General features: G+C 69.0%; 86 protein-coding genes, 1 other RNA gene and 2 pseudogenes (1 of these 89 only partly in view). 29 read left to right on the top strand and 60 right to left on the bottom strand.

Annotated features, from left to right (window positions below; translation table 11 throughout):
* Positions 1 to 324: 324 nt before the first annotated feature.
* The 3 genes from AVL48_RS30635 to AVL48_RS30625 all read right to left on the bottom strand — a co-directional run bounded on the left by AVL48_RS30635 (position 325) and on the right by AVL48_RS30625 (position 4,579).
* Positions 325 to 1,887 (bottom strand): amidase, encoded by a 1,563-nt coding sequence (locus AVL48_RS30635; protein WP_061989103.1) that lies wholly within the window; start codon positions 1,885 to 1,887, stop codon positions 325 to 327.
* 14 nt (positions 1,888 to 1,901) lie between these two features.
* A complete protein-coding gene (glnA, locus tag AVL48_RS30630; RefSeq protein ID WP_005168007.1) occupies positions 1,902 to 3,245 on the bottom strand; it encodes a type I glutamate--ammonia ligase in 1,344 nt (447 codons plus the stop codon).
* Positions 3,246 to 3,313: 68 nt separating this feature from the next.
* Positions 3,314 to 4,579 carry an MFS transporter gene (locus AVL48_RS30625; protein WP_061989105.1) on the bottom strand — a complete coding sequence of 422 codons (1,266 nt, stop codon included), beginning with the start codon at positions 4,577 to 4,579 and terminating at the stop codon, positions 3,314 to 3,316.
* An 89-nt stretch (positions 4,580 to 4,668) separates the two neighbouring features.
* Here AVL48_RS30625 and AVL48_RS30620 point away from each other — a divergent pair, with 89 nt between their 5' ends.
* On the top strand, positions 4,669 to 5,349 hold the full coding sequence (locus AVL48_RS30620) for an LppX_LprAFG lipoprotein (RefSeq protein WP_061989107.1): 681 nt from the start codon (positions 4,669 to 4,671) through the stop codon (positions 5,347 to 5,349).
* Between the two features lie 21 nt (positions 5,350 to 5,370).
* Here the strand turns inward: AVL48_RS30620 and AVL48_RS30615 are convergent, their stop codons facing one another.
* Together AVL48_RS30615 and AVL48_RS30610 are read right to left on the bottom strand one after the other, a co-directional pair.
* Positions 5,371 to 6,927 carry an alpha/beta hydrolase gene (locus AVL48_RS30615; RefSeq protein WP_082857798.1) on the bottom strand — a complete coding sequence of 519 codons (1,557 nt, stop codon included), beginning with the start codon at positions 6,925 to 6,927 and terminating at the stop codon, positions 5,371 to 5,373.
* Between the two features lie 52 nt (positions 6,928 to 6,979).
* Complete coding sequence (locus AVL48_RS30610) at positions 6,980 to 8,551, bottom strand: alpha/beta hydrolase (protein ID WP_208616292.1); 1,572 nt, start codon at positions 8,549 to 8,551, stop codon at positions 6,980 to 6,982.
* Between the two features lie 149 nt (positions 8,552 to 8,700).
* On the opposite strand from AVL48_RS30610, the gene secA2 reads away from it, so the two are divergent.
* A complete protein-coding gene (gene secA2, locus AVL48_RS30605) occupies positions 8,701 to 11,028 on the top strand; it encodes an accessory Sec system translocase SecA2 (protein WP_061989110.1) in 2,328 nt (775 codons plus the stop codon).
* A gap of 222 nt (positions 11,029 to 11,250) precedes the next feature.
* On the top strand, positions 11,251 to 13,008 hold the full coding sequence (locus AVL48_RS30600; protein ID WP_061989221.1) for an NAD+ synthase: 1,758 nt from the start codon (positions 11,251 to 11,253) through the stop codon (positions 13,006 to 13,008).
* Here AVL48_RS30600 and AVL48_RS30595 read toward each other — a convergent pair.
* Positions 12,979 to 13,605 (bottom strand): VOC family protein, encoded by a 627-nt coding sequence (locus tag AVL48_RS30595; protein ID WP_061989223.1) that lies wholly within the window; start codon positions 13,603 to 13,605, stop codon positions 12,979 to 12,981. The genes AVL48_RS30600 and AVL48_RS30595 overlap by 30 nt on opposite strands.
* Positions 13,606 to 13,711: 106 nt before the next feature.
* On the opposite strand from AVL48_RS30595, the gene AVL48_RS30590 reads away from it, so the two are divergent.
* Positions 13,712 to 14,248 carry a methylated-DNA--[protein]-cysteine S-methyltransferase gene (locus tag AVL48_RS30590; protein ID WP_061989113.1) on the top strand — a complete coding sequence of 179 codons (537 nt, stop codon included), beginning with the start codon at positions 13,712 to 13,714 and terminating at the stop codon, positions 14,246 to 14,248.
* On the opposite strand, the gene AVL48_RS30585 is transcribed toward AVL48_RS30590, so the two are convergent.
* Together AVL48_RS30585 and lysX are read right to left on the bottom strand one after the other, a co-directional pair.
* Positions 14,245 to 14,841: a DinB family protein gene (locus tag AVL48_RS30585; protein ID WP_061989115.1), complete on the bottom strand. Its 597-nt coding sequence runs from the start codon at positions 14,839 to 14,841 to the stop codon at positions 14,245 to 14,247. The genes AVL48_RS30590 and AVL48_RS30585 overlap by 4 nt on opposite strands.
* Before the next feature lie 134 nt (positions 14,842 to 14,975).
* The gene (gene lysX / locus AVL48_RS30580) at positions 14,976 to 18,293 is read right to left on the bottom strand and encodes a bifunctional lysylphosphatidylglycerol synthetase/lysine--tRNA ligase LysX (RefSeq protein ID WP_061989117.1); all 3,318 of its coding nucleotides are present in this window, start codon (positions 18,291 to 18,293) and stop codon (positions 14,976 to 14,978) included.
* A gap of 255 nt (positions 18,294 to 18,548) precedes the next feature.
* Between lysX and panB the strand changes: the two genes are divergently transcribed.
* The 3 genes from panB to pip all read left to right on the top strand — a co-directional run bounded on the left by panB (position 18,549) and on the right by pip (position 21,686).
* Positions 18,549 to 19,424 (top strand): 3-methyl-2-oxobutanoate hydroxymethyltransferase, encoded by an 876-nt coding sequence (panB, locus tag AVL48_RS30575; RefSeq protein ID WP_061989119.1) that lies wholly within the window; start codon positions 18,549 to 18,551, stop codon positions 19,422 to 19,424.
* 235 nt (positions 19,425 to 19,659) lie between these two features.
* A complete protein-coding gene (locus tag AVL48_RS30570) occupies positions 19,660 to 20,634 on the top strand; it encodes a right-handed parallel beta-helix repeat-containing protein (RefSeq protein ID WP_061989121.1) in 975 nt (324 codons plus the stop codon).
* Between the two features lie 89 nt (positions 20,635 to 20,723).
* Entirely contained in the window at positions 20,724 to 21,686 is a 963-nt protein-coding gene (pip, locus tag AVL48_RS30565; protein WP_061989123.1) for a prolyl aminopeptidase, read from the top strand.
* On the opposite strand, the gene AVL48_RS30560 is transcribed toward pip, so the two are convergent.
* From AVL48_RS30560 to AVL48_RS30540, 5 genes are all read right to left on the bottom strand, one after another.
* Positions 21,683 to 22,489, bottom strand: coding sequence for an ABC transporter permease (locus tag AVL48_RS30560; RefSeq protein WP_061989125.1), 807 nt, complete (start codon positions 22,487 to 22,489; stop codon positions 21,683 to 21,685). The genes pip and AVL48_RS30560 overlap by 4 nt on opposite strands.
* Positions 22,490 to 22,498: 9 nt before the next feature.
* Complete coding sequence (locus tag AVL48_RS30555) at positions 22,499 to 23,383, bottom strand: ABC transporter permease (RefSeq protein ID WP_061989127.1); 885 nt, start codon at positions 23,381 to 23,383, stop codon at positions 22,499 to 22,501.
* A gap of 75 nt (positions 23,384 to 23,458) precedes the next feature.
* Positions 23,459 to 24,664, bottom strand: coding sequence for an ABC transporter substrate-binding protein (locus AVL48_RS30550; protein ID WP_061989129.1), 1,206 nt, complete (start codon positions 24,662 to 24,664; stop codon positions 23,459 to 23,461).
* A 28-nt stretch (positions 24,665 to 24,692) separates the two neighbouring features.
* Positions 24,693 to 25,790 (bottom strand): ABC transporter ATP-binding protein, encoded by a 1,098-nt coding sequence (locus AVL48_RS30545; protein ID WP_061989225.1) that lies wholly within the window; start codon positions 25,788 to 25,790, stop codon positions 24,693 to 24,695.
* 20 nt (positions 25,791 to 25,810) lie between these two features.
* Complete coding sequence (locus AVL48_RS30540; protein WP_061989131.1) at positions 25,811 to 27,232, bottom strand: gamma-aminobutyraldehyde dehydrogenase; 1,422 nt, start codon at positions 27,230 to 27,232, stop codon at positions 25,811 to 25,813.
* Between the two features lie 158 nt (positions 27,233 to 27,390).
* On the opposite strand from AVL48_RS30540, the gene AVL48_RS30535 reads away from it, so the two are divergent.
* Both AVL48_RS30535 and AVL48_RS30530 read left to right on the top strand, forming a co-directional pair.
* Positions 27,391 to 28,134: a FadR/GntR family transcriptional regulator gene (locus AVL48_RS30535; RefSeq protein ID WP_061989133.1), complete on the top strand. Its 744-nt coding sequence runs from the start codon at positions 27,391 to 27,393 to the stop codon at positions 28,132 to 28,134.
* A gap of 32 nt (positions 28,135 to 28,166) precedes the next feature.
* Positions 28,167 to 28,901: a cache domain-containing protein gene (locus AVL48_RS30530; RefSeq protein WP_061989135.1), complete on the top strand. Its 735-nt coding sequence runs from the start codon at positions 28,167 to 28,169 to the stop codon at positions 28,899 to 28,901.
* Here the strand turns inward: AVL48_RS30530 and AVL48_RS30525 are convergent.
* Positions 28,885 to 30,357 carry a PucR family transcriptional regulator gene (locus AVL48_RS30525; protein WP_061989137.1) on the bottom strand — a complete coding sequence of 491 codons (1,473 nt, stop codon included), beginning with the start codon at positions 30,355 to 30,357 and terminating at the stop codon, positions 28,885 to 28,887. The genes AVL48_RS30530 and AVL48_RS30525 overlap by 17 nt on opposite strands.
* A 108-nt stretch (positions 30,358 to 30,465) precedes the next feature.
* Here AVL48_RS30525 and gabT point away from each other — a divergent pair, with 108 nt between their 5' ends.
* Positions 30,466 to 31,797 (top strand): 4-aminobutyrate--2-oxoglutarate transaminase, encoded by a 1,332-nt coding sequence (gene gabT, locus AVL48_RS30520; RefSeq protein ID WP_061989139.1) that lies wholly within the window; start codon positions 30,466 to 30,468, stop codon positions 31,795 to 31,797.
* Positions 31,794 to 33,224 (top strand): aldehyde dehydrogenase family protein, encoded by a 1,431-nt coding sequence (locus tag AVL48_RS30515; RefSeq protein WP_061989141.1) that lies wholly within the window; start codon positions 31,794 to 31,796, stop codon positions 33,222 to 33,224. Before gabT ends, AVL48_RS30515 begins: the two co-directional genes overlap by 4 nt.
* A gap of 53 nt (positions 33,225 to 33,277) precedes the next feature.
* Here the strand turns inward: AVL48_RS30515 and AVL48_RS30510 are convergent, their stop codons facing one another.
* Positions 33,278 to 34,039, bottom strand: coding sequence for a helical backbone metal receptor (locus tag AVL48_RS30510; RefSeq protein WP_061989143.1), 762 nt, complete (start codon positions 34,037 to 34,039; stop codon positions 33,278 to 33,280).
* The gene (locus AVL48_RS30505; protein WP_061989227.1) at positions 34,036 to 35,445 is read right to left on the bottom strand and encodes an RNB domain-containing ribonuclease; all 1,410 of its coding nucleotides are present in this window, start codon (positions 35,443 to 35,445) and stop codon (positions 34,036 to 34,038) included. The genes AVL48_RS30510 and AVL48_RS30505 overlap by 4 nt, the downstream gene beginning before the upstream one ends.
* Positions 35,446 to 35,579: 134 nt before the next feature.
* Between AVL48_RS30505 and AVL48_RS30500 the strand changes: the two genes are divergently transcribed.
* Positions 35,580 to 36,545 (top strand): ATP-binding protein, encoded by a 966-nt coding sequence (locus AVL48_RS30500; RefSeq protein WP_061989144.1) that lies wholly within the window; start codon positions 35,580 to 35,582, stop codon positions 36,543 to 36,545.
* A gap of 119 nt (positions 36,546 to 36,664) precedes the next feature.
* Here AVL48_RS30500 and AVL48_RS30495 read toward each other — a convergent pair whose 3' ends face one another.
* The 12 genes and pseudogenes from AVL48_RS30495 to AVL48_RS40620 form a co-directional block, all read right to left on the bottom strand.
* Positions 36,665 to 36,862: a hypothetical protein gene (locus AVL48_RS30495; RefSeq protein WP_061989146.1), complete on the bottom strand. Its 198-nt coding sequence runs from the start codon at positions 36,860 to 36,862 to the stop codon at positions 36,665 to 36,667.
* 34 nt (positions 36,863 to 36,896) lie between these two features.
* Positions 36,897 to 38,018, bottom strand: a complete 1,122-nt coding sequence (locus AVL48_RS30490; protein WP_061989229.1) for a hypothetical protein — start codon at positions 38,016 to 38,018, stop codon at positions 36,897 to 36,899.
* A 102-nt stretch (positions 38,019 to 38,120) separates the two neighbouring features.
* Positions 38,121 to 39,119 (bottom strand): C40 family peptidase, encoded by a 999-nt coding sequence (locus tag AVL48_RS30485; protein ID WP_061989148.1) that lies wholly within the window; start codon positions 39,117 to 39,119, stop codon positions 38,121 to 38,123.
* A 4-nt stretch (positions 39,120 to 39,123) separates the two neighbouring features.
* Positions 39,124 to 39,720 (bottom strand): hypothetical protein, encoded by a 597-nt coding sequence (locus AVL48_RS30480; protein WP_061989150.1) that lies wholly within the window; start codon positions 39,718 to 39,720, stop codon positions 39,124 to 39,126.
* 3 nt (positions 39,721 to 39,723) lie between these two features.
* Positions 39,724 to 41,817, bottom strand: coding sequence for a hypothetical protein (locus tag AVL48_RS30475; protein WP_061989152.1), 2,094 nt, complete (start codon positions 41,815 to 41,817; stop codon positions 39,724 to 39,726).
* Positions 41,814 to 44,777 carry an ATP-binding protein gene (locus AVL48_RS30470; RefSeq protein ID WP_061989154.1) on the bottom strand — a complete coding sequence of 988 codons (2,964 nt, stop codon included), beginning with the start codon at positions 44,775 to 44,777 and terminating at the stop codon, positions 41,814 to 41,816. Before AVL48_RS30470 ends, AVL48_RS30475 begins: the two co-directional genes overlap by 4 nt.
* Positions 44,778 to 44,780: 3 nt before the next feature.
* On the bottom strand, positions 44,781 to 45,257 hold the full coding sequence (locus AVL48_RS40330) for a hypothetical protein (protein WP_074038315.1): 477 nt from the start codon (positions 45,255 to 45,257) through the stop codon (positions 44,781 to 44,783).
* Between the two features lie 13 nt (positions 45,258 to 45,270).
* A complete protein-coding gene (locus AVL48_RS30460) occupies positions 45,271 to 45,537 on the bottom strand; it encodes a hypothetical protein (protein ID WP_005166545.1) in 267 nt (88 codons plus the stop codon).
* Between the two features lie 442 nt (positions 45,538 to 45,979).
* Positions 45,980 to 46,843: an SCO6745 family protein gene (locus AVL48_RS30455; RefSeq protein WP_061989158.1), complete on the bottom strand. Its 864-nt coding sequence runs from the start codon at positions 46,841 to 46,843 to the stop codon at positions 45,980 to 45,982.
* Between the two features lie 486 nt (positions 46,844 to 47,329).
* Positions 47,330 to 47,729: RNase P RNA component class A (gene rnpB, locus AVL48_RS30450), an RNA gene on the bottom strand.
* A 438-nt stretch (positions 47,730 to 48,167) separates the two neighbouring features.
* Positions 48,168 to 48,665, bottom strand: a pseudogene (locus AVL48_RS30445) (DUF4142 domain-containing protein); the annotation flags it as partial.
* A gap of 18 nt (positions 48,666 to 48,683) precedes the next feature.
* The gene (locus AVL48_RS40620; RefSeq protein WP_279626672.1) at positions 48,684 to 48,818 is read right to left on the bottom strand and encodes a hypothetical protein; all 135 of its coding nucleotides are present in this window, start codon (positions 48,816 to 48,818) and stop codon (positions 48,684 to 48,686) included.
* A gap of 257 nt (positions 48,819 to 49,075) precedes the next feature.
* Between AVL48_RS40620 and AVL48_RS30440 the strand changes: the two genes are divergently transcribed.
* Together AVL48_RS30440 and AVL48_RS30435 are read left to right on the top strand one after the other, a co-directional pair.
* A complete protein-coding gene (locus AVL48_RS30440; RefSeq protein ID WP_061989160.1) occupies positions 49,076 to 49,642 on the top strand; it encodes a sigma-70 family RNA polymerase sigma factor in 567 nt (188 codons plus the stop codon).
* An 11-nt stretch (positions 49,643 to 49,653) separates the two neighbouring features.
* Positions 49,654 to 50,073 (top strand): zf-HC2 domain-containing protein, encoded by a 420-nt coding sequence (locus AVL48_RS30435; protein ID WP_244162661.1) that lies wholly within the window; start codon positions 49,654 to 49,656, stop codon positions 50,071 to 50,073.
* Here AVL48_RS30435 and AVL48_RS40325 read toward each other — a convergent pair.
* Positions 50,053 to 50,241, bottom strand: coding sequence for a hypothetical protein (locus AVL48_RS40325; protein WP_244162662.1), 189 nt, complete (start codon positions 50,239 to 50,241; stop codon positions 50,053 to 50,055). The two genes, AVL48_RS30435 and AVL48_RS40325, sit on opposite strands and share 21 nt — an antisense overlap.
* 59 nt (positions 50,242 to 50,300) lie before the next feature.
* Between AVL48_RS40325 and AVL48_RS38690 the strand changes: the two are divergent.
* Both AVL48_RS38690 and sfnG read left to right on the top strand, forming a co-directional pair.
* Positions 50,301 to 50,714 (top strand): annotated as a pseudogene (locus AVL48_RS38690) (LuxR C-terminal-related transcriptional regulator); the annotation flags it as partial.
* A 33-nt stretch (positions 50,715 to 50,747) separates the two neighbouring features.
* Entirely contained in the window at positions 50,748 to 51,875 is a 1,128-nt protein-coding gene (gene sfnG, locus AVL48_RS30425) for a dimethylsulfone monooxygenase SfnG (RefSeq protein WP_061989166.1), read from the top strand.
* Between the two features lie 55 nt (positions 51,876 to 51,930).
* On the opposite strand, the gene AVL48_RS30420 is transcribed toward sfnG, so the two are convergent.
* From AVL48_RS30420 to AVL48_RS30405, 4 genes are all read right to left on the bottom strand, one after another.
* Positions 51,931 to 53,667 (bottom strand): hypothetical protein, encoded by a 1,737-nt coding sequence (locus AVL48_RS30420; RefSeq protein ID WP_061989168.1) that lies wholly within the window; start codon positions 53,665 to 53,667, stop codon positions 51,931 to 51,933.
* Between the two features lie 114 nt (positions 53,668 to 53,781).
* Entirely contained in the window at positions 53,782 to 54,909 is a 1,128-nt protein-coding gene (locus AVL48_RS30415) for a bifunctional RNase H/acid phosphatase (protein WP_177242382.1), read from the bottom strand.
* Complete coding sequence (locus AVL48_RS30410; RefSeq protein WP_061989170.1) at positions 54,906 to 55,643, bottom strand: zinc ribbon domain-containing protein; 738 nt, start codon at positions 55,641 to 55,643, stop codon at positions 54,906 to 54,908. Before AVL48_RS30410 ends, AVL48_RS30415 begins: the two co-directional genes overlap by 4 nt.
* A gap of 15 nt (positions 55,644 to 55,658) precedes the next feature.
* On the bottom strand, positions 55,659 to 56,480 hold the full coding sequence (locus AVL48_RS30405; RefSeq protein WP_061989172.1) for a Nif3-like dinuclear metal center hexameric protein: 822 nt from the start codon (positions 56,478 to 56,480) through the stop codon (positions 55,659 to 55,661).
* Positions 56,481 to 56,511: 31 nt separating this feature from the next.
* On the opposite strand from AVL48_RS30405, the gene AVL48_RS30400 reads away from it, so the two are divergent.
* Complete coding sequence (locus tag AVL48_RS30400; RefSeq protein ID WP_061989174.1) at positions 56,512 to 57,069, top strand: chorismate mutase; 558 nt, start codon at positions 56,512 to 56,514, stop codon at positions 57,067 to 57,069.
* Positions 57,070 to 57,157: 88 nt separating this feature from the next.
* Here the strand turns inward: AVL48_RS30400 and AVL48_RS30395 are convergent, their stop codons facing one another.
* Complete coding sequence (locus AVL48_RS30395) at positions 57,158 to 57,478, bottom strand: hypothetical protein (protein ID WP_061989176.1); 321 nt, start codon at positions 57,476 to 57,478, stop codon at positions 57,158 to 57,160.
* Between the two features lie 130 nt (positions 57,479 to 57,608).
* On the opposite strand from AVL48_RS30395, the gene AVL48_RS30390 reads away from it, so the two are divergent.
* The 4 genes from AVL48_RS30390 to AVL48_RS30375 all read left to right on the top strand — a co-directional run bounded on the left by AVL48_RS30390 (position 57,609) and on the right by AVL48_RS30375 (position 60,314).
* A complete protein-coding gene (locus AVL48_RS30390; protein WP_061989178.1) occupies positions 57,609 to 58,070 on the top strand; it encodes a low molecular weight protein-tyrosine-phosphatase in 462 nt (153 codons plus the stop codon).
* A 23-nt stretch (positions 58,071 to 58,093) separates the two neighbouring features.
* The gene (locus AVL48_RS30385; protein WP_061989180.1) at positions 58,094 to 58,915 is read left to right on the top strand and encodes an SURF1 family cytochrome oxidase biogenesis protein; all 822 of its coding nucleotides are present in this window, start codon (positions 58,094 to 58,096) and stop codon (positions 58,913 to 58,915) included.
* A 54-nt stretch (positions 58,916 to 58,969) separates the two neighbouring features.
* Positions 58,970 to 59,590: an FMN-binding negative transcriptional regulator gene (locus AVL48_RS30380; RefSeq protein WP_061989181.1), complete on the top strand. Its 621-nt coding sequence runs from the start codon at positions 58,970 to 58,972 to the stop codon at positions 59,588 to 59,590.
* A 136-nt stretch (positions 59,591 to 59,726) separates the two neighbouring features.
* On the top strand, positions 59,727 to 60,314 hold the full coding sequence (locus tag AVL48_RS30375) for a TIGR03086 family metal-binding protein (RefSeq protein WP_061989185.1): 588 nt from the start codon (positions 59,727 to 59,729) through the stop codon (positions 60,312 to 60,314).
* A 43-nt stretch (positions 60,315 to 60,357) separates the two neighbouring features.
* On the opposite strand, the gene AVL48_RS30370 is transcribed toward AVL48_RS30375, so the two are convergent.
* The 4 genes from AVL48_RS30370 to AVL48_RS30355 form a co-directional block, all read right to left on the bottom strand.
* Entirely contained in the window at positions 60,358 to 61,572 is a 1,215-nt protein-coding gene (locus AVL48_RS30370) for an RNA polymerase sigma factor (RefSeq protein WP_061989187.1), read from the bottom strand.
* Positions 61,569 to 61,955 carry a YciI family protein gene (locus tag AVL48_RS30365; RefSeq protein ID WP_061989189.1) on the bottom strand — a complete coding sequence of 129 codons (387 nt, stop codon included), beginning with the start codon at positions 61,953 to 61,955 and terminating at the stop codon, positions 61,569 to 61,571. Before AVL48_RS30365 ends, AVL48_RS30370 begins: the two co-directional genes overlap by 4 nt.
* Before the next feature lie 122 nt (positions 61,956 to 62,077).
* Positions 62,078 to 63,019, bottom strand: a complete 942-nt coding sequence (locus AVL48_RS30360; RefSeq protein WP_061989232.1) for a cobalamin biosynthesis protein CobD/CbiB — start codon at positions 63,017 to 63,019, stop codon at positions 62,078 to 62,080.
* 52 nt (positions 63,020 to 63,071) lie between these two features.
* Positions 63,072 to 63,743 carry a FadR/GntR family transcriptional regulator gene (locus tag AVL48_RS30355; RefSeq protein WP_061989191.1) on the bottom strand — a complete coding sequence of 224 codons (672 nt, stop codon included), beginning with the start codon at positions 63,741 to 63,743 and terminating at the stop codon, positions 63,072 to 63,074.
* A 127-nt stretch (positions 63,744 to 63,870) separates the two neighbouring features.
* Between AVL48_RS30355 and AVL48_RS30350 the strand changes: the two genes are divergently transcribed.
* From AVL48_RS30350 to AVL48_RS30335, 4 genes are all read left to right on the top strand, one after another.
* Positions 63,871 to 64,362, top strand: coding sequence for a gluconokinase (locus tag AVL48_RS30350; RefSeq protein WP_061989192.1), 492 nt, complete (start codon positions 63,871 to 63,873; stop codon positions 64,360 to 64,362).
* Complete coding sequence (locus tag AVL48_RS30345) at positions 64,362 to 65,729, top strand: GntT/GntP/DsdX family permease (RefSeq protein WP_061989194.1); 1,368 nt, start codon at positions 64,362 to 64,364, stop codon at positions 65,727 to 65,729. Before AVL48_RS30350 ends, AVL48_RS30345 begins: the two co-directional genes overlap by 1 nt.
* A 69-nt stretch (positions 65,730 to 65,798) precedes the next feature.
* Positions 65,799 to 66,134, top strand: coding sequence for an ArsR/SmtB family transcription factor (locus AVL48_RS30340; RefSeq protein ID WP_061989234.1), 336 nt, complete (start codon positions 65,799 to 65,801; stop codon positions 66,132 to 66,134).
* The gene (locus AVL48_RS30335) at positions 66,131 to 66,655 is read left to right on the top strand and encodes an SRPBCC family protein (RefSeq protein WP_061989196.1); all 525 of its coding nucleotides are present in this window, start codon (positions 66,131 to 66,133) and stop codon (positions 66,653 to 66,655) included. The genes AVL48_RS30340 and AVL48_RS30335 overlap by 4 nt, the downstream gene beginning before the upstream one ends.
* A 64-nt stretch (positions 66,656 to 66,719) precedes the next feature.
* Here the strand turns inward: AVL48_RS30335 and AVL48_RS30330 are convergent, their stop codons facing one another.
* The 12 genes from AVL48_RS30330 to AVL48_RS30275 form a co-directional block, all read right to left on the bottom strand.
* Entirely contained in the window at positions 66,720 to 67,724 is a 1,005-nt protein-coding gene (locus AVL48_RS30330; protein WP_082857796.1) for an N-acetylglucosamine kinase, read from the bottom strand.
* The gene (locus AVL48_RS30325) at positions 67,709 to 68,974 is read right to left on the bottom strand and encodes a 6-phospho-beta-glucosidase (protein ID WP_061989198.1); all 1,266 of its coding nucleotides are present in this window, start codon (positions 68,972 to 68,974) and stop codon (positions 67,709 to 67,711) included. The genes AVL48_RS30330 and AVL48_RS30325 overlap by 16 nt, the downstream gene beginning before the upstream one ends.
* Positions 68,971 to 69,864 (bottom strand): carbohydrate ABC transporter permease, encoded by an 894-nt coding sequence (locus tag AVL48_RS30320; protein WP_061989200.1) that lies wholly within the window; start codon positions 69,862 to 69,864, stop codon positions 68,971 to 68,973. The genes AVL48_RS30325 and AVL48_RS30320 overlap by 4 nt, the downstream gene beginning before the upstream one ends.
* On the bottom strand, positions 69,861 to 70,850 hold the full coding sequence (locus tag AVL48_RS30315; RefSeq protein WP_061989202.1) for a carbohydrate ABC transporter permease: 990 nt from the start codon (positions 70,848 to 70,850) through the stop codon (positions 69,861 to 69,863). Before AVL48_RS30315 ends, AVL48_RS30320 begins: the two co-directional genes overlap by 4 nt.
* 4 nt (positions 70,851 to 70,854) lie before the next feature.
* Positions 70,855 to 72,237: an extracellular solute-binding protein gene (locus tag AVL48_RS30310; RefSeq protein ID WP_061989204.1), complete on the bottom strand. Its 1,383-nt coding sequence runs from the start codon at positions 72,235 to 72,237 to the stop codon at positions 70,855 to 70,857.
* A gap of 10 nt (positions 72,238 to 72,247) precedes the next feature.
* A complete protein-coding gene (locus AVL48_RS30305) occupies positions 72,248 to 73,498 on the bottom strand; it encodes an ROK family transcriptional regulator (RefSeq protein WP_061989206.1) in 1,251 nt (416 codons plus the stop codon).
* 266 nt (positions 73,499 to 73,764) lie between these two features.
* Positions 73,765 to 74,007 (bottom strand): hypothetical protein, encoded by a 243-nt coding sequence (locus tag AVL48_RS30300; protein ID WP_061989208.1) that lies wholly within the window; start codon positions 74,005 to 74,007, stop codon positions 73,765 to 73,767.
* 127 nt (positions 74,008 to 74,134) lie between these two features.
* Positions 74,135 to 75,148, bottom strand: a complete 1,014-nt coding sequence (gene nudC, locus AVL48_RS30295; RefSeq protein WP_061989210.1) for an NAD(+) diphosphatase — start codon at positions 75,146 to 75,148, stop codon at positions 74,135 to 74,137.
* Positions 75,145 to 76,524, bottom strand: a complete 1,380-nt coding sequence (locus tag AVL48_RS30290; RefSeq protein WP_061989212.1) for a M16 family metallopeptidase — start codon at positions 76,522 to 76,524, stop codon at positions 75,145 to 75,147. Before AVL48_RS30290 ends, nudC begins: the two co-directional genes overlap by 4 nt.
* Entirely contained in the window at positions 76,521 to 77,825 is a 1,305-nt protein-coding gene (locus AVL48_RS30285; RefSeq protein WP_061989214.1) for a M16 family metallopeptidase, read from the bottom strand. The genes AVL48_RS30290 and AVL48_RS30285 overlap by 4 nt, the downstream gene beginning before the upstream one ends.
* A 21-nt stretch (positions 77,826 to 77,846) precedes the next feature.
* Positions 77,847 to 79,454 (bottom strand): DUF2207 family protein, encoded by a 1,608-nt coding sequence (locus AVL48_RS30280; protein WP_061989216.1) that lies wholly within the window; start codon positions 79,452 to 79,454, stop codon positions 77,847 to 77,849.
* Between the two features lie 73 nt (positions 79,455 to 79,527).
* Positions 79,528 to 81,297: a DUF2207 domain-containing protein gene (locus AVL48_RS30275; protein WP_244162663.1), complete on the bottom strand. Its 1,770-nt coding sequence runs from the start codon at positions 81,295 to 81,297 to the stop codon at positions 79,528 to 79,530.
* Positions 81,298 to 81,536: 239 nt separating this feature from the next.
* On the opposite strand from AVL48_RS30275, the gene AVL48_RS30270 reads away from it, so the two are divergent.
* A complete protein-coding gene (locus AVL48_RS30270) occupies positions 81,537 to 82,844 on the top strand; it encodes a neutral zinc metallopeptidase (protein ID WP_063054155.1) in 1,308 nt (435 codons plus the stop codon).
* 51 nt (positions 82,845 to 82,895) lie between these two features.
* On the opposite strand, the gene AVL48_RS30265 is transcribed toward AVL48_RS30270, so the two are convergent.
* Positions 82,896 to 83,804, bottom strand: coding sequence for an RDD family protein (locus tag AVL48_RS30265; RefSeq protein ID WP_061990195.1), 909 nt, complete (start codon positions 83,802 to 83,804; stop codon positions 82,896 to 82,898).
* Positions 83,805 to 83,865: 61 nt separating this feature from the next.
* On the opposite strand from AVL48_RS30265, the gene AVL48_RS30260 reads away from it, so the two are divergent.
* Entirely contained in the window at positions 83,866 to 84,873 is a 1,008-nt protein-coding gene (locus AVL48_RS30260) for a stage II sporulation protein M (RefSeq protein ID WP_061990193.1), read from the top strand.
* A gap of 61 nt (positions 84,874 to 84,934) precedes the next feature.
* Here the strand turns inward: AVL48_RS30260 and AVL48_RS30255 are convergent, their stop codons facing one another.
* From AVL48_RS30255 to AVL48_RS30235, 5 genes are read right to left on the bottom strand one after another with little or no spacing between them, the layout of a single operon-like run.
* Positions 84,935 to 86,221 carry a DUF58 domain-containing protein gene (locus AVL48_RS30255; protein ID WP_061990191.1) on the bottom strand — a complete coding sequence of 429 codons (1,287 nt, stop codon included), beginning with the start codon at positions 86,219 to 86,221 and terminating at the stop codon, positions 84,935 to 84,937.
* Positions 86,221 to 87,180 (bottom strand): AAA family ATPase, encoded by a 960-nt coding sequence (locus AVL48_RS30250; protein WP_061990203.1) that lies wholly within the window; start codon positions 87,178 to 87,180, stop codon positions 86,221 to 86,223. Before AVL48_RS30250 ends, AVL48_RS30255 begins: the two co-directional genes overlap by 1 nt.
* Before the next feature lie 35 nt (positions 87,181 to 87,215).
* Positions 87,216 to 88,340, bottom strand: a complete 1,125-nt coding sequence (locus AVL48_RS30245) for a DUF4350 domain-containing protein (protein ID WP_061990189.1) — start codon at positions 88,338 to 88,340, stop codon at positions 87,216 to 87,218.
* Positions 88,337 to 88,978 (bottom strand): DUF4129 domain-containing protein, encoded by a 642-nt coding sequence (locus AVL48_RS30240; RefSeq protein WP_061990187.1) that lies wholly within the window; start codon positions 88,976 to 88,978, stop codon positions 88,337 to 88,339. The genes AVL48_RS30245 and AVL48_RS30240 overlap by 4 nt, the downstream gene beginning before the upstream one ends.
* The gene (locus AVL48_RS30235; RefSeq protein ID WP_061990185.1) at positions 88,972 to 90,072 is read right to left on the bottom strand and encodes a DUF7847 domain-containing protein; all 1,101 of its coding nucleotides are present in this window, start codon (positions 90,070 to 90,072) and stop codon (positions 88,972 to 88,974) included. Before AVL48_RS30235 ends, AVL48_RS30240 begins: the two co-directional genes overlap by 7 nt.
* A gap of 217 nt (positions 90,073 to 90,289) precedes the next feature.
* Here AVL48_RS30235 and AVL48_RS30230 point away from each other — a divergent pair, with 217 nt between their 5' ends.
* On the top strand, positions 90,290 to 91,375 hold the full coding sequence (locus AVL48_RS30230) for a neutral zinc metallopeptidase (protein WP_244162318.1): 1,086 nt from the start codon (positions 90,290 to 90,292) through the stop codon (positions 91,373 to 91,375).
* Positions 91,376 to 91,447: 72 nt separating this feature from the next.
* On the opposite strand, the gene AVL48_RS30225 is transcribed toward AVL48_RS30230, so the two are convergent.
* Together AVL48_RS30225 and AVL48_RS30220 are read right to left on the bottom strand one after the other, a co-directional pair.
* Positions 91,448 to 91,855, bottom strand: a complete 408-nt coding sequence (locus tag AVL48_RS30225; protein WP_143105029.1) for a hypothetical protein — start codon at positions 91,853 to 91,855, stop codon at positions 91,448 to 91,450.
* A 150-nt stretch (positions 91,856 to 92,005) separates the two neighbouring features.
* Positions 92,006 to 93,082, bottom strand: coding sequence for a potassium channel family protein (locus tag AVL48_RS30220; protein ID WP_061990183.1), 1,077 nt, complete (start codon positions 93,080 to 93,082; stop codon positions 92,006 to 92,008).
* An 88-nt stretch (positions 93,083 to 93,170) separates the two neighbouring features.
* Between AVL48_RS30220 and AVL48_RS30215 the strand changes: the two genes are divergently transcribed.
* Positions 93,171 to 93,557: a DoxX family protein gene (locus AVL48_RS30215; protein ID WP_061990181.1), complete on the top strand. Its 387-nt coding sequence runs from the start codon at positions 93,171 to 93,173 to the stop codon at positions 93,555 to 93,557.
* Between the two features lie 64 nt (positions 93,558 to 93,621).
* Here the strand turns inward: AVL48_RS30215 and AVL48_RS30210 are convergent, their stop codons facing one another.
* Together AVL48_RS30210 and AVL48_RS30205 are read right to left on the bottom strand one after the other, a co-directional pair.
* Positions 93,622 to 96,879, bottom strand: a complete 3,258-nt coding sequence (locus tag AVL48_RS30210; protein ID WP_061990179.1) for an ATP-dependent helicase — start codon at positions 96,877 to 96,879, stop codon at positions 93,622 to 93,624.
* Positions 96,876 to 97,269: the 3' portion of an ATP-dependent helicase gene (locus tag AVL48_RS30205; protein ID WP_177242384.1), read on the bottom strand. Its footprint extends 2,831 nt past the window's final position; the window shows 394 of its 3,225 coding nt (coding positions 2,832–3,225); the start codon falls outside the window, past its right edge; the stop codon is at positions 96,876 to 96,878. Before AVL48_RS30205 ends, AVL48_RS30210 begins: the two co-directional genes overlap by 4 nt.

Raw genomic sequence — 97,269 nt, 5'->3', positions numbered from 1 at the left:
ACTGGCTTAGTTCACTAGCACACTGTTGAGTTCTCAAGCAACACGCTTTGTTTCAAAGCGATATTCACAAGCTTTTGGTCGAGCATGCCGAATCCTACAGTCTTAGCTGTAGGGGGTCGGCGGCCGCTCGTGGGCCGACGCTGAACATTACCTGGTCCGGTTCGCGGTGTCAACCCGCTCGGCCCTGGTTCCTGGCCTGGGGCTTTTCGGCCCCGGCGGCCCGGTGTTCCTGGCGACGAAGAGAAGATTACATGCCCCGGAACCCCCTGAAAACAGGGGGGTCACTTAAGGACATCGCCGCAGGTCAGCCGGTACGCAGCCCCCTCACCCGACGGTCTTCAGGTAGCGAGGCGGTTTGCGGGCGGGGGCGAAGCGTTCGAAGTCGGCCGCGTAGGCGAGCACTCGGGCGTCGGTCCACCGGCCCGCCATGAACGAGACCCCGACCGGGAGCTCGCCGACGAAGCCGGCGGGCACGGTCACCGCCGGATACCCCGCGACCGCGGCGGGGGTCGACGACGGGATCACGTCGTTGTCGCCGGTCTTGCAGTCGGTCTTCCAGGCGGGCGGGTTCGTGGGCGCGGCGATCGCGTCGAGGCGGTACTTCGCGACGGTCTCGTCGATCGAGCGTTTTGCCAGGTCGGTCAGCTCACGACGCATGGCCAGGTAGGTGGGATCGGAAGGACCGGGTGCGGCAAGTGCCTGTTCGAAGAGTTCCTGACCGGCGAAACAGGTCTGCTCGATCGGGTCCGACCGGTTGTAGGCGATGAGCGCGGCGAGGTCGCGCGGTCCCTTCGGGCGGGTGGCCAGATAGCGGTCGATGTCCCGGTGGAACTCGGTGAGCAGCGCCGGGAACTCCAGTTCACCGAGTCGTGCCTGGTACGGCGGGGTCACTTCGACGACCTCGGCACCGGCCTTGACCAGCTCGTTTCGAGTTCGTGTCATGACGGCCTCGACTTCCGGACCTAGTACCGGCAGCCGCCAGAGCCCGATCCGGGAGCCCTTCAGCACGCCGGGCCTCAGGTGCGCGGCGTAGTCGGTCGGCTGGTTCGGCGGGTACGCGCCGGTGGCCGGGTCGCTCGGGTCACGGCCCTGCAGAGCGGACAGGGTCAGCGCGACGTCGACGACATGCCTCGCCATCGGACCGGCGGTGTCCTGTTCGGCCGAGATCGGCACCACGCCGGTGCGGCTGACCAGGCCAAGGCTGGGTTTGTGCCCCACGGTCGAGGTCATCCCCGCCGGGCAGACGATCGAGCCGTCCGTCTCGCTGCCGATCGCGACCTGGGCCAGCGACGCGGCGACACCTGCCGCGGATCCGGCGGATGACCCACAAGGATTGCGATCGAGCACGTACGGGTTGTTCGTTTGTCCGCCGACGCCGGACCACCCGGAAGTGGGTTTGGCGGCGCGGAAGTTCGCCCATTCGGACAAGTTCGCCTTGCCGAGGACCACCGCGCCCGCGTCACGCAGTCGGCTGACCAAGGTCGCGTCCTTCGCGGGCTTGCTCCGTAGAGCGCGTGAGCCCGCGGTCGTCTGCATCGAGCGGGTGTCGACGTTGTCCTTCACCAGGACGGGGATGCCGTCCAGCGGACCCCGGGTCTTGCCCGCGCGACGCCGGACGTCACTCTCCGCGGCTTGCGCAATCGCGGCCGGATTGACCGCGATGACCGCGTTCACCTTCTGGTCGACCTTGCGGATTCGATCGAGGTACGCGGTGGTCAGACCGACCGCGGTCAGCCGTCCGGAGGACATTCGCTTCTGGAGCGCGGGGATGTCGGCGGCGTCGAGATCGAGGGATCCGCCGGTGGCGGACGCCGCGGGCGCGGCACTCGCCACGATGGCCGCGGCGACCACTGTCGTCAGGATTCCGAACACCGGTCGCCGCACCATCAGGTCTCCTTCGTCTAGAGAACCGGAAGCAGGGTCCGCAGCTCGTACGGGGTCACCGCGCTGCGGTAGTTATCCCATTCAACACGTTTGTTACGCAGGAAGAAGTCGTAAACGTGCTCTCCGAGCGCTTCGGGCAGAAGTTCCGATTTTTCCATTTCGGCCAGCGCCTCCCCGAGGTTCTGCGGGAGCTGGGCATATCCGGCCGCGCGGCGTTCGGCGTCGGACAGCTGCCAGATGTTGTCCTCGGCGGGAGGCGGCAGCTCGTAGCCCTTCTCGATGCCCTTGAGGCCGGCGGCCAGGATGACCGAGTAAGCCAGATAGGGGTTACAAGCGGAGTCGAGCGTGCGGATCTCCACACGGCGTGACGACGCCTTGCCCGGCGAGTACATCGGAACCCTGACCAGCGCGGAGCGGTTGGCCCGGCCCCACGAAACGGTCGTCGGGGCTTCACTGCCGCTGATCAGCCGTTTGTAGGAGTTCACCCACTGGTTCGTGACCGCCGAGATCTCCTTCGCGTGGTGCAGCAGCCCCGCCACGAAGGCTTTACCGGTCGCGGACAACTCGTATGGGTCTTCGGCGTCGTAGAAGGCGTTGCGATCGCCCTCGAAGAGGCTCACGTGGGTGTGCATCCCCGAGCCCGGCTGGTTGGTGAACGGCTTCGGCATGAAGGTCGCCCGGACACCCTGGGTGAGCGCGACCTCCTTGACGACGTAACGGAAGGTCATCACGTTGTCGGCCATGGTCAGCGCGTCGGCGTACCTGAGGTCGATCTCCTGCTGGCCGGGCGCACCCTCGTGATGGCTGAACTCGACCGAGATCCCCATCGCCTCGAGTGTCTCGATGGCGTGACGGCGGAAGTGCGTCGCGGTCGCGTGGCTGGCCTGGTCGAAGTACCCACCGTTGTCCGCGGGCTCGGGCTCGCTGCCGTCGTCCGGCAGGCTCGCGAGCAGGAAGAACTCGATTTCAGGGTGGACGTAGCAGGTGAAACCTGCCTCGGCCGCCTTCGAGAGCTGCCTGCGCAGGACGTGCCGGGGGTCCGCCCAGGACGGGGAGCCGTCCGGCATCGCGATGTCGCAGAACATGCGTGCGGAGTAGGGGCCGCCGTCCGGGGTTTCCCAGGGCAGCACCTGGAACGTGGCCGGGTCGGGCTTCGCGACCATGTCGGATTCGTAGACGCGGGCGAATCCTTCGATGGCCGATCCATCGAAGCCGATCCCCTCACTGAAGGCGCCCTCGAGCTCGGCGGGCGCTACGGCGACGGACTTGAGAAACCCCAGCACGTCGGTGAACCAGAGCCTGACGAAACGGATGTCGCGCTCTTCCAAGGTGCGGAGCACGAACTCCTGCTGGCGATCCATGGCCGCACCCTAACGAGAACGTGTTAACGACATGTTTCGCGACGCGCCGTTCGACCGGAAGTGGTGGATCACGCTACGAGAACCGGCTCGGGTTTCGCGGCCTTCGTGATCGACAGCGAAGCGACCGAAGCGAGCACGGCGAGACCCGCTGCGATGTACCAAGCGAGCGCGTAACTGCCGGAGGAGTCGCGGATCGCGCCCGCGCCGAAGGCCGCCAGACCGGCGCCGAGCTGGTGGCTGGCGAAGACCCAGCCGAAGACGATCGGCCCGGCGGCGCCGAATTGGCGGACGCAGAGCGCGACCGTGGGCGGAACCGTCGCCACCCAGTCGAGGCCGTAGAAGACAATGAACGCCCACATGCTCGGTTCGACCGATCCGCTCAGCAGTTGCGGAAGCAGCGCGAGCGAGACACCGCGAAGGGCGTAGTAGACGCCCAGCAGGATCCGCGGATCGACCCGGTCCGTGAGCCAGCCGGAGGCGATCGTGCCGACGACGTCGAAGATCCCGACGAGGGCGAGCAGGCCGGCGGCGGTGGTCTGTGGCATTCCGTGGTCATGCGCGGCGGGGACGAAGTGGGTGCTGACCAGGCCGTTCGTCGTGGCGCCGCAAATCGCGAAACCGGCCGCGAGCAACCAGAACGTCTTCGTCCGCGCTGCCGAGCCGAGGACCGTGAGCGCTCGGCGGGCAGAACCACCCGTAGGGGTCGGCGGGGCGACTGCACCGGGCTCCGCGCCGTAGGCGGTCGTACCGACGTCGGACGGGTGATCCCGGACCACCAGAAGGACGACAGGGACGACGGCCAGGGCGGCGATGGCGATGACGAGCGAGGCCGTCCGCCAGCCCGCATCGATGGCGAGGTTCGCCACGATCGGAAGGAAGATCAGCTGGCCGGTGGCGCCCGCCGCGGTGAGGACGCCAGTGACGACGCCGCGGCTGCGGACGAACCAGCGGGCGGCGACCGTCGCGGCGAAACTCATCGCCATCGAGCCGGTGCCGACGCCGACCAGGACGCCCCAACAGAGGATGAGCTGCCAGCTCGCGTTCATGAGCACCGTGCCGCCGGCTCCGATCGCGACGACGAAGAGCGCCGTCGAGGCGACGCGTCGCATTCCGAAGCGCTCCATAAGAGCCGCCGCGAAGGGCGAGAAGAGGCCGTAGAGCACGAGGTTCACGGAGACGGCCGACGCGATCGTCGCGCGCGACCAGCCGAACTCGTTGTGAAGCGGGTCGATGAGCACGCCGGGGGCCGCGCGGAAACCGGCGGCGGCGAGAAGGGCGATGAACGCGGCGGCGGCCACGAACCACGCGCGGTGGAGTCGAGTCTCAGGTTGCACGGGTACAGCGTCATCGGCCGCGGCTCCCGACGGAAGCGGCTGGAAGGACACTGTGCGAAAGATTCGGGCCAAGGCCATAGGCTCTGGCCATGCGCTGCCGTCACCTCGTTCCGGCGCTGCTGCTCACGATCGGGCTCATCGGCGGCTGTGCGGGGTCACCCCCGCTGCCTCCTGCCTCGGAATTCGTGAGCGCGGCGGCCGACTCCCTCGCCTCTTTGCGCAGCGTGCGATTCAAACTCGGGGTGAACGGCGTCGTGGCCGGGCTTCCCGTACGCGGACTCGATGGCGAGATCAGCCTTGAGGGTGGCCGGGACGGAAGCGCGGTCGGTAACGCGGATCTGCAGGACGACTTCGAGCGGGTGAAAGTCACGTACCGGCTGCACGGCTCTGAGATCACGCTCAGTGGTCCGGATGGGGATCGGGAAATCGCGGCTTCGGCCCCCTACACGCCCCGGGCCATGCTCGGGGCCGAAGGCGGGTTACGGCGGCTGCTGACCGGGGCGACCGAGCTGCGGGGTGAGCGATGGGAGCGGGTGCAGGACACCGACTCGCTCCGGATCGGCGCGAAGGTGCCGGCCGCGGTGATCGGCGGGATCGTGCCGGAGATCAAGACCGACGTTTTCGTGAAGCTGTGGATTTCGAAGGACGAGCCGCGGCGGCTGGTGAGAGTGTGGGTACAGGTGCCGCCGACGAAGCCGGAGGAGTTCGCGGTGATGCTGGAGCTGGCGTTGACCAGGCATAACGCGGTGGTCGTCGGGGACGGGCGATAGCAAAGGTCCCTTGCTCCCCCGCTAGGTGCAGCGGGTGTCGGGAGCGGGCAGCTTGCCGTCGATCAGGTACGCGACGCCCGCGCCGTCGACGCACGCGTTGCCGTCGAGGAACACGGTGTGTTGCGCGCCCTCGAACGTGAGCAAAGCTCCCTTGAGGTCCCGGGCGAGGTTCACGCCGGACGCGTACGGGGTCGCCGGGTCGCCGGTGGTCGAGATGACCAACGGCCGCGGCAGGCCCTCGATGTCCGGCTTGTGGACCTCGGAGGTGGCAGGCGCCGGCCAGACGGAACAGATATCGAGTTCGCTCATGTCCGGAGTACCGCCCTCGAGGAACGGCGCACCCTGGAGCATCCGCTCGTGGGCGCCGTCGATGACGCGGCGATCGGTGATCCGCGTGCTGTCGACGCAGCGGACCGCGAAGTAGACGTCGAGGATGCCGGTGTACCGGCCGTCCCGCTCGCGGCCGTAGTAGCTGTCGGCGAGGGCGACCAGGGTTTTGCCACTCCCCCGCTTCAGCTCGGCGAACCCGTCATCGAGGAATTCCCACGCGTCCTGCGAGTACAGCGCGGCGCTGGTGCCGGTGATGGCGTCCTCGAACGAGAGCCGTCGATTCCCGGCCGGGGCCGGTTTGGTGATCAGCGGTTTGACCAGTGCCTGGAATGCCTTCGTCACGCCACCGGCGTCACGGCCGAGCGCGCAATCCTCGCGGGCGACGCACCACTTGCCGAACGCGGTGAACGTGTTCTGGAAGCCCGCCATCTGCGTGACCAGTGATTCGGCGGTGTCGAGTTCGGGATCGACCGCGCCGTCGAGGAGCAACGTCCGCACCTTCTCCGGGTACGCCTCGGCATACCCGGTCCCGATCTGCGTGCCGTACGAAAATCCCAGATAGGTGAGTTTTCCGTCGCCGAGGGCCGAGCGCAGGACGTCGAGGTCCCGGACGACGTCCCTGGTCCCGATGTTGGCGAGCATCTCTCGGCCATGCTTCGTGCGCTCAGTGCACTTCGTCGCGTACGTCTTGGCGTCGGCGAGTTGCTTCGCGATCCCGTCGGGGGTCGTGTCGCTTTCCGAATCCTCGGCCCGGTCCGCGTCGCGTTCGGGGTCGGTGAGGCAGACAAGCTTCGGTTCGCTGGTCCCGACGCCGCGCGGGTCGAAGCCGACGATGTCGAACCGCGCGGCCAGGGGCGCGGCGGGACGGGACTTCGCGATGCGGGCCGCCGCTGCGACACCCGAACCGCCGGGCCCACCGGGGTTGATCACGAGTGAGCCGATCCGCTGATCGGCTTTCTTGGTCTTGTGCCGGAGGACGCCGATCGTGATCGTCTCGCCACCCGGCTTCAGGTAGTCGAGTGGCACGGCGAGCTTCGCGCAGTCGAACGCCTTGTCCGTGGACCCCGCACACGGTCCCCAAGCCAGCTTCTGCCCGGTGAACTTCTCGAGTGCCTTCGGATCCGGAGTCGGCGACGCCGAAGTCGTCGAGACCGGCGGAGGTGCCGACGGCACTGGCTGTGGCTGCTGCGTCGTGCATGACGCGACCAGCACGACGGCGAGCACGGCCGGGGCGCGGCGAAGGCTCATCTCGCGATCTTCGCAGCGTCACGGCCCTTCACTGGCTTTCGCGCCGAACTCGTTACTCGGCCGTGCAGCGCGTGCCCTCGTCCGGCACGGCACCGTCGACCAGGTATTTGATGCCGATCCGGTCGACGCACGAGACGCCCTGGAGGAACACCGTGTGCTGGTTGCCCTCGAACGTCAGCAAAGCTCCCTTGATCGCTTTCGCCAGGTTCACGCCCGCTTGGTAGGGGGTCGCCGGGTCGTTGGTCGTCGAGATGACCAACGACTTCGGCAAGCCCTCGACGTTGGGCAGGTGTGGCTCCGAGGTGTTCGGCACCGGCCAGAAGGCGCAGGCGTCACGCGCGGAACCGTCCGGCTTGCCGTCGTCGAGGAACGGCGCCGCCTGCGCGTACCGCTTCTGCGCGTCGAGCAGTTTCGCGGGGTCGGTGACGCGCGGGTCGTCGACGCACCGGATCGCGACGAAAGCGTCCTGGGTCGTCCCATAGCGCCCGTCGGCGCCGCGATCGTTGTAGAGGTCGGCCAGTTTTTCCAGTCCGTCGCCGCGCTGGCGCTTCAGTTCGTTGAGCGCGGTGTTCAGCGTTTCCCAGAGATTTTCCTGGTAGAGGGCCTGTATCACGCCGGTGGTCGCGTCTTCGTACGACAGTTTCCGGCCGTCGCCGACGGGGACCGGGAAGTCGATCAGTGGCCGCACGAGGTCCTGGAACGCCTTCGTGGTGCCCGCGGCGTCGCGCCCGAGCGCGCAGTCCTCCCGAGCCGCGCACCAGCTGGAGAATTCTTCGAACGCCTTGCCGAAGCCCTGCCCCTGCGCGACCAGCGACTCGACCGCGTCCTGCTCGGGGTCGACCGCCCCGTCGAGCACCAGCGCGCGCACGTTCGCCGGGAAGGCCTCCGCGTACGCGGATCCGATCCGCGTTCCGTAGGAGTAGCCGAGGTAGTTCAGTTTCGGGTCGCCCAGCACCGATCGCAGGATGTCCATGTCCTTGACGACGTCACGGGTACCGACGTTCGCGAGCATCGCGGGGCCGTGTTCGGTCCGCTGGGCGCACCTCGCCGCGAAGTCCTGAGACTCGGTTTCCTGCTTTTTCACCCCGTCGGGTGAGCCATCGGTCTCGCTGTCGTCCGCACGGTCCGCGTCGCGTTCGGTATCGGTCAGGCAGCGGATCTGCGGCTGGCTCGCGCCGATGCCACGCGGGTCGAAACCGACGATGTCGAAGCGTTTGCCCAGTTCGTTCGTCGCCGTCCGGGAGGCGAGACCGGCCGCGGCCGTCATGCCGGACGCGCCTGGGCCACCGGGGTTGACCACGAGCGCCCCAATCCTTTCGTCGGTTTTCAGCGCCTTCCGGCGCAGCAGACCGAGCGTGATCGAGTCGCCATCAGGCTTCGCGTAGTCGAGCGGGACCGTCAGTCGCGCGCATTGTGCGTCCTTCACTCGAAACGCCGCTTTTGCGTCATCGGATGTCGCGTAGGGTGCACAATCGGCCCAGGTCAGACTCTGTCCATAGAACTTCTCGAGTCCTGCGGGCACCGGTCCGGACGGAGCGTGTGACTCGGTGGCCGGAGGTGGCGGCTGAGTTCTACCCTCTCCCGACGAGCACGCGGCGACGGTGACGGCGAGCAGGCCGGACAGCGAGATCGCGGCGAATCGGCGGGCACGGGACCTGGCGCTGACATGAGTGGACACGGTTGGATCGTGCCATCGGCCGTGGAACTCGGCCGCACCACCACTGCGTTGGTGATACGGGTGCGGACGGCAGAAAAACAGACGGGAGCACAGGGGTGGCAGCACTGATCAGCCGGGTGGGCAAAAAGCTGCGCCGGATCATCCAGCGGCCGGGCAGCGTCGAGCTGACCCGCTACGAAGCGCTGCTGCCGGCCATCGAGAAGCTCGAGCCCGAGTTGGAGAAGCTCTCCGACGAGGAGCTGACAGAGCGGGCCGGCAAGGTCCGGGAAGCCTCGTCCTTCGGCGACGAACAGCTGATCGAGGTGTGCGCGCTCGGCCGTGAGGCCGCGCGGCGCGCGCTCGGCGAGCGCGCGTTCGACGTGCAGCTGCTCGGCGCGATGGGCCTGCTCAGCGGGCATATCGTGCAGATGGAGACCGGTGAGGGCAAGACGCTGGCGGGTGCGCTGGCCGGGGCGGGGTACGCCCTGCGCGGCAAGCACGTCCACGTCGTCACGGTGAACGACTACCTCGCTCGTCGTGACGCGGAGTGGATGGGCCCGATCTACGACCTGCTCGGTGTTTCCGTCGGGTGGATCGAACCGGCTCACTCCCGCGACGAGCGCCGCGAGGCGTACGCGAAGGAGGTCACGTACGGCGCCGTCAGCGAGATCGGCTTCGACGTGCTGCGCGACCGCCTGGTGACCCGCGAAGAGGATCTGGTCCAGCGCGAGCCCGAGGTGGCGATCGTCGATGAGGCGGACTCCGTGCTGGTCGACGAGGCCCGCGTGCCGCTGGTGATGGCGGGGTCGATCGACCACACCGACGCCGACGAAGAGGTCGCGAACATCGTCCGGCGGCTGCGGCTCGGTCTGCACTACGAGACCGACGCCGACGGCCGCAACGCCTGGCTCACCAAGGCGGGTGCGTCGGTGGTCGAGAAGGCCCTCGGCGACGACATCAACCTCTACGACGAGACCGGCTCGGACCGGCTGCCCGCGGTGAACGTGGCACTGCACGCGCACGCGCTGCTCACCCGCGACGTGGACTACCTCGTACGCGACGGCAAGGTGCAGCTGATCAACGCCGCGCGTGGCCGGGTCGCCGAACTGCAGCGCTGGCCGGACGGCCTCCAGGCCGCCGTCGAGGCGAAGGAACAGGTCAAGGCGACCGACCGGGGCGAGATCCTCGACTCGATCACCGTGCAGGCGCTGCTCGCGCGTTATCCCGAGGTCGCGGGCATGACCGGTACCGCGGTCGCGGTCGCCGAGCAGCTGCGCGAGTTCTACCAGCTCGAGGTCGCGGTCATCCCGCCGAACACGCCGAACATCCGCGAAGACCAGGAGGACCGGATCTTCGGATCGCCGTCGCAGAAGCTGCGCGCGATCGAGGAGGAGATCCGGCGCGTGCACGAGACCGGGCGGCCGATCCTCGTCGGCACCCAGGACGTGGCCGAATCCGAGGAGCTGGCCGAGAAGCTGGCGAAGGCCGACCTCGAATGCGTCGTGCTCAACGCGCGCAACGACGCGGAGGAAGCCGCGATCATCGCCGACGCCGGCAAGAAGGGCTCGGTCACCGTTTCCACCCAGATGGCCGGTCGCGGTACCGACATCCGGCTCGGCGGCAAGGATGGCGAAGGCCGCGACGAGGTCGTCGAACTGGGTGGCCTGCACGTGATCGGCACCGCCCGCTACCCGTCGAGCAGGCTGGACGGCCAGCTGCGGGGCCGGTCCGGGCGGCAGGGCGACCCGGGCAGCGCGGTGTTCTTCGCCAGTTTGAACGACGAGCTCGTGCTGTCGAACGCGCCCGACGTCCCCGAGGGCATCACCTCGGACGTGGGCAGCGGCGAGATCACCGACCCGGCCGCGCTGCGGCAGATCAACCACGCGCAGCGCGTCGCCGAGGGTGTCGACCTGGAGATCCACCGGAACACCTGGCGCTACACGCGGCTGATCGAGCGGCAGCGTGGCGAGCTGCTCGAGCACCGGGACAAGGTGCTGCGGACGGCGCACGCGGCGGAGGTGCTGGAGAAGGCGCACCCGGAGAAGTTCAAGGAGCTGTCGGAGGCCGTCGACGACGAAGCTCGCGTCGAACAGCTGTGCCGGGAGGTGCTGCTGTTCCACATCGACCAGCTGTGGTCGGACCACCTCGCGTTCCTGACCGACGTGCGGGAGAGCATCCACCTCCGGGCGCTGGCGCGGGAGACGCCGATCGACGAGTTCCACCGCGCGGCGATCCCCGAGTTCCACAAGATCATCCCGGAGGCGGCGACGCGGGCGGCGAAGACGCTCGAGGAAGCCGAGATCACCGAGAACGGCATCGACCTCGGTGACGCGGGCGTGCGGCGGGCGAACACGACGTGGACCTATCTGGTGCACGACAACCCGTTCGACTCCGATTTCGAGCAGACCATCAAGAAGGTGCGGAGCATGATCAAGCGGAAGTAGCTTGGGCCGCGCGCGGAGCGGGGGACTTTTGCTGTCACTCTCTTCTGGAGAGTGACAGCAAAGGTCCCCCGCTCTCTTTTCGGGGGTATTCCCAGGTCAGCGGCCTGGCGATAGCAAAGGTCCCTTGCTCCCGTCCTGACCGTGCCCCGGCGAACCGGACCCAGGTGGGCGATTCGGCACATCCACTCGTCCCCGCGGACGCCGGTGGGTGAGAATGTCGGCATGCCGCAACTGCGCATCGCACTGGCCCAGGTCAACACCACCGTCGGAGACCTCGAAGGCAACGCCGAGCTCACCGTCGAGTGGACTCGCAAGGCCGCCGAAGCAGGCGCCCACCTCGTGGTCTTCCCGGAAATGTCCCTCACCGGCTATCCCGTCGAAGACCTCGCCCTGCGTCCGGCCTTCGCCTCCGCCTCGAAGCAGATGGTCGAAGAGCTCGCCCGCCGCCTCGACGAGGCCGGCTGCGGCGAGGTGCTCACCTACATCGGCTATCTCGATCTCGACGAGACCGGCCCGCGCGACGCGGCGGCCGCGCTGTACCGCGGCGAAGTGGTCGCCCGTCAGTTCAAGCACCACCTGCCCAACTACGGCGTCTTCGACGAGCACCGCTGGTTCAAGCCGGGCCATGACCTCGAGATCGTCCGCTTCCACGGCGTGGACGTCGGCATGGTGATCTGCGAGGACGTCTGGCAGGACGGTGGCCCGATCTCCGCGCTGGGCAAGGCCGGAGTGGACCTCGTGGTCGCGCCCAACGCCTCGCCTTACGAGCGCGCGAAGGACGACATCCGACTGCCGCTGATCGCGCACCGCGCGGCCGAGGCCGGGGCGCCGCTGGTGTACACGAACCAGGTCGGCGGCCAGGACGACCTGGTCTTCGACGGCGACTCGATCGTGGTCGGCGCGGACGGCCGGTTGCTGGCGCGCGCGCCGCAGTTCGTCGAGCACCTGCTCGTCGTCGACACCGAACTCGCCGCGGGCGGGCACACCGCCGAGGGCGAGTTCGAGGGCCTGCGGGTCAAGCGCCGCGTGCTCGGTGAGGACGCCGTTCCCGCCTACAGCCCGCGCACCGAGTCGGCGATCAGCGAACCGCTGTCGGATGAAGCCGAGGTGTGGCACGCGCTCGTCGTCGGCCTGCGCGACTACGTGCACAAGAACGGCTTCTCGTCGGTGACGTTCGGGTTCTCCGGCGGCATCGACTCGGCGGTGGTGGCGGCGCTCGCCGCCGACGCGCTCGGCGGCGACAACGTGTACGGCGTTTCAATGCCTTCGGAGTACTCCTCGACGCACTCGAAGGACGACGCCGCGGATCTCGCCCGCCGCATCGGCGCGCACTACCGCGTCGAGCCGATCGCCGACATGGTCAAGGTCTACGTCGAGCAGCTTCAGCTGACCGGCCTCGCCGAAGAGAACATCCAGGCCCGTGTCCGCGGCATGCTGCTCATGGCACTGTCCAATCAGGACGGTCATCTGGTGCTCGCCACGGGCAACAAGACCGAACTCGCCGTCGGCTACTCGACCATCTACGGCGACGCCGTCGGGGCCTTCGCGCCGATCAAGGACCTGTTCAAGACGCACGTCTGGCATCTGGCCAAATGGCGCAACGCGGAAGCCGAAAAGAACGGCGAAACTCCGCCCATCCCCGAGAACTCGATCACCAAGCCGCCCTCGGCCGAGCTGCGACCCGGTCAGCTGGACAGCGACTCGCTGCCCGATTACCTCATGCTCGACGACATCCTCGACGACTACATCGAGGGCGACCGCGGCTACGTCGACCTGGTGGACGCCGGCTTCGAACCGGAGACCATCGACCGGGTGGTGCGCATGGTCGACAAGGCCGAATACAAGCGTCGCCAGTACCCGCCGGGCACCAAGATCACGTTCAAGGCGTTCGGACGGGACCGGCGACTGCCGATGACCAACGGCTGGCGCGAGGGCCAGGTCGTGATCAAGTCAGCTCAGCGCGACCTGCTTCCCCGCTGAGGTTTCCAGCACGGCCACCAGGCCGGGCCGGGCGTCACGCCGGACGAGCATGTCCATCCCGAGTGCCCGTACCGTGGTTTCCACCGCGGCGGGCTCGGGGTGGACACCGGTGACCAAGAGCAGCGGGATCGACGGGAGTTCCCGCGTCGTCGGATGTGGGGTGTTCCCCCAGTCGATGAGGAAGGGCGCGAGCCCGTCGAGGCCGCCTGCGCCGGTGAGCCGCCAGGTCAGCACTTCACCGTCGTCGGTGACTCGCGACATCTCGAAAGCCTCGCCCGGGTCGTAACCGCGCTCGCGTGCCTCGGCGATCGCGTCGTCGATACCCCGCACGCGCGCCGCCCACGTCACCAGGGCGGGCTCGGTCAGTTCGTCGATGCCGAACGGCCGGGGCCCGATGTGCTCGGGTTGCTCCGGATCGGGCCCGACCACCTCGAGGTAGGCACCGGCACCGAGATCGGCCAGATAGTTGGCCGTGCCGAGTCCGACATGCCTGCCACCGCGTACGGGCGTGACACCGGTCAGATCGGCGACGCGCGCGACGGCCTCTTCGAGATCCGGCCCGGCGTAGACGAGGTGATCAAGCACGAGGTCGTTCATGCCCATACTCCTACCGCAGCCGCCGCTTCACCGTCAGCGCGGCGTCTGGTTGCCGCCGAAACGCAGTGAAGCCGAAACTGTCGGACCGGTCTCGTACCCTGGGCTCATGACGGCACCGGGCTACGCCGTGTTCGGCACCGCGATCGGCGATTGCGGCATCGCCTGGAACGAACGCGGGGTCATCGCGGTCCAACTACCCGAGGGCAGTGAAGAGAAGACGAGGGCGCGACTGACCGCGCGCCTGCCGGAAGCGGTGCGATCCGTACCACCGGCCGAGGTCCAGCGCGCCATCGACGGCGTCGTGTCGTTGATGGACGGCAAGCGCACGGACCTCACCGGCGTCGAGCTCGATTACGAAGGAGTACCGGACTTCCATCGCCGCGTCTACGAGTTCATCCGCTCGATCCCCGCGGGCAAGACGCTGACCTACGGCGACATCGCGAACATCCTCGGCCTGCCCGGTGGGGCGCAGGCCGTGGGACAGGCGATGGGGCGCAACCCGTTCCCGATCATCGTGCCGTGCCATCGTGTGCTCGCCGCGGGCGGCAAGGACGGCGGGTTCTCCGCGCGCGGCGGGGTCGCCACCAAGCGCCGGATGCTGGTCATCGAAGGCGCTTTGGCGGACGAACCGACGTTGTTCTAAGCGCTCTCGGCGTTCTCGGTGGGCGACCACGGCTTGAGCCAGGGCGTCTCCGGCCAGCCTTCCGCGGCGGCCATCAGCGGAATCGCGGTCGCGCCGTCGATGTGCTCGCGGATGATGTCGGCGTGCCCGGCGTGCCGCGCTGTCTCCTCGATGAGGTGAAGGAGTACCCAGCGGACCGACCAAGCGTCGACGTCTTGCGGGTACCACGGCACGCCTTTCGGCACCGGGACAGGCTGACCGAGATCGGCGATTCCGGCGATGACGTCCGAGGTGCGGCGGGCGACCTCGTCGTAGCGCGCGAGGAGCCCTTCGACGGTTTCGCCTTCAGCCATCACATAATCGGCTTCGTAGTCCTTCATCGCCTCTTCCATGGGCTTCGAAGGCTTCTGGAGGACGATGTCGATCCAGCCGCTTTCCGTGCCGGCGGTGTGCTTGATCAGGCCGCCGACGCTCAGTGAGCTTTTGGTCGGGACGGCTCTGGCTTGTTCTTCGGTCAGGCCGTGCGCGGCGATACGCAGGACGTGCCGCTGCTGCTCGAGGTAAGCGAGGAGACCTTCGCGCTCGTCGGCGACCGGGGGGACGTTTCCAGCCATGGTGGCTCCTTCCGTTGGGAAGGATCCTTACATCCGGACCCGGCTCTCCGAGGCGATTCGGCGAGGAAGGGAGCAAGGGACCTTTGCTCTCGCTCGCTTAGGCAGGCTAAGCAAGTGAGAGCAAAGGTCCCCCGCTATCCCTGCGGCCGGACGAACGGGAACAGCACGGTCTGCCGGATCGAAGCGCCGGTCAGCATCATCAGCAGCCGGTCGATGCCGATGCCGAGCCCGCCCGTCGGCGGCATGCCGTGTTCGAGCGCGAGCAGGAAGTCCTCGTCCAGCTCCATCGCCTCGACGTCTCCGCTCGCCGCGCGCAGCGACTGGGCCTCCAGCCGCCGCCGCTGTTCGAGCGGGTCGGTCAGCTCGGTGTAGGCCGTACCTACCTCGGAGCCGAACGCGATCAGGTCCCAGCGCTCGGCCAGCCGCGGATCCACTCGGTGCTGCCTGGTCAACGGCGAAACGTCGGTCGGGTAGTCGGTGTAGAACGTCGGCAGCACGGTCGCGCCCTCGACGAGGTGCTCATGTGCCTTCAGGACGAGGTCGCCGTGCCCGGCCTCCTCGTTCACCGGCACGCCCGCGGCCCGACACAGTCGCTGAAGTTCGGCGACCGAAGTGCCCGCGTCGATCTTTTGCCCGAGCGCCGCCGAAACGGCTTCGTGGACCGGGATCACGGGCCAGTCACCGGAGATGTCGTACTCGACGATCTTCCCGTCCGGGTCCGGACGGCGAACCACTTGCGCGCCGTACGCGACCTCCGCGGCGTGTTGGACGAGTTCGCGGGTCAACGTCCGCATCGTGCTGTAGTCGGCGTAAGCCTGGTACGCCTCCAACATGGTGAATTCGGGGTTGTGCGTCGCGTCGACGCCCTCGTTGCGGAAGTTCCGATTCAGCTCGAAAACGCGCTCGACCCCGGCCACGCACAGCCGCTTCAAGTACAGCTCGGGCGCGATCCGCAGATACATCCGCATGTCGTAGGCGTTGATATGGGTGATGAACGGGCGGGCGTTGGCGCCGCCGTGCACGGTCTGCAACATCGGCGTCTCGACTTCGAGGTAGTCGCCCTGGTGCAGCCGTTCCCGCACCGCGCGCACCACGGCCGACCTCATCCGCAGCATCGCCGTCGAATCCGGGTTGACCGCGAGGTCGAGATAGCGCTGCCGCACCCGCGTCTCCGGGTCGGTGAGGCCCTTTCGCTTGTCCGGCAACGGATGCAGGCTCTTCGCCGTGACCGTCCATTCATCGACGAGCACGGAAAGCTCACCGCGCCGCGACGTCACGACCTGCCCGCTCACACCGACGTGGTCGCCGAGGTCGATGCCTCGCCGCCAGCCGCCGACGTCGAGCACGGAGGCATCGAGCATCAGTTGGATCTCGCCGCTGAAGTCCTTGACCCGCGCGAAACAGAGTCCCCCGAGGTTACGCATCGCGAGCACCCGGCCCGCGACGCGGACCCGGTGGCCGGTGTGGCTGTCCGGGTTCAGGTCGCTGAACTTGGCGACCACGTCTCCGAGCAAGTCCTCCCGGGCGAAACCGACCGGATAAGGGTCGATTCCGGCCTCACGCAGGCGATCCAGCTTCGCCATCCGGACCCGGACCTGGTCGGGCCGCCGCACCTGTTTCGGCGCGGGGGTGGCCGCGCTCGCGTCGATGCGGTGCACCTCGGCGACGAATTCGTCGGTGACCGTCTCCAGTTTCAGCGCCCGTCCCGACCGTCCGGTCGGGACGAACCCTTCGAGCGCGCCCGCGACGATGCCGACCCTCGGAAGCCGTCGAGCCGACGAATAGCACAGGAAACGCGGTTCCCAATCGGGTCCGTACTTGGCGTTCGACCGGTACAGCGATTCCAGCTGGAAGAACCGTGACGCCATGCTGAGGACGCCGCGCCACGCGCGCAGCACCGGGCCCGCGCCGATCCGTTCTCCCTCGGAAAAAACCGCGCGGAACATCGCGAAGTTCAGCGAAATCCGTTGCGCGCCAAGGTGCGAGCTCGCCGCGACGACCTCGGCGATCATATATTCGTTGAGGCCGTTTTCGGCGTCGCGGTCGCGCCGCATCAGATCCAGCGACAAGCCGCGACGACCCCACGGGACGAACGACAGCATGCCGCGCAGTTCGCCTTGAGCGTCGTACGCCTCCACCATCACGCTGCGGCCGTCACTCGGGTCACCGAGCCTGCCGAGCGCCATCGAGAACCCGCGCTCGGTCTCCGCGCCGCGCCATTGCTGTGCCTGCAGCAACAGCCTCGCCATTTCGTCGGCAGGGATTTCGCTGTGGCGCCGGACTTTCGTGGTGTACCCGGCCCGTTCGATCCGTTTGACCGCCTGGCGGACCGATCGGCGCTCGGGCCCGGCGAGGCTGAAGTCGCGAACGTCGAGGACCGCTTCATCCCCGATCTCCAGCGCGCGCAGGCCGGCGTCGGCGTACACCTTCGCTCCGCGCTCGCTCGCTCCCAGCACGCCGGGAGTCCAGCCGTAGGTGCGGGCCTCGTTCAGCCACGCGCGGACCGCGTCCGGCCAAGCGTCGGGATCACCGATGGGGTCGGCACTCGCGACGCTGGTACCCGCGAGCACACGGTAAGCCACGGCGGCGCGGCCGTTCGGCGAGAAGACGACGCTCTTCTCGCGCCGGGTGGCGAAATAGCCCAAAGAGTCGTCTTCGCCGTGCTCGGCGAGAAGGCGGCGTACGCGTAGTTCTTCTTCGTCTGTCCTCAAACGACGGCTGCGCACGCCACGGAAAAGCGTGTACAGCGCGGCTGTCGCGACGGCGGTGGCGCTGAGGTCGAGCAGAAGATCGAGCCACGCGGGCCCTTCGCCGATGCCGACCCGGCGTAGCTGGATGTTCTCACCGGTGGTGTGGTTGACGACCCACGCGAACCGCTCCCAGGTGTCGGCGAGACGTCCCGGGAATGCCTCGCTCAGGCCCCAGCCGACGAGGATGACCGCGGCCAGGCCGCCGAACAGCACGGTGAAGCCGTCGCGCCAGGCGCCCGGCGCGAGCCTCGCCGGGAACGCGGGGCGCAGGATCCAGAGGAACGCGATCATGCCGATCGAGATCAGGTCGGCGATGGTCAGCGCCCACACCTGGTGCGGGATGTGCCGGACCTGGCGGGGGCCCAGCTCCAGCAGGCCCGGCCACCACAGCAGCGCGGCCTGCCACGCCAGCGTGATCGCGAGGCCGCCGACCTGGAACAACAACAGCGTGTAGAGGGCGGCGCGTTTGCGACGGCGGAGCGCGGCGCCGAGGACGACGAGCAGCAGGACGATCACGAGGCTCGCGTTCGTCGGGATGCTCAGCGCGGAGAACGCGACGTCACCGGTCTTGAGCACCCGGCCCTTCACACCGCCGGCGAGGAGGAGGATCACCGAGAACACGGCCGCGAGCTGCACGAGGGTGGCGACGATGCCGCCCGCCCTCGCCTTCCACGGCGAGACACGGCTCGCTGGGTTTCCCATACTGGCCTTTCGCGCTACTCACAGGTGATCGACAGCTGCTTTACTTGACGTCACACAACCCCGTGTGGTTGTCAACGACCATCATCCTCTCGTCGTGAATTCGGTCGCCCGCAGGCGTGACGCTGCCTGGACACCGCGGTGTGAAGCTGGTCGCAGGACCTTGGGGGCCCCATCCCCGCGTGTCACGCTTTGAACTGTTCAGCTCCACGACCCGGGGACCTCTTCGAGGCCTCGAGGGAAGGACGGTCGACAAGGATGTCTGCCACCGAGAAGGATTCCGGCGAACTCGCCGCCCCCTATGGGACCGGCGCGGCGCCTCAGGCCACGTCTGGGAAGAAAGTCCGCGTACCTCATCTTCGCGACATGAAGGAGCGCGGCGAAACCTGGCCGATGCTCACCGCTTACGACATGTACACCGCCGCGCTGTTCGACGAGGTGGGCATTCCCGTGCTGCTCGTCGGAGATTCCGCGTCGAACAACGTTTTCGGCTACGACACGTCGCTTCCGGTGACCGTGGAAGAGTTGCTCCCCCTGGTCCGGGCGGTGACCCGCTCGGTGAAGCGGGCGCTGGTCGTGGCCGATCTGCCGTTCGGCTCGTACCAGCTTTCGCCGCAGCAGGCGCTGGAGACGTCGGTGCGGTTCATGAAGGAAGGCCGCGCCCACGCGGTGAAACTCGAAGGCGGGCGGAAGTTCGCGCCGCACGTCGAGGCGCTGACGTCGGCCGGTGTCCCCGTGATGGGACATATCGGATTCACCCCGCAGAGTGAACACAATCTGGGCGGCTACCGGGTCCAGGGACGCGGCGAAGCGGCCGACGCGCTGCTCGCCGACGCGCTCGCCCTGGAGGAGGCCGGCGCCTTCGCGGTCGTCATGGAGATGGTGCCCGCTGAGGCGGCGAAGCGGATTACGCACGAGCTGAAAATCCCGACCGTCGGCATCGGCGCCGGGCCGGACTGCGACGCGCAGGTGCTCGTTTGGCAGGACATGGCCGGGCTTCGACGCGGCAAGACGCCTCGGTTCGTGAAGAGGTACGCCGATCTGGCGGGCGTGCTGGCCGGGGCCGCGACGGCGTTCGCGGAGGATGTCCGGCGGGGCGAGTTCCCGGCTCCGGAGCACTCGTTCCACGACTAGGCCGCTCTGACCTGCGGAAAGAGAGCAAGGGACCTTTGCTATCGCTCCCGTTCGGGAAGGCGATAGCAAAGGTCCCTTGCTCTCTTTCCGAGTAGTCGCTCCAGGGCGACCCTTCTTTAGTTGTTCACATATATGAACTTCAATCATGTCCTTGACTAGCATTTGTAAGGAGGCTTAACGTCTAGCCCGTCGCCGCCACGACCGAGATTCGATCCCTCGACGAGGAGGACCACGGATGCGTGTTCGTGAGCGGGTTCTGGCCATCGCGACCGGTGCCGCCCTGCTGTCAACGCTGGCGGCGTACCCCGCGCTGGCCGCGACGGTCCGCGTAGGGACTTCGGAGCAGCTAACGGCGGCGCTTGCTTCGGTCACTCCGGGCACCGTCATCGAGCTCGCGGCCGACACGACCTTCACCGGCAACTTCAAGGCGGCGAAGAACGGCACCTCCAGCAGCCGCATCACGCTGAAGGGGCCGCGAAGCGCGGTCATCAAGGCCTCGGCCGGACGCACGCTCGAACTGACCGGCAGCTACTGGAACCTCACCGGCTTCACCCTCACCGGTGGCCAGAAGGGCCTGATGGCGACGGGCGTCAAGAACACCGTCGTCGACGGCATCAAAGTCACCGGCGTCGGCCACGAAGGCATCCATTTCCAGTACACGAGCACCGACAACGTCGTGAAGAACTCCGAGGTGACCGACACCGGCCGCGAGTACGCGGGCTACGGCGAAGGCATCTACTTCGGTTCCGCGAAGGGCAACTGGCCCGGCGGCACGCCCGACCGGAGCGACCGTAACAAGGCGCTGAACAACAAGATCGGTCCCAACGTGCGGGCCGAGTCGATCGACATCAAGGAAGGCACCACCGGCGGCGAGCTGCGCGGCAACGTCTTCGACGGGACCGGGCAGAGCGGCGAGCACTTCGCCGACAGCTGGGTGGACCTGAAAGGCAACAATTACATGGTCGCGGGCAACCGGGGCAGCAAGGTCTTCGTGCACGACGCGACCTACGGCGGCTTCGAAGTCCATGTCCAGCTCGACGGCTGGGGCCGCAACAACACCTTCTCCGGCAACACCGCGGACGTGCAGTCCAGCTACGCGTACGGCTTCTATCTCGTGAAGGCCGCTACGGGGAACAAGGTCTGCGCGAGCAACAAGGTGACCGGCGCCGGAAAGGGATTCGCGAACGTGGCCGCCACGGCGGGCTGCTGACGCGACCGAAGACCGGGGGCCCGCTCAGCCCGGCGGCGGGGGCGGGCCCCCACCCTTCGGATACTCGCCGATTCGTGCAGAGTGTCCGTATGGATGATCTGTACCCGCCGATCCACGTACGCGCCGAGGGCATGCTCGACGTCGGCGACGGGCACCGGATCTACTGCCAGGAAGCGGGGAACCCGGACGGCAAACCGGTCGTCGTCCTGCACGGCGGTCCTGGTAGCGGCATTTCTCCCATGACCCGGCGGCATTTCGACCCCGAGGCCTACCGGATCATCCTGTTCGACCAGCGCGGCGCCGGCCGCAGCACCCCGCATATCAGCGCACCGGACGTCGACCTGTCGGTGAACACCCTCTGGCACCTCGTTTCGGACATGGAGAAGCTGCGCGAACGGCTGAATCTCGAGCAGTGGCAGATCTTCGGCGGCTCCTGGGGCGCGACCCTCGCGCTCGCCTACGCCGAAACCCACCCGAACCGCGTCAGCGAGATCATTCTGCGCGGCGTTTTCACCGTCCGCCGCGGTGAACTCGACTGGATCTACAACGGCGGTGCCGCGAACCTCTTCCCTCGCGAGTGGGAAGCGTTCCTCGCACCGATTCCGGAAGACCGCCGCGACGACCCGCTGACGGCCTACCGCGAACTCGTCTATCACCCCGATCAGGTGATCCGAGAGCGTGCCGCCATCGCCTGGAGCATCTGGGAAGGCGCGATCGTCTGCCTGCGCCCGGATCCGGCGTTTCACAACCAGTACGCGGCACCGGACTTCGCGGTCACCTTCGCCCGGCTCGCGCTGCACTACTTTTGCCACGGGGCGTGGCTTGAAGAAGGCCAACTGATCCGGGACGCCGGGAAACTGGCGGGGATTCCCGGGGTGATCGTGCAGGGGCGGTATGACGCGGTGTGCCCGCCGACGACGGCGTACGAGCTGCACCGGGCCTGGCCGGACTCGAAGCTCGAACTCGTCGAGGCGGCCGGGCACGCGGTGACGGATCCAGGGATGCTGACGGCGCTTCGAGACGCGACGGATTCCTTCCGGCCTCGTGTCTAAAGCCGTCCCCCTGAGGTCGTGTCGCCGGACAGCCGTTGCGCCAGATAGACCGGCACTGTCGAGGCCAGGATCAGCACCGCCGCCACGACGTTGACGATCGGCGCCTGGTTCGGCCGGAAGAGGTTGTTCAGGATCCAGATCGGCAGGGTCTCCAGGCCGGTGCCGAGGGTGAAGGTCGTGACGATGATTTCGTCGAACGACAGCGCGAAGGCCAGCAGGCCGCCGGCGAGCAGTGCCGACCGCAGCATCGGGAAGGTCACCAGCCGGAACGTCGTGAGCCCGTCGGCGCCGAGGTCCATCGACGCCTCTTCGAGGTTGCCACCCATCCGCCGCAGCCGCGCGACGACGTTGTTGAACACCACCACGATGCAGAAGGTCGCGTGCGCGACGATCGCGGTGAACAGGCCGAGGTCGATGCCGAGGATCGTGCGGAAGGCGTTGTTCAGCGCGATACCGGTGACGATGCCGGGCAGCGCGATCGGCAGGATGATCAGCAGCGATACCTGGTTGCGGCCGAAGAACCGGTATCGCTGCAAGGCGAACGCCGCCATCGTGCCGAGCACCAAGGCGATCGCCGTCGCCGCGAGTCCTGCTTGCACACTCGTCCAGAGCGCGTTCAGCGCGCCCTGGTTCTCCGCCGCCCGGCCCCACCATTCGAGGGTGAAACTCGACGGCGGCCAGCCGAAGGTGGTGTCCGCGTTGAAGGAGTTGAGCAGGACCACCAGCAGCGGGAAGTAGATCACCGCGAGCCCGAGCACGAGCGCCGCCAGCAGCAGGTATTCGGTCGTCCGGGAAAGCCGCATCGCGCGCTCCTACAGGTTGTCCAGCGCGCCCGTGCGGCGCACGGCGGCGAGGTAGGCGAGCATGATCACCACGGGCACGGTCGCGACGGTCGCCGCGAACGGCAGGTTGTTGGCCGCGCCGATGTTGTCGTAGACGACGTTGCCGAGCATCTGCGACGTGCCGCCGACGATCTTCACCGCGATGTAGTCGCCCAGCGACAACGAGAACGTGAAGATCGACCCGGCGACGACGGCCGGGAAGGTCACCGGCAGCACCACCGACCGGAACGTCCTGAACGGGCGGGCACCGAGGTCCCCGGAAGCGTCCACCAGGGAATCCGGCAGTCGCTCCAGACCCGCGTAGATCGGCAGGATCATGTACGGCAGCCACAGGTACGACAGGGTGATCACGGTCGCGAGGACGCCGTAGCCGGGAGTGTCGAGGCCGAACGGATCGAGCAGCCAGTGCAGGACTCCGTTGCCGGACAACATGGTCCGCCACGCGTAGGCCTTCACCAGGTAGCTCGCCCACAGAGGGGTCATCACCGCGATCACCAGGAGCCGCCGCGCCCTGGGTGAGGCGAATTTCGCCATGTAGAACGCCATCGGGAAGGCGATGATCGCGGTGATCACCGTGACCAGCGCCGCGATCCCGACCGTCCGGAGGGTGATGGTGCGGTACACCGCGTCACTGAACAGTGTGACGAAGTTGTCCAGCGACCATTCGGTGACGACCTGGCCGGTGAAGACGTCGGTGTGCCAGAACGCGGTCACGAACAACGCGGCCAGCGCACCGAGGTAGGCGAGGCCGAGCCACAGTGCCGGCGCGGAGAGCAGCATTCCCAGTCGCAGCCCGGGTTTGCGGTACAGGAAGGCGGAGGCTTTCCGCCTCGGCGAATCGAGTGTGGTCGTCATCATCTCCACCGGGGATGGGACCGGGAGCGGACGACGTTGGGGGGCACCGTCATCCGCTCCCGGAGTTCGGGAGGCTCAGCCCTTGATCTCGGTCCAGGCGCGGGTCCACTCGCCGTAGTCCTTGCACTTGACGTCGGTGCGGCCGTCGAGGCACTGCGCGATCGGCGTCGTCCAGTAGGCGATCTTCGCGGCATACGCGGCATCACCGGCGTGGAAGGTCTCGCAGTGCGCCTTGTCCTTGGTTTCGGTGCACGCCTTGGGGTTCGCGGGCGACTCACCGAAGTACTCGGCGACCTGGGCGTTGGCCTTCGGGCTGACGATGTGGTTCAGCCACTTGTAGGAGCACGTCTTGTGCGGCGACTTCGCCGACACCATCCAGGTGTCCGACCAGCCCGTCGCCCCCTCGGACGGCAGCACGGACTCGACCGGCGCGCCCTCGCTCTTGGTCAGGTTCACCGTCACCTGCCAGGCGGTGCCGACCACGGCGTCGCCGCTCTTGAGCGCCTGGCTTTCCTTCAGGTAGTCCGACCAGTACTCCCCCACCATCGGACGCTGCTGCTTGAGCAGGTCGACCGCGGCCTGGAACTGCTTGTCGTCCAAGGCGTACGGGTTCTTGATGCCGAGTTCGGGTTTGTGCGTCCGCAGGTACAGCGCGGCGTCGGCGATGTAGATCGGCGAGTCGTAGGCGGAGATCTTGCCCTTGTACGGGCTGTTCGCGTCGAACATCACCGACCACGACGTCGGCGCCGGGGTCACCTTGTCGGTCCGCCAGGTGAGCAGGTTCGCGCCCCAGCCGTGCGGCACGCCGTAGGCCACGTTGTTCACGCTGTTCCACGGGCGGTTCTTGAGGAAATCGAACACGTCGGCGTAGTTCGGCACCAGCGCGGTGTTCACCGGTTCGACGTCTCCGGACGCGATGAGCCGCAGCGAAGCGTCACCGGAGGCGGAGATGACGTCGTACTGCCCGGTCTTCATCAGGCTCACGGCTTCGTCGGAGGTGCCGAACGCCTTGACGTTGACCTTGCAGCCGGTCTCCTTTTCGAAGCCGGTCACCCAGTCGACGGCCGGATCGTTCGAGCCGTTCTCCGCGTAGCCCGGCCAGGCCAGCACGTTGACCTGGCCTTCCGGCTGTCCGAGCTGTGCGAGCGCGTCCAGCTTCGGCGGAGTGAAGCCCTGTCCGCCGGGCGCGGCGGCGGTCGAACTGGATCCGGAGGTACCGCAGGCGGCCACGAGCAGGCCGGCGCCGAGCAGCCCGGCGAGCGCGAGTTTCCTGTTCTTCATTGAACGAACCTTTCGGTGCTGGGGAGGGCTAACCGGCTTCGGGGACGCGGAAGCTGTGTTCGTGTCGCCAGCTCAGGCGGACGCGGCCGCCCTCGAAGTCCACGGGCTCAGCGGTGTTCTGCCGGACCACGGAGAGCTGGCCGCCGGCGTCGAGCGTGACCTCGTAGCGCACGGTCGCGCCCGCGTAGACGGTGTTGGTGACGGTGCCGGTGGCGCTGGTCTCGCCGACGTCCGCCGCTTTCGAGAGATCGGCGTCGACGCGGATCTTTTCGGGACGGATGCTGAAGACCCCGGCTTTGCCGATGATGTTTTCCGCGCCGCCCCCGCTGAGCAGGTTCGAGGTGCCGACGAACCCGGCGACGAACGCCGACGCGGGTCGCTCGTACACCTCGACCGGTGAACCGACCTGTTCGATGCGGCCGGCGTTGAACACCGCGATGCGGTCGCTCATCGTCAGCGCCTCGTCCTGGTCGTGGGTGACGAAGATGAAGGTGATGCCGACTTCGCGCTGGATCTGCTTGAGCTCGGTCTGCATGGTGTGGCGCAGTTTCAGGTCGAGCGCGCCGAGTGGTTCGTCGAGCAGGAGCACCTTCGGCCGGTTGACCAGTGCTCTGGCGAGCGCGACCCGCTGCCGCTGGCCGCCGGAGAGCTGGTCGGGTTTGCGCTCGCCGAAGTCGCCGAGGCGGACTGTTTCGAGAGCCTCCTTCGCGCGTTGACGCCGCTCCGCGCGAGGGACTCGTTTCACCCGAAGGCCGTATTCGACGTTCTGCCGCACGGTCATATGCGGGAAGAGCGCGTAGTCCTGGAAGACCGTGTTGACATCGCGGTCGAACGGGGCGAGACGGCTGACGTCGCGGCCGTGCAGTTCGATCGTGCCCGACGTCGGCAGCTCGAAGCCCGCGATCATGCGGAGCACGGTCGTCTTGCCGGAACCGGACGGCCCGAGCATCGAGAAGAACTCGCCGGGCGGGATGTCGAGATCGACGCCGTCGACCGCGTGGACCTGGCCGAATTCCTTGCGCAGCCCGCGCAGCCGGATCGCGGGCACTCCGCCTCCGTCCGCGGAAGTGACAGCAAAGGTCCCTTGCTCCCCCTCGGCGGAGGCGATGGGTGCTTGGTGCGGCATGGCGTGCCTTTCGGTGGTCGTCACAGCGCGCTCATCACGTGCTTGACGCGGGTGTAGTCCTCGAGGCCGTAGAGCGAGAGGTCCTTGCCGTAGCCGGACTTCTTGAAGCCTCCGTGCGGCATCTCGGCCACCAGCGGGATATGCGTGTTGATCCACACGCAGCCGAAGTCGAGCTTCCCGGCCAGCCGCATCGCCCGCTGGTGATCGGTGGTCCACACCGAAGACGCGAGCGCGTATTCGACGCCGTTGGCCGCGGTGAGCGCTTCGGCTTCGGAGCCGAAGCGCTGCACGGTGATGACGGGACCGAAGACCTCCGTCTGGCTGATCTCGTCGTCCTGGCGGACGCCGGAGATCACCGTCGGTTCGTAGAAGTAACCCTCGTCCCCATGCCGTTTGCCTCCACAGTGGACTGTCGCGTGCCCGGGGAGCCGGTCGACGAACCCGGCGACGCGGTCGAACTGGGCGGCGTTGTTGAGCGGCCCGTAGCTGACCGATGTGTCGTCGGGCTTGCCGGTGGTGGTCGCCTGTGCCTGCCTGGTGAGCGCCGCGACGAACGCGTCGTGGACCTCGTCGGCGACCAGGACGCGGGTCGCCGCGGTGCAGTCCTGGCCCGCGTTGAAGTAGCCCGCCGCGGCGATTCCCTCGGCGGCCGCGTCGATGTCGGCGTCGGCGAAGACCAGTACAGGTGCCTTGCCGCCCAGTTCGAGGTGTACGCGCTTGACGTCCTTCGCCGCCGAAGCGGCGACCTCGATCCCTGCGCGGACGGAGCCGGTGATGGACACCATCGCGGGGATGTCGTGCTCGACGAGCGCCCGGCCCGTGTCGCGGTCGCCGCAGATGACGTTGAGTACGCCGGGCGGCAGGAACTCGGCGCAGATTTCCGCCAGGAGAAGGGTCGACGCGGGGGTCGTGTCGGCCGGTTTGAGCACCACGGTGTTCCCCGCGGCGAGCGCGGGCGCGATCTTCCACACCGCCATGAGGAGCGGGTAGTTCCACGGCGTAACCTGCGCGCACACGCCGATCGGTTCGCGGCGGACGAAAGAGGTATGCCCTTCCATGTATTCGCCTGCCGACCGTCCTTCGAGGACACGCGCGGCCCCCGCGAAGAACCGCAACTGGTCGACCATCGCCGGCAGTTCGTCGGCCGCGGTGAGCGCGATCGGCTTGCCGGTGTTCGCCGATTCGACGAGCACGAGGCCGTCCGCGCGCGCTTCGACGGCGTCGGCGATCTTCAGCAGCGCGAGCTGGCGCTGCGCGGGGGTGGTCTCGCGCCACCGCTCGAAGGCGGTGGCCGCGACCTTGAGCGCGCGGTCGACGTCTTCGGGGCCGGCGACGGCGGCGGTGCAATACGGGCGGCCGGTGACGGGATCGACGATGTCGGCAACCTCGCCCGACACGGATCCGGTGTACTCACCGCCGATGAAGTGCTTCAACTGCTGCACAAGACCTCCAGGGGCCTGGGGGCGTGAGGCGATAGCAAAGGTCCCTTGCTCCCTTGTGGGGCGGCAAGCGAGCTAAAACATATAAGTCCATAGGTTAAATGACAATACGATGGGGCAAGATTGGTTCCATCGGGTAGCGGTACGGGTGAAGGGCCACCATGCGTAAGGGGTTGTCGCACAGCGCGCGGTCAGCGATGTTCGCGCCGCTGGACCAGATCGGCCGGGCGGAGGCGGTCACCGCGCGGCTGGTCGACGCCATCACGCTCGGACTGTTGGCCGACTCCGAACAGCTGCCGAGCGAAGCCGAACTGGCCGCCCAGTTCGGCGTCTCGACAGTGACCGTTCGCGAAGCCCTGGTCGCCCTACGCCAGCAGGGGCTCGTCGAGACCCGTCGCGGGCGGGGCGGCGGAAGCTTCGTGAAGACGCCGGTGAACCCTTCGGCCGCTTCGTGGCGAGAACGCCTTCGCACGGTTTCGCTGTCGGATCTGCGTGACGTCGGTGACCACTACCTCGCCATCGCCGGCGCCGCGGCCAAACTCGCCGCCGAGCGCAGCTCACCCGAGGACATCGAGCGGCTCGAACTGGCGACCGAGGACATCCGCACCGCGACCGGCACGGAGGCGTCGCGCGCCGAGCGTCAGTTTCACCTCGAAGTCGCCGCGGCCGCGCAGTCACCGCGGCTGACCAGGGAGGAAGTGCAGCTGCAGAGCGAGCGAGGCGGTCTGCTGTGGCTGCCGCTCGAACCGCACGGCACCCGCGAGAACGCCTACGCCGAGCACCTCGCGATCACCTCCGCCATCGCACAGGCCGATGGCGAGCTGGCCAGGAAACTCACCGAGGAACACATCCTCGAAGCGATAGACCGGCTGGCGGACGTGCATTTAGACCTTCTGGCCCCTTAAGCTGCGGCATCCGCGCATCCGAGGTGAACATCGTGAACGACACACCGTCCGCCGGTTCCGAAGTCGTCGAGCAGGTATCCGCACTGGTCGAGGACGTCTTCGGCAGGCTGAAGCCGGTCCTGGCCGTCGCCGAGGGGTTGCTGGCCGAGTCCGCCGACGCCACCGTCGAAGACCTGACCCGGCTCCGGCCGCAGGTCTTCGACGTCCTCGGTGGTCTTGTCGTCGGTGCGGGATTCATCAGCGCGCCGAACGCGCTGGCCGATCAGGAATTCGGCTTCGAGTGGTGGACCGAAACCGGCGACGCCGAACCCGCTCAGCTGGTCATCAGCCTCGATCCGGACAGTGAGCACTTCCTCGACTACACCCGCCAGTCGTGGTTCACCGTGCCGCGTGACACCGGCCGCCGCCACATCAACGGCCCGTACGTCGACTACCTCTGCACCGACGAGTACACGCTGACGTTCACCGTCCCGGTCCGGCGAAGCGGGTCGTTCGCGGGCGTCGTCGGCGCGGACATTTACGTACGCGAGGTCGAGCGCCTCCTGCAGCCGAAACTGCGCGGGCTCGGCGGCCGCGCGGCGCTGGTCAACGCCCAGGGCCGGGTCATCGTGTCGAACAACGCTCGCCAGGCGACCGGTTCGCTGGTGCGCGACGTCGACGTCCCGGCATGGTGGTCCTCCGGCGCGGAACCGGTCACGACGGAGAACGGTACCCGGCTCCGGCGCTGCGGGGATTCGCCGATCGCGCTGGTCAGGTCCGAGCGCTGACCTGCAGCGCGAGCCAGAACTCCGCGCGCACGCCGGGGGAATCGAGGTCCCGGCCGGTCAGTTCGGCGACCTTGCGCACGCGGTTGCGCAGCGTGTGCCGATGCACGCCGAGCCGCGCGGACGCCAGATCCCAGTGGCCGTGGTGTTCGAGCCAGCATCTCAATGAGGTGACCAGTTCGCCGCGGCCGGTTTCGTCGTGGTGCCGCAACGGTGCCAGCAGACTGTCCGAAAACGCTTGCGCCGCTTGGGAATCGACCAGCTCCAGGAAGCCTCGCCCCGCGTGTTCGGCGAACCTGACGAACTCGGATCGCTCGGCCTTCGCCGCCTCCGCCGCCTGCTTCGCCTGACGGAGCCCGGCCGGGAAATCCACTGTGGACACCGGGTCGGCGAGTCCGGCGTGCAATCCGCCGATCCGGGATGCCACGCGGGAGACCATCTCGACGTCGCCGAGCGCGATCACGAATGCCCCCGACTCCCCGAAGAACACCTTGTCACCGGCCACTTCGGCGTCGAGCGCGTCGGCGAGCGACCGGCGCGCGGCAGCTGGACCGGTGACGGCCAGAATCTGCCACGGCGCCTCCGGCACCCCACCCCAGAGCGTCTTCATCGTCCTGGTGGCGAGTTCGATGTGTCCCGCGGCGAGCAGGTCGACCATCCCCGACCTCAGCCGCCGGAGTGCGCCGATGTGTTCCCGGTTCTGTTCCAGGGCAAGGGAAAGCAGCGAGACCGCGGTGTTGACGATGTGCTGACCCGCGGCGTCGAGCGGCTCACGCGTGCCGACGGCGAGCACACCGCGAGCGCGGGTGTCGAGGGTCTGCAGGACGACCTCGTGCTCATCCATCGCGGTCACCAGCGTGCCCGCACGCAGCCGTACGAGATCGTCACGCATTTCGTCGGCGAAACGCCGGGCCGACGCGGGCGACGATTCGGTGACCACGCCCGCCGAATCGAGCAGGAGCACCCAGCCGTCGATCAACTTCGCCAGTTTGCGCACCACTCCGCCCGGACCGCCCTTGCCGACGGCTGTCCTGGTCAGTTCCTGCTGTCCCTTGCCGGTGCGTACGAGCGAGGCGTACTCGTCGGCGGCGACCGCACGCGAGACCGCCCGCGTGATCGCGATGAAAGGCGTCTTCCTCGGGACTTCGAGTACCGGCAGCCCGACCTCTTCCGCGGTGTGCGCGAGGGACCGCGGGATGGCCTCGTGGCTGAGCCCGACGCCGAACCCGAGCCCCGCCACCCCGGCGTCGACGAGTCGCCGGATGTACCCGGGTGATGTGGTCTCATCGAGGGCGAGGCCGGTGGTCAGCAAAAGTTCGCCGCCTTCGAGGAAGGCCTGTGGATCGGTCAGTTCGGTGGGATGGACCCAGCCGATCGGCCGGTCGAGCCCGGCTTCGGCGGCACGCACGCGCAGGCCGAGCGCGCGTTGGGCCGCGAGGGCGCGCAGCGTCAGTGCCATGTTGTCCAACTCTACGCCCCGATATCGACAACATGTCGAGCTGACGTGTCCCGGCGCGGCTCCCATCCTGGAGGGCGACACCGTCCCCGCGTCCGCAGGAGTCTGGCCGTGACCGCCATCACCGAAACCCAGCGCAGGCTGCGCACCGAGATCCCCGGCCCCGCCTCGCGCGCCCTGCAGGAGCGGCGCGCCGGCGTCGTCGCCGCGGGTGTGAGTTCGGTGCTGCCCGTTTACATCACCTCCGCCGAAGGCGGCCTGCTCACCGACGTCGACGGCAACGTCCTGATCGACTTCGGCTCCGGAATCGCCGTGACCAACGTCGGCCACGCGGCCCCCGCCGTCGTCGACCGGGTCCGCGAGCAGGTGGGCCGGTTCACGCACACGTGTTTCATGGTCACGCCGTACGAAGGATACGTCGAGGTGTGCGAAGCACTCGACAAGCTGACCCCGGGCACCCACGAGAAGCGTTCGGTGCTGTTCAACTCCGGCGCCGAGGCCGTCGAGAACGCGGTGAAGATCGCCCGCGCCGCGACCGGCCGCCAGGCGGTCGTCGTGTTCGACCACGCCTACCACGGCCGCACCAACCTGACGATGGCGCTGACCGCGAAATCCATCCCCTACAAGCACGGTTTCGGCCCGTTCGCGCCCGAGATCTACCGCGTGCCCGGGTCGTACCCGTACCGCGACGGCCTGTCCGGACCCGAGGCGGCGCGGATCGCGATCGACCGCATCGAAAAGCAGATCGGCGGTGACCAGATCGCGGCCGTCGTGCTCGAACCGGTGCAGGGTGAGGGCGGCTTCATCGAGCCCGCGCCCGGCTTCCTGCCCGCGTTGTCGAAGTGGTGCACCGAAAACGGCGTCGTGTTCGTCGCGGACGAGGTGCAGACCGGCTTCTGCCGCACCGGTGAGTGGTTCGCGTCCACGCACGAAGAGGTCGTGCCCGATCTGATCGCCACCGCCAAGGGCATCGCGGGCGGTCTTCCGCTCGCGGCGGTCACCGGCCGCGCGGAGCTGCTCGACGCCGTCGGGCCGGGTGGGCTCGGCGGAACCTACGGCGGTAACCCGATCGCGTGCGCCGCGGCGCTCGGTTCGATCGAGGTCATGCGGCAGGAGAACCTGGCGGCGTCGGCGAAGCGCATCGAGAACGCGGTACTGCCGCGGCTGCGTGCGCTGGCCGAGGAGACCGGCGTGATCGGCGACGTCCGCGGCCGCGGCGCGATGCTGGCCGCAGAGTTCGTGAAGCCGGGCACCACCGAACCCGACGCAGACCTCACCAAGCGGATCGCACAGGCCTGCCACCAGGCCGGTGTCGTCGTCCTCACCTGCGGCACCTACGGGAACGTCGTCCGCCTGCTGCCGCCGCTGTCCCTGTCCACCGAACTGCTCGACGAGGGCCTGTCCGTCCTCGAGCACGCTGTCCGCACGGAGGCCGTCAAGTGACCACATTTCCTTACTGGGTAGCCGGAAAGCCGGTCGCCGACGGCGAGACCGTCGTCGTCCGTCACTCCTTCGACGGAAGCGAGGCCGGGTCGCACCACGTTCCGTCCACTTCGGACATCGAGACCGCCGTGCAGGCCGCGCACGACGTCCAGGAGGAGTTCGCGACGCTGCCCGCGCATGTCCGGGCAGGCGCGCTGGACCACGTGTCCCGAGTTTTGGGTGAGCGGTCCGAAGAGCTGGCGCAGCTGATCACCGCCGAGTCGGGCAAGCCGCTGAAGTGGGCGCGCGGCGAGGTCGGCCGCGCGGCATCGACGTTCCGCTGGGCGGCGGAGGAGGCGCGCCGGTTCTCCGGTGACCTGCAGCGCCTTGACACCGACCCGGGCGGCACCGGACGGCTCGCGCTGGTCCGCCGCGTGCCGAAGGGCCCGGTTCTCGGCATCACGCCGTTCAATTTCCCGCTGAACCTCGTGGCGCACAAGGTCGCCCCGGCGATCGCGGTCGGCGCGCCGATCGTGCTCAAGCCCGCACCCGCGACGCCGTTGACCGCGTTGCTACTCGGTGAGATCCTCGCCGAGACGGATCTTCCCGCCGGAAGCTGGTCGATTCTTCCGGTGAGCAACGAGGAATCGGCTCGCCTGGTCTCCGATCCGCGATTGCCGGTCGTGTCGTTCACCGGTTCCGTGCCGGTGGGCTGGGGCATCCGCGACAGCGTGCCACGCAAGCACGTCGCACTCGAACTCGGCGGCAACGCGGCGGTCCTGGTCTGTCCTGATTGGACGGACCTGGACTTCGCGGCGCAGCGGATCGCGACTTTCGCGATGTACCAGGCCGGACAGTCGTGCATTTCGGTGCAGCGGGTGTACGCGCACGCCGACGTCTACGACGAGCTTCGGGCGAAGGTGCTGGAGCAGGTGCGGGCACTCGGGACCGGTGACCCGCGGGCGGACGGCGTGGACGTCGGACCGCTCATCAACACCGCTGCCGCTTCCCGGGTGGAGTCGTGGATCGCCGCGGCCGTCGACGCGGGTGGCGAACTGCTGACCGGCGGCAAGCGCGACGGCGCGACCGTGGAGCCGACCGTGCTCGCGAACGTGCCGGAGGACGCGGCGGTGATGGCCGACGAGGTCTTCGGGCCGGTCGTGTCGATCACGCGGGTGGAGTCGGTGGACGACGGCGTGCGGCGGATCAACGACTCGCGCTTCGGCCTCCAGGCGGGTGTGTTCACCCGCGACCTGCCGACGGCGTTCGACGTGTCCGCGAAGCTGCGCGTCGGGGGTGTGCTCGTCGGCGACGTGCCGAGTTTCCGGGCCGACCAGATGCCCTACGGCGGTGTGAAGGACTCCGGCGTCGGCCGCGAAGGCCCGGCGTCGGCGATGGCCGACTTCACCGAGGAGCGCGTCACCGTCCTGACCGGCCTCACCCTCTGACCAGCTGCGTTTAGTCCTCTGGATGCGGTGGTTCGTACGACGAAATACCGCATTCAGAGGACTAAACGCGTGAGATGGGCGTGGGCTTCGACGAGCGAAGGGCCGTACCAGGTGAGGTGACGTCCGGAGACGAGGACGTACTTCGTGCCGGGGAACGTTTCGGGGCCGTCGTCGGCGGTGAACTCGTAGGGCTCGTCAGGCAGGACGAGTAGGTTCGCGTCTCCGTCCGCGAAGCGCCTCTGGAGTGCTTCGAGCTTCGGGCGCGGGTAGCGCTCTTCGTCGTCCGCGTAGACGTTGCCGATCCCGACGCGACGCAGGACGTCGCCGCCGAAGGTGTCCCGGCCGAGCACGATCCACGGCTTCCGCCAGACCGGCACGACCGCCCGGAAACGCTCCGGCCGCGTCTCCCGCCACACCTCTTCGGCCTCGACCAGCCAGTCCGGCTCGGCGAGGTCGTAGGCCTGGGTCAGAAGTCGCCGGATCGAACCCAGCGCGGCGGGCACGGTCGCCGACGCCTCCATCACCCAGACCGGAATCCCGTTGGCGCGCAAGCGTTCCACGTCTTCGGGCCGGTTCTCTTCGGAATTGGCCAGCACGAGATCCGGTTCGAGTTCGAGGACTTCGTCCACGTTCGGATACTTCGAACCGCCCACCCGCGGGACGTCCAGATCCACCGGATGGGTGCAGTAGTCCGTGGCACCGGCGAGTCTGCCGGGCGCGCTCACCTCGACGGCCTCGGTCAGCGACGGCACGAGCGAGACCACCCGCGACGCCGGTTCGCGCAGCGGGACGACTTCGCCGAGATCGTCGATCATGCGCGCTCGAAGGACAGTTTCCGTTTGTCGACGTCCACCGCGGTGAGCCGGACGCGGATCCGCTCGCCCTCGGGCAGCTTCTCCCCCGCGCACTTGCCCATCACCGGCGGTTCCTCGATCAGGATCTCCGCCTTGTTCTCGTCGGCCCGCAGGACGATCGCGCCGAACTCCTCGCCGATGTGCTCGGCCATGACCCAGGCCTCGACCTGGTCGATGCAGGCGCGTTCGACCTTCGCCGCCAGCGTGTCGGACGCGGTCATCTGGTCCGGCACCTCCGAAAGCGCCGCGCGTACCCACGCGGGCACCTCGCGCCCGGCGCTCACGGCCAGGCAGATCTCGGTGGCGAAGCGGTCGACCAGCCGCCGGATCGGCGCGGTGACATGGGCGTACGCGCCGCCGATTCCGGCGTGGGTGGTCAGGGCGGGCAGTTCGCCGTCGAACGCGGTGTACCCGGCGCCACGCAAAAGACGTGTGGTGTCGGCGAAAAGCGCCATCGAGGCGGGTTGGCCGGGATCCAGCGCGGCGAGGAACTCCGAGACGCTCTTGCCCTCGGGCCAGTCGATGTTCAGCGCCTGCGCGGACCGGCGCAACCAGTCGACCGCTTCGGGGCCCGGCGCGGGCAGGGTCCGCAGGACGCCGATCTCGGCGTCGATCATGAGCTTCGCCGCCGCCATCCCGGTGAGCAGGGAGATCTCGGCGTTCCACGCGTCGACGTCGTTGCGCGGCCGCTGGACCAGCACCCAGCCGCCGTCGGGGTCGCCGTGGATCTCCTGTTCCGGCAACTGCAGCTCGACGGCGCCGCGCCGGACCGCGAGTTCGCGGCGCAGGCGGCCCAGTTCCGGCAGCGCGGCGACCGACGGATGCGGGTCACCCGCGTCGATCGAGGCCTGGACGGTCTCGTAGTCGAACTGCTCGGTCGACCGCACCAAGGCGCGGCGGACGTGGGTCGCCGTCGGCTCGCCGCCCGCGTCGACGTCGATCGTCCACAGCACGGCGGGCCGGGTCTCCCCCGGCAGCAGGCTCGCCGCGCCTTCGGACAACACCGGCGGGTGCAACGGCACGTTTCCGTCCGGCAGGTAGAGCGTCTGCCCGCGGCGTCGCGCTTCCTTGTCGAGCGCACCACCCGGTGGGATGAACGCGGCCAGATCGGCGATCGCGTAGTGGACCCGGAAGCCGCCGCCCTCGACGCGCTCGATCAGCACCGCCTGGTCGAGATCCTTGGCACCGGGCGGATCGATGGTGACGAAGGGCAGACCGGTGGCGTCCTCGCGTTCCCCCGCCGATTCGAGCGGGTCGACCACTGCCGCCTCCGCCTCGGCGAGCACGTCGGGCCCGAAGGTCTCCGGCAGCGAGAACTCGGCCCGCAGGCGACCGAAGTCCCCGCCGGCCGTGTGTGTCCTGATCACGAGTGGAGGCACCACCCAACCCTATCTCGATCCGGCCCGGTTGATCGCCCGTTCGGGCGCGGGTCGGACGGGTGTACGTTACGAACCGAAATGAAAACCGATACCCTTTTCAAAACGACAGGAAGGGCCGTGGCGTGAAGATCGCGTTCGTCGGGAAGGGCGGCAGCGGCAAGACCACGTTGGCGTCGCTGTTCACCGCGTACCTGGCCGGCGCCGGGAAGCCGGTACTGGCGATCGACGCGGACATCAACCAGCACTTAGCCGTCGCGCTCGGCGCGAGCGAGGAAGAGGCCATCGCGTGGCCCACGCTGGGCGACAACATGGGCCTGATCAAGGAGTACCTGCGCGGCGACAACCCACGGATCGCCGACGCGGCCTCGATGATCAAGACGACTCCGCCGGGACGCGGGTCGCGGCTGGTCCGGCCGTTCGAGGACAACCCGATCTTCGAGGCCTGTTTCCGCGACTTCGGCGGCGTGCGGCTCGGCGTCACCGGGCAGTTCGACGAGGACGACCTCGGCGTCGCCTGCTACCACTCGAAGGTCGGCGCGGCGGAACTGCTGCTGAACCACATGATCGACGACGCGGGCGAATACGTGGTCATGGACATGACCGCCGGCGCCGACGCGTTCGCGTCCGGCCTGTTCACGCGGTTCGACGTGACGTTCCTGGTGTGCGAGCCGACCGTGCGCAGTGTCGGCGTGTACCGGCAGTACGCCGACTACGCGCGGGACTTCGGCGTGCGGCTGGTCGTCGTGGGCAACAAGGTGGCCGAGGACGAGGACATCGAGTTCCTGCGCGACGAGGTCGGCGACGCGCTGCTGGGCTGGATGGAGAACTCACGGCACATCCGCGCCGCCGAACGCGGCCGCGCGCGCCCGATCGGCGAACTCGAGGCGCACAACCTCCGGACGCTGGGCTCGATGCTCGCGACCGTCGACGCCGAGCAGCGCGACTGGGCGCGCTATCAGCGTCAGGGCGTCGAGTTCCACCTCCGCAACGCGCGGGCGTGGGGCAGCGGGCGAGCCGGGGAGGACCTCACGGCGCAGGTGGACCCGGAGTTCGTGCTGGGCCCCGCGTTGGCCCGACAGGACGCCTGACCTGCGGATTCACGCGCGGAGAGAGCAAGGGACCTTTGCTATCGCTTACTTAGGCATGCTAAGCGAGCGATAGCAAAGGTCCCTTGCTCTCCGTCTTGGCCAGGGCAGGCGTTCAGTCTTCAGTCACCGCTCCACTTGGCGTCTTCGGCGTCCGCCTGCCGCGTGCGTTCCTTGGCGATCTCCAGGGCCCGCCGGGCGGTCGCCTCGTCGGGGTACGGGCCGAGGAGGTCGATGCTCCGGCCGCGCTCCAGGTGCTCGACCTGGTTCGTCTTGGTGTTGAAGTACCAGCCCTGATCCGGGTTCGGGTCGCTCGACATGCGTCTAGCGTGACATCACCAGGACGTCCTGTCATCACTTGCGGTAGCGGTAGGGGATCTCCGTCGGCTCACCGGTCGGGCCGAACTCCCCGCCCTCGGGCGGGTCCACCTTCGAGCTTTCCGGCACGTTCCCGGCGAGTTCGTCGAACCATCCGCGATGCATCGGCACACCGCGCGGCGGGGTGGCGGGCTCCGGCGCGGCCGGGGTGCCCGGCGGCGGCGAACCGGGCGATGTCGGTTGCGGCAAGGGGCCCGAAGGCGGCCCGGTCACGGGCGGGGTGACCGGAGGGGTCGCGGACGGCGCCATCGGCGGAGCGGAAGGCGGTGGGGTGACCGGGATCGGCGGACTCGCGGCCTGCGGCGGCTCCGGCTGCGGTTCGGCCTGTGACGGCGCGGCGGACTGCGGTATTTCCGGTGTCGCCGGAGGCACGCTCACCGCCGGAGGCGCCCCCTGAGCAACCGGAGGTCGCGCAACCGGGGGCGGCCCGGCAGGCGACTGCGCGGGTGGCGGTGGCTGCGGTGCCGTGTGCCCGCCAGGCAGCGGCGGCGCGGGTAGCCCGGCGGGCGGCGCGACCGTGCGCCACACCGGGGCGGGTCCGATGTTCATCGGCGCGGGGGCACGCGGCGGCTGACCGGTCGGCGGCGGGGCCGCCTGTGACGGTGGCGGCGCCTGACGCTGCGCGGGTTTCGGGATCGGGTCGAGGCAGGAGACGAGCACGGTGGTGTTCGCCGGGTCCTCGATCTTCCGCCCGCTGCGCTCCCGATAGATCATCTCGCCTTCGGTGTCCATCTCGACCAGGTAACCGGCCTCCGCCAGCTGCTCCTCATCGAGGTCGACGAGCTTTTCATACCGCGAAGGGACGACTCGGTAGATCGGCCACGCGAGATGGCCGTTCTCGTGGTGGAACTGCGCCAGCAGAGCTGCCATCTGCTGCTGCCACGGCAGCGACATCCCCTCGGCCAGCGAACGCGGCAGCACGACGTAACCCGGGTCGACGCCCGGCCAGCCTTGATTCAGCTGATCGGCCAGCGGCGTACTCGACGCCGGCCTGGCGGCATGCCGCGCGGGCTGTGGAGTACCGAAAAGATCGCGGGGATCGACCTCCGGGCCGTTCCCCGCCGCGGGCTTGCCTCGCCTTCCGAATTTCCGTGCCACGTTCTTCATCCTCTGCCAGTGCGCGGCCGCTCGCCGGTGGACAGGCCGCCACTTCGGGTGAATCCGATGGTCCCGCGGTCGCGAAACCACGCTTTCACCATGCTAAACGCCAGGACGGACCGCCTGCGCGACCACTTCGGCCTCATCGAAGGAGAAGTCGCGGATGTGCACCGGCACGCCGGTCTGCTGTGCCTCGACGATCTTGCCGTCGCCCAGGTACATCATCACGTGGTGGATGGTCGCCGGGTTCGACGGGACGGTGGCGAGGAACAGCAGGTCACCCGGCTGCGCCTGCCGCACCGGCAGCATCGCGCCCGCCTTGTACTGGTCGCGGGAAACGCGCGGAAGGATGATCCCGGCGGACTCGTAGGCCCGCAGCATCAGCCCGGAACAGTCGTAGGAATTCGGTCCCGTGGCGCCCCACACATACGGCTTGCCCTGCTCGGCGAGGGCGAACTTGATGGCCTGCGCGGCGGCCTGGCTCGGCGGCACCACACTGCCGACACTCGAACCACAGCCGACGACGTCGACGATCTGGCCCTCGTTCTGCACGAGGAGCGCCGCCATCGGTTCCCAGCTGTGATACCGGTCGGGGAAGCCGGACCGCTCCACCCGCTGCGCGGCGTCACCGGGACGCAGATTCTCCCAGTCCGGCACCGCGAGGAGCACGTCGTAGAACTTGTTGACCTGGTACGGCGGGTGGGTGACCTCCGCGACGGTGCCCCAGCCCATCGACGGCCGCATCTGGAAGATGCCGAGCGAGTCGCGGTCACCGTAGGTCAGGTTCCGCAGCTTGGACTCGGTCATCCCGGCCTGGATCGCCACCTGCCACGCGCGCGGCGAAAGCGACCGCTGCTTGCCGATCGAGATGATCAGCGCGACGATCCCCTTCTGTTCGTCGTCGAGCTTGTTGATGTCCGAAGAACCGCGATCGACCTGGCCGGGCAGGGTCGGCCCGATCGACGCGTCGCACGAGGTCTTGACGACGCCGCCGGCCTGCGCCTCCATATGCTCGGTCACCACCTTGGAGACCGTGCCCGTGGTGACCACCGCGGCGAAGACCGCGGCCATCAGCACGCCGACGAGCATCCCGATCTTCATCGGGTCAGCTCGCTTGCGTGAACTTGGTGACCCGCCACCCCGGGTTCGTCTTGACGACGGTGACCCGGACCTTGGGTCCGTCCGTCTGGACGTCCACGTCCATCGACCCGACGACCGAGGAGCTCACTTGCGGCTCCCCGATGATCTTGGTCGCGGGGATGTTGGCGGGATTCACCGTCGTCAGTTCCCCGGAAAGGAACTCCTCGGTGGTGTACGGCTTCAACCCGCTCAGCCACTGCTCCGCCGTGATTCCGTCCGGATGATTCGCCCACGCCGTCACCCACTCCTTGGCGACCCGGACACCGTCCTGGTCAGGTCGCGCTGACGACGGCGGCGGCTGGGTGGTCAGCCTCGGCGGCAGTGTCGACGTCACGGTCACCGGCGCCGCGACGCCCGGACGCGAGGTACTGGTCGCCGAAGAACCCGGCCTGCCGGCCGTCTGCCCCGGTTTTTCGATGGCTTTGGGCAGCATGATGCCCACCGCGGTGAGCACCACCGCGAGAATCACCAGCGTGCCGACGAGATGCCGGGGCGAGCGCAGCGGCCAGCCCCACAGTCTGCGGTAAACCGCGGTACGCCCGCGGTTGGTCCGGATCGGCATGGGTCACCGGCCCATCGCGCGGTCTGTGTCGCGGACTTCCTCGCGGACCTCGAGCCCGCGCGAAGGCCGGTACAGCACGAAGACCGGCTTGCCCGCGACGACCTCGGGATCGACACGGCGAGGACGCGGCGTCGACGGCCCGGGTTGCACCGGCACGGTGCCCGAGTGGTCGGGAATGGCGTAGCCGCCACCGGCGGAATTCATCCGCGAGGGCACCACGACCGGCTCCGGTTCGTCGCTCCAGCGCCGGTCGGCGACCGGCGAAGTGTCGACGCGTCGGCTCGGCGTCTGGATCGGGATCCGCCCGCCCGAGGTGAACATGGAGTCGCCCGGATCGCCCGCGGACGGGTTGTACTGGCCGAAAACCGGGACACCACCGCCGCCACCGGCCGGAAGCGCGGGCATACCGCCACCACCGCCGACCGCGCCCGGCCACGGCGCGCCGGACCAGGCCGCGGCCGGCCTGATCGCACCGGAACCGTTGTCGAGCCGCTGCGAACTGGCGAAGATCGTCGCTTCCGGCCGGAACCGGCCGCCGCCGACCGTCGCGCCGACAGGACCGCGGAGATCACCGTCGACGACGTCGTCGGTGTCGCGGACGTTCTGCCAGAACGCGTCCTGCGGGGTCGGCTCGTTGTTCTTCTTGCGGAAGCGGGAGAAGAGCCCGCCACGCGGCGAAGGCACCGCGCCGCCGACCATGCCGACGGACATCTCGACCATCTGCCATAACCGCCGCACGGGACGGCCGACCATGAACAGCAGCACGGTGATGATTCCCGCCATTACCATCTGGGTCAGCATCGAAAGACTGTTGCCCGCGTCGAAGATGGCCTGCAGCAACAGCGAGTGGACTCCGGCGAGCACCGACAGCACGATCAGGTTGAAGGCCACGGCACCTGCCACCTTCAGCACCCGGCGAAGGATTTCGGGTTGCAGCAACGCGACCAGGCCGATCAGCGGAGCGGTCAGGGTGAACACCCGGATCAACACCTGGGCCAGCAGCACCGAGGCCTTGGCCAGCAGCTGGAACAGCGAGTAGACGAGGCTCTGACCGAGACCGAGGAACCCGGCACCGGTCCGGCTGCCGTCTTCGCCGGTGAAGTACCCGGTGGCGGGGCCGAGCTTCGTCGAGATGTCCTTATAAGCGGCCTTCTTACTGTCGACCACCGCGACATTGGCGTCGTCGCCGTTGCGGATCTGCGCCCACGTGAAGGCCTGTGCGTCCAGGAGCTTGCGGGCGTATTCCTTCGCCTGTGGGGAGTCGGGCGCGCCGAACTCACCACGCTGCCAGTTCTTGTAGACGACCTCGTTGTGGAGATTGGTCGGCAAGACGTGCCTCACGACCCGGTCCGAGGACTCGTCGACGAAGCCGGCCTGGATGTTCGTCGTGGTTTGGACGATCGCCCTGTCGATCGGGTCGTAGTACCTCAGCAAGGCCAGTGACGACGCCGCCAGCCACACTCCGGCCAACCCGTACAACGCCTTTTTGCTGACCGCGGCCAGGTCGCCACGCCAGATGTTGCGGAACAACATGATCGACATGATCAGCGCGACCAAACCGAACAGTTGAGCGTAGATGTTGTTGTAGATCTTCTCCGCGCCGACCTTCACCGCGTTGTAGATCGGGTTGAGCAGACCGCCTTCGAGCACGGTGTAGTGCAGCGAGTTCGTGGCACCGACGATGTTCTTGCCGATATTGAACAGCTGACCGCCTGCCCAGGTGTCGATCGTCGAGTCCGGCGAGGTGATGCCGGCCATCGGGCCGCAGTTCGTCTCGAAGGTATGCCACACGAAGCCCGCGTAGCTGTAATCGATGTAGGGGCTGCCCGCCTCGCCATGCCCCTCGGCGGGGTCGAGAGCGCCGACCATGCCCGCACCGGGCCGCTCCGGGTTCGGCGCTTCACCACACGCCGCGGCCGACGCCGCCGGAGCGGTCGCCACGGCCTGCAGACCGAGGATCAGCACGACGACGAACATCGTCGCGCGACGGCTGGGCATGCTCTTGCCCGGCCGCGGCCCCTCTTTGAGGCGGCGGCGCAGCGCGTGCCAGCCGGCGGCGAACGCGAGCACGCACGCCAGCGTGATCACCGTGTTCATGCGGCATCCCTGCCGGTGCCGCCCTTGCCGGCCCGCGCGTGCTGCTCGCCCTTTTCCCCGTTCCCATTGTGTCCGTTTTGGACGGTGCCTTGCACTTCGCCCGTCTCGGCGGCCAGTGGGTCCGGCGCGCCGAGCATCTGCTCATCGGTGAGCCCGACCTCGAGTTCGGCGGCGAGTTCGAGATCCTCTTCCAGCTCGAAGTCGTCTTCCTCCGGCGGCGAGGCCACGAACTGCTTCTCCGCCGGGACCGCGAGTTCGTTGCCCGGTCGCGACGGCTTGGCGTCGGGCGAGCCCGGCGTGGTGTCCATGACCCGGCGCAGGTGTTCCAGGTGCGGACCGGAGAAGTCGACGCGGATCCGTTCCACGCCACCGGCACCGTCGCCGAAGATGAACTGGCGCGGCTCGACGTCGCGCTGGAGATCGCGGGACGAGCCGGGGCGACGGCCCAGCGCCGCGACGACCTGCTCGTAGCCGACACCGACCGGGACCTTCAACAGGCGCAGCGCGTCGGCCTGGGCGTCGTCGTCGTCGAGACGGCCGACGAACACCGAGTCCAGCAGCGCCACGAAACCCTGGATCTTCAGGAAGTCCGCCGGGATCTGCGAGGACAGGAGCACCCGGACGTTCCACTTACGCGAATCACGCGCGAAGCGGTTCATCAGCACGCGGCCGGTCGGGACCTCGGACAGGAAGAACGCCTCGTCGATCCAGACGCCCTTGCGCAGTTCCTTCGGCTTCTCGTACACCGACCGCTGCGTCAGCCACGCCGCGAGGTTCAGCATCTCGACACCGAGGGATTCCGCGTCCGTCCAGTACTCGCGCGGGACGCCGTCCTTGGGCAGGGTCAGCCCCGCCATGGTCAGGACGGTCATCCGGTCGTCGCGGGTCTCGGCGTAGGGGTCCGCGTCGGTCTCCGGGATGAGCAGCGCCATCCGCTCACGCATCTCGTCGAGGAAGTCCGCGACGACGACGGCGTGCTCGTGGTGCTCACTGGAGTCGCGGCGCAGCGCGTCGATGACCTGACCGGGGTCGGCTTCGAACCGGCCGCCGACCGCGCGGACGGCGCGCAGCAGCACGATCCGGGTCTGCGCCATCCGCGAGACCTCGTAGGGCAGGACACCGGTGAGGACGTCGAGCACGAGACGACGTCGCGTCGCGCCCGCGAGGGCCTTCTCCCGCCGCCAGGAGCGCTCGGGGTCGTCCTCGTCCATGAAGTGCTCGAGCTGTGGCTCGGCGACCACCCGGTACGGGTTGAGGATGCCGGGCTGCGCGTTGAGCAGGTTGATGTTCCGCGCGTACGGCCGCAGTTCGGGCAGGTCGCACAGCCGCGACAGTGGGCCGGACGGGTCGAGGATCGTCCAGTGCGCGCCCGCGCGGAGCGTCTTGTAGACGATGCCGCCGCCGAGGAACGACTTACCGCCACCGAGTCCGGCGACCATCGCGGTCAACCCCGAACCGTCGCGGATCTCCTGCGCCATCCACGGGTCCCACGCCACCGGGCGCCGGGTCGCGGTGACGGTCTCGCCGAGCAGGATGCCGCGGCGGTCGCCCACCTCGGCCGTCGCCGTCGGCACCGCCGAGGACGCCCACACGACCGAGCCGCGGCGCATGTACGCCGCCGAGGCCAGCGGCTCGCCGGGGATGAACTCCCTGGCCAGCGCGTATTGAGCCTCGGGATGTTCGACGGCGATCTTCGGCTTGTAGAGGTCGAGCAGCTGCTGGGCGAGGCGCAGCGCGTCGCGCTCGGTCGGGCCGGACACCGCCAGCCGCCACCAGGAGCGCACGCGGGTGGCCAGCGCGGTGAAGCCCGACGTCATCTCGTCGTCGATCTCCAGCACCCGGCCCGCCTGGCGCGCCAGTGACTGTGGCGGCTCCAGTTCGTGCTCGTCGGTGTAGTGCTTGACCTGCGAACGCACCTTGTTCATCTGGCGCTGCAGCTCACCGGCGACCTCTTCGGGGCGCCGGACGTAGATCCGCGCCGACACCTCGACGGCGGCGGGCAGCCTGTCCGCGTGCTGGATCCACGGGTCGTCGACCTCGGGGATCTGCAGGCCGTGCATCTGGCCGACGGTGAGGACGGCGAGATGCCGCGAGACTCCGGCGTTCGAGCCGGTGCGGCCGCGCACGGTGACCGTCGGCGCGTACGGCTCGGCGTGGAAGTCCGCCGCGTCGGTGAAGCTGGCGAGGTCTTCCGGCTCCCAGGCCGCGCCGGGGACGGCGGGCATGTTGCGCGGCGCGGGCAGGCCCAGTGAGCACGAACGGTGCATCAGCCAGGACATCTCTTCGGCGTGTACCGGGCGGCCTTCGAGGCCTGCCGAGCCGATCACCTGGTCGAGGTGCTCGACCTCGGAGTCGAGCGCGGCCAGTTCGGCGTCGACGGCCTCCGGCAGGATCTTGCGCAGCACCGGGGCGGCGCTCTCGACCGCGCGGTCGATCATCCGCCGCGTCTGCACCTGGACGCCGAGATAGACCTCTTTTTCGGCCATCGAGCGGCCCATCAGCTGCTGCTGCTCGCCGATGAGGTAGTCGTCGAAGGACAACGCCCCCGGTACGTCCTGTGGACGGCCGACGGCGTTGTGCACATGGGCCTCGGCCCACATCCGGATCGGGTACGGCCGGTTGGTCACACGCAGGTGCAGCCAGCGGCCCTGAAGCTCCGCGTACTGGCCGGCGATGGCCGCGATCAGGTCGCGGCGCTGGGAGTCCGACCGGAACGACCAGCGCTGCGGCGCGAGCCGGTACCAGGCGTACACCTCATAACCGGTGCGTAACAGATGTCCGTCGATGCTTCGTGCGGCGATCGACGGGGTATAGGTAGGTATCGCCGCCTCACCGGGAAGCCGCCTTCCCTTGCCGCCGGCCTTTTTGGGCTGCGCGGAGCGGACCTGCTGGGGCTGGTTCCAGGCCCCTTGGTGCAGATCACGATCACGTTTTCCTCGGCTTCCGCCGCGACCGAACAACGACTACCTCCCGGCCCGAGCCGCAGTACGGCTCCGGCGCGCTCGTGGTGTTCCCTGAGCTCCGGCGCCGCCGCCGTAGCCGTGGTGCTGGTACTGCCGTCTCCTGCGGTGCTTCGGTAGCGGGCGGGTCGCCCGTACCCGGACCCGGGAGGCGCTGGCTGCGCCTCCGGTGCCCGTGGTCCGTTCTCTAGGTGTGTTGAGCTCTTTCGCCGCCATCCCGGCCACCGCGCCCAGCGGGCGCTCGTGGCTGATCTTCGACGTGATCAACCTGGTGATCACAATTGTGGCAACGAAAGCCCAGGCGGTCGAGAAGAACCCGAAGCTCCAGCCCGCCCACCGTTCGACGGTGAGCACCAGCAGGAAGACCGGGATACCGACGAGCCACGCGACGTAACGGGCTCTCCAGGGAAAAGTCGCTTTCGGCGGGCCCAGCCAGACGGCATCGACCCGGTAAACCTCGTCATCGGTGCGGATACGCAACGCGGGCCCTGCCTCAGCCCGTGAAGAGGCCGGCGATCCACTGGCCCACGTTGACTCCGGCACCGCTCACCGCGAGGCCGATGATCGCCAGCGCGATCACGACACCGGCGAGACGGCGCATGACACCGGCGTTGTCCCCTTTGCCACCGCCCAGCCACAGGAGGAGGAGCGCGACGGCCAGCAGCACCAGGGGAATGATGTTGTCGATCAGCCAGGTGCGGACGTTGCCGGTGCCGAGCTCGCCGGCGGCCAGCGTGTCGAGGGTGGTCAAGGTCATCATCGCATTACTCCCGGTGCGCGGAGAGGGGGTTCGCGCGGTTCTGGCTCGGTGGTGCTTCGAACATCATGGCGTCACGAGGCGTAGCGGTCAAAGCGCGTTGTGTAGATATCGTTTTGTCTACTGATCACAGAGCGAGGCACAGCACCACGACCATCCTCGGTCTCCATCATCGTTGCAAGGGTCGTCTGTTTTAACCCTGGCCACCCGTATTTCGCAGTGTGCTGATGGACTCACCCGGTTGCGAGGTACCTGCTCACTGTAAGTACGGGTCGACCGGCGGGAATTTGGCCGCGACCAGTGTGACATGACTCGTTCGGTGGCTTCTCGCGAGTCCGCTGGGTGAGCACGCATTCGACAAAAATCATGGGCACCGATCAAGGGAAAGTCACGCTTCCGTTACCCAACGCCAAAATCGGACCCGTGTTTTCACTACACAGCGTGATTATCTGCCCGTAGAGAACACATTCGCGGGAAAAGCGCCCGCCGCGACGGCCTGACGGCTCAACGGACCGCACAGCTCGTGAAGGCGCGCGGTCTTCTCCTCGCCGAGGTGCTCCCATGGCCCGGTAGACGCCGCGTTGGTGGCGGCTTCGATCCGCTCACGGAGATCGTTCCCGGCCTCGGTGAGACCGCCGTCGGCGTCGAGGAGGCCTTTCTCGCGGAGCCCGTCGGCCGCTGCGGCCCACTGCTCGTCGCTCCACCCGCGGGACACCTTGGCCGCCTCGGGCAGGAAGCCCTTGCCGGTGGCGGTATGCGTGACGAGGGCTTCGAGCCCGTTGAGGCCGTGGACGACGAGGGCGGCGATATGGCCGTCACCGCGGTGCTCACGCAACAGCGTGATGGCGTGCCAGAGGACGAGATGCGGCTCGCTCGGCCAGTCGAGGTCGGCGTGCCCGGCGTAGAGCGGACGGCCGTCGGCCTGACAGCCCGCGGTCGCCTCACGGGCGAGTTCGGCGGCTTCGGCGACTTCTTCGGAGTCCAGGACGTCCTTGCCGAGCAGCCGGGTCAGCGCCGCGTCGACGGCTTCGAACCGGGCCTCGATGATCCGGTCCGGGGAGGCCAGCGTCCACGCGCGGGGGAGGTGGCGGGCGACCAGTTCCGGATTGAAGTTGTAGAAGGTGGCGGCGGCGACGCCGGGACCCACCGCGCCCATCGGTGCCGCGCGCCCGGCGAAATAGGTCATGCGACCTGGCCGGAGGCCCGCGTCGGTGAGCGCGGCTTCCGTTTCGGGTGCGAAGTAGCTGAGGGAATGCAGTACATCGAACGTCCCGCGGAACCGTCCCGTGACGCGACTCGCTTCGCCCATGAGGGCACCCTACCGGCAAGTAGACGGGGGGCGCAGCGTCCGAAGGGGCCAAAGGGAGCAAGGGACCTTTGCTATCACTTCCCAGGTCGACGGCGGGTCGGGACCGGGTCGCGGTGGTCGTGAGTGGCGATTCGGGCGTTGAGGGGTCGCGAGCGCCAGGCTTGAGACGCTCATCGCCCCAGGCAGGCGCTCGAGACATCCGCATCGTTGAGGCTGATGGCAGCGTTGAGGTGCCTGCGGCGGGTGAGTCGGGTGGCAGCGCGGCGCGTGAAGGCCCCCTTCCCCAGTACATGATGGCCCCCTTCCTTGCGCCTAGCGCAAGGAAGGGGGCCATCATGTACTGCACGCGAGTCCGCTCTGACCCGAATCGCCACTCACGGCCACCGGGTTTCCGCCGCCGACCCCGCTCTAACCCGCGCTGAAGGCGTGAAGGCCTCCTTCCCTACTTTGAGGGTAGGGAAGGAGGCCTTCACGGACCGAAGAGTGCGGACGAGCCGGCGTGTAAGCCGGATCCTGTCCTCGCTTCGCCTTGCGGCTCCGCGAGTGGCGGCCATCCATCTAGGCCCGCCGTCGCCGACGGGCTCGAGCGGCCTACCCGCAGGCTCGGGCGGGCAGCCCTCGATCGCCTGCGCAGGAGCCTCGCGGCTCCCTCTTGACCTTGCTCCGGGTGGGGTTTACCTAGCCGTCCTGGTCACCCAGGACGCTGGTGGTCTCTTACACCACCGTTTCACCCTTACCTCCGCCCGCGAAAGCGTGCGGAGGCGGTCTGTTTTCTGTGGCACTTTCCCGCGGGTCGCCCCGGGTTGCCGTTAACAACCACCCTGCCCTGTGGAGTCCGGACTTTCCTCGAACCGGTCGCCCGGCTCGCGGCCGCCCCGCCGACTCGTCCGTCGGCGAATCCTACTGCACGGGCGCGGGCAGGCAGTTCAGGTTGCGTTGCCCGTCGGGTTTGCTGACGAACCAGGCGTGGCCGGTGCCCTGTCCGGTCCATTCCCCTGGTCGCGCGTTGGCGAATTTGCAGAGCGGCCACCCCGGCCGAAGTCACCTGTTTGGCACCTTCGGGACGTTTGACGGTGCCGATGAGCGCGGGATCGATGCCGGTCACCCTCGGCGTGCCCGCGGTCGTGATGGGGATCCACACCGCGGCGCGGTCCCCGAGGCAGGCAGAGCGGGCCTTGTGCGGGTTGTCGTGTTCGTAGCGGAAGAGGACGGCGCCGGTGTCGTCGAGGACGGCCTGCCCCATGTTCGTCATAAAGCGTGGCGATGTCCCGCACCCCGCTGTGGTGCGGCGAAGGGGCCGGGATGCGGGCGAGCAGTGAGGCCGTCATGGGTGCCTGCCCGGCGAGCCGAGCACCCGCACGAGGCCGAAGGTCGCGCCGCCGGCGATGCCCACCATGAGCACGCCGAGCAAGATGTCGCCGCCGTCGAGTTCGTTGCCACTGGTGGAGACGACCATCAGCGAGGTCGTCTCGACGATGCCGGTGCTTTCGAGCCGGGTCATGTGCCGGATGACGGTGTCGACGGCCGTCTGGGCGAAGGAACGCATCGCGTCGTCACGGGTGGCCGCCCGGACCTGGGCGGCGAGACCGAAGATGCCCCCGTGCGCGGCGCGGGCGCGGTTGACGTAGACGCGGTCGAAGTCGACGCCGACGGCACCGGAGATCTCGTCGACCCACGATCGCTGTTCCTCGGTCGGCTCGCCGGGGAGTTCGACGCGGACCTTCGAAGCGAGTTCGCGGACCTGTGCGTGGAGACGATCGTGATCTTCCGCGAGTTTGCGACCGACCTCGCGCACCCGCTGCCCGTTCCCGCGTTGTTCCGCCTGACGACTGGCCGGGCCTTACCACAGACCCGCCTGCCGGACCTCGACGAGCAGTTCACGGTCATGGGCGTCGATTTCCGCGTAGACATGAGTCGGCAAGCCGACCCATATCGCAAGACAACCGAGCACCATGCCGAGCAGTCGATAGATCATTTCACCCGTCCCCGTACAGCCCATTGCCGTTCAGTGCCTCACTGGAAGTACGGCGAAACGGAGCGGCCGGTTCGATCTCCGCACACTCAAGGTAGTGTGATGTGCATCACAGATCGCTTTAGAACCGTTTATCGTCGCCATACGTACCGGGCCACTAATTGTGAATGGAGGACTACTGCACATGGCTTACGGGGATAGTCTGCGCTACGGTGTACGGACTCGTGAAATCCTCCACCGCCGGGGAGGTTGAAAACCTTATGGAAGCAGTGGGCAGAGGATGCCGGTTCGGCCGCGATCGCCAGACGGACGACCGGTCCGATGATCCGTCCGACGAGTTGATTTCGTTGCTGTACAAGGATTTTCGGCCAACTCTGTTCGACCAGGTCCTGCACCTGACCGGCCACGATCAGCAGTGGACCGAGGACGTGGTCCAAGAGACTTTGATTCGCGCCTGGCAGCATTCGGGCACCCTGAACCGCGAGCCGGGAATGCTGCGCGGCTGGCTGCTCACGGTCGCGAGGCGGATCGTGATCGACGGCTGGCGAAACCGGCGGGCCCGGCCACAGGAGGTCGAACTGGAGAGTTCCGAAAACGCCGAAACAGCGGACCGGACAGATCAGTCACTGTCCGCGCTCGTCATTTCCGAAGCGCTACGATATCTGGACCACAAATACCAGGCGGTCATCTACGAGACGTATCTGACCGGACATACGGTCCGGGAGGCGGCGGTGATATTGGGAATCCCGGAGGGAACGGTCAAATCACGGCTGTACGCGGCCATGAAGACATTGCGACGGTCGTTAGGAGAGCTGGGTTCGCGATGAGGAAGCCCAAGGTGAAACACACCGATGTCGCGGCCTATGTGCTCGGTGTACTCGATCAGGCCGAGGCATACGCCTTCGAAAAACACTTGAAGGCCTGTGAGCGCTGCGGCCGCCAGGTCGCGGAGTTCACGTCGGTGGAAGGCGCGCTGGCGAAGGCCGCCCCGCGCTACCTGTCGCCCGGCGCCACGGCCACGCGCCGTCCCGGCGGCATCGTCGTCCGGCGCTGCGGGCGGCTGTCGATGCTCACGGCCCACCTCGTGGCGGTGCTTCTCGCGTGCGTCGTCGCGGCCTTGATGTCGTCACACCGGTCTTCCGGCCGATACCGGGGCGACTCCTCCGATCCGGACATCTCGTCCCCGACTCCCCTCGACGACGGGCCGGTAGCGGACTCCGACCAGCGATCACTCCCGCTACCGCTTGTGTTCCAGTAGCGCCGCCGGGCTGCTGGGTCGCGACAGGGAACTCGGCACGATCACCGGGCTGCTCCGGGCCGCCGTCGGCGGGCACGCCACCAGTGTGGTGCTGGTCGGCGAGTTCGGCATGGGCAAGTCGTCGGTGCTCACCGCGGCGGGCGAGCTGGCGGCGGCGGCCGGATTCACCGTCGCGATCGCGGCCGCGTCCAGGATGGAGACACAGCTGAGCGGCGGTGTCGCCCGACCTGCTCACCAAGGCCGTCGACCTCCTCGGCGGCTCGACCGCGAAACTGGCGCTGGCCGAGGCGTTGACCGAACTCGGCACCCTGCAGGCCCGGCACGGGCGGAGCGAGAAGGCGGTCGCCACCTTGCTGCAGGCCATGCGGTCGAGCGACCACTGCGGGGCGCGGCCCTCGCGAGGCGGGCCGCCGAGGAGCTGCGGGCCACCCGCGCGAGCCTGACGACGGCGAAGGACAACGAGCAGCGTCGCGCTCATGGCGTCGCAAGGTCTCACCAACCGCGAGATCGCCGAAGCGCTGCACCTGACCCGCCGCACCGTCGAACTGCATTTGTCCGGGGCATACCGGGAACTGGGCATCACCGGAAGGACCGAATTGAGTTCCGCGCTCGGCCGGTCCCAGCGCGTGGACGTCGATTGACGGTTTCCGGGGACGGCGGGTTCACTCCGCAGCATGCCGGGAATCGAAGCCGAACCACTCAAATTCGCCTATTGGGTCCCCAATGTGAGCGGTGGACTGGTCACCAGCGACATCGAGCAGCGCACCGATTGGGGATACGAGTACAACCGGGATCTCGCCGTCCTCGCGGAGAACAGCGGGTTCGACTACGCGCTGAGCCAGGTCCGCTACACGGCCAGCTACGGTGCCGCCTACCAGCACGAATCGACCGGATTCAGTCTCGCGCTGCTACTGGCGACGCAGCGGCTGAAGGTGATCGCGGCGGTCCACCCCGGACTGTGGCATCCGGGCGTGCTCGCGAAGTTCATCGCCAGCGCGGACGTGATCTCCGGCGGGCGCGCCGCGGTCAACGTGGTCAGCGGCTGGTTCAAGGACGAATTCACGAACCTCGGTGAACAGTGGCTGGAACACGACGAACGGTACCGGCGTTCGGAAGAGTTCATTCGCGTACTGAAGGAACTCTGGACCGACGACCACGCCGAATTCAACGGTGATTTCTACCGGATCCACGATTTCGACATCAAACCCAAACCGGTCGGGCGACCGTATCCGGAGATCTTCCAGGGCGGCAATTCCACCGCGGCTCGGAAGCTCGCCGGCCGGGTCTCCGACTGGTACTTCAGCAACGGCAAGGACTTCGACGGCTTCAGCGAGCAGGTCGAGGAGGTCCAGGGCTACGCGGCCGAGAACGATCACGCCGTCCGCTTCGGCCTCAACGGGTTCCTGATCGCGCGGGAGACCGAGAGTGAGGCGAAAGCTGTGCTGCGCGAGATCGTCGAGAAGGCGAATACCGAGGCTGTCGAGGGCTTCCGCAACGCCGTCAAGCAGGCGGGAAGCTCCACTTCGGACAAGAAGGGGATGTGGGCCGACTCGGAGTTCAAGGATCTGGTGCAGTACAACGACGGCTTCCGCACCGGGTTGATCGGCACGCCGGAGCAGATCGCGGACCGCGCCATCGAGTACAAGAAGCGCGGGGCGAACCTGCTGCTGCTCGGTTTCCTGCACTACTTGGAGGACGTCGAGTACTTCGGGAAGCACGTCCTGCCGGTGATCCGGGCCAAGGAGGCGGACCTGGACCGAGGCGCCGCCACCCCCGAACCCCTGACGCATTCAGTCCTCTAGTTGCGGTCCTTGCACGCGCAATTACCGCATTCAGAGGACTAAATGCGTGGGGTGGTCAGGGGAGGTAGACCGTCTCGCCGGGGTGCATGGTCGGCCCGCAGTCCTTGAGCGGTCCGCCGAAGCGCGCCTTCTCGACGTCCGGCAGGGTCTTCGTGGCGTAGTCCTGAGCGGCCTTCAGCTTCTCCGGGCTGGAAACGGCGTCCTTGCGCACGAAGTCACCGTTGCGCGGCCCGCTGCCCGGGTACACGAAGATCGGCTCGTAGTCGCGGTCGATGCGCGGATCGACGGTGATGCCGTTCCCCGCCGCCCACGGGCCCCACGAGTGAATGAAGGTCGGCTTGACCTGCTCGAACACGTAGTCGCTCAGCCCCGGCATATCGCCGTTCTTGACGAAGTCCGCGACGTTCGCCTCGACCAGCCCTGCCATGTCGACCAGGTGGAGGCGGCTGGTCATCGACGAGCCACCGAGGTCCGGCAGCAGCAACGACGCCTGCTGCAGGCCGAGAATGTCGGCGAGGGTGTTGAAACCACGGCCGAAGCGGTCGGCGATGAGGCACGCGGGCACTGTCGGGACCTCGCGGAACTTCTCCGACGCCGACGCGAAGCCCATCCCGGACGGGATCGCGGCCGCGACCAGCACGAGGACCACGACGGTCCGCAGCACCGCACGCGACCGGCGCAGCAGTTCGCCCGCGGACAGCGTTCCCGCGAGGACGGCGAGAATCCAGATCGGGGTGGCGAAACGGTGCTGGCCCATCCAGTCCGGAACCATCACGCCGTAGGCGATGATGCCCAGCGCCAGTGGCATCAGCAACGCGATCAGGCTGCGGCGCCATTCCGCGCGGAACAGCGCGTAGCCGATGGTCAGCGCCAGCAGGATCGTCCCGGCGACACCCGCGTAGCCGACCAGTTCGAACGGCTGCTTCAGCGCCGAAAGGCCGGGCAGGCCCTGCCCCTTCGCGATGGACGGGTTCGCCAGCAGCCTGCCGAACTCCGCGATCCGCCAGGCGAGGTACGCGCCGAACGGGATCGCGAACGCGACCACCGAGACCACGACGAACTTGACGCTCTGCCCCAGTAGCGGCTTGCGCAGCTGGAACAGCACGACGAGCGGGTACGCGCCGCCGTAGATCAGGCCTTCGGGGCGGGTCAGCGCGGCGAACGCGACCAGCACCCCGGACCAGATGGCGACCTTCGCGGTGAGCACCCTGTCCTTGCGCACCGCGACGAACAGCAGCGCGGCGAGCCAGGCGACCGCCATCCCGAACAGGGAGTTCTCCAGTCCGGAGATGGTCCAGATGACGAAGGACGGGATCGCGGCGAGCGTCAGCCCCACCACCAGCGTCGCCAGCCAGGCGAAGCGCGCGAAGACCTGCTTCGCCACGACGTGGCAGGCCGCCAGCGTCCCGGCGGTGAACAGGAGACCGAGGAGTTTCGGGAACAACACGTAGTCGGGCAGGCCGAACAGCATGCCGCTGTCGAAGACGCCGACGAGCTTGCCGACCGCCAGCAGCACCAGCCAGGTCGAGTTCGACCACCCCTCGACCGACGGCTGCCCCGGTTGCAGTACCGGGCCGATGCCGTCGGCGAAGCTACGCGCGTAGGAGAAGGTGATGGCCGCGTCGTCGACGATCCAATGGCCGTACAGCGTCGCGTGCCAGGCGACCGCCGCGACTCCGGCGAGAATCGCCAGGTAGGGCGCGATCCGGGCGGCCACGCCGCGAGAGGCCGGCGTCTCCGCCGGGTCGGGCACGTCTCTTTCGGAAGCTTCGCTGAGTGCGCTCGCCGTCATGTCCCCGTCTTTGCCTTCTCGTTCACATGCCCTTGCCGGGAAACTGTAGCCAATACCCCATCGGGGACTGACGACGCGTCATATCCAGCCGTGATCCGCACCACACTCTTCGCGTCAGGACAGGTGCGAGATGTCGTTCACCAGGCGGACCGACGCGTTGCCGTCCGGATAGAACTCGACGATCGACAGCGAGGCCAGGTCCAGGTGCAGGCGGAACAGCAGCGACGGCCCGGCGTCGAGGCCCATTCGCAGCAGCGCCTTGATCGGCGTGACATGGCTGACCACCACGAGCGTGCGCCCGCCGTATCGCGCGATCAGCTCGTCGCGGGCCTTGCGGACCCGGCGGTGGACGCCATCGAAGCTCTCCCCGCCCGGCGCAGCGATCGAGGTGTCGGAAAGCCAGGCGCTCTGGAATTCCGGGTCGCGGTCCATGGCCTCTTTGAAGGTGAGGCCTTCCCAGTCGCCGAAGTCGGTCTCGATCAGCCCGGGATGGGTTTCGACCCGGCCGCCCAGCGCGTCCGCGATCGCCTGCGCGGTCTGCTGGGTGCGGATCAGCGGTGAGGCGATGATCGGCGCGGCTTCGCCGTCGACGACCAGGCCCTCCATCGAGCCGAGGCGTTTCGCGGCGGCGGCCGCCTGCTGCTTGCCGTGCTCGGTGAGCGGTACGTCGCCGCGGCCGGAGTAGCGCTTTTCGACCGACATCGCCGTCTGGCCGTGCCGCACGAGGAGCAGTTTGGTCGGTGTCCCGGTGGCACCGGTCCAGCCGACCGGGCTGTTCCTGTCCTGTTTCACGATCTTCGGTGCTTCGGCAGGCGCCGTGGCCCGGCCGCTGTCGGCCCCGGCGTCCATCGCCTCGTTCGCGAGCCCGTCGGCGTGTGAGTTCTCCGCGCGCGGGATCCATTCGTAGCGCACTCGCGAGAAGCGCGACGCCAGTTCCTTGGCCTCGGCGTTCAGCGGCTGCATCGACGGGTGCTTGACCTTCCAGCGCCCGGACATCTGTTCCACCACGAGCTTCGAGTCCATCCGGACGTCCACAGTGGACGCTCCGAGCTCGGCGGCCGCGGCGAGCCCGGCGATTAGGCCGGAGTACTCGGCGACGTTGTTGGTCGCGATGCCGACGTAGGCCTTGCGCTCGGCGAGTACCGCGCCGGTGGCCGCGTCCTTGACGACCGCGCCGTACCCGGCGGGCCCGGGGTTGCCCCGCGAACCGCCGTCGGCCTCGATGAGCACGTGCTCGGTCACAGGCCGGACTCCAGGGTGCGGACCAGAATGGCGCCGCAGTTCTCGCACTGGATGACGTTGTCCTCGGGAGCGGCCTTGATCTCGGCGATCTCGCGGCGGTCGATGTCGAGCTGGCAGGCGCCGCAGCGGCGGGCCCGCAGCAACGCCGCGCCGATGCCCTTGTGCGCCCGGACCCGCTCGTAGAGCTTGATGAGGTCTTCCGGGAAACGCGGCAGGAGCTTGGCGCGGTCTTCGTCGCGGCGCGCCTGCGTGGTGTCGAAGTCGGCGAACTGCTCGTCGCGGCGGCGGATGGCCTCGGCGACCTCGTTCTCGGCTTTCGCGACCTCGGCGCTGGTGCGCTGGGCGTCGAGTTCGAGGGCCTCGCGGCGTTCCATCAGTTCGAGCAGATCGTCTTCGAGCGCGGACTGACGCCGGGTGAGGCTGTTCAGCTCGTGCTCGATGTCGGTCATCTGCTTCGCCGCGACGGAACCGGATTCGAGCAGCTTGCGGTCGCGGTCCCCGCGAGCGCGCACCGACTCGATCTCCTTTTCCTGGCGGGCGATCTCGCGGTCGAGGTCGGACGCCGCGGTCTGGGCCGAGACCAGCGCGTCGCGGCGTTCGCGGACCTTTTTCTCGCCCGCGTCGATCTCGGCGATTTCGGGCAGGGTGCGGCGGCGGTGGGCGGTACGCGAAAGTTCGGCGTCCACCTTCGCGAGTTCGAGCAGCTGGCGCTGGATGGCGGGGTCAGCCTTCACGGTGCTCCTTGATTCTTAGTGCTCGGTTCGGGTGGCCCGTAGCGTCCACGGGTCGGTGCACCTCGTGGAGACGTGAAGGTCGACGTTACCCGCAAACGCGGCGCGGACGACGGCCGAGGCTTGCTCGCACCACGGCCATTCGCTCGCCCAGTGCGTGACGCCGACCAGGGCGGGGACTTCGGCGATGTCGGCGAGGTGCTCGCCCGCCGGATGGTGCCGGAGATCGGCGGTGACGTACGCGTCGACCCCGGCGGCGGTGGCCCGCTTGAGATAACTGTCGCCGGAGCCGCCGGAAACGGCGACACGACGGATGAGGCGGTCCGGGTCGCCCGCGCCGTAGACGCCGGGTTCCGTACGCGGCAAGGCTTTCGCGACGCGTTCGACGAAAGCGGAGAGCGGTTCCGGCGAGGGCAGTTCGCCGATGCGGCCGATGCCGGTGACGCCGTCCTCGCGCGGATCGAGCGGGCCGAGGACGGTCAGGCCGATGGCCGCGGCGAGCGCGTCGGAGACGCCGGGCGACGCGGAATCGGCGTTGGTGTGCGCGCAGTAGAGGGCGACGCCGGCGCGGATCAGGCGATGCACGAGGCGGCCCTTGGTGCTGTCGGCCGGGACACCGTGGACGCCGCGCAGCAACAGCGGATGGTGCGCGACGATGAGCTGCGCGGCGCCGTCGATCGCCTCTTCGACGGTTTCGTCGACCGGGTCGACGCAGAACAGGACCTTGTCCACGTTCTCGGCCGGGTCGCCGCAGACGAGTCCGACGGCGTCCCACGATTCGGCGAGTTCGGGCGGGTACGCCTGCTCGAGGGCGGCGATGACTTCGGCTAGCGCGGGCACCCGGGGATTTTCGCATGTAGCGTTTCCGGGCATGCGACTTCGGGTGCTCTGCGCGCTGCTCGTGGCCGGACCGCCGGCGGTGCCCGCGCCTGCTTCGGCGTCTCCGGGTTTCTGGTCCCTGACCGACCTGGCCGCTCAGCGCGTGCAGATCGCCGACAAGGTCGCGGCCGCGAAATTCGGCACGCCGTCCCCCATCGACGACCCGGTGCGCGAACAGCGGATCCTCGACTCGGTGGCGGCGAAGGCGCCGGGTCTCGGTCTCGGCGCGGCCGACGCGGTGCGGTTCTTCCGCGACCAGATCGAGGCGAACAAGCTCGTGCAGCGCGGCCTGTACGCGCGGTGGACCGAGGACCCCGGCTCGCGACCGCCCGAACGGCCCGACCTCGCGACCGAGGTGCGGCCGGTGATCGACCGGCTCAACGCGGGGCTGCTCACGGAACTCGCGCAGACCCGGGACGCGCGGGCGCGGCGGTCCTGCGACGTGCGGCTCGACGTCACAGTGCGGCTGGTGGACGCGCGGCGCGAGCTGGACCGCCTGCACTCGGTGGCGCTCGGGGAGTCGGTCCGGTCGGCCTGCTCCCGCCCCTGACCGCGGGGCGGGAGCAAGGGACCTTTGCTATCGCCGACCCCGCTGACCTGCGGAAAGAGAGCAAGGGACCTTTGCTGTCGCTCCCGGGTCAGTACAGCGCCTTCGCGTCCTTGTTGACCGCCCAGCGGCCGGCCGCGCGCATCACGCGGCCCGTCCACCGCATCGCCCGGTACGCCTTCGTCGCGTGATCGGGGACGTCGGAGTGGTCGACCTGGTACGGCGCGACGGAAGCGCTCGACCGGAGATGCAGCGGCATCCTGGTCATCGCCTCTTTCGGCGATCTCGCCTGGACGAAGTGATGCTCCGAGAGGATCCGCCCGACCTCGTAGGGGTGCGGATGCTTGACGGTGATGCGGTACCAGCGAAGCCCGGTTGCCGGGGATTCGACGGCGGGTGTTGGTGCGCTCATACGCGACCTTCCTGCGTGTTTCTCTTCAGGAGGTCTACTCCCGCTTCGCCCCGGCTTTCCAGCTTCGCGCGCCCGGTTGCCGTTCGGAGCCGGTGAGCGGTCGATCTCTCTCTGCGGTCACACTGATCGAGTGCTGCACATCGTCTTCGTCTGTTCCGGCAACATCTGCCGCTCACCGATGGCCGAGCTCGTCTTCCGCACGAAGGTCGAGGAGGCCGGTCTCGATCACCTCGTCCAGGTGTCCAGCGCGGGCACCGGTGGCTGGCACGTCGGGGAGGCCGCCGACAAGCGGGCCCGCGCGAAGCTGGCGGAGCACGGGTACCCGACCGGCCACGTGGCGGCCGAGGTCGACCGCGGGCATCTCGCCGCCGACCTGCTGCTCGCCGCGGACGAGAGTCACCTGTCCTTTCTCCGGCGGAAGGTGTCGGACCCGTCGAAGGTCCGCCTGCTGCGCGAGTTCGATCCGTCGGCACCCGAAGGCGCCGAAGTCCCGGACCCGTACTACGGCGAGGACGACGGTTTCGAGGACGTCCTCGGCATGATCGAGCGGTCCGTTCCGGGCCTGCTCGACTGGGTGCGCGCACACGCCTGAGGCGGACCGCTTACCGTGGTGGGGTGCGGTTGAAGTTCCTGCTGAAGCCCGGGTGGCTGGCGTTGACGTTGGTGGTGTTCACCTTCGCCGCGTGCTGCTTCACCCTGCTGGCGCCGTGGCAGTTCAGCCGCGACGCGGAGCGCGAGCATCAGAACACGGCGCTGCGGGAGTCGTTCACCGGGCAACCGAAGCCGCTGGACGAGCTGCTTCCCGCGGGCGCCGCCCCTGACCAGCGCACCGAATGGCACCTGGTCTCGCTGAAGGGCACGTACCTTCCCGAGGGCGAGGTCGTCGCCCGTCTGCGCTCCATCCAGGGCGAAGCGGCCTTCGAGGTGCTGACGCCGTTCCGGACCGTCGACGGCACCGTGGTGCTGGTGGACCGCGGGTACGTGCGGCTCGACGAGAAGTCCCGCGCCCTGCCCTTCGACCCGCCGCCCACCGGAACCGTCGACATCGTCACGCGGGCGCGTCAGGACGAGAAGGACGGGAAGAACCGCGACGCCTTCGCCGACGAATCGACCGGCGGGAAGCTGCAGAGTTACGTCGTCGATTCCCAGGTCGTCGCGCGGGCCGCGAAGCTGGACATCCGGCCGGGCTATTTCCAGCTCGACGTGAACCAGCCCGGCGTGCTGGGCGCGCTGCCGTTGCCGAAGACCGACGCCGGCCCGTTCTTTTCCTACGCGCTCCAGTGGATCGCCTTCGGGGCGATGGCGCTGCTCGGCTGGCTGTACTTCACCGTCCGCGAGCTGAAGCCGGGCGGGGCATTGACCACGGAACGGCCGCAGCGCCGCAAGAGCGTCGCCGAGCTGCTCGCCGAGGACGAACGTTCCGAAGTGGCCACCTGATTTGACGCGAAAATGGCCCTTTTATGAGGCCATTTACCGTGTTCGTATTCGATCATGCTGATTCACCCGTGGGACGCCGCCCACGACGACGCCGAATGGCAAGCCTGGCTCTCCGGACACGACTTCGGCCAGCTCATCGCCGGCGGCACCGGTCGTGACCTGCCGGTCGTCAACCCGGTGCACTTCGTCTACGACGGCGACCGGACGGTCCTGCTGCACCTCGCGCGCCCCAACCCGGTCTGGCCGCTGCTGGAGGAACACCCGCGCGCACTGCTGTCGGTGACCGGCGACCACACCTACATCCGCTCCGGCTGGAACACCCCGGCCGACCCCGCGCGTGGCGTCCCGACCTCGTATTACGCGTCCGTCCAGCTCGAATGCGACGTCCGGCTGATCGACGACGCCGCGGAGAAGGCAGCGCTCCTGAACCGGCAGCTCGCGCACTTCGAGCCGTCCGGTGGCCGGGTCGCGGTGAGTGCCACCGAAGCACCGGACAAGCGGCTTATGCCCGGCATCCGCGGCGTCGAGCTGACCGTGACCGGGGTGCGGGCGAAGTTCAAGTACGGCGGGAACAAGCAGCCCGCCGACCGGTCGCGGATCGACGCGGAGCTCGAGCGGCGCGGCGATCCGCTGGACGCCCTGGCGCGGGCGCAGCTGGCGCGGCGGGAGCGATAGCAAAGGTCCCCTGCTCTCTTTCCGCAGGTCAGCGGCCCCGGCGATAGCAAAGGTCCCTTGCTCCCTTTCCGGTGTCGAGCCGCGCCCCTCCCGTTCGTCCTCGGGATGCACGACATCCCGAAGGAAGGGAACAGCGATGGAAACGATGGAGTCGTATCGGCACGCGCAGGACGGGTTCGACGCGGTCCTCGCGGCGGTCCGGCCGGATCAGTGGGACAGGCCGTCGATGTGCGCCGAGTGGTCGGTGCGCGACGTCGCCGGGCACGTGATCTGGGGCCAGCACCAGATCCGCGCCTGGGCGACCGGCGAGGACTACGAGGAACCGGCGGGCGCGCCGGGCGCGCCGCATCCGGCGGTGCTGGCCGCGGACGATCCGCTGCGCACCTGGCGGGCGGCACGCGAGGAGTCGGTCGCGGTGCTGACGCCGGACGCGCTCGCCAGGATCACCTCGATCACGGGAATCGGCGAAGTCCCGCTGGCCGCGATCGTCACCCTGCTGATCACCGACCACATCGCCCACACCTGGGACATCGGGTACGCCCTCGGGATGGACGTCCGGCTGGCGCCCCCGCTCGTCGACATCGCGTTCGACTGGGCACAGTCCCATGTGGTGCGCCGTCGCGGATTCTTCGGGCCGGAGCTCACCCCACCCGCGGACGCCGACGAGCAGACCCGGTTGCTGGCGTTCCTCGGCCGGGCGGCCTGGCAGCCGGTACCCGCTTGACGCCGCTGGGGCGGGAGGCCTCCTCCCGCCCCGGCGGACGGTCTCAGGACCTCTCCGGGGAATCGAGTGACCGCAGCCGTCCGATGAGGAATCGCCGGTCGCCCGGGTCGGTGGCGAGGTCGTGCGCGCGGCGGTACGCGGTGATCGCCTCGTCGCGCCGGCCCAGGCGGCGAAGCAGATCCGCGCGTGCGGCGTGGAACAAGTGGTAGCCCTCCAGACCGTCGATCCGGTCGATGAGGGCGAGTCCTTCCTCCCGCGTCGTGGCCATCGCGACGGCGACCGCGTGGTTCAGCGCCACCACCGGCGACGGCGTGAGCGCCAGCAGTTCACCGTAGAGCGCGGCGATCCCGGCCCAGTCGGTGTCCGCTGTGGACAGTGCCTGCGCGTGGAGCACCGCGATGGCGGCCTGGATCTGATAAGGCCCGGGCGTCCCGTGGCGCAGCGCGCGGTCGAGGACGCCGACCGCTTCGGCGATCTCGTCATGATCCCAGCCGGACCGGTCCTGATCCGCCAGCAGGACGAGGTCACCGCCACCGTCGCGGCGGACGGCGGACCGCGAGTCGTGCAGCAGCAGCAACGCGACCAGGCCGAGCGCTTCGGGTTCGTCGGGCATGAGGGAGGCGAGGAGCCTGGCGAGCCGGATCGCCTCCCGTCGCACCACCGCGTCGTCGGCGGTGTAGCCCTGCGTGAAGATCAAGTACACGACCGACAGCACGCCGGACAGCCGTTCGGGCAGCAGGTGATCGGCCGGGACCTCCAGCCCGATCCCGGCGTCGCGGATCTTCCGTTTCGCCCGCACCAGCCGCTGCGCGAGCGCCGCTTCGGTGACCAGGAAGGTCCGCGCGATCTGCGCCGCGGTCAGCCCGGCGACGGCCTGCAGCGTGAGCGCCATCCGTGCCTCCTCCGCCAGCGCGGGATGGCAGCAGGTGAAGATCAGGCTCAGCCGCTCGTCGCCCACGGCGAGCAGCCGTTTCTCGTCGAATCCAGGCATCGTCGCCTCCGTCGGCACGACCGCCTCCTCCTGCTTCTCCCGGCCGAGCCGAGCCCGCCGCAGCCGGTCGATGGCGCTGTTGCGCGCCACCGTGAGCAGCCAGGCGACCGGATCGTCCGGCGGCTCGGACCAGCGGCGCAGCGCCTGCGCGCACGCGTCCTGCAACGCGTCCTCGGCGAGTTCGAAGTCGCCGAGCACGCGCACGAGCGCAGCGAGCATCCGGGCACGGTGTTCGCGGAACACCCGCCCCACCACCTCGGCCGTCATTCGGCGGCGGCCACCGGATCCGACGGCCGGTGATCGAGACCGGGAACACCGGCGATCGGCCGCACCTCGATGGAGCCCTCGCTCGCCAGCGGACAGAGGGCGGCCAGCTCCAGGGCCTCGTCGAGGTTCCGGCAGTCGAGGACGTAATAGCCGCCGAGGTGCTCGTGGGTTTCCACGAACGGCCCGTCGGTGACGAGCGTCTTACCACCCCGGACCTCGACGACGGTAGCCGTGCTTTCCGGCCGTAGCGGGTGCCCGCCGACGAAGGCACCGCGGCGGCGGCATTCGTCGGCGAACGCGTTCACCCTGGCCAGCGCCTCGGGGAAGGCGGGGTCATCGGGCTCCGGTCGCTTGCAGTTGTAGATCAGGAGCAGATATTGCACGAGTCCTCCAGCCAGCCGAAACCGATCGTTCGCAGAGGATGACGAACAGGCAGACCGTAACTCGACAGGCCCGAGTCGACCGACGTCCAGGAGGAAGGCAAAGCCTCCTTCAGATGACGTCGCTATCCGCGCCGCCGCCGCAGACCGACGAGGGCGGCCAGCACCACCGAGCTGATCGCGCCCAGCCACCCGACCACCCGCGAAAGCTCCACCGCCCGCGTCACGTGCCCGGCGTCCGGGTTGCGGCCGATGCCGAGCACCGGCAGTTCCTCGACGCCGTGCGGGTACACCGTCCGCCCGCCGACCCGGATCTCCAGCGCCCCGGCGAACGCCGCCTCGACGCGGCCCGCGTTCGGGCTCGGGTGCGCGGTCGTGTCCCGTCGCCACGCCCGCCACGCGCCGCCCGCCGAGCCGCCGACGACCGGGGCCGCGAGCACGGTCAGCCCGGCCGCGATCCGGGTGGGCACGAGGTGGACGATTTCATCCAGCCGGGCGACGAACCAGCGATACGGCTCGGGCCGCCCCCGGCCGAGGCCGCGCAGCAGGCTGATCGCGCGCGAGCCGAGCAGGCCGGGGACACCGGCCAGCGCTCCCCACATCAGCGGCGCGATGACGACGTCCGCGGTGTTCTCGGCGAGTGTCTCCACCGAAGCGCGCGAAAGGCCGATGACGCCGAGGTCGTCGGCGACCCGGGGGTCCAGTGTGGACAGTGTGCCGCGCGCGGTTTCGAGTTCGCCTTCTTCGAGGTCCCGCGCCAGTGACGTGCCATGCGCGGCCAAGCCGGCGGCGCCGAGGACGGCCCAGGTGGTCACCGCGGTCGTGGTCGCCTGCAGGACGGGGCTGCGCCGTCCGGCGCGTTCGGCGAGCACCCCAGCCAGCACGGCGGAGCCCGCGAGACCGCCGGTCCACAGCACTCCGGCCACCGGATGCTTCGACCGGACCTTCGCGTCCATCACCGAGGCCGCCCGGGCGAACGCCGTCACCGGCCGCCGCGATCGGGGATTCCCGATCGCCCCGTCCGCGGCCACCCCCAACACCAAACCGATCGCGCGTGCCGCGCTCACCGTCGCCCCCTGCATGCAGTTCCCTCGAAGACCTGCAGAGGTTACTCGAAGATCATCCGTCCAGGAGGACGGCCATCTCGTCACGTGCCTGGCTGACGATGTCCCGCATCGCGCGTTCGGCCCGGTCAGGGTCACCGGCGTCGACGGCGGCCGCGACCTCGACGTGCAGTGCGACGGCCTCGGGCTGCGGTTCCTCCGGCATCAGCCCGTGCCCGGTGCGCCCGGCGAGCACTTCGGCGACGACCGCGGAAAGCTGCGCGAACATCGGGTTCCGTGAAGCGGCCAGCAGCAGGTCGTGGAAAGCGACGTCGTGGCCGAGGAAGGTCACGAGATCACGCTGGTGAGCGGTCTCTTCCAGTCGCCTGGCCAGCGCGCGCAGGCGGCCGCCCTCTTCCGGTGTCGCCCGCAGCGCGGCGAAGCGGGCGGCGCTGGGCTCGACGGCGGAGCGCAACTCGGTCAGCGTGCGCAGCGCGGTCTTCCGCTCGGCGCCGTCGAGCTGCCAGCGGATCAGCCTCGGGTCGTAGTGGTTCCACTCCCCCGGCTCACGCACGATCACCCCGACCCGGCGTTTGCTGCTGGTCAGGCACATCGTCTCCAGCACGCGGACGACCTCACGCGCCACCGTGCGGGAGGCGCCGAACCGCTCCTGGAGCTCGTCGGAGCGCAGTACCGCACCCGGCGGAACCTCTCCGTTCGCGATCGCGGAGCCGAGCGCGTCGAGCATTTCGGCATGCCTGTCCTTGGCCACCAGGGCACCCTAGCGTTCTGATTCGATTAAGTAGTACTTCATATTGCTTAAGTAGTACTTTTGAGCTGTACTCGTCCCGGCTACAACGACGTGGGAGGTACGGATGACCGTCATCGTGGTGATGGGCGTTTCCGGCTCGGGCAAGACGACCGTGGGCACGGCACTCGCCGAGCGCCTGGGCGTCGACTACGCCGAAGCGGACACGTTCCATCCGAAGGCGAACATCGACAAGATGAGCTCCGGCCACCCACTGAACGACGAAGACCGGCAACCCTGGCTCGAAGCCATCGCCGCCTGGATCGCCGACCACCAGTCCTCCGGCGGCGTCGTGACCTCTTCCGCTCTCAAGTATCGCTACCGCGACATCCTGCGCGGCGGCGGGAACGTCTGGTTCCTTCATCTCCACGGTGACCGCGAGCTGCTCGCGGACCGGATGAAGACCCGCTCCGGGCATTTCATGCCGGTGTCCCTTTTGGACTCCCAGCTCGCCGACCTCGAACCGCTGCGGCCGGACGAATTCGGCCTCGTCGCCGACATCGCGAAGAAGCCGGAAGAGATCGTCGACACCGCCCTTTCCGCTTTCGAGGACCGCTGATGACCACCACTCTCGCCGCCGCCTGGACCGGACACGACACCCGCCTCATCGGCGCGACGGTGCTCGCCATCGCCGTGATCGTCGTTCTCATCACCAAGGCGAAACTGCATCCGTTCCTGGCCCTGATCCTCGGCTCCGGCGCACTCGGGCTCGTCGGCGGCATGCCGGTGGACAAGCTGATCAAGAGCTTCAGCTCCGGCGTCGGCTCCACCGTCGCCTCGGTCGGCGTGCTGATCGCGCTCGGCGCGATGCTCGGCAAACTGCTCGCCGACTCCGGCGGCGCGGACCAGATCGTCGACACCATCCTGCGCCGCGCGGGTGACCGCACCCTGCCGTGGGCGATGGCGCTGGTCGCCGCGCTGATCGGGCTGCCGATGTTCTTCGAGATCGGCCTGGTCATGCTGATCCCGGTGATCCTGCTGGTCGCCAGGCGCACCGGGAAACCGTTGCTGCTGCTGGGCATTCCGGCCCTCGCCGGGCTTTCGGTGCTGCACGGCCTCGTCCCGCCGCACCCCGGTCCGCTCGCCGCCGCGGGCGCGCTGAACGCGAACGTCGGCCTCACCCTGGCCTTCGGCCTGCTCGTCGCGATCCCGACGGTGATCATCGCCGGACCGCTGTTCGGCAGGCTGGCCGCGAAAATGGTGCCGGACGCCGTCGCACCCGAACGGCTCGTCCCGGAATCGTCCTCTTCGGACGGACGCCGTCCCGGCTTCCTGGCGACGCTGTCGACCGTGCTGCTGCCGGTCGTGCTGATGATGGGCAAGGCACTCGCCGACATCCTGCTGGAGAAGGAGAACCACGTCCGTCGCGTGCTCGACTTCATCGGCGACCCGCTGGTGGCCCTGCTCGCCGCCGTCCTGCTCGGCATGCTCACCCTCGGCCGGGCCGCCGGCTTCACCCGGGGCAAGCTGTCGTCCACCATCGGCGACTCGCTCCCGCCGATCGCGGGGATCCTGCTCATCGTCGGCGCGGGCGGCGGATTCAAGCAGACCCTCGTCGACGCCGGGGTCGGCAACGTCATCACCGGACTGGCGACCGGCGCGAACCTCTCGCCGCTGCTGCTCGGCTGGCTGGTCGCGGTCGCGATCCGGCTCGCCACCGGTTCCGCGACGGTCGCGACCGTGTCCGCGGCAGGCATCGTGGCGCCGCTCGCGGCGACGATGGACCCGTCGCACAGCGCACTGCTGGTGCTGGCGATCGGTGCCGGGTCGCTGTTCTTCTCGCATGTCAACGACGCCGGTTTCTGGCTGGTCAAGGAGTACTTCGGGCTTTCGGTCGGCCAGACGCTGAAGAGCTGGTCGATCATGGAGACGATCATCTCCGTGGTCGCGATCGCGCTCATCCTGCCGCTGGGCGCGCTCTTGTAGCGCGGCCTTCGCGCGCTTCACGGAAAGTTCCGGTTGACACGTGACCTTTTGGTCACCTATTCTTTCGACGTGCCCGACGACGACCTGGTTTTCAAGGCCCTGGCGGATCCGACCCGCCGGTTCCTGCTCGACCAGCTGTTCGCGCGGGACGGCCGCACGCTGACCGAACTCGAGTCCGAAGTGGACATGAGCCGGTTCGGCGTGATGAAGCATCTGAAACTGCTGGAAGAAGCCGGACTTGTCATCACGCGCAAGGAGGGCCGGGAGAAGAAGCACTTCCTCAACCCGGTACCGATCCGGCAGATCCACGACCGGTGGATCGACAAGTTCACCGAGCGCACCGTGACCGCGTTGCTCGATCTCAAAGCCGAACTCGAATCGCCCGAAGCCGAGGAGCCATCATGACCGAAACCACCGCTGCCGCCACTCAGGTCTACCGCGTCTACATCAAGGCCACGCCGGAGAAGATCTGGGACGCCATCACGAAGCCCGAATGGTCGCGGAAATACGGTTACACCGGGCTCGTCGACTACGACCTGCGGCCGGGTGGCAAGCACGCCACCCACCCCACACCGGATTACGTCCAAGCCGGGTTCACGAACGACCTCGTCGAAGGCGAAGTCCTCGAGGTCGATCCACCGCGCAAGCTGGTCATCACCTGGAAGCTGCTGATGGACCCGTCCTTTGCCAAGGAGCCGCACACCAAGATCACCTATGAGATCGAAGAGACGAAGACCGCGGGCACTCGCCTGACCGTCACCCACGACGTCACCGACGCGCCCGCGACGGCCGCGCTGGTCAACGGCTCGCAGGAGGACATCAACGCCGGACCGGGCGAGAACGCCGGTGGTGGCTGGCCGTGGATCCTGTCGGACCTCAAGTCGCTGCTGGAGACGGACGAACCGCTCGTCCCCGCCGCTTCCTGAGCCGATAGTCCGTGAAGGCCTCCTTCCCTACCTTGAGAGTAGGGAAGGAGGCCTTCACGGACATTCAGACCCGTTTGGTCGCGGCCTTCAGCGCGGCCTTGGCCGTGTCGGCCGCACCGATGGTGTCCAGGGCGAACAGTGCCGCGCCGACCACGGGGGCGACGTCGACGACGCGGATCGCGGCGCGTGGCGCCACCTTCAGGCACCGCCGCTCGATCTCCGCGATCACCTGCGCGCCGACCCCGGTCAGCACTCCCCCGCCGAGGATGACCTCCGGTGCCTCCTCGGTCAGTTCGAGCCGCCGCAGGATGACCGCGACCAGCAGGGCCACCTCTTCGACAAACCGGTCGACCACGTCCTGCGCCACCTCGTCGCCGCCCGCCGCGACGGCGAACAGCAGCGGGCACAGACCGTGGATCGCATCGGTGTGCAGCTCCTCGAAATGCAGGCGCTGCACCACTTCCAGCACCGACGAGGCCTGGAAATGCGCGGCGACGGCGGTCTGCAGGGCCGTACCCGGGCCCCTCCCGTCCTCGGAGCGGACGGCCCACCACAGCGCTTCCTCGCCCAGCCGGTAGCCACCGCCCCAGTCGCCGGAGATCTTGCCCAGTGCGGGAAACCGGTGCTCGCGGCCGTCGGCGCTGACCCCGGCGCCGTTGATCCCGGCACCACACACGACCGCCACACCGGTCCCGTCGGAACTGCCCGCGCGCAGGAGCGCGAGCGTGTCGTTGCCGACGATCAGCGTGTCGCTCCAGCCGCGCACGGCCAGCGCCGCGTGCAGGATCGCTTCCTCCTGAGGGAAGTCCAGTCCCGCGAGGTAGGCCGACGTATGCGTCGCGAACGGACGCTCGTCGGGAAGCCCTGCCCCGCGAAGGGCCTCCAACACCAGCTTCTCCAGCGCGCGGACGCTCGCGTCGACCCCGATGTTCTGGGGGGACGCGCCCGGTCCTCGCGACTGCCCGAGCACCCGCCCGTCCCGGGAGACGATCAGGACGTCGGTCTTGCTGTTGCCCCCGTCGATCGCGACGACGACGTCGGTCGGGCCGGCCGTCATGCCCCCGCCCACGGCAGGAACTGGCGATTGATCTGCACCAGCGTGTCCGCGAGCTGGTCCGCCTTGCTGTACTGGCCGACCAGCGGATGCGCGAGCAGCGCGTCGGCCACCCGGTCCCGCCCGCCCTTGATGGCCGCTTCCAGCGCGAGCTGCTCGTAGGCGGTCACCCCGGCGATGAGCCCGGCGAATCGCTGTTCCACCGGCTGCTGCGGGATCGGCCGCGGCCCCTTGGCGTCCACAAGGGACGGAACCTCGATGACGGCGTCGTCCGGCAGGAAGTCGAACGTCCCTTCGTTGCGGACGTTGACGACATGCTCCTCCGCGGGCCCGCCCGAGGTGAGCGCGTGCACGAGCTGCACCGCGGCCTCGGAATAGTAGGCACCGCCCCGCTTTTCCAGCTGCTCCGGCTTGGTCACCACCTCCGGGTCGAGGTACACCTTGAGCAGTTCCTCCTCGACGTCGCTGACGACGTCCGCGCGCGGCCGCTCGGTGCGCTGCTTCATGACCTGCTCGTCGTGCCCGTAGTAGTACTTCAGGTAGTACGACGGCACGACGTTCATCCGCCGCATCCATTCCACCGGCGCGGTGACGTGCTCACCGAGGAACTCCGCGTGTTCCGCGAGCAACTCCGGCAGCCGGTCTTCGCCGTTGACGAGCACCTGGCGTTCCCAGCTCAGGTGGTTGAGGCCGGTGTGCACGAGTTTGACGTCGTCGACCCCGGCGCCGAGCAGATGTGCGAACGTCCGCTGGAGGTGGATCGCGACGTTGCACAGCCCGACGGCGCGGTGCCCCTCGTTCAGCAGCGCGCGCGTGACGATGCCGACCGGGTTGGTGAAGTTGACGATCCAGGTGTCGTCTCCGGCGATTTTCCTTACCCTGTCGGCGATGTCGAGCACCACCGGCACGGTGCGCAACGCCTTCGCGAGGCCTCCAGCTCCCGTGGTCTCCTGCCCGACACAGCCGCAGGCGTGCGGGAAGGTCTCGTCCCCGCGCCGCGCGCGCTGCCCGCCGACCCGCAACTGGATCAGCACCGCCGAGGCGCCCTCGACGCCTTCTTCGAGATTGGCGGTGGTCCGGACCCGCGCCGGATGTCCGGCGTGGCTCAGCAACCGGTTGCTGAAATCACCGACCGCCTCGACCCGGTAGGCGTCCGGATCGATCAGCACGATCTCGTCGACGTCCAAAGTGGACCGCCGTCCGGCGATCCCGTCGATCAGCTCGGGTGTGTAGGTGGACCCACCACCGACGACTGCCAGTTTCATCCCTTGACCCCTGTGAATGTGATGCCCTTGACGAAGGACTTCTGCGCGAACACGAACAGCACGATCACCGGCAGCATGATCAGCGCGGTGGCCGCCATGGTGAGGTTCCATTCCACGTGGTGCATCCCGCGGAACGACGCGATGGCCAGCGAAAGCGGCCAGCTGTCCCGGGTCTCACCGGTGTAGAGCAACGGACCGAAGTAGTCGTTCCAGGTGAACAGGAAGCAGAACATCGCCGTCGCCGCGATACCCGGTTTCGCCATCGGGATCAGTACCTTGACCATCGCCTGGAACTCGTTGCAGCCGTCGATCTTCGCCGCCTCCAGGTAGTCCTTCGGAATGGTGAGGAAGAACTGCCGCAGCAGGAAGATCGAGAACGCGTCGAAGAAGAAGTACGGCACGATCAGCGGGACCAGCGTCCCGGTGAACCCGAGCCGCACCCACAGGTCGTACAGCGGCACGACGGTGACCTGCGGCGGCAGCATCATCGCGGCCACGGTCAGCATGAAGAACAGGTTCTGTCCGCGGAACTTCAATTTCGACAACGCGTACGCCGCCGGGATCGCCGAGATCAGCGCCCCGAGGGTGGCCAGCGTCGAATACAGCATGCTGTTGCCGAAGTACTGCAGCAGCGGCGCCTTTTCGAACACCTCGATGAAGTTCTCGAAGTGCCACTCCTTCGGCCAGAAATTCGACGAAAGCGCCTGGTCGCTGGACATCACCGCGGTGAGGAACACGAACAGGATGGGCAGCATGAAGATCACGCCCATCGCGATGCCGAGGCTGTGCGTCGCGATCCAGTACAGCTTCTTGTCCCATTGACGCCGCACCCGCACCCGCGGCGGTTCGGTCACCGGTGCCCGTCTGCGGGTCTCCGAAAGCGTGATCATCCGCCTTCCTCCTGGTGCTGGGTCTTGCGAAGCTGCCGCACGAGAATCCAGGTGAAGCCGGCCGAAACGATGAACAGCAGGACCGCCATCGCGGCCGCGTAGCCCATGTTGAAGTACCGGAAACCCTGCACGTACAGCCAGACCGGATAGGTCAGCGTCGAGTTCTGTGGTGCGCCGATGAATTTCGTGTTGCCCGCGACGTCGGCCGCGCCCGCGGCCGCCGAACCCGCGACGATCGCCTGCGTGAAGAACTGCAGCGCGAAGATCATCGAGTTGACGATGCCGAACAGCAGCACCGGCGAGATCGACGGGAGCGTGACGTGCCAGAACCGGCGGACCGGCCCGGCGCCGTCGAGCTGAGCGGCTTCGTACTGTTCCTGCGGCACGTCGAGCAGTGCCGCCAGGATGATGATCATCAGCTCGCCCGAACCCCACATCACCAGCAGGGTCAGCGCGGGCTTCGACATCGCCGGGTCGTTGAACCACAGTCCGCCGTCGACGCCGACCACGCGCAAGAACGCGTTGACGGGCCCGTATTCCGGGTTGAACAGGAACACGAACGCCAGGGTCGCCGCGGCGGGCGGAGCCAGCGACGGCAGATAGCAGAGCGTCCGCACCAGGCCGATGCCCGACTTCAGCCGGGAGATGATCGACGCCACGCCGAGGGCGAACACCACCCGGCAGAACGTCAGGACGATCACCAGCCACAGCGTGTTGTACGCGGCGGTGCCGACCAGCTGCTCGCTGGTGAACATCCGGATGTAGTTGTCGAAGCCGATGAATTCCGGCGCGTTGATCAGGTCGTAACGGGTGAAGGAGTAGTACACCGTGGCGATCAGCGGGTACCCGAAGAAGATCAGGAACCCGAGCATCGCCGGGGCGATGAAATAGAAGACGGTGCGACGGCGGCGCGCTGCGTTCCCCTTCCGCGTCCGGGTGGACGCGGAAGGGGAACCGACCGCCCTGGAATCCAGGGTCGTGGTCATGCGATCAGCCGCCGGCGCGTTTCTGGGCCAGCTCGTCGTTGATCTGCGCGTCGACCTGTTTCAGGCCGGCGACCATGTCGGGGATGTTCCCCGCCTGCCACTTTTCCGCGAAGTCGTTGACGGCCTTGAGGTGTGCGTCGCCGATCGGGGTCGACGGGTTCGGCAGCAGCTTCCCGCCGTTGTACAGGTCGAGGAACGTCTTGAACTCCGGCGTGACCTCCAGCTTCGGGTCGGTCAGCGCGGCCTTGGTGCTGGGCACGTTCTTGAGCCCGTTCGACAGGTCGACCAGGGTGGCGGTGTCGAGGGTGACCTGCTTGATCAGTTCCCAAGCCGCGCCGGGGTTCTTGGCGCCCTTGGGGATCGCGATGATCGTACCCGTGGTGAACGCGCCGCCGTAACGGTCCGGCTTGCTGTCGAGCACCGGCGGGGCCGCGGTGCCGAACTTCAGTTCGGGCGCCTGGTCCTTGATGAACGCGGTGCGGTACTCGCCGTCGATCATCATCGCGAGCTTGCCGCGCTGGAACCCGTGGTCCGCCGAGTATTCCTCGCCGAGGCCTGCCTTGAACTGCTCGACCTTGGCGTGGCCGCCGTAGAAGTCGACCAGCTGCTTCTGGAAGTCGAACATCGCCTTCCACTCGGGGCTGTCGGCGAGGTGCGACTGTCCGTCGGGGCCGAGGTAGCTGGCGCCGAAGTTCGGGGCCCAGTACTGCGCCATGTTGGCGTAGAAGGGCATCGACGGCATGAAGCCGGCGACCTTGATCGAGCCGTCGGGGTTGAATTCGGTCAGCTTCTTGGTGGCCTCGAACAGTTCCGAGGTCGTCTTCGGCGGCGACGTGATGCCCTTCGCCGCGAACATGTCCTTGTTGTAGTAGAAGCCGTAGACGTCGGCGAGCAGCGGCATGGCGCAGCGCTTGCCCTGGAACTCGGTGTAGCTGCGGACCGCGTCGGGGATCTGCGTCAGGTCGATCTTGTCGCGGTCGATGTAGGGCTTGAGATCCTGGAAGCTGCCGGTGGAGCACCACGCGCCGAGGTTGTCGGTGAAGAACGAGATCGCCACGTCCGGCGGGTTGCCGCCGCGGATGGACTGGGTGATCTTGTCGTCGTCCTGCTGGCCTTCGTGCTTGATCTCGATGTTCGGGAACTTCGCCTTGAGCTTGTTGAGCCCGGCGGTGACCACGTTGTACTCGCGGTCGGTGAACTTGCTGTAGACGGTCAGCGTGAGCTTCGCGTCCGCGGCCGGGGCGGCCGCCGCGTCGCCCGAACCACCGTTCGGGCCGCTTGCGGCGCCCGAACAGGCGGACACCAGTGCGGCGACGGTGACCGCGCCGAGCACTATCGAGCCGCGCCAACGGCGGCCACTTCTCCGAACCTGGGTCGTGGAACTCATGACCCTCCTCCTAGTTGGTTGGGGCGGGAGACGGTGGTTCTGTTCGTGAATCCGGGATCGCCACGATCGGGTTCGGCTCTCCCGCCCCGGACCGCCTGGGCCCGAGGAGCGAAGGGGTGTTGACGCCGAAGACGTCCCTGCGCACGGTGGCGAGCGCGGATTGAAGCGCGCCCGCGCGGACCGCGTTGCCCTGCACCGAAGCGACCCCGACGGGGGTGCGGGGCAGGACGAGTTCGTGCAGCCGGTTCGCGACCGATGCGGCGAACTCCTCGCCACCGGCGCGGCTGGTGTCACCCGACAGCAGCACGAGTTCGGGGTCGACGACCGCGATCAGGCTGGCCGCGCCGCCCGCGACGCGGCGGGCGAGGTCGTCGAGGAAGGGTTCGTTGGCGCTTTCGCGGGCTTTGGTGACCGCGTCCGCCCCGTCCACGGCCTCGATGCCGTGCGCGGCGGCGAGTTCGACGACCGCGGGCGAGGCGACGAGGTCACCGAAACGGTCACCGGCGCGCGGCTTCTCGCCTTGCCGGGCCACGGAAACCGGATCGGGAACGCGCATCCAGTCGATTTCGCCGCCACCGCCGGTCGCGCCGCGCAGCAGCCGCCGCCCGACCACCACCGCGCCGCCGACGCCGTCGCTGAGCCAGATCATCACGAAGTCGTCCAGGCCGACCGCCTGGCCGACGGTCATTTCGACGATGGCGACGAGGTTGACGTCGTTCTCGATGGTGACCTCGACGCCGAGTTCCGCGCTGAGCCTGCGCGGCACGTCGAACCCGAGCCAGCCGGGGATGTGCGGCGCCGACGAGAGCAGGCCGGTGCGCGGATCGAAGGCGCCCTGCGCGCCGATGACGACGTGGCGGAGATCGGTGGCGGCGAGCCCGGCGTCGTTCGCGACCTTTGTGAGCGCGGTGCCGAAGGTGCCGACGACGTCCGCGCCCTCATGGACCGGGAGCGGCACCTGGTACTCCGCCAGCACCGCGCCCGTGACGTCGGAGACGACGAAATCGGCTTTCCGGGGGGTGAGGTCGACGGCCGCGACATAGGCGAGACCGCCGTTGACCTGCCAAAGCTGCGCCCGGGGGCCACGGCCACCGCCGCGCACGCCCGCCTTGCCGACGATGTCGTCCTGTTCGAGGCGGGTGAGCAGCTGCGCCGTCGCGGGCTTCGACAGGCCGATCGCGACTTCGAGCTCGGAGCGCGTCAGCGGGCCCTCCCGGAGGAGGACCTCGATGGCCGCACGATCGTTGATCTCGCGCAGCATTCGCGGACTACCGGCTCGCACTGTGGCTCGCTCCCGACTTCGTTAGGAAACTTTACAGACGGTTTCCGGGGACTGTAGTGAGCCGAACCACAGCCGTCAACGGGGTGGGGAAACGGGGAGATAACGCTTGCGGTGTTCCGCACAGCGGGTACGCGTGGAGGCACAGTGAGCTAGGAGCGCGGCCTTGCTCGCGCAGGCGTGACAGGCAGCTCGACGACGAAGGGCCGCTCAGGAGCGTCCTGAGCGGCCCTTCGTCAAGGCGTTGATCAGAAGTTGGGCTGCACGTACAGATCCCACACCCAGGGGAGCGAGGTGGGGTAGCACATCCACCCGTTCCAGTCTCCCGCGATCTGGCCATGGTGGCCGGTGATCCCGCAGTCCTCCTCGGTGTACGAACCGAAGTACTCGTAGTCCGAGGCCTGCGCCGCTCCGGCGTTCACCGCGCTGAACGAGGCGAAGGCCGCGACAGCGGCTCCAGCGACGGCGAACCGCCGCAAGGTGTTCTTCATGCTTACCCCAGTGTCTTGACTTGATGATCCAGAAAGTGGACGCCGGGAGGATATCGGACGCTTTGCCGCTTCGAGGGCAAATCACCAACTCCGGCTCGGACCTGCGACCACTGTGGCGCGTGAAGCCCTAAACGCCCGCCCAGGCCGCCAGCATCACACGCGCGATGGACGAGTTCCCCGGCAGCACCAGCTGGCGCCGACCACCGGCGATCGGCGTCGGCACGGCGCCCGCGTTCCGCAGCCGGCTGTTCGCGAACGCCGCCCGCACCTCCTCGCGTGAAACCCAGAACGCCTCTTCGATCTCGCCCTCGGCGGGCACGATCGTCGAAGAGATGTCGGCCCGCGCGGTGAAGCCGAGCATGATCGACCGCGGGAACGGCCATGGCTGACTGCCGAGGTAGCGCACGTCGCGCACGTCGACGCCGACCTCTTCGCGGATCTCCCGCTCGACACAGCCTTCGAGCGATTCCCCCGCCTCGACGAAACCGGCGAGGATCGAGTACCGGTTCTCGGGCCAGATCGGCTGGCGCGCCAAGAGGACGTGCTCGCCGTTGACACCGGCGTCGTCGTGCACGAGGCAGATCACCGCGGGGTCGGTGCGCGGGTACTCCTCACGGCCGCAGCCGGTGCACTTGCTGGCCCAGCCCAGCTGGATCACCTCGACCGGGTGCCCGCAGCGCGTGCAGAACTTCGCCTGGCGGCGCCAGTTCCGGAGCGCCTGCGCGGTGGTGAACAACCCGGCCGACGTGTCGTCGAGCAGGTCGCCGTAGCCGCGCAAGTCGACCCAGATCTCGCCTTCGTGCCGGGGGACCTCCTCGACGACGCCCCAGCTGCCCGCCATCTCGACGGTCTCGGTCTCCCCGGCGGGGCGGCCGGGCAGCGACCAGAAGTCGGTGCCCTGCCACTCCCCCAGGAAGATCGCGTCGGCGGGCGGCTCGGTGCCGAAGTCCTGCGTCTTGCGGGTCGCGAGCGTGCCGGAACCCTCCACCACCGGGGTGCGGGAGTGCTCGTCGAGCAGCACGACCCGCGCGTCCGGCCAGCGCCTGGCGAGCCTGTCCGGGTTGGTGCGCAAGGATTCCTGACGGTCCGCCGTGGAGCGCGAAAGCGTCGGGAGCGCCCCTAACCCGAACGGCGTGGTCATTCAGCCGGCTCCCCGACGGTCACGTCGCCCAGTGCCTTCAGCTTCGGCGCGAGAACGTCGGCGTCGCCGACGACGACCCCGGTGAACCGCTTCGGCGCGAAGTACTCCAGTGCGGCGTTGGCCACGTCTTCGGCGGTGACCGCGGCGAGCCGCTCCGGGTGCCCGGCGAGCCATTCGACGCCCAGCCCGGTCGCGGCCAGCGCGGACAGCTGGGCGGCCAGCCCACCCTGCGACGACGCCGACGTGACCAGCGAACCGATCGCGTACTGCCGCACCGACTCGACCTCGTCCGTGGTCGGCGGCACGAGACCCAGCCTCGCCAGTTCGTACCGCGTCTCCAGCAGGGCGGCCGCGGTCGCGTCGGTCGCGGTGTCCGCGTCGACGTTCACCACCGCGGTCTGGTCGGTGAACTCGAATCCGGAGTGCGCGCTGTAGGTGTAACCCTTGTCCTCACGGATGTTCTCCACCAGCCGTGACGAGAAATACCCACCGTAGGCGAGGTTCGCCAGCTGCAGCGCGGCGTAACCCGGGTCCGTACGCGGAACGGTCTGCGCGGACAGCCGGATCTGCGACTGCACGGCACCGGCGCGCGGCACGAGCAGGACGTGGCCGCCGGTGAGCGCGGGCAGCTCGGGCAGCCGGACGGCGGAGCGGTCCGAAGCCCAGCCGCCGAGCGCCTTCTCCAGATCGCCGATGACGGCCTGCGGGTCGATGTCGCCGACGAGCACGAGCACGGATCCGCGCGGCAGCACCGAAGCCCGGTGCAGCGCGCGCACCTGCTCCGGCGTCACGACCGCCACGTCTTCGGCCTTCGGCACCTCGCGCGTCGCCGGGTGGTCGCCGTAGCGGTGTTTCTGCAGCGCCTCGCGGGCGATCGTCCTCGGCTGCGTGCGCGTGACGGCGATCCGCTCGATGAGCCGCTCGCGTTCCCGTTCGACCTCGGCGTCCGCGTACGACGCGCCGGTGAGCGCGTCGGCGAGGACGTCGAGCATCGTCGGCAGGCCGTCGGCCAGCGACGTACCGGTGACGGCCAGCCGCTCCGGGTCGACACCGGCGGCCAGGTCGCCGCCGATCAGCGCCAGGTCGGCGTCGACCTCGATGCGGTCGCGGCGGGCGCTGCCGGTCAGCAGCGTCTCGGCCAGCACCTCGGCGGTGGCCGGGTGCAGCGCGTCGTCACCGGCGAACGGGATCCACAGGCGCAGCTCGACCAGCGGCACGGTGGCCTTGCGGACGGCGAGCACCCGCAGCCCGTTGCTCAGTGTGGTGTCCACATGGGACAGATCGGCGGCGGCGCGCTGCGTTCCCAGCGACGGGACCGGACGCGGCCCGGCGGCCGTGCGGCCGATCTCCTCGGCGGTGCGGTGCGGTGCGCTCACTGCTCGGTACCTTCCTGATCTGAAGCTCCACTACCCGGACGGATGACGAGGACCGCGCGCGAATCCGGCCGCAGCGCCTTCGCCGCCGCCGAAACGGCTTCCGCGGTGACCGCCGACATCTTCTCGGCGAGCCGGTGCACCAGCGACGCGTCGCCGTACAGCAGCTCGAACGAGCCCAGCGCCAGCGTGCGGGACACCAGCTTGTCGTGCTCGGAGTGCAGGCTCGCGGCCCAGCGCGCGGTGACCTTCTTGAGTTCCTGGTCCTCCGGCGGCGTGGCCGCCAGCTTCTCCAGCTCCTCGTCCAGCGCGGTGAGGACCTGTTCGGTGCTCACCTCGTGCGGGTGGATGGCGGTGATGGTGAAGGTGTCCGGGTCGCGGGCCTCGAACGGGCCGAACAGCCCGGCACCGGCGCCGATGTCGACGACCAGCGGTTCGCGGTGCACCAGACGCTGCTGCAGCCGGGAGCCGTCGCCGTCGGTCAGCACCCCGGCGAGCACGAGGTTCGCCAGGTAGCCGTCGAGGTCGTTGATCGGATCCGGCATGCGGTAACCGAGCGCGACCGCGGGCAGCGGGGCGTGCGGGTCCACGTGCTCGCCGCGCAGCTCGCCTTCGGGGGCGGGCTCGGCGAACGACGGGCGCTGGGGCGCGGGCCGGTGCGGCACGTCGCCGAAGTGCTTCTCGATCAGCTCGCGCGCCTGCTCGACGGTGAAGTCACCGGCGACGGTCAGCACCGCGTTCGCGGGCGAGTAGTAGGTGTCGAAGAAGGCCGCGCAGTCGTCCAGGGTGGCCTGTTCGAGATCCTCGAAACCGCCGTAACCGTTGTGCGCGTTGGGGAACGTGGAGTACAGCACCGGCGGGAGCAGGATCCACGGGAACCCGCCGTACGGCCGGTTCAGCACGTTGAGGCGGATCTCCTCCTTGACCACGTCGATCTGGTTGGCCAGGTTCTCCTGCGTCAGCTTCGGCGCCCGCATCCTGTCCGCTTCGAGGAACAGGGCGCGCTCGAGAGCCGCGGCGGGAAGCACCTCGAAGTAATCCGTGTAGTCCGGATGGGTGGAGCCGTTGAAGCTGCCACCACTCGACTGGACGTATCGGAAGTGCGCGAGCTTCTCCAGGCTCTCGCTCCCCTGGAACATCAAATGCTCGAAAAGGTGCGCGAAACCAGTGCGCCCTTCGGGCTCGGAACGGAAGCCCACGTCGTAGTGGACGCTGACACCCACCACCGGAGCGGTCTCGTCGGGCGCGAGCACCACGCGCAGACCGTTGTCGAGGGTGAATCGGACAAGCTCGGGATCGGCCATGCGCACCACCCTACGGCTTGGTCAGGGCTTCAGGCGACGACCCTGGCGGGTCGCGGCGAAGGTTCCCACTAGCGCGGCCGTGAAGTCGCTCACCCGCGCGATCTCCGCCTCGTCGGCGGTTTCCCTGCCATACCAGTAGATCTTGGGCGGTCCCTTGATTGCGGCGAAGCCGGCGATCCAGGTCTCTTGTTCGCCGAGAGCGAGCGCGTAGGGCAGCGCCCGCCACAGGAGCACCTCGCGTTCGAGCTTCGGGACGGCCGCCGGCTTGGTCGCCAGCACCGCCTCACGGACGCCGAGCAGCCGCCGGTGCAGCGCGATGCCCGCCCCCGTGCGCACCGGCAGCCGGCGGGCGGCGACGGCGAGTACCGCGCCCGCGGCGACGACGATCAGCCCGAGTTGGGCGTAGCCGACGGTCAGCGCCAGCAGGACGGTGAGGAACAGGCCGTAAAAGCAGATCCGCAGACCGGCCCGGGTGAGCCTGCCGGGTCCGCGCGAGTACCAGCGACGCTCGACCACGCTGTCACGCAACGCGCCCCGCACCGCGTCGACCCCGATGCCCGCGGACTGGATCTCCGACAGCCGGATCGACTCCCGCCCGTCCGGGAGCAGGAGGTCGAACACCGCGTGTTCGAAGGCGGTGAGCTGCTCGTCCGGCGGGTTGCGGCGGACGAGCCGCCAGTCGGTGAGTTCGCCGGCCTCCTCGCTCACCCACAGGTAGTTCCGGACCGCGAGGTCGACGACCGTCGCCGCCAGATCGACGGCGTCGGTCCGCCCCGAAAGGACGAACCCGACCTGTCCCGGCAGCACGCCCTCGGGTGACGTGAACGCGGCCTGTTCGTCCTTCCCGGTGAGCAGCTGGACCGGGAGCGCGCCGCCCGGACGCCGGTCCCGCCGTCGCAGCACGCCCAGCGCCACGGCACCCGCGATCAGCGCGAGCGCGAAGCCACCCCAAGCCCAGCCGACCGGCGCGGTGAGCACGAACGCTCCGGCGAAGGTCTTCGACGGCTCCAGTCGCGCGTTCGCCGGGACGGTGCCGCCGGGCAACTCGACCGAGATCTCCATCCGCTGTCCGGCGGGGAGGTTCTGCTGACTGAACCGGGTCAGCCCGGAATGTCCGATCTGCGCGGTACCGCAGTGCACGCGCGAGCCTTCGGGACCGGCGTGACAGGTGACCGCGTTCGGGATGGCGGGCGCGGCGAAGGCGGCGCGCACGAGTTCGAGGCCGGTGTCCCAGCCGCCCGCGACCTGCCAGCCGACCCGCAGCAGGCCGTCGGCTTCGGCGACCGCACCGTCCACTGTGTACCGGACGATCGAGGTGCCGCCCTTGAGCCGGATGGTGAATTCGTCGTCGGTCAGCTCGGAATTGCCCGCGCCTTCGATGACGACGTCGCGGATGCCGATGATCCGGTCGCGGTCGCGCGGGGCGGCGGTCCGCAGCGGAACACGGCGCGTCATCGTCGCTTCGCTCGGCACGGACACGGCCTCGACGACCGAGAGGGCGCCGTCGCGTTCCACCTTGAGCGAGATCTCCGCGCTGTTGGGCAGCGTGGGCAGTTGCGGTTCGCCTTGTGCTCCCGCCGGTGCACCCGGTAGCGCGCCCAAGACCACCAGAAGCGCCACCACGACCATGCGTTTCGTCCTCTGAATGCGGTACTTGCGCGTGCAAGTACCGCATTCAGAGGACGAAACGCGTGCCTTCACCTCAGGCGGGGACCGGTTCCGGGCGAAGGGAGCGCAGGTGCCCGGATTCGGCGAGCAGACCGTCCAAAGCGGACAGGAACGACGGCAGATGCGCGGCGAACCGGCGCAGATCCCGGTCGCCTTCGAGCCCGCCGAACCAGTACAGCCCGGCCGAACCGTCCGCCGACGGGTCGAGCGCCTCGAACGTCCGGAGCCAGTGTTCGGTGTCGCCGAGCACGATGGCGTACGGCAGCGAGCGGGAGAACACCATTTCCCGGTCTACCGGCGGAATGTCGGCGACCTTGACCGTGTGCAGGTATTCGAGGAGGCCGCGCACCTGGCCGACCAGGCGCCTGCCGCGAGAGGTCCTCGGCGGCACCCACGACGCGCCCAGCAGCACGGCGAGCCCGGCGAGCGCCACCGCGACCCCGAGCAGGGCGTGCCCGGCGGTGAACGTCAGCACCGCGGTGCCCACGAGCCCGAGCGCGACCAGGCCGACGCCCACCCAGGTGAGCTTGCTCCTGCTCTTGTCCGGGCGGCGCGAGAACCAGCCCTTGCGCACGACATCGGCGTACATCGCCTCGCCGGCGACGCGGAGGTCGACGGTGCCGCGACCACGGAGTTCCGACAGCAGCACGGAATCGGTGCCCTCGGGCAGGAGGGCGGTGTAGATCTCGCGCTCGAAGGCGACGAGGTGCTCGTCCGGCGCGTTGCGGCGGGCGATCTGCCAATCGACGGTCCCGGCGCCGCGGACCTCGGCGATCCACAGGTAGTTGCGGACCGCGAGGTCGACCACCGTGCCGCTGACGTCCACGACGTCGACCGTCTCGTCGACGACCGTGCCGACCTGGCCGGGCAGGACGCCGTCCGGAGAGGCGAAGAAGACACGGTCCCCGTCACGCATGAGGACGTCGACCGGGCCGGTGCCCGCGGTCAGCGCGCCCTTGTCGCGACGGCGCGACAGCCAGACGGCGACCGCGCCGAGCACGAGGAACAGCGCCAGCACCCCGAACCCGATGCCGGTGAGCGTGGTGAGCACGAACGCGCCGCCGACCGAGTCGACGCGCTCGAACCGCGCGTTGGCCGGCACGGTGCCCGCCGGGAGCTGGACGGCTAGATCGACCCGCTCCCCGGCCGCGAGCTTGTCCTGTTCGATGCGGACGACACCGCTGTGGTCGGTCTCGGCGAGCGAACACTGCCTGTCCGAACCGAGCGGGCCGGCGAAACAGTCCACTGTGGGCGTTTCGCGGGTCGGCGCGCTGAACGACGCGGTCACGCGGGACAGTTCGCCGTCCCAGCCGCTCGCGACCTGCCAGCGCACCTGCTGCGCGCCGCCGACGTCGGCGATCGCCCCGTCCACTTTGTACTTGAGGGTGGCCGCGCCCCCGTCGAAGGTGGCGACCAGCTGCTCGCCGGTCAGCTCGGTCTTGCCCGCGCCGTCGACCGTGACGTCACGGATGCCGTAGACCCGGTCCTGCTCCTCGGTCGCGGGAACCTTCAACGGAATCCGGCGTACCAGGTGCTGTCCACCCGGGACGGTCACCTGCTCGGTGATCGACACCGAACCGTCGCGTTCCACCTTCACCGCGACGTTCGTGGCCGCGCCGCTCGGCGGCTGCAGCAGCCCGAGCTGGCCGCGCGCGCCGAGCGGCGGCGGCTTCGGCAATTGCGGCGCGTTCGTCAGCGAAGGGCCCGCTTCGGGCGCCTCCGGAACGTTCGAATCCGTCGGCGGGGCCATCAAGGCCGTGCTCGCCGCGACGGCCACGACCGCCGTCCCCCATTTCGTCAACACAGCCACACACTCTAGGCCAGCCGATCTATGCTGACCGCCGAAACGCCGAAATCCGCCACCTGGGGCGAAAGGCGTTGCAGACCGCATGGGGGATCCACTCGATGAACCACCAGCCGCCCGGCCCGCCTGATCCGCGGCGCCGGCCGACTCCGCCACCGACGCCGCCACGGCCACCGCGAAGTGGCCGTCCGCTCCCGCCGCCCGGCGCGCGTCCACTGCCGCCGCACGGTGGTCCGCCGGTGCCGCCGCCGAACCGGCCGGGCCCCGGTGGTGGCCCGGTTCCGCCCGGCCGCCCTGGGCCGCAGGGTCCCGGCAGGCCGCCGATCCCGCCGCCGACGCCGATCCCGCCGCCGTACCGGCCGGGCCCGCCGAGCGGCGGGATACCGCTGCCGCCACCGGGCGCGGCTCCGCTTCCGCCGCCGCGGATCGGCGCCCCGGTCCCGTTCCAGCCCGGCGCTGTCGGCCCGCCACAGCTTCCCTACGGCCCGCGTTTCACGCAGCCGGCGTTCACGCCCTATGGCGGATACCGCGCCAAGAAGTCGAACGGCGGGGTCATCGCGGCCGTCGCGATCGTGGCCGTGATGGCGGTGATGGGCGGGCTGATCATGGTGATCGCCATCGCGAACAGCGGTACGCGCCACACCGCCGACGCCGGATACACGACCGGCGCCTACCCGACCACGTCCACTTCGGACTACTCGACGACGACCACGTCCAGTGACACGTCGACGACGACCGCCACCAGCTCGCGTGATTCGACCGCCACGCGCGGGACGTCGACCGGCTCGACCCGCGAGACCTCGGCCAGCCGGGCGCCGTCCGGCCCGCAACCGCAGCACAAGCTGGCGGACAACCCGCTGTGGCTGAACACCGACGTCGGCCTGCCGAACCAGGCGTGCAACCTCTCGCGCTGGGGGAACAACCCGAACGCGGCGTCGGCGTTCTTCGAGAGCGCGCGGCCTTGTCTGGACAGCGTGTGGCAACAGGTCATGAACTACACGAAACTGCCGTTCCGGGTCCCGACCGTGAAGTACCCCTCCGGCAAGAACTGGTCGAGCCCGTGCGGTGACGCCAGCAATGGCGCGGTGGCGGCGTTCTACTGCTCGCAGAACGAGACGCTGTACATGCCGTACGAAGGCCTACAGGTCGACCAGTACGGCAACCGGCCCGGGGTCTACCTGGCCGTCTTCGCCCATGAGTACGCGCACCACATCCAGGCGCTTTCCGGTATCTCGGACGCCTATTGGGACGCACGGTACGAAGCGGGCACCGACTCGGCGGCGGGTCTGGAGATGTCGCGGCGGAACGAACTCTCGGCGCAGTGTCTTTCCGGGACGTTCCTCGGCTCGACGGTGGGCCGCGGCGGCTCGGTCGACCAGGCGATGTACCGGGACGCGTGGGGATCGCAGGATCGCGGCGACCACAACGGCGGCCCGCGCGACCACGGCTCCGACGCGCACGCCGTCTCGTGGTGGCAGCACGGCGCGCAGAAGAACCGGATGTACCAGTGCAACACCTGGGCGGCGAACTCGTCCGAGGTGTCCTGACACCGAGGCCACCCCTGCCCCGCATTCAGTCCTCTGAATGCGGGGCAAGGGTCAGCCCGGAGGCGCGAAGGGGTTCTCGGGTTCCGGCTCCGGCCGCGTGACCGGCGCGGGAGCGACCGCCTGCGGATACGGCTGTGGGTAGGGCTGCCCCGGCTGGGCCTGCACAGGCGGCACGTATTGCACGACAGGCTGAAGCGGCGCGTGCTGGAGCTTCGCCTGATCCCGCCGACGTCGCTCCGCCAGCACCGCCGACAGGTACGCCCACGACGGCACCCCCGGCGGCACCGGCGCCCCGATCACCGCCGCGACCTGCTGCGCGAGGCCGTACCCGAGAGCCTCGACAGCCTCGGGACGCAGCTCGCTCGTCCGGCTCAAGAACTGGCGGACGGCCAGCGCGAGGTCGTTCGGCAAGCGAGTCAAGTCCAGTTGCGAGGCCCAGTACGCCAGCTCCGGCGGCATCCCGACGTACGGCGTCCGGGCGGCGGGCATGCGTTCGCGGATCACCATGGTGCCGGCGAGGTAGTCGCCGACCCGGCGCCCGTTGGGCGAAAGCAGCGACGTGACGACCGCCACGACGCCGAGCAGCCCCAGCGCCCAGAAGTCGACGAAGAAGCCGGCGAGCCCGCGGACGAGCGCGTGCCGGAACCGGACCGGACCGCCGTCGGTGCGGACCACGCGCAGGCCGAGCGCCATCTTCCCGAGCGTGCGGCCCCGGCTGAGCGTCTCGAAGAGCACGGGGTAGCCGACCATGATCAGCACGAGGGTCACCAGGAACAGGGTCAGCGCCAGCGCTTCGTCGCCGAACGCGGCGACCTGGCTCAGTATCAGCATCGCGACGAACAGCGCGATCAGCTGAAGGGCGACGTCGATCATCATGGCGAGCCCTCGGCTGGCCAGTTTCGCCGCGCGCACGTCCAGGACGACGGCCTCGCCGGTGACGAGTTCGGACTCTTGTTCCACCTGGCAAGCGTAGTGACGAATAGGCTGGGCGACCAAGGACGATCGTCGGGAGGGCTCCGAGTTGGACGTGGACGTGTTCGTCGCCGCGCATCAGGCGGACTGGGACCGGCTGCGCGACCTCGTCGGCCGCGCCGGGAAACTCAGCGGCCAGGACGCCGACGAGCTGGTGACGCTGTACCAACGCGTCGCCACGCATCTTTCGGTCATCCGCTCGGTCGCGCCCGATCCCGCGCTCGTCGCGCATCTGTCCGGTCTGGTCGCGAAGGCGCGCTCCGCCGTCACCGGCTCGCACAGCCCCGCCTGGCGCGAGGTCGGCCTGTTCTTCACCCGGCGCTTCCCGGCCGCGCTGTACCTGAGCAGGCGCTGGTGGCTCGCGTCGGCGGCGGCGTCGATCGCGGTGATGGCGATCGCGGCGGTGTGGATCGCCGGTGACCCGCAGGTACTGGCGTCGCTGGCCTCGCCGGAGGAGTTCAAGGACCTGACCGCGCCGGGCGGGAAGTACGAGACGTATTACTCGTCCGACCCCGCCGGCTCCTTCGCCGCGCGCGTGTGGACCAACAACGCGTGGGTGGCCGCGACGTGTCTGTTCCTCGGCGTGGTGATGGGTCTCCCGGTGATCTACGCGCTCTGGGCGAACTCACTGAACCTCGCGGTCGGCGCGGCGCTGATGGCCTCGGCCGGACGGCTCGACGTGTTCTTCGGCCTGATCCTGCCGCACGGCCTGCTGGAACTGACCGCGGTGTTCGTCGCGGCCGGGACGGGACTGAAGCTGGGCTGGACGGTCATCGACCCGGGACGCCGTTCCCGGACGGCGGCGCTCGGCGAGCAGGGGCGGTCGGTCGTGGTGATGGCGCTCGGCCTGACCGTGGTGTTGCTGATTTCCGGCGTGATCGAGGGCTTCGTGACCCCGTCGGGCCTGCCGACCTGGGCGCGGGTCGGAATCGGCGTAATCGCCGAAATAGCTTTCCTGCTCTATGTGTTCGTGGTCGGGCGTAAGGCCGCGAACACGGGGGAAACGGGCGATGTCGACTGGCGATACGCCGGTGATTCTCGACCGGAGGCGGGCTGACCTGGTCAGCCCCGACCGGGGTCCGCGTGGGCCACTCACCGGCGCCGACGCGCCCGCGAGATCAGAGTCGCCCGGCCGCCTTCAGCGCGAGATACCGGTCGGCCAGTCGCGGCGGGAGGTCCTCGGGAACGGCGTCGACGACCTCGACCCCGTGCCGCGCCAGCCGCGCGGTGACCTGGCGCCGTTCGGCCAGCACCCGCTCGGCCGCGGCGGCGTCGTAGACGGCCTCCGCGTCACCGCGGCCCGCCGCCATGTCGGCCACCCGCGGATCGGCCACCGAGGCGACCACCAGCTGGTGCCGCGAAGTCAGGTTGGACAGCACCGGGAACAGGCCTTCTTCGAGCGGTGCCGCGTCCAGGCCGGTCAGCAGGACGACCAGCGCGCGCCGCCGGGTCCGCCGCAGCACCTCCGCGACCATCCCGCGCGCGTCGGTTTCGACGAGCGACGGTTCGAGCGGTGCCATCGCGTTCACCAAGGTGGGCAGCAGGTCCGTCGATCCCTGGACCGCGGCCTGCACCTGACGGTCGTAGGCGAAGAGGTCGACGCGGTCACCCGCCCGCGCGGCGAGCACGGCAAGCAGCAGCGCGGCGTCCATCGCCGCGTCGAGCCGCGGCGCGTCCCCCACCCGGCCCGCCGAGACGCGGCCGGTGTCGAGGACCAGCACCACGTGCCGGTCGCGTTCGGGGCGCCAGGTCCGCACCATGACGTCGGACGCGCGGGCCGAGGCCCGCCAGTCGATCGACCGGACGTCGTCGCCGATCACGTACTCGCGCAACGAGTCGAATTCCGTGCCCTGTCCCCGGATCAGTACCGCGTTGCGGCCGTCGAGCTGTTGCAGCCGCGCCAGCCGCGACGGCAGATGCTTGCGGCTGTGGAACGGCGGCAGTACCCGCACGGTCCACGGCACGTCGTGCGAACCCTGCCGGGCCGCGAGGCCGAGCGGCCCGGTCGACCGGACGGTGACCCGGACCGCCTGCCGGTCGCCGCGCCGGGTCGGCAGCAGCCGGGTGGTCACGACGCGGCGTTCGCCCGCGGGCAAGGTCAAGCGGTGCCGGTCGTCCGCGCCGGCGCTGGGCGGCCAGGCGTCCCGCAGCCACGCGCGCACCGGGCGGCCACCGGGGTTGGCGACGGTCAGCGTGACCTCGCAGGCCTCACCCAGCCGTACGGACGTCGCACCGGATCGTGCGAATCGCAGGCTCCGCACCCTCCCGGCGAGCAGGAGATCCAGCACCACCAACAGGAACAGGACCGCGGCGGCGAGCCCGATCCCGGCCCACGACGGCAGCAGGAGGCCGACCACCGGCGCCGCGAGGAGCGCCAGCAGCCCGAGCCGCCCGGTGACGGCCATCAGCGTGGAACGGGCACGGACGCGAGGACGCGGTCCAGCACGCCGTCGGCGGTCGCGCCTTCGAGTTCGGCCTCGGGCCGCAGATCGAGCCGGTGCCGCAAAGACGGCCGTGCCAAGGCTTTGACGTCGTCCGGGGTGGCGTAGTCGCGGCCGGCGAGCCAAGCCCACGCGCGTGTCGCGGCCAGCAGCGCGGTCGCGCCACGGGGCGAGACGCCGATGCGCACGGACGGCAGCGCCCGCGTCGCCCGGCAGACGTCGACGATGTAGGCGAGCACCTCGGGGCGCACGGTGACGCCGGCGACCGCGCGCCGCGCCGCGTCGAGTTCGGTGGCCCCGGCGACCGGTTTGATCCCGGCCGCGACCAGGTTCCTCGGGTCGAATCCTTGCGCGTGCCGGGAAAGGATGCCGAATTCGTCCTCGCGCGACGGCGTCGGCATGGTCAGTTTCAGCAGGAACCGGTCCAGCTGCGCCTCGGGAAGCGGGTACGTGCCCTCGTATTCGACCGGGTTCTGCGTCGCGATGACGATGAACGGATCGGGCAACGGCTGGGTCTTGCCGTCGTTGGAGACCTGCCGCTCCTCCATCGCCTCCAGCAGCGCCGACTGCGTTTTCGGCGGGGTGCGGTTGATTTCGTCGGCCAGCAGCAGATTGGTGAACACCGGGCCCTCGCGGAAGGAGAACTCGCCGCTGTGCGCGTCGTAGACGATCGAGCCGGTGATGTCGCCCGGCATGAGGTCCGGTGTGAACTGCACCCGGGTCGTCTCCAGGTCCAGCGCGGCGGCCAAGGCGCGCACCAGCAAGGTCTTCGCCACGCCGGGAACGCCTTCGAGCAGCACGTGCCCCCGGCACAGCAACGCGATGATGAGCCCGGTGACGGCCGCGTCGTTGCCGACCACGGCCTTCCCGACCTCGGCGCGCAACGCGATCAGCGCCGCGCGCGCTTCGGCCGCACCGTCCACATCGGACTGCCCGGGTTGCCCGGCCTGTTCGGTACTCAAGACCGCTCCACCTCTCGTTCCACGACGTCGAGTCCGTCCGCCAGCCGCACCAGCGCGGCGTCGTCGGCGGGCGGATCCCCGTACAGCAGCGCGCCGACCTCGGCCGGTGACCGGCCGGTCCGCGCGGCGACGGATTCCACCAGTGCCGCGGGTTCGGCGTCGCGGGTCAATCCCAGCAACGGCCGAAGCCGCGCGCGGGCCGCCTCACGCAGGGTTTCCCCGGCGTGCGCGGCGGCCTTCGCCTTGCGATACAACCGAGCCCGCCCCTCGGTGGCTTCCGCCGCGCGCACCACGACCGGGATCGGTTCGGTCACCACCGGCCCGAGCCGCCGGGAGCGCCACAGCGCCAACAGGACCACCGCGATCCCGGCCTGCAAGGCCGCGTACGACCAGCCCGCCGGGATCAGTTCGGACAGTGGCTTCTTCTCCGCTTCGAGCGACGGGTCCGCCGGCGTCGGCAGGTACCAGACCAGCCGCTCGTGCTTCCCGAGCAGCCGCATGGCGAGCGCCGCGTTGCCCTCGTCCGACAAGCCTTTGTTGGTCAGCGGTTCGGGAGAACCGAGCACGGTCACCGTCGCTTGTGGACCGGGGACTTCGAGATACGAACCGCCATAACAATCCTGTGCTCGCGGCTGAGTGGCCGCGTACCGCAAGCCACCCATCGTCGCGCTGCCCGCCGCGACGGGATCGGCGGCCTGGCAGTCCGGTGCGCGGGTCTGGACTTCCAGCTGACCGGTCGAGCGCACGCCGGGAAGGATTTCTTCGAGCGTGCCGGGACTCGGCTGGACGAGTACGACGTGCTTGGCGGTCCGCCGGATTTCGGCGAAGGTGTGCTCGGGCAGGTAGGCGGGCTGGGTGATCAGGACGGTCGCGTCCCTGGCGACCCCGTTGGCCTCGGCGGCGGTGCGCGCGATCGGGATCTTGACGCCTTCCCGTTCCAGCAAGGTCGCCAGCGCGCGGCTGCCGCCGGGCTCGTACGAACCCGGTTCGAGGGCGCCGGGCGTCTGCTCCCCTCTGGCGAGGACCACCAGCGTGCCGGTCAGCACGACGAGGAGGATCACCGCGAGCGGAAGCCGCACCCCGCGCCAGATCCGGCGGGCGTCGGGCGAAACCGAGGTCATCCGGCCGCCAGCGCGACAGGCCGGGACCGGCGGCAGCGATCGTCCAATTCGGACAACGACCGGTAGCCGGCCTCGGTGGCGGGTATCCCTCCATAATGGACATCATCGAACAACCGGGCACCGGCGCGCAGCGAATCGGCGACGTCCGGGAGCAGCCGTCCGGCTTCGATGGCGGCCTCGTCGGCCGTCCGGCCGGACTTCTCGTCCAGCAGCGCCCGTTCCTCCAGTGACCGCACCAGGGCACGGAAGAGCTCGCGGACGGCGTCGTCGAAGTCGCCCCGCGCCGCGGCCTCCGCGGCCGCTTTGCGGTGTTCACCGGAAGGCTTGCGCCGTCCGGCGAAGACCGCGCGTTCCCCCTTGGCCGAGGTCGCCAAGGGACCGGACCGCAGCCGGACCACCACGAACAGCGCGATCACCACGACGATCAGCACCACGACGGCGAAGATCCCGCCGGGCACCGCGCTGTCGACGGTGGTGAGGAACGTCAGCAGCTTTTCGACGACCCAGCTGAACGCCTCGGACAGCCAGCTCGGCTTCGCGGCCTGGTAAGCCGGACCCGAGAGTTCCTCGGCCGCGCGCAGCCGCGCGGTGTCCCGGTCGATGTCGACCGGGACCTCGGTGAGGAGCCGCGTCACCATGCCTGCGGCGGAGGCGGCGGCGTGATGCCGGCGGCGCGGGCCAGTTCGATGTCCATGCCCTCGCGGCGCATCCGCTGGTCGATGTAGAGGATCACGGTGACCAGCGCGGTGAACGGCCCGACGATCGTCTGCGCGATCACGGTGCCGACCGACTGCAGGATCAGGTCACCCGTCGAGGGGATGTACACCTGCTGGGGATCGGTGAAGACGGACATGAACGCGCCGAAGCTGAACGGCGTCGTGATGATCATCGCCAGCAGCGACGAGATCACGGTGGCCAGCAGCAGGATGCCGAAGACCCGCCAGAACATCCCCGAGACCAGCTTCACCGAACGGCGGAACGCCTCGCGCACGGTACCGCGTTCCAGGAGCAGCGCAGGACTGGCCAGCGCCCAGAAGGTGAACGGGATGATCGCGGGGATGAGACAGAAGATCGCCGCGACCAGGATCGCCAGCGTGTAGAGCACGGTCAGGCCGAGCAGCGGCAGGAGCCGGGCCGCCGCCTCCTTCACCGCCTCCTTGAAGACGATCGGCTTGCCCAGTGCGGCCTTGCCCATCAAGACGGTCAGGAAGCCGGTGAGCAGCGTCGTCCCGACCATGGTGGCGATGAGGCTGACGAAGCTCACCGCCAGCGATCCGCCGAGCAGGTCCAGCATCTGGTTCAGCAGTTCCTGATCGGTGGCCGCCGGGCCGAGATCGCGGATCCGCTCGAGGTCCTCGGTCGTGTCGACCAGCAGCAACCCGATCAGGTCGATGGCGGCGGTGAGCACGGCGGTCACCGCGGCGGCACCGAAGACCATCCGCCAGTACCGGCGCATGGTCGTGACCGCGCCGTCGAGGATGTCGGTCAGGTTCAGCGGGCGCAGCGGGATGACCCCCGGCCTGCCGAGGCCGACCTTCCAGTTCGGATACTGCTGCTGCGGGGGCTGATACGACGGCGGCGGAGGCGGCGGTGCCGCCCCGGACGGGGACTGCCATTGCTGCTCCGGCGCCGGTGGTGGCGGCACTTCACCGCTGGGCGGTGTCGGTGCGTCCGCCTGCGGCTTCGGCGTCTCGGAACCTTCCGGCCCGGACGGTCCCCCGGTCTCCGTCATGCGACAAACCCCTTACCCGTTCGCGTGGCTTACGCACACTCTTCCAGAGGGCTCGACACCCAGCCAGAGCTGGGGTGACGACACGGATGGGTGACCGCTCGCCTCACCGTGGATACCCTCTGCAGCGAGCACTGGGAGGGGGCGCCGTTAGCTCGTTATGCTGAACATCGGGCCGGGTACCCCCGGTTCGCCCCTAGGACCACCCGGGACCGACTTGATGACGCAACCGCCCCACGGCCAGTGGCCGCCACGCGGCGCCGTCCAGCCACCGCCGGTGCACGGCCGACCCCCTGCCCCGTGGCAGGGCGCGCCACACCAGTTCCCGAAGCCGCCGCGCCGGTCGGCCGGCGCGATCGTCGGGATCTGCCTCGGTGCGGTCGCCGTACTCGTCCTCGGTCTGGTGGCGATCGTTTCACTCAATCGTGACGACAACGATCACGTAGCGAACGCGGGCTACCAGAACTCCCCCGGCCCGACTTCCCCGGCGGCCCTGCCGCCGAGCGGGTCGTCGTCGCCGTCGTCCTCCTCGCCGGATCCGTTCCCGACGTCGCCGACCAGGACGCCGTCCACCTCGAACGGGCCGCAGAAGATCCTCAAGCTCGCCGACCACCCGATGCTCCAGGATCCCAACGCCGGGCTGCAGAACCGCGTCTGCGCGCTGCCGCAGTGGCAGAGCAGCCAGCAGGCGGCCGAAGCGTTCTTCACCGCCGCGGGCAAATGCCTCGACAACGCGTGGGGCCCGTTCCTCGAGGCCTACCGCCTGCCGTTCACCCCGCCCGCCCTGCACTTCCCGACCGGCGCCAGCTTCGACACCGAATGCGGCACGATCCAGGTGGGCATCGCCACGGCGGCGTACTACTGCGAGAACAACCTCTACGTGCCGTTCCGGGGTCTGCAGACCGACCAGTACGGCAACAATCCCGGCGTCTACCTCGCGCTGTTCGCCCACGAGTACGGGCATCACGTGCAGGAGGTCGCCGGGCTGATGGACGCGGCCTGGCAGAAGATCTACGACGCGGGCCAGAACAGCCCGGCCGGACTGGAGATGTCGCGGCGGAAGGAACTGCAGGCGCAGTGCTTCTCCGGGATGTTCCTCGGCGCGCATGTCGACCAGGGCGGCACGGTCAGCCGGGACATGTACAACAAGGCCTGGAACGACCAGGAGACCCGGGGCGACAACACCTCACGCAGCCAGGACCACGGGACGAACGCGCATTACGCGTCCTGGTGGCGGGCCGGCGCGAGCAACAACCGGATCGCCGACTGCAACACCTTTTCGGCTCCGGCCAGCGCCGTCTCCTGACGTCCCGCGTTCAGTCCTCTGGATGCGGTACTTGCGTGTGCAAGTACCGCATCCAGAGGACTGAACGCGGGCTCATGCGGGCGCGAGCCGCCGCGGGCCACGCAGGACGAGGAAGACGTACATCCCGCCGGCGAAGCAGCTGAACACCAGCAGGGCCAGCCCCAGCGGACGCCGTCCGTCGCTGGCTCCGGCCGCCGCGTCGGCCGCGTGCACCGAGACGGCGCTACCCGCGGCGCCGTCCGGGACGACGACCTCGAGCCGCTCGCCCTTGCCGTGCCCGCAGGCGTTGAGCGAGCCCTCCATCGGCCGGCCGCCGAACTCGAACTTGACGGTTTCGGTGGCGCCACCACCCGTACAGGGCACGGGCTGGACGACCTCGGCCTGCACGGTCGTCCCCGGAGTGCCGTTCGTGATGCCGAACAGACCCGGCCCGGCGAGCCAGGCCAGAAAGATCACCAGCAGGCCGACACCGGCCGCCACGGCCAGGGAGTTCCACCCCGGGGTGAGCCCTCTGGCGGGGTCCGATCGCTTGCGCACGAACGCCATGCTTCCAGAACCGGGCGGCAAAACACAGCGAACCCTCCCGGCGGCGAAGGTGATGGCGAAGGTCCCCCGCTACCGCCCGCCGCGTCAGCGCTCGATGGTCTCCGCGGACGTCACCTTGCGGACGTACAGCAGCTTGTCACCCGGCTCGATCGCGTCGGCCTGCGGAGCGTCCACGCGGTACAGGACGCCGTCGCGGACGACGCCGAGCACGATGTCCGACAGATGCCGCGGCGAGCCGCCCTCCTCGGACGGTTCCACCGGGCGTTCGGCGATCGCGAGGCCGGACTCGGGGGTCAGCAGGTCCTCGACCATGTCGACCACCAGCGGCGACGACGTCGCCATCCCGAGCAGGCGGCCGGCCGTCTCGCTCGACACCACGACCTGGTTCGCGCCCGATTGCTTGAGCAGGTGGACGTTCTCCGCCTCCCGCACCGACGCCACGATGTGGGCCTTCGGCGCCAGCTCGCGCGCGGTCAGCGTGACCAGCACCGCGGTGTCGTCCCGGTTCGGGGCGACGACGACGGCCTTGGCCCGTTGCACACCGGCGACCCGCAGCACGTCGGCGCGGGTGGCCGAACCGTGCACGGTCACCAGGCCGAGTGAGGTGGCCGCTTCGAGGGCCTGCTGGTCGGTGTCGACGACGACGATGTGGTCGGGTTCGACGTTCTCGTCCCCGAGCAGCGCGTTGACCGCCGACCGGCCCTTCGTGCCGAATCCGACGACGACCGTGTGGTCACGCACCTTCGTCCTCCACTTTTGGATCTTGAAAGCCTGGCGGGAGCGCTCGGTGAGCACTTCCAGGGTGGTACCGACCAGGACGATGAGGAAGAGCACCCGCAGCGGGGTGATCACCAGGACGTTCACCAGCCGAGCGGACGACGTCGCGGGCGCGATGTCACCGTACCCCGTGGTCGACAGCGACACGGTCGCGTAATAGAGGCTGTCGAGGAGGCTGAGCCCGTCGCCGTTGGCGTCGCGGTAGCCGTCCCGGTCGAGGTAGACGATCAGGACGGTCGCCAGCAGGGCGAGCATCGCGCCGATGATCCGTTTGAGGATCGACCGCAGCGGGCTGACCGTCAGTTCCGGCATCCGGATCACGCCGACGAGCTCGTGGTCCGGGCGGTCGCTCAGCCGGACCGGGAAACGCTTGAGAACCCTCATGCACCGGCTCCGGCCTGGTCCGCGTCATTCACGGTCGGGAGGATAGCCGAAGATCCTCGCCTTCAGCGCGGTATGCGAAGCTCGGGGCATGTCTTCGGAATCCAAGCCGTCGCAGCGGCCCGCGTATTTCCTCGCCGGCCTGCTCGGCACGGCGGGCGTCCTGCACTTCCTCCGGCCGAAACCCTTCGACGCCATCATCCCGAAGCAGCTCCCCGGTTCGCCTCGCGCGTGGACCTACGGCTCCGGCGTCGCCGAGCTGGGGGTCGCCGCCGCGATCGCCGCGCCGAAGACGCGGCGACTCGGCGGGCTCGCGGCCGCGCTGTTGTTCGTCGTGGTCCTGCCGGGGAACGTCAAGATGGCCGTGGACGCCGATCGCCGAAAGGCGCCGAAGCACTGGCGAGCGGCTTTCTGGGCCCGCGTCCCGCTTCAGATCCCGCTCGTGACCTGGGCGCTCAAGGTCCGCGACCGCGCCTGACCCGCGTTTCGTCCTCTAAATGCGGTAGTTGCGCGTGCAAGGACCGCATTCAGAGGACGAAACGCTAGATCGTCGGGACGCGTCGCAGAAGGTTTCGCAAGCCTTCGGCGTCCAGCAGGTCGGCCGGGCGGACGGTCTTGCCGTGTTTCACGTAGTGGAACGCCGCCCGCACCTTCTCGACCGGCACCTTCTTGAGTGCCGCCCACGCCAGCCGGTACGCCGCCAGCTGCACGGCCAGCGGCGCGAGCCGGTCTTTCTCCGGCACCGCGCCGGTCTTCCAGTCGACGACGGTCCAGCCGCCGTCGGCGTCCGCGAAGACGGCGTCCATCCGCCCGCGCACGGTCACGCCCACGACGTCGGCCGAGAACGGGACCTCGACCGCGTGCGGCACCCGGTTCGCCCACTCGCTCTTCTCGAACGCCGTCTGCAGCGCCTCCAGTTCGGAATCCGGCGCCTCGTCGACGTCCGCCGCGCCCGGCAGATCGTCGATCTCCAGCAGCTGATCGCCGCCGAACCGCTTCTCGAGCCAGCCGTGGAACGCCGTCCCCCGGCGCGCATAAGTGTTGGGGCGCACCGGAAGCGGCCGCCGCAACCGCTTCGCCAGCGCGGCCGGGTCCGCCGACAGTTCCACCAGCTGGCTCACCGAAAGATGCGGCGGCAGCACGACCTGCTGCACGCGGTTCTGCGCCCGCGCGCGCTCCTCCAGCAGCACCTTGGTGTCGGAGATCCAGCCGTCCGGATCCTCCTCTTCCTCGACGTCCTCTTCTTCGGCGTTTTCCATGGCCTCGAGCACCATGTCGACACCGTTGGTGACGCCCTCGCGCCGCGGCCACAGCGGATCGACCGGCCACCGCGACCGGCGGGAGTCGGCGACCAGCGGGTTCTCCTCGTCGCTGTCGGGCTCGTCGGCCCAGTGCTCGAGGCGGCCGACCGAGTTCGCCCGCATCACCTCGCCGATTTCGAGCAGGAACTCCGAAGGCCCCTTCGGCCGCGCGCTGCTCTCGTTCCACCAATGCCCGGAAACGAGCAGCGTGTGCTCGGAACGGGTCAGCGCGACGTAGCAGAGCCGACGCTCCTCATCCGCCTCCCGCGCCACGAAGCCTTCTTCGTGCAGTTCCAAGGCTTCCTGGACTTCTTTGCGGTCATAGCCTTCGGAGAGCCGCAGCTCCGGCAGGTCCTCCGAGTCACCGCGCAACGCGGCCGGGAGCGAAGTCGAGGTCCGCAGCCACGACGACGAACGCCGCCTGCCGGGGAAGACCTCCTTGACCAGATGCGGCACCGCGACGATGCGCCACTCCAGCCCCTTGGCCGAGTGCACGGTCAGCACCTGCACCCGGTCCGGGACGACCTCCACTTCGCCGGGGGTGAGGCCGTCTTCCGCGTGCGCGGCGGTGTTCAGGTAGTCCACAAAGGACAAAAGGGTGGCCGTCGGCGAGGTTTCGGCGAAATCGGAGACGACGTCGGCGAACGCGTCGAGGTGCGCGCGGCCCGCCGGCCCGGGACGGGCCAGCGACTCGACGTCGAGCAGCATCGTGCGTTCCACGTCGGCGACCAGTTCGGGCAGCGACTGGTCGAGACGGCGGCGCAAGGCCGAAAGCTCCGCACCCACGCGCCGGATCCGCCGGTACCCTTCCGGTGAATACCGCTCCGGCGTACCGGGATCGTCGATGGCGTCGATGAGGCCCGCCTGCTCGACCCGCTCGGTCACCAGCACTGGTTCGTCCACATCGGACTTCGTGGCCGACGGCTCCGGTGAGGAGAGTTCGCCCGCGCGCCGCCACAGGGCCGCGAGGTCGGCCGCCGCGATCCGCCACCGCGCCCCGGTCAGCAAGCGCGCGGCGGCGCTGCCCGCGAGCGGGTCGGCGAGGACGCGGAGCGTGCTGACCAGGTCCGCGACCTCGGGTTCGTCGAGCAGGCCGCCGAGTCCGACGACCTCGACCGGCAGCCCGCGGGCCCGCATTTCGGCCGCGATCGGGGCCATGTCGGCGCGGCGCCGGACCAGCACCGCCGCCGTGGGCGGTTTCCCGGTCTCCTCCATCGTTTCGAACCAGCGCTTCGCCACCGCGTCGGCGACCCATTCGCGTTCGGCACGGACGTCCGGCAGCAACGCGGAGGCGATGTCGGCCGTACCGGCGCCTTCCAACGCGCGCAGCCGCGCGACGCCGAGACCTCGCTCCCGCAACGGTTCCGAGATGGCGTTGGCGAGTTCCAGCACCTCGGGCGGGTTGCGGAAACTGGTCAGCAGCCCGAAATCAAGGGCCGGGACGAGCCGTTCGCCGTTGTCGCGCGGGAAGTCCGTGGTGAACCTCGGCAGGTTGGCCGCGCTCGCCCCGCGCCAGCCGTAGATGGCCTGCGCCGGATCGCCGACCGCCGTCACCGGCATCGGCGGATGTTCGACGCCGCCGAACAGCGACCGCAGCAGGATGCGCTGGGCGTGCCCGGTGTCCTGGTATTCGTCGAGCAGCACCGCGCCGTACCGGTCGCGCTCCCCCGCGACCACCGCCGGATAGCTGCTGGCGAGCTGCGCGGCCAGCGACATCTGGTCGGCGAAGTCGAGCGCGCCCTCGGCCCTCTTCCGCGCGTGGTACGCCTCGACCAGCGGCAGGAGCGCGAGCCGGAACCGTTGCGCGGTCATGACTTCCGCCAGTTTCTGCGGTAGCGCGGCGCGTTGCCCCTTGGCCCGCGGCGCGTTTTCGATGACCTCGCACAGCCACGAGGTGTACTGCGCGAGCCGTTCCGGTTCGACCAGGTGCTCACCCAGTTCCCCGGCCAGCGCCAGCAACTGCGCCGTCACCGTGGCGGGCACGCGATCGGTGTCGAGGTCATTGTCCCAAGTGGACACCACGCGATGCGAGAACTGCCACGAAGACGTCTCCGAAAGCAGCCGGACACCGGGCTGGACCGGCAACCGGAGCCCGTGTTCGGACAGCAACCGCCCGGCGTACGCGTGATAGGTGAGCACCGTCGGTTCCCCGGCGGTCACCGTCATGCGCAGGTCACCGGTCGGGTCGATCCGGTCGAGCAGCCCCGACCCGACGAGGCGGCGCAGCCGGGTGCGGACGCGTTCACCGAGCTGGCGGGCGGCCTTGCGGGTGAAGGTCAAGCCGAGAACGCGTTCCGGCGGCACGACGCTGTTGGCCACCAGCCATACGACGCGCGCGGCCATCGTCTCGGTCTTGCCCGCCCCGGCCCCCGCGACCACCAGGGACGGCTCGATGGGCGCGGCGATGACCTCGGCCTGTTCGTCGGTCGGGCTGTGCAGGCCGAGCGCGCGGGCGATCTCGCCCGGTTCCACCTGGCGGCGCTGAAGATTCGAGATCAAGGACCGGTCACCTGCCTGCCCTCGGGCCGCAGCGGACAGCAACCCCTTGCCGGGCACCGGTCACAGTCCGGGTTCTCGGTGACCCCGTACTCCGGCCCGGTGGCCGATCCGGCCGCCGAGCGCACCAGTTCGAGCCACTGCTTGCCGCCGTCCTCGTCCAGCGGCGCCTGTTCACGCTGGGTGGAGCCGGTCTTGTTGTTGGACTTCGCGACGTAGACCAGTCGCGCGCCGCCGGGTTTCGAGCCGCCCTCGACCGCGCCGAGCAGCACGGCCAGCTGGTACGCGGCCAGCTGCGGATGCTGTTCGGCGTCCGAGGCGGAGATCGGGACCTTGCCGGTCTTGATGTCGATGACGACCGGGCGGCCGTCCTTGTCCATCTCCACCCGGTCG

Origin of the sequence: Amycolatopsis regifaucium, assembly GCF_001613935.1 — a bacterium.
In the GTDB taxonomy this organism is placed as follows: Bacteria; Actinomycetota; Actinomycetes; order Mycobacteriales; family Pseudonocardiaceae; genus Amycolatopsis; species Amycolatopsis regifaucium.
This window is presented reverse-complemented; position numbering and strand designations above follow the sequence as displayed.

Excerpts from the sequence above, each read along its gene's own strand:
- AVL48_RS30375 (WP_061989185.1), top strand. The coding sequence starts at position 59,727 with ATGGAAACGATGGAGTCGTATCGGCACGCGCAGGACGGGTTCGACGCG.
- AVL48_RS30395 (WP_061989176.1), bottom strand. The coding sequence starts at position 57,478 with ATGAGCGCACCAACACCCGCCGTCGAATCCCCGGCAACCGGGCTTCGC.
- AVL48_RS30215 (WP_061990181.1), top strand. The coding sequence starts at position 93,171 with ATGTCTTCGGAATCCAAGCCGTCGCAGCGGCCCGCGTATTTCCTCGCC.
- AVL48_RS30325 (WP_061989198.1), bottom strand. The coding sequence starts at position 68,974 with ATGAAACTGGCAGTCGTCGGTGGTGGGTCCACCTACACACCCGAGCTG.
- AVL48_RS30305 (WP_061989206.1), bottom strand. The coding sequence starts at position 73,498 with ATGCTGCGCGAGATCAACGATCGTGCGGCCATCGAGGTCCTCCTCCGG.
- AVL48_RS30555 (WP_061989127.1), bottom strand. The coding sequence starts at position 23,383 with ATGACGACCACACTCGATTCGCCGAGGCGGAAAGCCTCCGCCTTCCTG.
- AVL48_RS30585 (WP_061989115.1), bottom strand. The coding sequence starts at position 14,841 with ATGGCTGGAAACGTCCCCCCGGTCGCCGACGAGCGCGAAGGTCTCCTC.
- AVL48_RS30350 (WP_061989192.1), top strand. The coding sequence starts at position 63,871 with ATGACCGTCATCGTGGTGATGGGCGTTTCCGGCTCGGGCAAGACGACC.
- AVL48_RS30595 (WP_061989223.1), bottom strand. The coding sequence starts at position 13,605 with ATGAACGACCTCGTGCTTGATCACCTCGTCTACGCCGGGCCGGATCTC.
- AVL48_RS30615 (WP_082857798.1), bottom strand. The coding sequence starts at position 6,927 with ATGAGCCTTCGCCGCGCCCCGGCCGTGCTCGCCGTCGTGCTGGTCGCG.
- AVL48_RS30600 (WP_061989221.1), top strand. The coding sequence starts at position 11,251 with ATGCCGCAACTGCGCATCGCACTGGCCCAGGTCAACACCACCGTCGGA.
- AVL48_RS30545 (WP_061989225.1), bottom strand. The coding sequence starts at position 25,790 with ATGCCGCACCAAGCACCCATCGCCTCCGCCGAGGGGGAGCAAGGGACC.
- AVL48_RS30550 (WP_061989129.1), bottom strand. The coding sequence starts at position 24,664 with ATGAAGAACAGGAAACTCGCGCTCGCCGGGCTGCTCGGCGCCGGCCTG.
- AVL48_RS30570 (WP_061989121.1), top strand. The coding sequence starts at position 19,660 with ATGCGTGTTCGTGAGCGGGTTCTGGCCATCGCGACCGGTGCCGCCCTG.
- AVL48_RS30245 (WP_061990189.1), bottom strand. The coding sequence starts at position 88,340 with ATGACCTCGGTTTCGCCCGACGCCCGCCGGATCTGGCGCGGGGTGCGG.
- AVL48_RS30240 (WP_061990187.1), bottom strand. The coding sequence starts at position 88,978 with ATGGTGACGCGGCTCCTCACCGAGGTCCCGGTCGACATCGACCGGGAC.
- AVL48_RS30315 (WP_061989202.1), bottom strand. The coding sequence starts at position 70,850 with ATGACCACGACCCTGGATTCCAGGGCGGTCGGTTCCCCTTCCGCGTCC.
- AVL48_RS30620 (WP_061989107.1), top strand. The coding sequence starts at position 4,669 with ATGCGCTGCCGTCACCTCGTTCCGGCGCTGCTGCTCACGATCGGGCTC.
- AVL48_RS30475 (WP_061989152.1), bottom strand. The coding sequence starts at position 41,817 with ATGAACACGGTGATCACGCTGGCGTGCGTGCTCGCGTTCGCCGCCGGC.
- AVL48_RS30380 (WP_061989181.1), top strand. The coding sequence starts at position 58,970 with ATGCTGATTCACCCGTGGGACGCCGCCCACGACGACGCCGAATGGCAA.
- AVL48_RS30285 (WP_061989214.1), bottom strand. The coding sequence starts at position 77,825 with ATGGCCGATCCCGAGCTTGTCCGATTCACCCTCGACAACGGTCTGCGC.
- AVL48_RS30420 (WP_061989168.1), bottom strand. The coding sequence starts at position 53,667 with ATGACGGCGAGCGCACTCAGCGAAGCTTCCGAAAGAGACGTGCCCGAC.
- AVL48_RS30440 (WP_061989160.1), top strand. The coding sequence starts at position 49,076 with ATGGAAGCAGTGGGCAGAGGATGCCGGTTCGGCCGCGATCGCCAGACG.
- pip (WP_061989123.1), top strand. The coding sequence starts at position 20,724 with ATGGATGATCTGTACCCGCCGATCCACGTACGCGCCGAGGGCATGCTC.
- AVL48_RS30355 (WP_061989191.1), bottom strand. The coding sequence starts at position 63,743 with ATGCTCGACGCGCTCGGCTCCGCGATCGCGAACGGAGAGGTTCCGCCG.
- nudC (WP_061989210.1), bottom strand. The coding sequence starts at position 75,148 with ATGACCACGCCGTTCGGGTTAGGGGCGCTCCCGACGCTTTCGCGCTCC.
- AVL48_RS30590 (WP_061989113.1), top strand. The coding sequence starts at position 13,712 with ATGACGGCACCGGGCTACGCCGTGTTCGGCACCGCGATCGGCGATTGC.
- AVL48_RS40620 (WP_279626672.1), bottom strand. The coding sequence starts at position 48,818 with ATGATCTATCGACTGCTCGGCATGGTGCTCGGTTGTCTTGCGATATGG.
- AVL48_RS30345 (WP_061989194.1), top strand. The coding sequence starts at position 64,362 with ATGACCACCACTCTCGCCGCCGCCTGGACCGGACACGACACCCGCCTC.
- AVL48_RS30280 (WP_061989216.1), bottom strand. The coding sequence starts at position 79,454 with ATGGTCGTGGTGGCGCTTCTGGTGGTCTTGGGCGCGCTACCGGGTGCA.
- panB (WP_061989119.1), top strand. The coding sequence starts at position 18,549 with ATGTCTGCCACCGAGAAGGATTCCGGCGAACTCGCCGCCCCCTATGGG.
- AVL48_RS30525 (WP_061989137.1), bottom strand. The coding sequence starts at position 30,357 with ATGGCACTGACGCTGCGCGCCCTCGCGGCCCAACGCGCGCTCGGCCTG.
- AVL48_RS30230 (WP_244162318.1), top strand. The coding sequence starts at position 90,290 with ATGACGCAACCGCCCCACGGCCAGTGGCCGCCACGCGGCGCCGTCCAG.
- AVL48_RS30370 (WP_061989187.1), bottom strand. The coding sequence starts at position 61,572 with ATGACGGCCGAGGTGGTGGGGCGGGTGTTCCGCGAACACCGTGCCCGG.
- AVL48_RS30635 (WP_061989103.1), bottom strand. The coding sequence starts at position 1,887 with ATGGTGCGGCGACCGGTGTTCGGAATCCTGACGACAGTGGTCGCCGCG.
- AVL48_RS30485 (WP_061989148.1), bottom strand. The coding sequence starts at position 39,119 with ATGAAGATCGGGATGCTCGTCGGCGTGCTGATGGCCGCGGTCTTCGCC.
- AVL48_RS30320 (WP_061989200.1), bottom strand. The coding sequence starts at position 69,864 with ATGATCACGCTTTCGGAGACCCGCAGACGGGCACCGGTGACCGAACCG.
- sfnG (WP_061989166.1), top strand. The coding sequence starts at position 50,748 with ATGCCGGGAATCGAAGCCGAACCACTCAAATTCGCCTATTGGGTCCCC.
- AVL48_RS30300 (WP_061989208.1), bottom strand. The coding sequence starts at position 74,007 with ATGAAGAACACCTTGCGGCGGTTCGCCGTCGCTGGAGCCGCTGTCGCG.
- AVL48_RS30310 (WP_061989204.1), bottom strand. The coding sequence starts at position 72,237 with ATGAGTTCCACGACCCAGGTTCGGAGAAGTGGCCGCCGTTGGCGCGGC.
- AVL48_RS30455 (WP_061989158.1), bottom strand. The coding sequence starts at position 46,843 with ATGGGCGAAGCGAGTCGCGTCACGGGACGGTTCCGCGGGACGTTCGAT.
- AVL48_RS30535 (WP_061989133.1), top strand. The coding sequence starts at position 27,391 with ATGCGTAAGGGGTTGTCGCACAGCGCGCGGTCAGCGATGTTCGCGCCG.
- AVL48_RS30495 (WP_061989146.1), bottom strand. The coding sequence starts at position 36,862 with ATGTCGAGCGACCCGAACCCGGATCAGGGCTGGTACTTCAACACCAAG.
- lysX (WP_061989117.1), bottom strand. The coding sequence starts at position 18,293 with ATGGGAAACCCAGCGAGCCGTGTCTCGCCGTGGAAGGCGAGGGCGGGC.
- glnA (WP_005168007.1), bottom strand. The coding sequence starts at position 3,245 with ATGGATCGCCAGCAGGAGTTCGTGCTCCGCACCTTGGAAGAGCGCGAC.
- AVL48_RS30335 (WP_061989196.1), top strand. The coding sequence starts at position 66,131 with ATGACCGAAACCACCGCTGCCGCCACTCAGGTCTACCGCGTCTACATC.
- AVL48_RS30235 (WP_061990185.1), bottom strand. The coding sequence starts at position 90,072 with ATGACGGAGACCGGGGGACCGTCCGGGCCGGAAGGTTCCGAGACGCCG.
- AVL48_RS30560 (WP_061989125.1), bottom strand. The coding sequence starts at position 22,489 with ATGCGGCTTTCCCGGACGACCGAATACCTGCTGCTGGCGGCGCTCGTG.
- AVL48_RS30460 (WP_005166545.1), bottom strand. The coding sequence starts at position 45,537 with ATGATGACCTTGACCACCCTCGACACGCTGGCCGCCGGCGAGCTCGGC.
- AVL48_RS30480 (WP_061989150.1), bottom strand. The coding sequence starts at position 39,720 with ATGCCGATCCGGACCAACCGCGGGCGTACCGCGGTTTACCGCAGACTG.
- AVL48_RS30510 (WP_061989143.1), bottom strand. The coding sequence starts at position 34,039 with ATGATCGACGATCTCGGCGAAGTCGTCCCGCTGCGCGAACCGGCGTCG.
- AVL48_RS30255 (WP_061990191.1), bottom strand. The coding sequence starts at position 86,221 with ATGGCCGTCACCGGGCGGCTCGGGCTGCTGGCGCTCCTCGCGGCGCCG.
- AVL48_RS30220 (WP_061990183.1), bottom strand. The coding sequence starts at position 93,082 with ATGAGGGTTCTCAAGCGTTTCCCGGTCCGGCTGAGCGACCGCCCGGAC.
- AVL48_RS30400 (WP_061989174.1), top strand. The coding sequence starts at position 56,512 with ATGCGACTTCGGGTGCTCTGCGCGCTGCTCGTGGCCGGACCGCCGGCG.